This window comes from Pseudomonas sp. EA_65y_Pfl1_P113 (assembly GCF_963970525.1).
In the GTDB taxonomy this organism is placed as follows: Bacteria; Pseudomonadota; Gammaproteobacteria; order Pseudomonadales; family Pseudomonadaceae; genus Aquipseudomonas; species Aquipseudomonas tritici.
Map to the genome: position 1 here is coordinate 284,134 of NZ_CAXAQM010000001.1, position 112,934 is coordinate 397,067.

Genomic DNA, 112,934 nt, shown 5'->3' on the forward strand with positions numbered 1-112,934 from the left:
GGCCGGCGTGCGTCGCGCGCACCTTGAGCCGCTGTTTCTGGAGCGGTATCTGGATAAACCAATTGAGCCTTTGATCAGCGCGGCGGCTGATCACTCGGTAGACCGAAATGCCATTGTCGAGGTTGGCAATCTGGCGGCCAGCGACACCGGCAGCGCGCGCCTGAGCATCATCGCCATCACCTATTTGCTGGCCATGGGTGGCCTGGAATGGGTGACGTTCACTGGCAATATCGGACTGGTCAACAGCTTCCATCGTCTCGGACTGAAACCCGTGACCTTGTGCGCCGCTGATCCAGATCGACTGGGCGACGAGCGCCAACATTGGGGCAGTTATTACGAGAGCAAACCCTGGGTGCACGTCGGCAACATCCGCGCCGGGTTCGTCCACCTACGCAATATCGGCCTGTTCAGCCGCCTAGGTTTGCCGACCTCAATTGAAGGAGCCTGTCATGTCGCTTGAACTGCAACGCTTTCAGGAAACATTGCGCAAGCACGCCCAGCGTAATAACAACGCGACCGCTCTGTGGGGCGACACGCTGAAACTCGATTACGCCACCGTCTATGCAGAAGTGCTGTATCGCCAGGAGCGGCTGCGCGATGAGCAGGTGCAAGTCGTCGCCCTGGCGCTGGACAACGGCGTCAACGCAATGCTCTGGGATCTGGCGGTGTTGTTCGAAGGGTTGACCTGCGTAACGCTGCCGCCGTTTTTCAGCGCGGCACAACGCGCCCATTGTCTGGAGCAGAGTCAGGCCGAACGCGTGATTGCCGAACCGGAGTTGGACCCCGAACTGCGCGCTGCCGGCTATGAGCAACGCGGCGAGTTCTGGTGCCGCGCCTTTAGCAGCCAAAGACACATGCCGATTGGCACCGCCAAACTGACCTTCACGTCCGGCACCACCGGCACGCCGAAAGGTGTTTGCCTGAGTGCCGACAGCTTGCTGCGGGTCGCACGAGAGCTGGATCAGGCGAGCGAAACCACCGGCCCGCAACATCACTTGGCGCTGCTGCCATTGGCGATACTACTGGAGAACCTAGGCTGTTATGCCGCGCTGTATGCCGGTGCGATGCTCAGTTTGCCGAGCCAGAAAACCCTCGGTATTCAGGGCGCCAGTGGCGTCGATGTGCCGCACCTGTTGGGTTATCTCGCCGGGCGTGCGCCGGAGAGTCTTATCCTGGTGCCACAGCTGTTGCTGATGCTAGTCAGCGCCGCCGAACAGAAAGCCTTCGCCCCGCAAACTCTGCGCTTTGCGGCGGTCGGTGGTGCAAGAGTTTCCAAAGATTTGCTGGACCGTGCGCAACGGGTCGGCCTACCGGTTTTTGAAGGTTACGGTTTATCCGAATGCGCGTCAGTGGTGTGCCTCAACCGCCCCGGCGCACTCAGACCCGGCAGCGTCGGTCGACCGCTGCCCCATGTCGAAGTGCGGTTGGCCGAAGACGGTGAAGTGCTAATCAAGGGCTCGACGCTGCTCGGCTATCTAGGGGACACATCGTACGCCGATGAGTGGTGGCCGAGCGGCGACCTGGGCGAGTTCGACCCGGAAGGTTTTCTTTATCTCAAGGGGCGCAAGAAGCATCAGTTCGTCACCAGTTACGGGCGTAACGTCAACCCGGAATGGGTCGAGTCCGAGCTGACCCAACGCCGCCACATCGCCCAGGCGTTCGTTTACGGTGAGTCCTTGCCGCGCAATCACGCCCTGCTCTGGCCGCATCGCCCGGACTGCACCGATGCCGAACTAGCCGCTGCCGTCGCCGAAGCCAACGAGGCATTGCCCGATTACGCACAGGTGCATCAGTGGACGCGTCTGCCACAACCCTTCACTGCAGCCAATGGCTTTCTAACCGCCAATGGCCGCCCACGCCGCGACGCCATCGTCACGCAGTACCACGCCCAATTGACCGAATCCGTTGTCCGAGAGGAATCCGCATCATGAGTTTTTTCGACACCCTGCAAGCAGCCACACAGCGTGAACGCGACGAGCTGTTCAACCTGCCGATTATCCACGATGCGTTGCACGGTAAGGTTAGCCTCGATAGCTATCGGGCTTTTCTCGCACAGGCTTACTATCACGTGCGCCACACCGTGCCATTGATGATGGCATGCGGCGCACGTTTGCCGACGCGTCTGGAATGGTTGCGCAAAGCCGTGTGCGAGTACATCGAAGACGAATACGGCCACGAACAATGGGTACTCAACGACATTGCGGCCTGCGGAGGTGATCGCAAGGCCGTGCATGATGGCCAGCCTTCGCTGCCGATTGAGCTGATGGTGAGCTTCCTTTATGACCTGATTGCCCGAGGCAACCCGGTGGGTCTATTTGGCATGGTCAATGTCCTCGAAGGCACGAGTATCGCCCTGGCCACACACGCGGCAGGGAGCATTCAGGAGCGCCTGGCGTTGCCGGAAACCGCCTTCAGTTACCTGAGCTCTCACGGTTCTCTAGACATCGAACACATGCAAACCTATCGCCGCCTGATGAACCAATTGGAAGATCCTGAGGATCAAGCAGCAGTGATTCATGCTTCAAAAGTCGTGTACCGACTGTACACCGACATGTTTTGTGGCCTGCCGCGTGACGCGGAGACCGAACATGCAGCTGCGTAACGCGCGCGTCGTCTTGACCGGTGCTAGTGGCGGTATCGGCATGGCTATCGCCGAAGCCTTGTGCGCCGCCGGTGCTCGAGTATTGGCCGTGGCACGGCATCAGGAAGCCTTGGCTCCACTGCTCAAACGCTACCCTGACGCCCTGTGCTGGGTCGCGGCTGACCTGACACTCCCAAGCGACAAACGCAAAGTACTCGCCGCCGCCGAAGAAATGGGCGGAGTCAATCTGTTGATCAACGCCGCCGGGGTGAACCACTTCGCCATGCTCGAACAGCTAGAAGACAGTGATATCAATGCGATGCTCGCGGTGAACATCAACGCGCCGATCTGCCTGACCAAGCTATTGCTGCCGCTACTCAAGCAGGCCGATAGCGCCATGGTAGTTAACGTCGGCTCGACCTATGGCTCGATCGGCTATGCCGGTTACGCCAGCTATTGCGCGACCAAGTTTGCCCTGCGCGGGTTTTCCGAAGCGTTGCGCCGAGAGCTGGCCGACACCCGGGTCAGCGTGCTCTACGTCGCACCGCGGGCCACCCGCACGTCGATGAACAGCGCGACGGCGCAAGCCCTGAACGACGCGCTCAAGGCCAACGTTGATGATCCGCAAACCGTGGCCTCGGCGGTGATCCACGCGATTGCCGGTGACCGCCGCGACCTGTATCTGGGATGGCCCGAACGCTTCTTCGTGCGCCTCAACAATCTACTGCCGCAACTGGTCGATCGAGGGCTGCGCAAGCAGTTGCCCCTGATCCGTCGCTTCAGCGAAAAACCCGAAAACGAGACCCTCAAGCCATGAAAAAAATCTTCGCGTGCCTGTTGATAGCAACCCTCAGCCAAAGCGTTTGGGCCCTGGAGGCCGCCGACCAGCAGCGCCTGAGCAGCATTCAACAAACCTGGGCGCACATCCAATATGAAGTGGCGGAGAAACAGCGCGCCGCCGCGTTCGAGCAGTTGTCCAGCGAAACCCAGGCGTTCACTGCGCAGCGCCCGGCGGTGGCCGAAGCCTGGATCTGGAAAGGCATTGTCACCAGCAGCTGGGCCGGCGCCGAAGGCGGACTCGGAGCGCTGGGCAAAGCCAAGGACGCTAAGGCCGACCTGGAGAAGTCCCTGACCCTCGACCCCAAGGCTCTGCAAGGCTCGGCCTATACCAGCCTGGCGGCGCTGTATGATCGTGTGCCCGGCTGGCCTATCGGTTTTGGCGACAGCGACAAATCTGAACAGCTGCTCAAGCAGGCGCTGCAACTCAACCCCGATGGCATCGACAGCCTATACTTCTGGGGCGATCACCTCTACCGTCAGAAACACTACGCTGAAGCAAAAGCGGCGCTGCAAAAAGCCCTGCAAGCGGCGCCGCGTCCTGGCCGTGAAACGGCAGATGCGGGACGCCGCAAAGAGATCGCCACTCTGCTGGTGGACGTCAACAAGAAACTCGACTGACAGGAGTCCGCGTGCGTTTATTACTGATTGAGGATGATGCGGCGCTAGGTGAAGGCATCCATCAAGCGCTGGGGCGCGAAGGCTACACCGTCGATTGGCTCAAGGACGGCAGCAGCGCGCTGCATGCCCTGCTCAGCGAAACGTTCGATGTCGCGGTGCTGGATCTCGGTTTGCCACGCATGGACGGTCTCGAAGTGCTGCGGCGCCTGCGCGACAGCGGCTCGAACCTGCCGGTGTTGATTCTCACCGCCCGCGATGCAACCGAAGATCGCATTGCGGGGCTGGATGCCGGTGCCGACGACTACCTGATCAAACCGTTCGACCTGGCCGAACTCAAGGCGCGATTGCGAGCGCTGTTGCGGCGCAGTGCCGGACGCGCGCAAGCGCTGATCGAACATGCCGGCATCATCCTCAACCCCGGCACCCAGCAGGTCAGCTACAAGGGCCATCCCGTAGCACTGACGCCCAAGGAGTATCAGTTGCTGCATGAACTGCTCTCACCTCCGGGCCGGGTGATGACTCGAGATCAACTGATTCAACTGCTCTATGGCTGGAGTGAAGAAGCGGAAAGTAACACTCTGGAAGTGCACATCTATCACCTGCGCAAAAAGTTCTCTACTGAGCTGATCCGTACCATTCGGGGTGTGGGCTATCTGGTGGAGGAACGCTGATGACTTCGATCCGTCGCCGTACATTGACGCTGATCATTGGCCTGCTGCTGGCCGGTCTGGCGGTGCTCAGCCTCTTCAATCTGCACGATAGTAATCATGAAATCGCCGAGGTTTACGATGCTCAACTGGCGCAGAACGCGCGCTTATTGCAAGGCGTGATGCGCATGCCGCTGGGGAGCAAGCAACACGCCGAACTGTACCGGGCCTTCAATAGCGCACTGGGCGAAGCGCTGCCGCGCGGCGATGGTCATCCATACGAACGGAAAATTGCTTTTCAGGTATGGAGCGCTGGCGGGGAGGTGTTGGTGCACACCGCCAGCGCGCCGTCCTTCAGTTCACCGCCGACGCAACCGGGTTTCAGTGCTGTGGTGGATGTGAACCATCGTCATTGGCGCGCCTTTCTCCTTGAAGACCCACAAAACGGCATGCGCATCTGGGTTGGCGAGCTCGATGATGTGCGCGCTGATCTGGTCGACCGCATCGTGCGTCATACGCTATGGCCGAACATCGTCGGCAGTTTACTGCTCGCGGCGATGGTCTGGCTCGCTATAGGCTGGGGCTTGAAGCCTTTGGCAAACATGGCCGAGACCCTACGTGCCCGCAACAGCGGCTCACTTGAGCCGTTGCAACTGGCACCGTTGCCCAGCGAACTTGAGCCCATGCAGGCGGCGCTCAACCGCATGCTCGCGCAGATTCAAGAAGTGCTTGGCCGTGAACGACGCTTCATTGCCGACGCAGCCCACGAAATGCGTACGCCACTCGCCGTGCTGCGAGTGCACGCGCAAAACCTGCTGGAGGCAGGCACAGAACAGGAACGTCGAGAATCGCTGGAATTCCTTATCTCAGGCGTTGATCGCACCAGCCGACTGGTCAACCAGTTACTGACCATGGCGCGACTGGAGCCCCAACCCAATCCGCCACCGCTACAGCGCATCGACCTCAACGAAACCGTGCGTAATAGTCTCGTGCAACTGACACCGTGGTTGTTGAGCAAAAACCTTGAACTGATATTCGATGTCAGCGACCAGCCATTTTATGTATTCGCCAACCCCTCCGCCATCGACATCGCGCTGGGCAACCTGATCACCAACGCAGCCAATTTCTCTCCCGAACACGGGGTAATCGCTGTGCAATTGAACCAGGCTGATGGCTTCTGTCATTTGACCGTCGACGACCAGGGGCCGGGAATTGATGAGTCATGTAGAGAGCGATTGTTTGAGCGTTTCTATAGCCGAGGAACGGCGCAAGGCGCCGGTTTGGGGCTAACCATCGTCAACACAATCGCCATGCGCTTGAACGGGCGTATCGCACTGGTAAACCGGGCCGAGGGAGGTTTGAGGGCTACGTTATCAATTCCAGCCAAAGAATAACCGCAAAGCATCAAATGATTATTCGTTTTGCAGAGTCGGCAAACATTGTGTGAGCCATGAGCTGTACCACATTTGTTGCTGAGTCAGACTCCCGCCAGCCATTACTTCCTCTGATAAGCACACTCGATACCATACCAGCATTGTCCAACTGAACATGGTATCGATGTCTTTTTATAGTGATTGTTGCACTGAGCACCATGGCCAGCGCCATTAACCACAGAGAAAATATCGTAACCATTATAATTTTTTTACACAAAATCAATTAGTTACTATAGGCACTTACTCACACGCAATTATCAACTAGACAATTCCACACTTTAAATAGAGGCCATAATAAAAAAAGCCAAACCCATGGAAAATACTATGATTAATAAACAACCTTCGATTTCTTTATTATCGCTGATACGAATTGACCCTACTGTCGACTTGGCGTTGCGCCATAAGTACTCAGTCCAACGTCAGACCTGCTAACGCTTTACGAAGTAGAAGCCTGGGTCAGCGAAATGTGGGCAGCTGTATCAATTCTGCATTGCCGTTGACAGCCACCGGTCGCCTAATCACTCAAAATATCATGTAGCGCCTCAACTACCGGGCTTGGCTGCCGCTATTAACTAAAGCCAACCTTAATTTTGTGGAGTTTCAGCATGTCGCTACTTCCCAACCGCATCGCAGGGCGAATGACTCTGGGGATCCTGACGCTGCTGGTTCTCACGGCATTGGCGATTTACTCAGTCATGACCTTGGGCGGCAAGCCTCAGTTAGTGGCAGCAGGAACCGAGGCAGCGGAACAATCGGCCCGTGCGATTACACGCCAGTTAGCCCTGCAAGTGAATCGCATTGAAGGCACCGCTACAGCGATGGCGCACCTGGCTGAAACCTTGCCCCACGACGAAACCCTGCTCAAGGCTAATCTGCCTAATGTAATCGACAGCCAAGGCGATGCAGCCATTGCAGGCGGCGGTCTGTGGCCAGAACCCAACAGTTTTACTGCCGGTACTGATCGCCGAAGTTTTTTCTGGGCACGCAACGCCAGCAATGGGTTGGATTACTCGGACGAGTACAACGCCGCGCAAACCCCGCCGTATCAGGCTGAGTCCTGGTACACGGGAGCGAAATCCGCGCCATCGGGACGTTGCGTCTGGTCAGATGCTTACCAGGACCCGGTCAGTGGCGTGGCAATGACGACCTGTAGCGTGCCCTACCTCGCAAAGGGCGCGTTTGCCGGTGTCGCCACTATCGATCTCAAACTTGACGGCCTCGCAGCGTTTCTCAAGGCCAAGGGCAATGTCACCGGCGGCTACGCTTTTGCGGTCGATCCTTCAGGGAACCTGCTGTTTTTCCCCGATGCAAAGAGCACCAAGGGCCTGCCGACCATTGCCGGGTTGAGCCAGGAACAAACGTGGTTGAAGCCGGTCGCCGAAAGCCTGTCGAGCAAGCCGGCCGGCACGACAACGCTGTATCTGGAACACGATGCGCGCTTGGATGGACCGGCTTACATCACATTGGAAACCATGGAAGGCACCGGCTGGCGCATTGGGCTGGTCACGCCAGAGGCCCGCGTGGTCGGACTCGCGAACAAGCTGACCGGGCAGATCTTGCTGTTCTTGCTACCCCTATTGGGCATCCTGCTGGGGCTGGCATGGCTGGCCGGCAAACGGCTGCTCACTCAGCTTGAGGAAACCACTGCGCAAATCGAACGTCTGGGCCAAGGCGGTCAGGCAGGCGCTCAGCTAGAGATTCTGCGGTCAGATGAACTCGGCGCGTTGCGCATTGCGGTCAACCATTACGCTGGTTCTCTGCAGGCCATGCTGCGACGCATTGCCGATGAGTCGGTGTCACTGGAAGCCCAGGCCAACGAACTGGCGCAACTGTCCAATGGCCTGGCTGAACGGGCAGAGACTCAACGCATGGACAACACCCTGCTCGCCACCGCCATTACTGAAATGTCGGCCAGCGCCAACGAGGTCGCACGCAACACCACAGACTGCTCGGACACGGCCCGCAGCTCACTGGTAGAAGCGCAAAAGAGTCAGGACCAAGTCAACCGCAACGGTGAGTCCATCGAAAGCCTGGCGACCGACATCTCAGGCGCGGCCACCGCCATGACTCAGTTAGGTGAAGACATCGAGCGAGTTGGCAGCGTGCTGGAGGTAATCAAATCGATCTCTCAGCAGACGAATCTATTGGCGCTCAACGCTGCTATCGAGGCCGCTAGAGCCGGAGAGCAAGGACGTGGCTTTGCGGTGGTGGCAGATGAAGTGCGCACACTCGCAGGCCGTACACAAACGTCTGCCAACGAAATTCAGGAGATGATCACCCAGCTGCGCCAGGCATCAAATTCTGCCGTCACAACCATGCAAAACGGCGCTCAACGCACTCGCGAGTCAGTGCAACAGGCAGTCGGCGTGTCCGCCACATTGGGCACTACGGTGGGCAGTTTCGATGACATCGTCCAGCGAGCCCAGCAGATCGCCGTTGCCGCCCAAGAGCAGAGCCACGTGACTCAGGAAATCAACGAGCTGGCGGTACGTATCCATGCGGCCAGCGAAGAAGGCGCCCGAGATGCGAGCACCCTTCGGGAACTGGGCAAAGGCATGCAGTCGATCTCAACCCGTCTAGGTGGATTGAGCCGCGGCACGCCCTAGCTACGCGGGGGAAAACCGGCATCCGTTTAACGAAGCTGATGCCAGTTAGCCTTTGCGGCTAAGCGTGGACAGACTATCAGTGGTCCAGCGCGCAGCGACGGCAATGCTCCAGATATCCTTGCTCGTAACGACCTACCAGGAGCACAACACCGGACCATAGCCAGGACGGTGTAAACAGCAATGCAGAGTTGACCCAGTTGCCGAAATTTCGCTGACCCACGCATCTAAATGATGCGAAATTAATAGCGTCTGGACGTCATTACAAGTTAAGCGGGCCGAAAAAGGTGGTTGGCGGTAAGGAGTCCTGAATGATGGATGGACTCAAGGAAGTTTTAAATGGGTCGATAGCTAAAGATGAGAACCCTAAAATGATGGCATTTCCATGGCCGACCGTTTATTACGTCGCTTCTTGAGACTCCACCAAGCGTGGTTAGACTTCATCGTCGTCGCCTGTTTGGGCACTTGCGTGCTTTGGGCTGGCCTTCACCTTGACCTTTATGAAGCACTTACTCGCTTCAATATCCGGCACGAGAGCTGGCAGGCAGACGAGTTCTTTTTAGGCCTCATCGTCATGGGCTGGTGTGGCTTTGCCTTTGGTATTCGAAGGGTCTACGAGCTTCGCAAGGAAATTGTCGGTCGACGTCTGGCTGAAAAAGCGGCCATCGATATGGCCATCCATGACACCTTGACGCGGTTGCCCAACCGTAGAGGGCTGGACTTGGAGTTCCATTCACGCAGACTGTGTCCTAATGATCCGTTCTTTCTTGTACTGTTTGACTTAGATGGCTTTAAATCAGTAAACGATGTTTATGGTCATAGCTATGGCGATCGGCTGTTGCGGGAATTGGCAAGCCGTATCAGTACAAGCCTACCAGATGGTGATTTCGCCTGCCGTCTGGGCGGAGATGAGTTTGCGCTCATCATTCGGTCTGCAAAAACAGCCGAGTCAGCTCGTCTTTTCCTAGATCAACTCGCCTCTTTGATTTCAAGCCCTATGGTATTTGACTCCGTATGTCTCTGCACAGCGGGCACCTATGGTGTTGCACAGTTTCCACAAGACGGGAGGGACCTTAGCAGCTTGCTGCGGCGGGCCGATCTTGCGCTGTACCAAGGTAAGCATGACGGCAAGAATACAGTTCGGTTTTTCGATCCGAGTCGGGATGTGCATCTGGAAAAGCAATCCCAAGTAGTGCAGTTGCTGCGCGAAGCACTCGATAATGGCTATCTGAGCTTGGCATATCAGCCAATTGTTGCTCTGGAGGATGAGCGTATTGTTGGCTTCGAGGCCTTGGCCCGCCTGAACCATCCCTTGCATGGGCCGATTTCCCCCTTACATTTCATCCCTGCTGCTGAGCGATCCGGCCTGATGCGCGAGCTCACCACGTTATTGCTGGAACGAGCCTGCCGGGAGGCAGCAGTTTGGCCTGAGCACCTATTGCTAGCATTCAACCTGAGCGCATTGGACCTTCGTGACGAAAATCTCGTCAACCGAGTGAAGGGTGCATTACAGCGAACCGGCTTCCCACCGAATAGGCTTGAATTGGAAGTGACCGAAACCTCCGTAGTGAGCGATTTTGGAATGGCAAGCAAGCACATAGAAGCGCTGCATGAAATGGGCATCCGTATCGCCATGGACGATTTTGGGACAGGCTACTCCAGCTTGGCTCAACTGGCTCAGTTCAATTTTGACAAACTTAAAATAGATCGCACTTTCATCAGCACGGTTCTTGAAAACGACAAGAATGCCCGCATCGTCCGAGCCGTCCTTTCTCTAAGTAAAGGACTGAGCCTGACAACTCTTGCGGAGGGGGTTGAAACGCGCTGCCAAGCGCAATGGCTGAGTGAAGCAGGCTGTGCCATGGCACAAGGGTTTCTGTTCAGTGAACCGCTTTCGGAAACGCGCCTAAGGGAGATGCTGGGATCGTTATCAAAATCTGGTAATGAAACGGCATAACTGAACCGCCCGTGGTTTTCTAGTTAGCGTGGCCGCTACTTTTTGGCCGGTAGTCGCAATTAACCGAATGTCAGCTTTTGGCTAATTCTGTTGAAAATGTCGATTTCTCAGGAAACGTGACGCTGAGCTTGGCCTGTTGCCACTGATGCAGAGTTGACCCAACTGCCGAAACTTCGCTGCCCCATGCTTCTACTTCGTAAAGCGTTAGCCGATCTGACTTTGGGCTTAATACTTATGGGGCAACGCCAAGTCGGCAGCAGGGTCAACTCTGCATCAGCGGCAACAACCCGTGGCAGAGGGGCCAGCTCACCGACGCCGAGGGAACGACTGGCGTCGATGAAACTGCGGTTTTGTTAAGTACGAGGGCAGCGGCCCCGCCTTTGAATGGCACCAGCTCGCAACCAACAACAGAAGCTGCTGACCTGCGCCGGTACGCGTCAGACTGTCCTAGGAAGCCATGCACCTGGAAATCAATCTAACGCTTTACGCCAAGTCTTCAGGGCCTAGCGGACCTTGTACAGCACCGCAGCCCCTGGCTTGGCTTCAAAAGCCGGCACGGTACGCTGCTCGAGGCTACCCTCGGCGTCCCACACCAGGGTGTCCGATGGGTAATCGTCCTTACGGGTCATGGCGTCGATCTGATTGACGATCACCGCCGAGCCTGCCGATACTTCGGGGTTCCATTCAAAAACGCCGACTCTGCCGTAGAACACGGCCGGCGCGTCGGCATCGAGGCGCCGATCGGGGCACATGACCAGGCCACGATCGAGCATGACCCGCAACGCGCCGACGGGCACCGCCTTCACGGTGGGCGTGGTGCGCTCGGTACTGTGGCCCGGGCAGACATTGGCCGAGCGGGTCACCATGTCCTCGACCACTTGACGATCGGATTGAGCCTGCGCCGAAAAAGCGGCGGCAGACAGGGCGAGCAGTGCGAAACTTGACTTCCTGAGCACGCAAAACCTCCTACTGGACGAAATACTCAAACATTATGGACCGCCCATACGCAGGAACGGTCCGTTCCCAGGGGCACGCGGATACTAGCATGACAATAATTGGCCAATTGCAGCATCCGGTGCACCGGCTTTGCAGCATTCGACTTACCAGCGCAGCGCAGGTGCCAGGTTACTCCCGGGGATGATCAGTGCCCCCAGTACAGGAGCCGCCCAAGGCGACTTGTAACTGGACGCTGGTCACCAACTGCGTAGACACCCAGACTGAGCAAGGTCTGGCGCTCACTCAGGCTAGTGGACTGGGTAGTGGCAACATCGAGGTAGTCGATGGCCCCGGCTTCATATTGGTCGCGGCTGACCGACGCCGACTCTTCCGCCGATTGCGCAGAATTACGCCGCGCTTCCAATTCCGACTGCAAGGTGCGCAGCTCCACCAGGTAATCCTCGACTGTTGCCGCTCAACATGCTGTAACCACTCGGCTGCCCGGCCTTAGCTCGCAATTCCATGCCTTCGCCCAAGTGATCCCGGGCGTCCGAGCTAGCAATGATCCTGTGGTTGGCGTCGATTATCATCACTCGGCTTCGCGCGCGTTCTTCGTCGCTCAGACGCACGCTGCTGATGACCGACTCGGCGTGATTTTTCCAGTCGAAAAAATTCCGACTACGCCAATTACCGCCGTCTGCTTTTCGGCCTTGGCCCGTACGGCAGCGCTGAATACACAGCCGGACAAGGCTTCCGGGCGCAGAGTTACTTTAAGTGGAGACTGGCAAACAGTTACTGCTGACATCTGCGCAGCCAAGCGTTCTCGATACCATGTCGGCATTCCTTATCCAGGCCATGGTATCGATGTAGCTCTCTCACATGCGTACGATGCGCGCCATTAAGAACGCCATTGACGTCGTAGCAAACATCGCTTTCTGTTTTTATTTTTTTTGATAAAAATCATATAGTTGCGAATCAACCCTACTCCCACTCAATCGTCGCCGGCGGTTTGCTCGACACGTCATACGTAACGCGCGAAATACCTTCGATCTCATTGATGATACGGCCGCTGACAGTCTCCAGCAGTTCGTACGGCAGGTGCGCCCAACGGGCGGTCATGAAGTCGATGGTTTCTACGGCACGCAGCGCAACTACCCATGCGTAACGACGGCCATCGCCTACCACGCCAACCGACTTAACTGGCTGGAACACCACGAAGGCCTGGCTGACTTTGTGGTACCAGTCGGCCTTGCGCAGTTCTTCGATGAAGATGTGGTCGGCGCGACGCAGCAGGTCGGCGTATTCCTTTTTCACTTCACCCAGGATACGCACGCCCAGGCCCGGGCCTGGGAATGGGTGGCGGTAGACCATGTCGTACGGCAGGCCGAGTTCCAGGCCCAGACGGCGGACTTCGTCCTTGAACAGTTCGCGCAGAGGTTCTACGAGCTTGAGGTTCATTTCCTCAGGCAGGCCACCCACGTTGTGGTGGGACTTGATCACGTGGGCCTTGCCGCTCTTGGCGCCGGCCGACTCGATCACGTCGGGGTAGATGGTGCCCTGGGCGAGGTACTTGATGTTGTCCAGGTGTTTGGCCTGGGCATCGAAGACGTCGATGAAGGTGCGACCGATGATCTTGCGCTTTTTCTCTGGGTCGGACTCGCCGGCCAGGTTGTTGAGGAACTGCTCCTCGGCGTTGGCACGAATCACTTTGACGCCCATGTTCTCGGCGAACATGGCCATCACTTGCTCGCCCTCGTGCAATCGCAGCAGGCCGTTGTCGACGAAGACGCAGGTCAGTTGGTCGCCGATGGCTTTGTGCAGCAGCGCAGCAACCACAGAGGAGTCAACGCCACCGGACAGGCCGAGCAGCACGTTGTCGGTGCCGACTTGGGCACGCACGTTGGCGATGGCGTCTTCAGCGATCTTCGACGGCGTCCACAGGGCTTCACACTCGCAGATGTCGAGGATGAAACGCGACAGGATGCGGCCGCCTTGTTTGGTGTGGGTCACTTCCGGGTGGAACTGCACGCCGTAGTAACGGCGCTCGTCGCTGAACATGCCGGCGACCGGGCAGCTCGGGGTGCTGGCCAGGATGTGGAAGTCTTCCGGCATCTTGGTGACTTTGTCACCGTGGCTCATCCACACGTCGAGGCCGAACAGGCCGTCGGCGTCGATGTGGTCTTCGATACCGTCCAGCAGGCGGCTCTTGCCGACCACGTCGACACGGGCATAACCGAATTCACGCAGCTCGGAACCTTCAACCTTGCCGCCCAATTGCTCGGCCATGGTCTGCATGCCGTAGCAAATACCGAAGACCGGCACGCCAAGATCGAATACGGCCTGCGGGCAACGCGGGCTGTTGGCTTCGTGCACGGACTCGGGGCCACCGGCGAGGATGACGCCTTTAGGGGCGAATTCGCGGATCGCTTCGTCGTCCATGTCGAACGGATGCAGTTCGCAGTACACGCCGATTTCACGCACGCGGCGGGCGATCAGTTGGGTGTACTGGGAACCGAAGTCGAGGATCAGGATGCGGTGGGCGTGAATGTCGAGGGCCATGAAGTCAGTCTCGTCTAATGAATCAGAAACAACTCGGGGCTGAAAGAACAGCCCCGGTTACTTAACATTTTGCTGGAAGCATCAACCTACGCGGTAGTTTGGCGCTTCCTTGGTGATCTGCACGTCGTGGACATGGGATTCAGCCATGCCGGCGCCGGTGATCCGCACGAACTCTGGCTTGGTGCGCATTTCTTCGATGTCGGCGCTGCCGGTGTAGCCCATCGAAGAACGCAGGCCGCCCATCAGTTGATGGATGATCGCGCTCAGTGTGCCTTTGTACGGCACACGGCCTTCGATGCCTTCCGGGACGAGTTTCTCGGCGCCTGCCGAGGAGTCCTGGAAGTAACGGTCGGAAGAACCTTGCGCCTGGGACATGGCGCCCAGCGAACCCATGCCGCGGTAAGCCTTGTAGGAACGGCCCTGGAACAGTTCGATCTCGCCTGGCGCTTCTTCAGTGCCGGCGAACATCGAGCCCATCATCACGCAGGAAGCACCGGCAACGATGGCCTTGGACAGGTCACCGGAGAAACGGATGCCGCCGTCGGCGATCAACGGAACGCCGGTGCCTTCAAGGGCAGCGGCGACGTTGGCGATGGCGCTGATTTGCGGCACGCCCACACCGGCAACGATACGGGTGGTGCAGATCGAGCCAGGGCCGATACCGACCTTGACTGCATCGGCGCCCGCTTCAGCCAGGGCCTTGGCCGCTGCGCCGGTGGCGATGTTGCCGCCGATCACTTGCACATCAGGGAAGTTCTGTTTGACCCAACGCACGCGGTCGATCACGCCTTTGGAGTGACCGTGGGCGGTGTCGACCACCACCACGTCAACGCCGGCAGCGACCAAGGCCGAAACGCGGTCACCGGTGTCTTTACCGGTACCGACGGCGGCGCCAACGCGCAGACGACCTTGATCATCCTTGCTGGCCAGCGGGTAAGCCTTGGCTTTTTCGATGTCGTTGACGGTCATCATGCCCTTGAGGGCGAATTTGTCGTCGACGATCAGCACGCGCTCGATGCGGTTTTTATGCAGCAGTTCGCGCACATCATTCTTGTCGGCACCTTCGCGGACAGTGACCAGGCGCTCTTTAGGCGTCATCACGTCGCGGACGGTGACTTCCATACGGTTTTCAAAACGCACGTCGCGGGAAGTGACGATGCCGACCAGGTCGCCATCGTGCAACACCGGAACGCCGGAGATGTTGTGCAGGCGGGTCAGTTCGAACAGTTCACGCACGGTAGCGTCGGCTTCGATGGTAATGGGATCTTTCACCACACCGGCTTCGTAACGCTTGACCTTGCGCACTTCGGCAGCTTGCTGCTCGATGGTCATGTTCTTGTGGATGATGCCGATGCCGCCTTCCTGAGCCATGGCGATTGCCAAACGGGCTTCGGTGACGGTGTCCATGGCAGCGGAAACCAGGGGAATATTCAGCTCGATGCCACGGGTTAGGCGGGTCTTGAGACTGACTTCGTTAGGAAGTACCTCGGAATAACCGGGCACTAGGAGAATGTCGTCGAATGTCAGAGCTTCTTGGCTGATACGCAGCATCGCGGGGGCTCCCGAGCGGGAAAATGGAAGCGCGCCATTATATACATGCACCCTGTCGGGCTCAATGTAAAACTCTGACAAACTTGGTAATACTGATAGAAGGGTTAAAGCTCGACTTTGACCCAACTCATCTTCTGGTCCAACCAATCGGCAAATTCGTCGATAAAGCTCTGCTTGAACCCCGCCTCCGCCCAGTTGTTGAAAATGAACCCCAGGTTGGAAAACCCGCATTCCTGTAGGAACAGGAACCCATTGATGTCGTCTTCATGCCCACACAGCGGGCAGGTGAAGTTATCCGTGTGGCCGGGCATCCAGTCTTCCAGGCTGTCGAACAATGCTTCGCCGACTTCCTTGCGGCATTCCGGGCAGCCGGCTTCTTCGAGAAAGCCCTTGGCCGGCGTGTAGATGCAGCGTTTGTAGATGATTTCCAGGCCGTTGATCGGCTCGTTGAACGGAAGCGCCTGGGGGTGCAGCACCACGGCGCGGGCCCCATCGGCCAGGGCGTAGGCCATGCGGTTGCCGGTGCGGCCACAGGTGGTCAGCTCTTCCTTGATAATGTTCTTGCGCACCAGCCAGCGCACGATCGCCCGGGCGCGGGGTTCGTGGACGGGCAAGGTGGAGATTTTGGGGACAAGGATGCTTTGGGAGTTCATGAGACCTGAGAGTCCTGCGGTGTGGCTACTGGCGCCATCGCGGGCAAGCCCGGCTCCCACATTGGAACGCGATCAACTGTGGGAGCCGGGCTTGCCCGCGATGACGCCCTGAAGGCTGGCAGCTTAATCCCTGCCCCACTCAGGTCAAGTACTCAAGTACCGCCCAATCAACGCCATCCCGCTGGCCAGCACCAACCAGGTCACCAACCGCACAAACGCCTCACGCGACATACGCATCGTCAGCCTGCGCCCACACCACAGCCCCAGGGCCATCGCTGGCAGCAGGCACAGCGCCAACATCAACAACGGCAAATCTGCATACACCCCGGCGACCAGGAACAGGCTCAAGCGCACCACCGTGCTGCAACTGATCAACGCGCTCTGCGTCGCGCGCGCCGCATCCTTGGGCAGGCGGCTGTTCAGGTAGATCGCATATAAAAAGCCACCACTGCCAAACAGCGCACCAAACAGCCCGCCAACCGTACCCACGGGAATCGACCAGCCCGCCGCCAGCTGTGTCGGCCGCGCCTTTACCGCCAGGCTGTAGATCGCGTAGGCGCTGATAAACAGGCCCATCAACAACAGCAACAGGTCGGAATGCAAGTTGAGCAAAAACACCACGCCAAGCGTGCAACCTATCGCCATGCACGGCAGCAACCGCAGCAGTTCCGGCTTGTTCACATCACGCCGCGCTTGCAGCAGGTTGCCAAAGGCCGCGACAAAATCCAGCAGCACCAGCAGCGGGATGATTTTCGACAGAGGCATAAACATAATCAGCAGTGGCCCCGCCACCAACGCCGTTCCAAAGCCGGCGATGCCAAACACGATATAGGCCACAACGATGCCCAGGCCGATGACCAGCCAATCCACACCAACAAACGACCACTGGCTCATCAGCTCAACCGGGCTCATGGAAAATTCCTTACGAGAGAGAGATCACTTTAGCCATCGGTGAGCGATGCGCCTATCGAACTGGCGCAATTGAAGGACGAAGCGTTTATCTCGATCCCCCATCCGCAACGCGGCGGCCTGAGTTATCTGTCAGCCGAGTTGCGCATGCGTGCGGGATTTTTCCCCAAGGCCGCGCGGGTGATGTCCCCTAAGACCACCCAGTTGCAGCTGATCCAGGCCGGCTTCGGTATTGCCTTGTTACCAAAATCCATGCAGGACATCGCCCCGGCTAACCTGCACTTTCTGCCCCTGGCCGAGCCGGACTGCCTCAGCACCGTGGCCCTCGCCTGCCCGCAGGCGCCAAGTGCGCTGGTGGAGCAATTCTGTCAAACACTGCGCGAATGCCTATAAACTGCCGCCCATGATTAAAGATCCTTTTGCCCGACTGGGCCTGGACCGCGAAGTCCTGACTGTCAGCCAGCTCAACGGCCGCGCGCGGGTGTTGCTGGAAGACGTGTTCACCAATATCTGGGTCGAAGGCGAGATCTCCAACCTCGCCCGCCCGGCCTCCGGCCATGTGTATTTCACCCTCAAGGACAGCGGCGCCCAGGTGCGTTGCGCGCTGTTTCGCAATAACGCCGCGCGGGTTCGCCAGGCGCTGAAGGATGGCCTGGCGGTGAAAGTGCGTGGCAAGGTCTCGCTGTTCGAAGGCCGGGGTGATTACCAACTGATCCTCGATACCGTGGAACCGGCCGGTGATGGCGCGCTGCGCCTGGCGTTCGATGCGCTGAAAGAAAAGCTCAGCGCCGAAGGTCTATTCAGCGCTGAACGTAAAGTGCCGCTGCCGGCGCATCCTCGGCGCATCGGCATTATCAGCTCGCCAACCGGCGCAGTGATCCGCGACATCATCAGCGTGTTCCGCCGCAGGGCACCGAACGTTGAGCTGACATTGATCCCGACAGCCGTGCAAGGCCGCGAAGCCATCCCGCAGCTTGTACGTGCGCTGAAACTGGCCGACGCCCGGGGCTTTGATGCGCTGATCCTGGCGCGTGGTGGCGGTTCGCTGGAAGACCTCTGGTGCTTTAACGAAGAGGCCGTAGCACGCGCGGTAGACGCCTGCGTCACACCAATCGTCAGCGCCGTTGGCCATGAGACCGATGTGTCCATCAGCGATTTCGTCGCCGATGTCCGCGCCCCTACCCCATCCGCTGCGGCGGAATTGCTCGCGCCGGACGCCAGCCACCTGGTACGCCAAGTCGAAAACCTGCACCGTCGCCTGGTGATGCTGATGCGCAATCGCCTGAGCCATGACCGCCTGCGCCTGGAAGGCATGGCCCGACGTCTGCGTCACCCTGGCGAGCGTCTGCGCCAACAGGCCCAGCGCCTGGATGACCTGGACATGCGCCTGCGCCGTGCGTTCGAGCGCAGCCTCAATACCCGGCGCGAACGCCTGATCCGCCTGGAAACCCGTCTTGCCGGCCAACACCCCGGCCGGCAACTGGCCCTGCTGCGTCAGCGCTTGGACAGCCTTGCCGAACGCCTGCCCCGCGCCATGCGTGAAGGCCTCAAGGCTCGGCGCCTGCAACTGCAAAGCCAGGTGCAGACGCTGCAGGTGGTCAGCCCGCTGGCGACCCTGGGCCGTGGCTACAGCATCCTGCTGGACGAACGCGGCCAGGCCATTCGCGACGCCGCTCAAACCCACACCGGCCAGCGCCTCACCGCGCGTCTCGGTGAAGGCAAATTACAAGTGCGGGTGGAAGACAACCACCTGACACCCGTCACCCTTTCGTTATTGGATTGATTAATGTCACGTCTCTTTAGTCTGTTGATGCTGCTGTGCCTCGCCGTTAATGCCCATGCCGACAGCTATATAACGCGCACCCTGAACAAACCCGTGCCGGGTGGCGTTGCAGTCGTAGAACTCGGCCCCTCGGCGGCAGCACCGAAAGCCACCTACCAAGGCAAACCGGTGCTGGTGGTGAAGGAGGCGGACAACTGGCTGGCGATTGTCGGCATCCCATTGACCGTTAAACCCGGCAACGAGCGCCTCAGCAGCGGCGGGCGCAGCCTGCCGTTTATCGTCGGTTACAAGAAGTACCCAGAACAGCGCATCACCCTGAAAAACAAAAGCCAGGTAAACCCTAAGCCGGCGCAACTCAAGCGCATCGAAGGCGAACTGGCGGTGCAGCTCAAGTCCTACCGCAGTTTCAGCCCGAACCTGCCGAGCAACCTGGTGCTGGATAAACCGGTGAACGGGCCGCTGTCGAGCAAGTTTGGCGTACGCCGCTTCTTCAACGGTGAAGAACGCAATCCGCATTCGGGCCTGGATTTCGCCGTGCCCGCGGGCACGCCGATCAAGACCCCGGCGAACGGCAAGGTGATTCTCATCGGTAACTACTTTTTCAACGGCAACACGGTGTTCGTCGACCACGGCCAGGGCTTTATCAGCATGTTCTGCCACATGTCGAAGATCGACGTAAAAGTGGGCGATCAACTCAAGCGCGGCGCAGTGGTCGGCAAGGTCGGTTCAACGGGCCGTGCGACCGGACCGCACATGCACTGGAATGTCAGCCTTAACGATGCAAGGGTAGACCCGGCGATCTTTATCGGCGCGTTCCAACCCTGAAACGTCCGATTGCGCGCTCGATAATGGGCGCGCAATTAAAACCAGCCTTCACCTTATAAACAAGCATAAAATCTCGCTTCCCACGCAGATAACAGAAATTATCTCAATTTTTCTCGACTGCTTGCCATCTTTCACCCCGGCGGTTAGGGTTGAGCTTATGAAAACCTCTCACACCCTCATTCAGCTCCGCCAGCACCGCAGTTTGTGCCTCGTCAGCGCACGACTGCCAAGCTGAATCGATCTGCCTCGTCTATACGTTTTATCCCTAAAAACAGTTCTACGGCAGGCCGCCTTTTTTCGGCCCCTACTACAAAGGATTTCCCGATGAGCATGCTCAAAGACCCGTCTTCGAAGTACCGCGCGTTTCCGACCATCGATATCCCGGACCGCACCTGGCCATCGAAGACCATCACCGAAGCGCCGATCTGGTGCAGCTCGGACCTGCGTGATGGCAACCAGTCGCTGATCGAACCAATGGACGCCGCAAAAAAGCTGCGCTTCTGGAAGACCCTGGTAGCGGTAGGCGTTAAAGAAATCGAAGCCTCGTTCCCGGCTGCGTCGCAAACCGACTTCGACTTCGTACGCACCCTGATCGAAGACAACCACATCCCCGAGGACACCACCATCCAGGTGCTGACCCAGGGCCGTGAAGACTTGATCGCGCGCACGTTCGAATCCCTGCGCGGCGCCAAGAAAGCCATCGTGCACTTGTACAACGCTACGTCGCCGTCGTTCCGCCGCATCGTGTTCAACCAGGACAAGGACGGCATCAAGGCAATCGCGGTCAACGCGGCCAAGCTGTTCGTCAAATACGCCGCGCTGCAGCCGGAGACCCAGTGGACCTTCGAATACTCCCCGGAGACCTTCAGCGCGACTGAGCTGGAGTTCGCCAAGGAAGTGTGTGACGCGGTGATCGAAGTGTGGAACCCGACGCCTGAGCACAAGATGATCCTCAACCTGCCGGCCACCGTGGAATGCGCCACGCCAAACATTTATGCCGACCAGATCGAGTGGTTCGGTCGCCATATCAACCGTCGTGACAGCGTGATCATCAGCCTGCACACCCACAACGACCGTGGCACCGGCGTGGCCGCCACTGAGCTGGGCCTGATGGCCGGCGCCGATCGTGTCGAAGGCTGCCTGTTCGGCAACGGCGAGCGTACCGGTAACGTCGACCTCGTCACCGTGGCACTGAACATGTACACCCAGGGCCTCGACCCGCAGCTGGATTTCTCCGACATCGACGGTGTGCGCAAAGTCGTCGAAGAGTGCAACCAGATCCAGGTGCACCCACGTCACCCGTACGTTGGCGACCTGGTGCACACCGCGTTCTCCGGCTCTCACCAGGATGCGATCCGCAAAGGTTTCTCCCAGCAGAAAGACGATGCGCTCTGGGAAGTGCCGTATTTGCCGATCGACCCAGCGGACATTGGCCGCAGCTACGAAGCGGTGATCCGTGTAAACAGCCAGTCGGGCAAAGGCGGCATCGCCTACTTGCTGGAGCAGGAATACGACATCAGCTTGCCGCGTCGCATGCAGATCGAGTTCAGCCAAGTGGTACAGGCCGAGACCGACCGCGTCGGCCTCGAGATGACCGCACCGCAGATCTACGCGTTGCTGCAGCGTGAATACCTGCAAGCCAACACCCCGTACGCGCTGGTCAGCCATCGCCTGCAGGAAGAGAACGGCAACAGCTATGTCGAGGTGGAAGTCTCGGGCAAGGGCCAGGGTGAAACCAACCTGCACTGGAAAGGCAAGGGCAACGGTGCGCTGGAAGCACTGGTAGCCGGCCTGCCGATTGCCGTGGAAATCATGGACTACAACGAACATGCAATCGGTGCAGGAACCAATGCCAAGGCGGCGGCCTACATCGAGTTGCGTGTGAACGGTGAGCGTCCGGTGCATGGTGTGGGTATTGATGAAAACATCACCACTGCGAGCTTCAAGGCGTTGTTCAGTGCGTTGAACCGCTCGTTGAGTCAGATGGAAGCGAAAGCGGCGTAAGTTTTATCGCTGCAGTACAAAAGGCCCTTGGATGAGAATCCAGGGGCCTTTTTGTTAGGCTTGAGATTTGTAGCGTCGGTGAGGACCTCTTCGCGAGCAAGCCCGCACACATTGAACCGCGTGTTTCCTGTATGAATGCGCTCGAAATGTGGGAGCGGGCTTGCTCGCGAATACAATCTCCCAGACACCGCAAACCCGTCAGACAAACTGAAAGCTATCGGCATCCAGGTTCGCCGGAAACCGGGAGCGATACGCCGCCAGCTCAGCTGCCTCCAGGCACACCTGAAACACCCCATCCGCCTCCCCCGCACTCAGCAAGGTCTCACCCTGGAAGTCCAACACCTGACTATCACCGGTGTAGGCAAACCCCTTCCCGTCCGTCCCCACCCGATTCACGGCCGCCACATAGCACAGGTTTTCAATCGCCCGCGCCGGCAGCAGCCGATTCCAATGCTGGCGCCGAGCGCCCGGCCAGTTGGCCGTGTACAGCAGCAGGTCGGTGTCGTGAGCATCGCGGCTCCACACCGGAAAGCGCAGGTCGTAGCAAATCAACGGGCGGATACGCCAGCCCTTCAACTCAAATTGCACCTGCCGCTCGCCGGGGGTGTAGTGATCGTGCTCGCCGGCCATGCGGAACAGGTGGCGCTTGTCGTAATGCAGCACATCGCCATCCGGCCGCGCCCAGAGCAGGCGGTTGCGGTGGCTGCCGTCGGCGGCCTGGATGATCACGCTGCCGGTGATCACCGCGTTGTACTTCGCTGCCTGGGCCTGGAGCCATCGACGGGTCGGGCCGCTCTCCGGTTCGGCCAAGGAGCCTGACTCCATGGAGAAACCGGTGGTGAACATCTCCGGCAGCACGATCAGATCGGCGCCCCTGGCCTGGTCGAGCAGCAGTTCGAAATGTTCCAGGTTGGCCTGGCGGTCATGCCAGGCCAGGGTGGTCTGGACCAGGGCGAGGTTCAGGTTCGGTAACGCAGTCAAATCACGCATAGTTTCTCGGCTGCTTGTTGCAGCGTTTCCTCGCGCTTGGCAAAGCACAGGCGCACCAGGCGCTGGCTTTGGGGTGGGGTCTGGTAGAACACCGAGACCGGGATGGTTGCCACGCCGTGTTCGCGGGTCATCCACAGGGACATGGCGACGTCGTCCAGGTCCGGGCGGATCTGTGAGTAATCGACCAACTGAAAGTAGGTGCCGGTGACGCGGGTAAAGCTGAAACGTGACGGAGCCAGCAGGTTACAGAACAGGTCGCGCTTGGCCTGGTAGAACGCCGGCAGCTCATCGACGTGCTCTGGGTGTTCGGCCATAAAATCGGCCAATGCGAACTGGAGCGGCGTCACGCCGCAAAAATTAACGTACTGGTGCACCTTGCGCAGTTCGGCCGTGAGGGCCGATGGCGCGATGACGTAGCCGGTTTTCCAGCCGGTGACATGGTAGGTCTTGCCGAAGGAACTGACCACGAACGCGCGCTGATACAGTTCTTCGTGGGCCAGCACGCTGACATGGGGCACACCGTCGAATACCAGGTGTTCGTAGACCTCGTCGCTGACCAGGTAGATATCGCGGTCGCGGATCAACTCCGCCAACTGGTCCAACTCGGCGCGGCAGACCAAGGCGCCAGTGGGATTGTGCGGCGTGTTGAGGATGATCATGCGCGTGCGCGGCGACAGCGCGGCCTTGATCTTTTCGAAGTCGAGAGCAAAGCCTTGCAGGCTCAGTTGCACATGCACGCAACGGCCACCTGCCAGTTCGACCGCGGGCTCATAGCTGTCATAGCAAGGGTCGAACACAATGACTTCATCGCCACTGCGAATCACCGCCTGGATCGCGCAGAAGATCGCAGCAGTAGCCCCAGGGGTAATGGTCACTTCGCTGTCGGCATCCACCGTGGCGCCATAACTGCGAGCGATCTTGGCCGCCACTTGCTGGCGCAGGGCTGGCAGGCCAGTCATCGGTGAATATTGGTTGTGTCCGCTGGCAACGTGCTTGCCCACGGCATCGAGCAAACCTTGGGGGCCATTGAAGTCCGGGAAGCCCTGGGACAGGTTGAGCGCACCGGTTTCGGCAGCGAGTTGCGACATGGTGGTAAAAATGGTGGTGCCGACATTCGGCAGCTTGCTGGTGATCATCGGAGCCCCCTGCAGGTGAGCCCAAGTTTTAAGCTGCCAATTGCAGCGGGTCAAGGCACAAACCGCCGCACACAAAAAGGGCTCGCAATGAGCCCTTTTTTGACACGTCGATATCAGCGTTTGTCGCGACGCTTTTTGTCGGCTTTCTTGTGGTGCGTCATCATCCGGCGTTTTTTATTCACTTGGCGGTCGGTGAGGCTGTTCTTGTTACCTTCGTACGGGTTCTCGCCACCCTTGAACTCGATACGGATCGGCGTACCGACCAGCTTCAAGACGCGGCGGTAAGTGTTTTCCAGGTAACGCACGTAGGACTTCGGCACCTTCTCGATCTGGTTACCGTGAATCACGATAATCGGCGGGTTGGCACCACCCAAGTGGGCGTAACGCAGCTTGATCCGGCGGTTGTTAACCATCGGCGGCGCGTGCTCGCCAACGGCATCTTCCAGGATCTGGGTGAGGCGGTTGGTCGGCCAGCGGGTGACCGCGGACTTGAACGAGTTCTGTACGGAAGCGTAGAGGTTGCCTACGCCGGTGCCGTGCAGTGCCGAGATAAAGTGGATATCGGCGAACTCGACGAAGAACAAGCGACGCTGCAGCTCGATCTTGACGAAGTCGCGCTCGCTCGGCGTCATGCCGTCCCACTTGTTGATCGCGATCACCAGTGCCCGACCGGCTTCCAGGGCAAAGCCCAGCAAGTTCAGGTCGTGGTCGACCACGCCTTCGCGGGCGTCCATCACGAAGATCACAACGTTGGCGTCTTTGATCGCCTGCAGGGTTTTCACCACCGAGAACTTTTCAACTTCCTCGTGGATCTTGCCGCGCTTGCGCACACCGGCGGTGTCGATCAGCGTGTACTTTTCTTCGTTACGTTCGAACGGGATGTAGATACTGTCGCGGGTGGTGCCGGGCTCGTCATAGACGATTACCCGGTCTTCACCGAGCATGCGGTTGACCAGGGTCGACTTGCCGACGTTGGGGCGACCGATGATGGCGATCTTGATACCGTCTTTTTCACTCGGGCCAGGAATGCGCTTGGCTTCCTCACCTTCGGCGACGATCTCTTCTTCACCCTCTTCTTCCTCAGCGTCATCCTTGGGGAAGGTGCTGAGAGCAATTTCCAGCATCTGGGTGATGCCGCGACCGTGGGCACCGGCGACCGGGATCGCGTCGCCCAGGCCCATCGGGCTGAATTCGGCACGGGCCTGCTCAGGATCGATGTTGTCGATCTTGTTGGCGACCAAATAGGAACGCTTGTTACGCTTGCGCAGGTGCTCGCCAATCATTTGGTCGGCAGCGGTATAGCCCGCGCGGGCATCCACCAGGAACAACACAACATCGGCTTCTTCAATGGCCAGCAGCGACTGCTCGGCCATCTTTTCGTCCATGCCATGCTCGTCACCGGAGATACCACCGGTGTCGACAATAATGTAGGAGCGCCCTTGCCACTTTGCCTCACCGTATTGGCGATCACGGGTCAGACCGGACAAGTCGCCGACGATGGCGTCGCGAGTCCTGGTCAGGCGGTTGAACAAGGTGGACTTGCCGACGTTAGGTCGGCCCACCAGGGCGATTACGGGAACCATGCGGCTCTCCACTTCGTTATTTCAGAAAATACAAAAGCCGCTGCAAGGCAGCGGCTGGTGCTCGGGGCAGCATAATAAAATGCCGCATGCCCCGCCGAAGCGGGGCCGCCTGGGTGTTACCCCAAGCATAGTTCTTACTTGATGGTCAGGGCTTCCAGCTTGCCGCTGTTGCCATACACATAAAGCATGTTACCCACCACCAGCGGACGCGCACGCAGGCCGTCGCTGTCGATACGCTCGCGACCCACGAAGCGACCGTCTACCTGGCTCAGCAGGTGCAGGTAGCCTTCGAAGTCACCGACCGCGACGTAGCTGGAGAACACTTCCGGTGCCGACAGTTGGCGGCGAGCCAGGGAGTCGTTGCTCCACAGTGAGGTGGTGGAACGCTCGTCGACACTTTCAACGGTGCCGGACGCAAGGCTTACGTAGACGCTGCCAAACCCTTGGGCGACACCTGCGTAGCTGGAAGCATCACGCTGCCAGTTAACGCGGCCGCTCTGCAGGTCCAGTGCGGCAACACGGCCCTGGTAAGTGGCGACATAGAGGGTTTCACCGGACAGCAGTAAGCCGCCGTCGATGTCCACTACGCGCTCCAGCTCGGAACGACCTTGCGGAATGGCCACACGGGTTTCCCAGACCGGCACGCCGTTCTGAGTGTTCAGGGCGACCACTTTACCGGTCGACAGGCCCGCAACGGCCAGATTGTTGGTCACAATCGGACCACTGGTACCACGCAACGTCAGCACCGCAGGGGTGCTGTCATACAACCAGCGCTGTTCGCCAGTGCTGGCGTCGAGGCCGATGAGGCGGTCCTCCTGCGTCTGTACCACGACGATATCGCCGTTGGTAGCAGGCGGTGCGAGTACTTCACTGCTCACGCGAGCGCGCCACTTCTCTTCACCGGTGCTGGAATCCAGCGCCACGACTTCGCCCTTGAGCGTGCCGAGCAACACCATGCCATAACCCACGCCAACGGCGCCGGAGACAGGCAATTCGAGATCCTTGGACCACTTCACGTCGCCGTTCATGCGGTCCATGGAGGTCACAACGCCGGTCACGTCAGCGGCCACAATGTTGTCACCGTCGATTGCCGGTACCAACATGTTGTAGGTGTCGCCCTGACCATCACCAATGGAGCGGCTCCACTGCTTTTGCAGGACCACTTCTTCCTTGAAGCTGGTCAGCTCGGCAGGAGGCAGTTCTTTTTTACTGTTGCTGCTGCAACCCGCGGCCAGAACGGCCAGAGCCAGCAATGCTGCATGTTTCCAACGGATCACGTCACGCATCCCCTTTGGCCAAGTCGTCCAGCTTGATTTGTAAGCCACCGACCGCTGCTTCATCAGACAGCGCCGCCTTGGCTTTTTTGTACGCAGCATTGGCTTCGTCGGTACGACCCAATTGGACCAACAGGTCGCCCTTGAGCTCTTCGCGAGTGGCTACAAATGCCTTGTCAGCATCGCCGTCGAGCAGTTTGAGTGCTTCGTCAGCCTTGTTCTGTGCCGCGAGAACCTGAGCCAGACGCTGACGTGCGATTTCACCCAGGGTCGGGTTGGTCGGCTTGTCAGCGACAGCCTTCAGCTCTGCGGCGGCGTCGTCCAGCTTGCCAGTGTCGACTGCGACTTTCGCGACGAACAGGCTGCCGTATTGGGCGTAGGTGCTACCGCCGAATTCGCTCTTCAGCTTGCCGGCCAAATCGGCGACCTGCGCCGGGTCAGGCTTGCCGTCCGGCGTCAGCGTGGTTTCCAGCAACTGCTGATAGAGGATCGAGGCGCCTTGGGACTGGTTGGCCTGATATTTGGTCCAGGCTTGCCAGCCGAACACCACCACTAAAGCCAGCAGACCGCCAGTAACCAGGGGCTTGCCATTACGCTGCCACCAGTCCTTGAAATCGGCCAGTTGATCATCATCAGAACTCGACACCCCAGTACTCCTTAATCGCTAAATTCGGCTGTTCGACAGCTTCAACCCTGCACGACGCAGGTGGCCAAGTGCGCAGCGAGCGCATCAAAGGCAATGTTCTGTTGCTCGCCCTGGCCACGCAGGGGTTTAAAACCTATCACTTGCTGGGCCAACTCGTCATCGCCGAGGATCAATGCATACAGCGCACCGCTCTTGTCGGCCTTCTTGAACTGGCTCTTGAAGCTGCCGGCGCCGGCATTAACCTGCAGGCGCAGGTTCGGCAGTTGGTCGCGCACTTTTTCGCTCAGGGCCAGGGCCGCCAGTTCGGCAGCCTCGCCAAAGGCGCAGAGGTACACGTCCACCTGACGGGAAATCTCTTCAGGGACTTGCTCCAGCGTTTCCAGCAGCAGGATCAGCCGCTCGATGCCCATGGCGAAGCCCACACCCGTGGTCGGCTTGCCGCCCATCTGCTCGACCAGGCCGTCGTAGCGGCCACCGGCACACACAGTGCCCTGGGCGCCGAGTTTGTCGGTGACCCACTCGAACACGGTCTTACTGTAGTAATCGAGGCCACGCACCAGCTTGGTGTTGATCACGAACGGAATACCGGCCGCATCCAGGCGAGCCTTGAGGCCCTCGAAGTGGATACGAGATTCGTCGTCCAGGTAATCGGCCATTTTCGGCGCATTGACCAATACAGCCTGGGTATCGGCGTTCTTGGTGTCCAGCACGCGCAGCGGGTTGGTCTTCAGGCGGCGCTGGCTGTCTTCGTCCAACTTGTCCAGGTGGGCCGACAGGTACTCGACCAAGGCGACCTTGTAGCGGCCGCGGGATTCGCTGGTGCCCAGGCTGTTGAGCTCAAGCTTGACCGCGTCGCGGATGCCCAGCAGGCCCCACAGGCGCCAGGTCAATACGATCAGCTCGGCATCAATGTCTGGGCCATCAATGTTGAACACTTCCAGGCCAATCTGGTGGAACTGGCGATAACGACCTTTTTGCGGACGTTCGTGGCGGAACATCGGGCCGATGTACCACAACTTCTGAGGCTGGCCAGCACCGGTGAGACCATGCTCAAGCACGGCACGCACGCATGCAGCAGTGCCTTCGGGACGCAGGGTCAGGGAGTCGCCGTTGCGGTCTTCAAAGGTGTACATCTCTTTTTCGACGATGTCGGTCACTTCACCGATGGAGCGTTTGAACAGCTCGGTGAACTCGACGATCGGCATGCGGATCTGCTTGTAACCGTAGTTATCCAGCAGGCGCGCGACAGTGCTCTCGAAGTAGCGCCACAGCGGCGTCTGCTCCGGCAGGATGTCGTTCATGCCACGAATGGCTTGCAGAGACTTGCTCACATCAAATCCTTAAATTCGTTCAATCAGCCGCGCGCGATCAGCGCTGCGTCAGCGGCGACCTTTTCGGCCGCTTTCTCGCGGATCAGTCTTTCGAGCTCATCCACCAGATTGTCATTCGTTAACTTCTGCGCCGGCTTGCCGTCGATGTAGATCAGGTTAGGGGTACCGCCAGTCAGGCCCACATGGGCTTCCTTGGCTTCGCCCGGCCCGTTGACCACGCAACCGATCACTGCAACATCCAGCGGCACCAGCAGGTCTTCGAGGCGCAATTCCAGATCGTTCATGGTTTTCACCACGTCGAAGTTCTGCCGCGAGCAGCTCGGGCAGGCAATGAAATTGATGCCACGGGAACGCAAACGCAGGGATTTGAGAATGTCGTAACCGACTTTCACTTCCTCTACGGGGTCTGCCGCCAGCGAGATGCGGATAGTATCGCCAATCCCTTCGGCGAGCAGCATACCGAGACCCACCGCAGATTTCACTGTGCCTGAGCGTAAACCACCCGCTTCAGTGATACCCAAGTGCAGTGGCTGTACGATTTCCTTGGCCAGCAGGCGATAGGCTTCGACCGCCATGAACACGTCGGAGGCCTTTACGCTGACCTTGAAGTCCTGAAAATTCAGGCGCTCAAGGTGCTCAACGTGGCGCAGTGCCGACTCAACCAGCGCCGCCGGGGTCGGCTCGCCGTACTTCTTTTGCAGGTCTTTTTCCAGGGAGCCGGCGTTGACGCCGATACGGATTGGAATCCCGCGATCACGGGCAGCGTCCACCACGGCGCGCACACGGTCTTCGCGACCAATGTTGCCCGGGTTGATACGCAGGCAATCCACACCCAGTTCGGCTACGCGCAGGGCGATCTTGTAGTCGAAGTGAATGTCGGCAACCAACGGCACCTTGACCAGTTGCTTGATGCGCCCGAAAGCTTCGGCAGCGTCCATATCCGGCACGGATACGCGCACGATGTCCACACCGGCGGCTTCCAGACGGTTGATCTGTGCAACGGTGGCGGCCACGTCATTGGTGTCGCTGTTGGTCATGCTTTGTACTGCGATGGGGGCATCGCCACCCACCGGCACCGAGCCGACCCAGATCTTGCGCGATACGCGACGTTTGATTGGAGATTCGCCGTGCATGACTATTGTCCCAACTTCAGGCGAGCTGTCTCGCCACTGGTGAACGGCGCCACGTCTACAGGCTGGCCGTTATAGACCACCTGCGCGCCCCGGGCGAAGCCCAGACGCAGCGTCAAAGGAGGCTTGCCGCCCTGATCAAGGGTATCTCCCTTACGCTTCAGACCGCTGAACAGCACTTTGCCATTGCCATCGGTGAGTTGCGTCCAGCAATCAGCGACGAAGGTGATCTGCACGCGGCCATCACCGGCGATCAGCGCTGGGGTGGTGGGCGGCGAAATCGCAGGGGCAGCTGGTGTGGTAGTCGCTGGCGCTTGCACTGGGGCGGTCGATGTATGGGGCTGGGCAGCCGTAGTGTGAGCCGGCGCATCTGGCGTCGCAGGTACGTCGGCGGTCGCGGCTGGCGCGGCTTCCGGTACGGGTTGCGCGGCGACGGGTGCTTCAGGCGCGGCCTGGCCCTCGGCAACAGCCTGGTCTTCGGGCTCATCCAACGGATGAATTTGAGTGGTGCCGTCGGCGCTTTCGACTTCGACGTGCTCCATGGCGTTGCTGGTCATGTCCTTGGTGCGCTGGGCGGCCTGGTCTTGCCACCAGAAGAAACCGCCGCCAATGACAGCAATCAGCAACAACAGGCTGACAATTCGCAAAATAGTGTGGGAAACCCGCACCGGCTCTTCGATTCGACCCAAGCCATGCACATTGCTGCCTTGGGAGTCGGTACCGGTGAATTGATCGAATTGCTGGACCAATATGGCCTGGTCAATACCCAGCAATTTGGCATAGGCACGGATATAGCCACGGGCAAAGGTATGCCCAGGCAGCTTATCGAAGGCGCCGGCTTCCAGATTGCCCAGGGACGTCGTGGTCAAATTGAGCTTGAGGGCCACTTCCGCCAGCGACCAACCATTGCTTTCGCGGGCCTGACGCAAGGTGTCGCCTGGGTTTACGCGATTAGCTGCTACAACTTCCGGGTGCGACGCTTTCATCATTGCTCCGACAGGTATTGCTGATATTCCGGCGTACCGGGATAGAGTCGTTCGAGTTGCTGGCCAAAACGTGCGGCTGTGTCGCGTTCTTCATGAACCGTCGCCAAGCGCACACCGAGCAATAGACTACGTGCATTTTGCCCGCTGAGCAGGCTAAAACGCTCGTAATAGTCACGTGCCGGCACATAATGCCTGTCTTCGTAGGACAACTCAGCCATTTCGAGCAATGCTCGAGGCTGGCGACCATTCAAATGCAGGGCTTTTTCCAGTTGTTGGCGGGCGCTGTCGCGTTGGCCGAGACGCATGGAAGTCACCCCAAGGTTCTCGAACACCCGCGAACGCTCAGGATAAAGGGTATCGGCGCTGGCTTGCTGGAAATAACGAGCGGCCTGGTCATAACGTTTCTGCGCAAACAGGAAGCTGCCGTAATTGTTCAGCAGCCGCGGGCCTTCGGGTTTTGAGGCGAGTGCCTTGAGGAAATACTGCTCAGCCAGTTCAGGCTCGGCCTGGGCCTGGAACACCAGTGCCAACGCGCCATTGGCGTCAGCATCGTCGCTGTCCAGCTCAAGGGCCTTCTTCAAAGGCACCTTGGCCTGCTCGTTCATGCCTTGCTGCAGGTAACCCATGCCCAATTGCACATAGGCAACTCGCGCCTCATCACGGCCTTTACCCGTGTGCATAGGGCTGTCATAACCCGATGAAACACAACCGGCCGCGAGACCGGTAACAAGCAAAAGCAGCGCAAGGCGCAAGGGCATAGAGATCCTCTCTCAGATTCGATTCACAGCAATCAGCGGCAAATCGTCGGCTGCGTTCAGTTCGCGTCCGGCGATATAACGTTCGCTGCGGCGGGTGCGGTCCATCACCTGCCCTACTAATTGGCCACAGGCGGCGTCGATGTCTTCACCACGGGTGGTGCGCACGGTGACGTTGTAACCGGCCTGGTGCAGTTGATCCTGGAAACGACGGATGGCGTTGTTGCTCGGCCGCTCGTAGCCAGAATGAGGAAACGGGTTAAACGGAATCAGGTTGATCTTGCACGGGGTGTTCTTGAGCAGTTCGATCATCTCGACCGCGTGCTCGACCTTGTCATTGATGTCCTTGAGCATGGTGTACTCAATGGTCAAGACGCGCTTCTCGCCCAACGTTGCCATGTAGCGCTGGCAAGATTCGAGCAGCATCTTAAGCGGATACTTCTTGTTGATTGGCACCAATTGGTTACGCAATGCGTCATTCGGTGCGTGCAGCGACAACGCCAGGGAGACGTCGATGTGCTTGGCCAGCTCATCGATCATCGGCACCACGCCAGAGGTCGACAGGGTCACACGGCGCTTGGAGATGCCGTAGCCCAGGTCGTCCATCATCAGGTGCATGGCCGCGATCACGTTGTCGAAGTTCAGCAGCGGCTCACCCATGCCCATCATCACCACATTGGTGATGGCACGGTCGACGGTCGCCGGGACGCTGCCAAAGGATTTGTTGGCAATCCACACCTGGCCGATGACTTCAGCGGCGGTGAGGTTGCTATTGAAGCCTTGCTTGCCGGTGGAGCAGAAACTGCAGTCCAGGGCACAGCCTGCCTGGGACGAAACGCACAAAGTGCCACGTTTGCCCTGGGGAATGTAAACGGTCTCGACGCAACTGCCGGACGCCACACGCACCACCCATTTACGGGTGCCGTCGGTGGAGATGTCCTCGCTGACAACCTCGGGACCACGGACCTCAGCAATGGCCTTGAGCTTGTCGCGCAGGGCCTTGCTGACGTTCGTCATGGCGTCGAAATCGTCGACGCCAAAGTGGTGAATCCATTTCATTACCTGACCGGCACGGAAGCGCTTCTCCCCGATTGAGTCGAAGAATTTCTCCATTTCCGGCTGAGTCAGACCCAGCAGGTTGGTTTTCACAGTCGATGTAGTCATGGATTCACCCTCACTCTTTAAGCCAATGCTTAGCGAGCGGTTACTTCAGTAGCAGCGAAAAAGTACGAGATTTCGCGAGCAGCAGCGGCTTCGGAGTCCGAACCGTGTACAGCGTTGGCGTCGATGGATTCAGCGAAGTCAGCACGGATAGTACCGGCAGCTGCTTCTTTAGGGTTGGTAGCGCCCATCAGCTCACGGTTCAGAGCGATAGCATTTTCGCCTTCCAGAACCTGAACAACAACAGGACCGGAGATCATGAAGGCGACCAGGTCGCCGAAGAAGCCACGAGCGCTGTGCTCAGCGTAGAAGCCTTCAGCTTCAGCTTTGGACAGTTGCTTGAGTTTCGAAGCTACAACCTTCAGGCCGGCTTTTTCGAAACGAGTGGTGATCTCGCCGATGACGTTTTTTGCAACAGCGTCAGGCTTGATGATGGAGAAAGTACGTTGAACAGCCATGGTGTAACTCCAGAAACGGTAATTTACGAAAAATTAAACCCGCGAATTATACGCGGGTTATTGGGTATTGCCTAACTGCGTAAAAAGGCGGTTCAGTCTGCTTCTTCGATCCACAGGCCTTGAATCGCCTCCAGGACCTTTTCGCCACCCCGGTCAGGGATGTCGTCGAAGTCCGGCAGCGCCATTACCAGATTGCGCAGCTTGACGAAGTTGACCGTAAGAGGATTGACCTCAGGATGAGCTTCAGCAAGTTGTATAGCGATTTCTTGTACATCAACCCATTTCAGGCTCATGACATTTCCTTGAATCAATGCGGCGCTTCGGCTGCATGGTTGAGGGAATATTTCGGAATTTCGACGGTAATGTCTTCCGTCCCGACCTTTGCCTGACAGCTTAGACGCGAAGTCGCTTCCAGGCCCCACGCGCGGTCAAGAAAGTCCTCTTCCAGCTCATCAGCCTCTTCAAGGCTGTTGAAGCCCTCGCGGATCACGCAGTGGCACGTGGTGCAGGCGCACACACCGCCGCAGGCGCTTTCGATCTCGATGTGGTTGTCATGGGCAACTTCGAGGATGGACTTGCCGGTCTCAGCCTCCACGACCATACCGTCCGGACAGTGCTCGGCGTGTGGCAGAAAAATGACCTGCGGCATTAATTATTCCTCGATTTCATTCAGGTTGCGTCCCGCCAGGGCAGCTTTTACCGACTGGTCCATGCGGCGGGCGGCAAAGGCATCGGTCACTTGTGACAGACGCTTGGTCTGCTGCTCGATGGCGTAACCATCGGTGCCTTTCATCAGTTCGGCCAACTCCTGCATCTGCAGGTCGATGACCATGCGCTCTTCGGCGTCCAACAGGCGCTCGCCGTCAGCATCCAGGGCACCCTGCACCGCTTCGAGCAGACGCTGGGCGTCGACCTGTTGCTCGCGCAACACGCGGGCGACCTTGTCGTCACCGGCATACTGGAACGAGTCCTTGAGCATCTTTGCGATTTCGCCATCGGTGAGGCCGTAGGACGGCTTTACCTGGATGCTGGCTTCAACGCCGGACGCCAGTTCACGGGCGGCCACGCTGAGCAGGCCGTCAGCATCCACCTGGTACGTGACGCGAATCTTCGCCGCACCCGCCACCATCGCCGGAATACCGCGCAATTCAAAACGCGCCAGGGAGCGGCAATCGCTGATCAGCTCGCGCTCGCCTTGCAACACATGGATCATCATGGCCGTCTGGCCATCTTTGTAAGTAGTAAAGTCTTGGGCGCGGGCGACAGGAATGGTGGTGTTACGTGGAATCACCTTCTCCATCAAACCGCCCATGGTTTCCAGCCCCAGGGACAACGGAATCACGTCAAGCAGCAGCAGCTCGCCGCCATCGCGCTTGTTGCCGGCCAGGGTATCGGCCTGGATCGCGGCACCAATGGCGACCACTTGATCCGGGTCGATTTCAGTCAGCGGCTGGCGACCAAAGGCTTCAGCGACAGCGTCACGAACGCGCGGCACACGGGTGGAACCACCGACCATGACCACGGCACCGACATCTTCCAGCTCGATACCGGAATCACGCACGGCGCGGCGGCAGGCTTTCAGGCTGCGGGCGACCATCGGCTCGATCAACGCATCGAAGGCTTCGCGCGTCAGTTGGGCCGACCAAGTGCCGTAGGACACTTCAACAAATGCAGCCTCCGTCAGCGCTTCCTTGGCGGCGCAGGCGGTTTGCAGCAGGTTGCGCTGCTCGCCCGGGTCGAGGTCGGCAGACAAGCCGGCGCTGGTGATGATCCAGCCCGCGATGGCGTGATCGAAGTCATCTCCGCCCAAGGCGGTATCACCACCGGTGGCCAGGACTTCGAAGACACCGCCAGTCAGGCGCAGGATCGAGATATCAAAGGTGCCGCCGCCCAGGTCGTAAATGGCAACCAGGCCTTCGGCATGCTGGTCCAAACCGTAGGCCACAGCGGCTGCGGTGGGCTCATTGAGCAGGCGCAGCACGTTTAGGCCGGCAAGTTTCGCCGCGTCCTTGGTGGCTTGGCGCTGGGCGTCATCGAAATAGGCCGGCACGGTGATCACCGCCCCTACGAGTTCGCCGCCCAAGGTGGTTTCTGCACGCTGGCGCAGCACCTTGAGGATATCGGCCGACACTTCCACCGGGCTTTTCAGGCCCTGGACGGTGTCGATAAACGGCATGTGGGATTCGCCGCCGACAAAGCGATACGGCAGCTGGTCGCCCAATTGCTTGACGTCGGACAGACCACGCCCCATCAAGCGCTTGACCGATAGCACGGTGTTCAACGGATCGGTAGACGCTGCCAACTTAGCCGACTCACCGACTTCGGTGCGATCAGCGTGATAGCGCACGGCGGACGGCAAGATAACCTGGCCATCGGCGTCGGGTAGCGGTTCGGACAGGCCGCTGCGCAAGGCAGCAACCAGGGAATTGGTGGTGCCCAGGTCAATCCCGACCGCCAGGCGACGCTGGTGCGGTTGGGGGCTTTGGCCGGGTTCGGCGATTTGCAGTAGGGCCATGGTAATCAGGTCTTATCTGTCTATCAGGCGTGCATCACGGGCAGCACTGGGTTAATCGTCGAGGCGCTCTTCTAGCTGGCGCACTTCGTAGGTGAGCTTGTCGAGGAACTGCATGCGCCGCATCAGGCGTTCGGCCTGTTCACGTTGCGCTGCATCATTCCAACAAGCTGCGAAGCTTTCGTTGAGCTCATCCTGGGCCACTTTCAGACGACGCTTGAAGACCGCGACGCCAGCCACATCGGCTTCGTCCTGCAAGTCTTCGAGCTCTTCGCGCCACTGCATCTGCTGCATCAGGAAGTCGGGGTCGTGCACCGTGACTTCAAGCGGCAACTCGCCACCGTTCATCGCGAGCAGGTAACGCGCGCGCTTGGGTGGGTTTTTCAGCGTCTGATAGGCTTCGTTGAGGCTGGCCGATTGCTCCAGCGCCAGGCGTTGCTCACGCTCGGAAGCGTCAGCGAAGCGGTCCGGATGCACGCTACGCGCCAATTCGCGGTAGCGCGTAGCAAGCTGCTCAAGGTCCAGCCGAAAGCTCGGCTGCAGCTCGAATAAAGCGAAATGACAAGGAGTGCCCACGAATAGCCTCAGATGTTGAAGCTTTCGCCGCAGCCACATTCACCGCGTACGTTGGGGTTGTTGAACTTGAAGCCTTCGTTCAACCCTTCCTTGACGAAATCGAGCTCGGTGCCGTCCAGGTAGGTCAGGCTTTTAGGGTCGATGATCACTTTCTCGCCGTGACTTTCGAACACCTGGTCTTCCGCAACCACCTCGTCGACAAACTCCAGCACGTAGGCAAGGCCGGAACAGCCCGTGGTGCGAACACCCAGACGAATCCCCTCACCTTTACCGCGCCCATTCAGGGAGCGGCGAATGTGCTGCGCAGCCGCTTCTGTCATGCTGATAGCCATCGTTGACTCCTTACCTGTCGCCAAATGCTTAGATCAAGCCTTTCTTCTGCTTGTAGTCGCGAACGGCCGCCTTGATGGCGTCTTCTGCGAGTACCGAGCAGTGGATTTTCACGGGCGGCAACGCCAGTTCTTCGGCCAGCTGGGTGTTGCTGATAGTGACAGCCTCATCCAGGGTCTTGCCTTTCATCCATTCGGTCGCCAGGGAGCTGGAGGCGATGGCCGAACCGCAGCCGTAAGTCTTGAACTTAGCGTCTTCGATAACGCCAGCGTCGTTAACCTTGATTTGCAGGCGCATCACATCGCCGCACGCCGGAGCGCCAACCATGCCGGTGCCGACATCAGGGTCTTCCGCGTTCATCTTGCCGACGTTGCGCGGGTTTTCGTAGTGGTCGATGACCTTTTCGCTGTAAGCCATGGTACTGAATCCTCACTCATCAGGGCCGCTCTGGAACCCTGTAGAAACGCCTGCGTTTTCCGCCACGTTCCTACAGAGCTGGGGTGGCGGCTTCTATAGTTAGTGTGCCGCCCACTCGATCTTGGAAATATCGACACCGTCTTTGTACATGTCCCACAGCGGCGACAGAACGCGCAGCTTGTTGACGGCTTCGCAAACTTTCTGCGCGGCGTAGTCGATTTGCTCTTCGGTGGTGAAGCGGCCGAACGTAAAGCGGATAGAGCTGTGCGCCAGTTCGTCGTTGCGGCCCAGGGCGCGCAAAACATACGAAGGCTCAAGCGAGGCCGAGGTGCAGGCCGAACCGGACGAAACCGCCAGGTCCTTGAGCGCCATGATCAGCGACTCGCCTTCGACATAGTTGAAGCTCAAATTCAGGTTGTGCGGTACGCGGGCGGTCATGCTGCCGTTGACGTACAGCTCTTCAAGGTTCTCGACCTGCTTATAGAAGCGATCGCTGAGTGCCTTGATGCGCACGTTTTCGGCAGCCATGTCTTCCTTGGCTACGCGAAAGGCTTCGCCCATGCCAACGATCTGGTGGGTCGCCAAAGTGCCAGAACGCATGCCGCGCTCGTGACCGCCGCCGTGCATGGCGGCTTCGATGCGCACACGTGGCTTACGGCTCACGTACAGGGCGCCGATGCCTTTCGGGCCGTAGGTCTTGTGGGCAGAGAACGACATCAAGTCGACTTTCAGTTTCGACAGATCGATGTCGACCTTGCCGGTGGACTGAGCAGCGTCGACGTGCAGCAGGATGCCCTTGGAACGGGTCAACTCGCCGATGGCCGCGATGTCGTTGATGGTGCCGATTTCGTTGTTCACGTGGATCACGGAAACCAGGATGGTGTCTTCACGCATCGCGGCGTCGATCATCGCTGGGGTGACGATACCGTCGGTGGTTGGCTCAAGGTAGGTCACCTCGAAACCTTCACGCTCCAGTTGGCGCATGGTGTCGAGGACAGCCTTGTGCTCAATCTTGGTGGTGATCAGGTGCTTGCCTTTGGTCGCGTAGAAATGCGCCGCACCCTTGATTGCCAGGTTGTCGGACTCGGTGGCACCGGAGGTCCAGACGATTTCACGCGGGTCTGCGCCAACCAGGTCGGCGACCTGGCGACGGGCGTTCTCGACCGCTTCCTCAGCTTTCCAGCCGAATACGTGGGAACGGGAGGCAGGGTTGCCGAAGTTTCCGTCAACCAGCAGGCACTCGCTCATCTTTTGCGCGACACGCGGGTCAACCGGGGTGGTCGCTGAGTAATCAAGGTAAATCGGCAATTTCATGGACTTTCTCCTAATCAGGCTGGCTGGCGTGCCGTTAGCTCTTCGGCTGTCACTCGACGGCGGACGCTTCAATCTTGTCCAGACGCGGCGCCTTGGTGTTGCAACGGCGCTGGTCCTGACGCTGGGCTACTTCTTGCACCTCACGGCGAGTCACAAGATCAGCCAAGCTGATACCACTCAAAAACTCATGGATCTGCAGGCTCAGATCGCACCACAAGTGGTGCGTCAGACAGGTGTCGCCGGCGTGGCAATCACCCTGGCCCTGGCATTTGGTCGCGTCGACGGATTCGTTGACCGCGTCGATCACCTGAGCCACCTGGATGCCCTGCATGTCGCGGGACAGTTGATAGCCGCCACCCGGACCACGCACACTGGAAACCAGATTGCTACGACGCAACTTGGCGAACAGCTGCTCGAGGTAGGACAGGGAAATGCCTTGTCGCTCGGAGATATCGGCCAGGGACACAGGCCCAGTTTGCGCGTGCAAGGCCAAGTCAAGCATGGCGGTCACCGCGTATCGGCCTTTTGTAGTCAGTCTCATGGACAAGTACCAAGGTGTTTCAGAATGGGAGCAAGTATGCGATTCCCGAGTATTTAAGTCAACTATAAGACCTAGTACTTTAGTCAGGATTAGCCGTAAAAACGGCGCGCGAATCATAGCAGGATGGGGTGGGGACGAACAGCAGCAACAAGGTCGAACGGAAATTGCAAGGCCAGAGGATATCAAATAGGGGAGCTAGCTTGACTGCGATAGCGGTGTATCAGCACCACATGGGGTAGCTGGCATACCGCTATCGCCGGCAAGCCAGGCCCCACAGGGGAACGCGTTCAGCCAGCCTTGGTGGCGGCGGTTTCGTCCTTGATCTCGGCAAAGTCTTCCTCGCGCAACTCAGGCAGATCCTTCGCGCAGTAAGGGCTACCCAGATCCTTCAACGCACCGCACATACCCTCCAGCTTGCCGTCCACCGCTTGTAGGTGGTCAAGCAACTGGCCAATGGCGCGCGCCACCGGGTCGGGCATGTCTTCGCTGACACCATAGGCATCGAAACCGATCTTCTCGGCCATGGCCTTGCGCTTGGCTTCCTGCTCGTCGCCGACTTCCGGCTTGACGATGATGCGACCAGGAATGCCAACAACGGTCGCGCCAGGCGGCACGGCCTTGGTCACCACAGCATTGGAACCCACCTTGGCACCGGCGCCGACGGTGAACGGGCCGAGTACCTTGGCGCCCGCCCCTACCACCACGCCATCACCCAGTGTCGGGTGGCGCTTGCCTTTGTTCCAGCTTGTGCCACCCAAGGTCACGCCTTGATAGAGCGTCACGTCATCGCCGATCTCGGCAGTCTCGCCAATCACGATGCCCATGCCATGGTCGATGAAGAAGCGGCGGCCCACTTTGGCACCCGGATGAATCTCAATCCCGGTCAGCCAGCGCCCAAAGTTCGACACCAACCGCGCCAGCCATTTCCAGCCCATGCCCCACAACGCGCCGGACAGGCGGTGAATCCAAATCGCGTGCATGCCGGGGTAGCAGGTCAGCACTTCAAAGGCGTTGCGCGCCGCCGGGTCACGATGGAAAACACTCTGGATATCTTCTCGCAAACGCTCGAACATTTTTAATCCTTCCGCTTAAGAAGCTCGCCACGGGCCGCTTTCTGGGTTTCCGTGAGGATGCCACGCAATATATTCATTTCGGCTCGACTCACGGAACTGCGTCCGTACAGGCGACGCAGGCGCGCCATCAAGTGCCGGGGCTTGTCCGGATCGAGAAATTCGATGGCCACCAGGGTTTGCTCCAGGTGCTCATAGAATCGCTCCAACTCGTCCATGGTGGCCAACTCGCCACTTTTGGTCGATGCAACTTCATCCTTTTCCACTTTGCTCGGCTGCCCCTCAGCAGCCAGCCAGGCCATGCGCACTTCGTAAGTTAACACCTGCACCGCTGCCCCGAGATTCAGCGAGCTGAACTCAGGATCTGATGGAATGTGCACATGGTAATGACATCGCTGCAGCTCTTCATTGGTCAGGCCGGAATCTTCACGCCCGAATACCAAGGCGATTTCAGCGCCGCCAGCGGCCTCTTCCACCACTTTGGTGCCGCACTCGCGTGGATCCAGCAGCGGCCAAGGGATGCGACGGTCGCGGGCGCTGGTGCCGAGCACCAGGTTGCAGCCAACCAAGGCGTCTTCCAAGGCGGCAACGACCTGGGCTTTTTCCAGGAGATCATTGGCGCCGGACGCGCGAGCATCGGCCTCGTGGTGCGGGAACAGGCGCGGCTCGACCAGCACCAGGCGCGTCAGCCCCATGTTTTTCATGGCTCGCGCCACCCCACCGATGTTGCCGGGATGACTGGTATTGACCAAGACGACACGAATGTTTTGCAGCAAGGGAGGCGCTCTCGGACACGGGAAAGGGGAGCAAATCTTACAGAACAGCCTAAGGTTATGCCATGAAAGCTAACGTCGTCCTTCACCTGAAGAAAGTTTCTGCTAAACTGCCCGGCTTTCTTTAACAACCTTAGGTGACCTATCCATGCAGCCCATGCTGAATATCGCGCTGCGCGCCGCCCGCAGCGCCAGTGAATTGATCTTCCGCTCCATCGAGCGCCTGGATACCATCAAGGTCGACGAAAAAGACGCCAAGGATTATGTATCCGAGGTGGATCGCGCCGCCGAACAGAAAATCATCGACGCTCTGCGCAAGGCCTACCCTACCCACGGCATTCTCGGTGAAGAAACCGGCCTGCACAAAGGTAGCGGCGAAGGCGAAGACTACCTGTGGATCATCGACCCACTGGATGGCACCACGAACTTCCTGCGTGGCATCCCGCACTTTGCCGTGAGCATCGCGTGCAAATACCGTGGCCGCCTGGAACACGCTGTTGTGCTGGACCCGGTCCGCCAGGAAGAATTCACCGCCAGCCGTGGCCGTGGCGCCCAACTGAACGGTCGTCGCCTGCGCGTCAGCGGTCGCACCAGCCTCGACGGCGCCCTGCTGGGTACCGGCTTCCCGTTCCGTGACGACCAGATGGACAACCTGGAAAACTACCTGGGCATGTTCCGCGCCCTGGTTGGCCAGACCGCTGGTATCCGTCGCGCTGGCGCAGCTAGCCTGGACTTGGCTTATGTGGCCGCCGGTCGTTTTGATGCGTTCTGGGAGTCGGGCCTGTCCGAATGGGACATGGCGGCAGGCGCCCTGCTGATTCAAGAAGCTGGCGGCCTGGTGAGCGACTTCACCGGTGGTCACGACTTCCTGGAGAAAGGCCACGTGGTTGCCGGCAACACCAAATGCTTCAAGGCAGTGCTGACCGCGATCCAGCCGCACCTGCCGGCTTCGCTGAAGCGTTAAGCGAGCAGGCACAAAAAAGCACCCTTATGGGTGCTTTTTTATGCCTGGGATTTGAGGCTTGCCGTAACTACAGCAACAACACAAATCAATTGTGGGAGGGGGTCTGACCCCAATTGCAGGGGCCAGCACCTAATAAGCTGACTGAACCACCGCTATCGGGAGGCAAGCCCCTTCCCACATTTTTGAACCCACACACATTTTTGCATCTGTACCAGGCTTGGCATTACTGCTGGTTCTGGCCCAGCACCAAACGCCCTTCCTTGTCGACTGGAATCTGGCCGCCTGGATCACGATCCATACGCACCGAGCCTTCCTTGCCATCCAAGGTGTAACGCACGTCATAGCCGACAACCTTGTCGCTGATATCGTTGACAGTGTTACAGCGAGTCTGGGTAGTGGTGTAGGTATCGCGGCTCTGCATGCCTTCCTGAACCTTGTTACCGGCATAACCACCGCCGACCGCGCCGGCTACGGTAGCCAGCTTCTTACCATTGCCGCCACCGACCTGATTGCCCAGCAGGCCACCAGCGAGCGCACCGACCACGGTACCGACGACCTGATGCTGATCCTGCACCGGCTTCTGCCGGGTTACCGCGACGTCCTTGCAGACCTCACGCGGGGTTTTGATCTGGGTTTTCACCGGCTGCACCGCCAGCACTTGCGCATACTCAGGGCCGCTTTTTACCAGGCTGTAGGTGGCGACAGCACCCCCGGCAGTCACACCGACAGCACCCAATACCGCACCAACCAGTAACGACTTGTTCACGTTGAACCTCCTGACCATCACAAACGGACCGAACGATCCGCGCTACACCCAGCCTTGGAGCAAAAAAAAAGGCACGAGTTCAATACTCGTGCCTTCTTTCTAACAGCAAGTCAACGACACCCCATCAAGGGCGGTCGTCGACCTCCTTGCCGGTAGCGGCAGGAGGGATCAAGTCTTCGCTGTTGAGGTTCAGCCAGATCAGCACCACGTTGGCGATGTAGATCGACGAGTAGGTACCCGCCAGCACGCCGATGAACAGCGCCAGGGAGAAGCCCCACAGGTTGTCGCCGCCAAAGATCATCAGCGCGCCAATCGCCAGCAAGGTGGAGATCGACGTCGCCATGGTCCGCAGCAGGGTCTGCGTGGTGGAGATATTGATGTTCTCGATCAACGTCGCTTTGCGCAGTACGCGGAAGTTCTCACGAACCCGGTCGAATACCACGATGGTGTCGTTGAGCGAGTAACCAATGATCGCCAGCACGGCCGCCAGAACGGTCAGGTCGAAGGTGATCTGGAAGTACGCCAGGATACCCACGGTCACGATCACGTCGTGGATCAGCGACACAATGGCGCCGACACCGAACTTCCACTGAAAGCGGAACGCCAGGTAAATCATGATACCCGCCAGCGCCATCAGCATGCCGAGGCCGCCCTGGTCACGCAGCTCTTCACCGACTTGTGGGCCGACGAATTCGACGCGCTTGACCGATGCCGGGTTATCGCCGCCGACCTTCTGCAAGGCTTCAGCTACCTGGTGACCCAGTTGCGGGTCTTCGCCTGGCATACGCACCAGCAGATCGGTGGTGGCACCGAAGCTTTGCACGACGGCTTCGTGATAGCCGGCCTTGACCAGCTCGTTGCGCACCACGGTAACGTCGGCCGGCTTCTCGTAGGTCAGCTCAATGAGCGTACCGCCGGTGAAGTCCAGACCGTAGTTGAGGCCCTTGTGGAACCAGCTGAACAGCGCCAGAACGGTAAGGAGCACAGTGGCGCCGAACGCAATCTTGCGAACGCCCATGAAGTTGATTGTACGTAACATGGCAGCCCCTTAAATCCACAACTTCTTGAAGTCACGCCCGCCATAGATCAGGTTGACCATTGCGCGGGTCACCATGATGGCCGTGAACATCGAGGTAAAGATACCGAGGGACATGGTCACCGCAAAACCCTTGACCGGGCCGGTACCCATGGCAAAGAGAATCCCACCTACCAACAATGTGGTCAGGTTGGAGTCGAGAATCGCGGTAAATGCCCGGCCGAAGCCTTCGTTGATTGCACGCTGTACGGTCATGCCATTGGCGATCTCTTCACGAATCCGCGAGAAGATCAGCACGTTGGCGTCTACCGCCATACCCATGGTGAGCACGATACCGGCGATACCTGGCAAGGTCAGCGTAGCACCCAGCAGCGACATCAGCGCCAGCAGCATGACCATGTTGCCCGCCAGGGCCACCGTGGCGATGACGCCGAAGAAACGGTAGATGGCGATGATGAACAGCGAGACAAACAGCATGCCCCACAACGCCGCGTCGACACCCTTGGCGATGTTGTCGGCACCCAGGCTCGGGCCGATGGTACGTTCTTCAGCGAAGTACATCGGCGCAGCCAGGCCACCGGCACGCAGCAACAGGGCCAGTTCCGAGGATTCACCCTGACCGTTCAGGCCGGTGATGCGGAATTGAGCACCCAGCGGCGACTGGATGGTCGCCAGGCTGATGATCTTCTTTTCTTCCTTGAAGGTCTGTACCGGCACGTCTTTCTCGACGCCGTTGACCATTTGCTTGGTATAGGTGGTAACCGGGCGTTGCTCGATGAAGATCACCGCCATGCTGCGACCGACGTTGCTGCGCGTGGCGCGGCTCATCAGTTCGCCGCCGTGGCCATCCAGGTGGATATTCACTTCAGGGGTACCGTGCTCGCCAAAACCCGCCTTGGCGTCGGTCACCTGATCACCGGTGATGATCAAGCCACGCTCGATCAGCGCTGGAGGACGATTGCCTTCGCGGAACTCGAACTCTTCGGAAGTGGCGCGGGTAGCACCCGACTCAGCCGCGAGGCGGAACTCCAGGTTGGCGGTTTTACCCAGGATACGCTTGGCTTCAGCGGTGTCCTGCACGCCGGGCAGCTCAACCACAATGCGGTTGGCACCCTGGCGCTGAACGATCGGCTCAGCCACACCCAGCTCGTTGACGCGGTTACGTACCGTGGTCAAGTTCTGTTTGATGGAGTATTCGCGGATTTCCGCGATCTTGGCCGGGCTCATCGCCAGACGCAGTACAGCCTGGCCATTGAGGTCAGCCGGTACGATATCGAAATCGTTGAAGTTCTTGCGGATCAGCGCACGGGCCTGTTCACGGGAAGCCTCGTCAGAGAAGCCCAGCTGGATGGCACCGTTGAGCTGCGGCAGGCTGCGATAACGCAGGCGCTCTTTACGCAGCAGGCTCTTCACGTCGCCTTCGTAGACTTTCAGGCGGGCGTCGAGGGCTTTGTCCATGTCGACTTCCAGCAGGAAGTGCACACCACCGGACAAGTCCAGACCCAGCTTCATCGGGTGCGCGCCAATGCTGCGCAGCCATTGTGGCGTGGTCTGTGCCAGGTTTAGTGCAACGACGTAGTCGTCACCCATGGCCTTGCGCACGACATCTTTAGCCGGCAATTGGTCTTCTTGCTTGGTCAGGCGCAACAAGCCGCCTTTCGAACCAGCCGCCAAAGTTGCCGCTTTAACCTGAATGCCCGCGTCAGTCAGCGCTTTGCTCGCACGGTCCAGATCAGCCTGATTGACCTGCAGCGAAGTGCTGGCGCCAGAGATCTGGATCGCAGGGTCATCAGGATAGAGATTGGGAGCGGAATAAATAAACCCGATCGCCAGCACCGCCAGGATCAGTACGTATTTCCACAGAGGGTATTTGTTCAGCATCACGCCGCCCGCTTATAACGCGGGGCGCCTTGCGCGCCCCGTCGATTGGTAAAGGTTGTTACTTAGATCGCTTTGAGCGTGCCTTTTGGCAGCGTGGCAGCGATGGCGCCCTTCTGGAACTTCATTTCTACGGTGTCGGAGACTTCCAGAACCACGAAAGCATCGGAAACCTTGGTGATCTTGCCAGCGATGCCGCCGGTGGTCACAACTTCGTCACCTTTCTGCAGGCTGCCCAGCAGGTTCTTCTGCTCTTTGGCGCGCTTGGCCTGTGGACGCCAGATCATCAGGTAGAAGATGACCAGGAAGCCGACCAGGAAAATCCACTCGAAACCACCGCCCATAGGGCCGGCAGCAGCAGGCGCAGCGGCGTCAGCCATGGCGTTAGAGATAAAAAAGCTCATTTAGCACTCCAGTTGCAAATAGTGAATCTTAGGATCGGAAAACTCAGTCCAAAGGCGGCACAGGGAGCCCGCGCTTGGCATAGAAGGCATCGACGAAGGCGGCCAATGTACCCTGTTGAATAGCCTCGCGCAAACCAGCCATCAGGACTTGGTAGTGACGCAAATTGTGGATGGTATTCAACATGCTACCCAGCATTTCCCCGCACTTGTCCAGATGGTGCAGATAAGCCCGGGAGAAGTTCTGGCAGGTGTAGCAATCACAGGTGGGATCCAGCGGCGAATCATCATGGCGATGGAACGCGTTACGGATCTTCAGCACGCCTGTATCAATGAACAGATGCCCATTGCGGGCATTTCGGGTTGGCATCACGCAATCGAACATGTCCACACCGCGGCGCACACCCTCTACGAGATCTTCCGGTTTGCCAACGCCCATAAGGTAACGAGGTTTTTCAGCGGGCATCAGGCCCGGCAGGTAATCCAGTACCTTGATCATCTCGTGCTTGGGCTCGCCCACCGACAAACCGCCGATTGCCAGGCCGTCAAAGCCGATCTTGTCGAGGCCTTCCAGCGAGCGTTTGCGCAAGCTTTCATGCATACCGCCCTGGACGATACCGAACAGCGCCGCCGTGTTGTCGCCGTGGGCATTCTTCGAACGCTGGGCCCAACGCAACGACAACTCCATGGAGGTCCGCGCGACGTCTTCATCAGCCGGGTACGGCGTGCACTCGTCAAAAATCATCACGATGTCGGAGCCCAGGTCGCGCTGCACCTGCATCGACTCTTCCGGCCCCATGAACACCTTGGAACCGTCCACCGGCGAGGCGAAGGTCACACCCTCCTCCTTGATCTTGCGCATGGCGCCCAGGCTGAACACCTGGAAACCACCGGAGTCAGTGAGGATCGGGCCTTGCCACTTCATGAAGTCATGCAGGTCGCCATGCTTCTTGATCACTTCCGTGCCCGGGCGCAGCCACAGGTGAAAGGTGTTGCCGAGGATGATCTCGGCGCCGGTGGCGACGATGTCGCGCGGCATCATGCCTTTAACGGTGCCGTAGGTACCAACCGGCATGAAAGCTGGGGTCTCCACGGTGCCACGCGGGAAGGTCAGGCGACCACGACGGGCCTTGCCATCGGTGGCCAACAATTCAAACGACATACGACTCATGATTGTTCCTCTGGGCCGCGCGGCGCCGGATTGCGGGTGATAAACATCGCATCACCGTAGCTGAAAAAACGGTACTCGTTAGCGATGGCGGCTTGATAAGCGGCCATGGCTTCCGGGTAACCGGCAAATGCCGACACCAGCATCAACAGCGTGGATTCCGGCAAATGAAAGTTGGTCACCAGGCAATCGACCACATGGAACGGCCGGCCTGGGTAAATAAAGATATCGGTGTCGCCACTGAACGGCTTGAGCACGCCACCACGCGCCGCACTCTCCAGCGAACGCACGCTGGTGGTACCCACCGCCACCACTCGCCCGCCGCGCGCCTTGCACGCGTTAACCGCGTCGACGACGCCTTGGCTGACTTCCAGCCACTCGCTGTGCATATGGTGGTCTTCGATGTTATCCACACGCACCGGCTGAAACGTACCGGCCCCCACGTGCAGGGTCACATAAGCCGTCTCGACGCCCTTGGCGGCAATCGCATCCAGCAGCGGCTGGTCGAAATGCAGCCCGGCCGTCGGCGCAGCCACGGCGCCAGGGCGTTGGGAGTACACCGTCTGATAGCGCTCGCGGTCCGCGTCTTCGTCGGGGCGATCTATATAAGGCGGCAACGGCATATGGCCGACGCGCTCCAGCAATGGCAACACTTCTTCGGCAAACCTGAGCTCGAACAGCGCATCATGACGCGCCACCATCTCGGCTTCGCCACCGCCATCGATCAAGATGACCGAGCCCGGTTTCGGCGACTTGCTGGAGCGCACATGGGCCAGCACACGATGGCTGTCCAGCACCCGCTCCACCAGAATTTCCAGCTTGCCGCCGGAAGCTTTCTGGCCAAACAGCCGCGCCGGAATTACCCGGGTATTGTTGAACACCATCAGATCGCCTGGGCGCAAATGCTCAAGCAAATCAGTGAATTGACGGTGTGCGAGGGCACCGCTCACCCCGTCCAGGGTCAGCAGTCGACTGGCGCGACGCTCGGCCAAAGGGTGGCGAGCGATCAGCGAATCAGGGAGCTCAAAAGTAAAGTCAGCAACGCGCATGATGGGGTTCGTCTAGCAGGGCCGGGAAGTCTAGCGGAAATAGTGAAAATTGACCATGAAACGTGATTGACCAACGGTAATCTCATCTCTATACTTCGCCGCCATTGAGCCCTGATGGCGGAATTGGTAGACGCGGCGGATTCAAAATCCGTTTTCGAAAGAAGTGGGAGTTCGATTCTCCCTCGGGGCACCATCTTAAAAAAAGACCTTGAAATTCAAGGTCTTTTTTTTCGCCTGTAGAAAAGTGGCTTGTCGGCGGAATAACGACTCACCTCCCATCCCACACCTGAAACACGGTCCACTGTGGGCGCTGGCTTGCCTGCGATAGCGATAGCGCCAACATCCTCAAACCACCTGCCTACACACCCGCCACGTCACCCTGCCCCCTCACTTATGCAGGATCGCCCGATAAATATCCTCCAGCGCCATGATGCGCTGAGCGGCGTTGAGCTTGATGGCTTCCTTGGGCATGCCGAACACCACGCAACTGGCTTCATCCTGGGCGACCGTGGCGGCCCCGGCCTCGAGCATTTCCTTGAGCCCGCGCGCGCCGTCGTCGCCCATGCCCGTCATGATGATGCCGGTGGCATTCCTGCCGGCGAACCGGGCCACTGAACGAAATAGCACATCCACGGAAGGCCGATGGCGGTTGACCAGCGGTCCATCGATAACCTGAGCGTGATAATAGGCACCGCTGCGGGTGACCATCAGGTGCTTGCCGCCAGGGGCGATCAAGGCCAGGCCAGGCAGGATACGGTCGTTGTTGCGCGCTTCGCGCACCTCGATCTCGCACACGCTGTTGAGACGCTCGGCGAACGAAGCGGTGAACTTCTCGGGCATGTGCTGCACGATCACCATACCCGGGCACACTCGCGGCAGTGCCGTCAGCACGGCTTCCAGCGCTTGAGTGCCGCCGGTGGAGGTGCCGATGGCGACGATACGCTCGGTGGTCTGGGCCATGGCATGGCCATTGGCGGCGGGCAGGATCGCATCGGCACTGAGCTTGCTGGGTGGGGTCATTGGCGGACTGACGCTGCGCTTTCCCAGGTTCCTGACGTTGGAGTTCGCTGCGGCCCGGATCGCTGCCACCAACTCGGCCGCCGACTCAATCAGGAAACTCTTTAAGCCGGTTGAGGGCTTGGTGATGATTTCCACCGCACCCGCCGACAGCGCCTGCAGGGAGGTTTCCGCGCCTTTCTGGGTCAGCGACGAACAGATCACCACCGGCGTCGGCCGCTCGCTCATGATTTTCTTGAGAAACGTGATGCCGTCCATGCGCGGCATTTCGACGTCCAGCACGATCACATCCGGCCATTCCCGGGCGAGTTTGTCCATGGCGAAAATCGGGTCGGAAGCCGCCCCCATGACGTGGATATCCGGCGTGTCGCTGAGAATCGCCAGCAGTACCTGGCGCACCACGGCCGAATCATCGACCAGCAACACACTGATTTTTTTGGTAGGCATCTTCTTTAACTATTCCCATTGGTTGGTGCCGAACCCAGACGTTGCCGTTCCACAGGTCGAACATGATCGTGCGGTAACCGGTACTGCCCATGTCCTGGGCGGTCAGGTGCAGGTGATAGCGCTCGGCCAGGGCCAGTGCCGCGCGAATATTCAGGCTGGCCACGTCCTGCGTCGGCAGGCGGCGCTGCAAATCAGGAAACATCTCGCCGCCGCCGAACAACTTGACCTGGTAATCACGTGCATGCGTGCCATTGATCTTTGCGTGGCGCAGCAGCAGTTCCAGGGCTTCGTCGGCGTACCTGCCATCCAGGGGCTGATGATTGCGCAGGCGCCCCGGCAGCATGAAGTGACACATGCCGCCGATCCGCAGTTGCGGATGCCAAAAGGTGATCGCCACGCAGGAGCCGAGCAAGGTACGCAGGCGCGTCGGCTGCGTCGCAAAGCTGACTTGGCCAGGTGCCAATACCACTTCGGTCGTACCGACAGGCTTTTTCATGGCTTGCGGTAAATCGATGGCGCCACCAGCTTCAAGGTGTCATTGACACCGTGGAGGCTTTCGGAGTGACTGATGATCAAGTAACCACCGGGTTTGAGCAGCGGCAGCAGGCGCGCGACCACCTGGCGCTTGGTCTGCTGATCGAAATAAATCATCACGTTGCGCAGGAAGATCACCTCGAACTCCCCCAGGGCCGGCAGCGCTTCGTTAAGGTTGACCTGGACAAAATTGACGCGGCTGCGCAAGGCCTTGTCGATCAAGACGGTGCCCTCCTGGCGCCCCATGCCCTTGAGGCAGTACTTGACCAGCAGCGGCTGGGGCAAGGTCTCGATGCGTTCCATTGAGTAATGCCCTGTGCGGGCCTTGGCCAGCACCTGGGAGCTGATGTCCGAGCCGATCACTTCCCAGGGCGTGGTGCCGAGACTTTCGGCCAGGGTCATCGCCAGGCTGTAGGGCTCTTCACCTGTGGAACTGGCCGCGCTCCACACGCGAAACATCCGGCCCGGCGCGGCCTGGGGCAGCACGTGCTGACGCAGGAAGTCGAAGTGCTTGGGCTCGCGAAAAAAATAGGTTTCGTTGGTGGTCAGCAAATCCAGCGCAACCTGCAGTTCGCCCTTGCGCTGGTCATTCATGATCAGCTTGAAATACTCACCATAGCTCTGCAGCTCATAGTGCTTGAGGCGCTTGAACAGGCGACCGGCCACCAAGGCTTTCTTGGCCGGCGACAGGTTGATGCCGGCCGCGCGGTACAGCCAGGTCTGGAACTGACCGAATTCACGATCGTCGATGGAGACGGTGTCTGACATGATCGAGCCTCAACGCGGGTCGAGGTCAGGGGCTGGCGCCTGGCCGGCCTCGGCGAGGCTGGACATCTCGTCGATGGACAGCACCTTGTCCACTTCCAGCACGATCACGAATTTGCCGTCGACCTTGGCCATGCCACTGATGAAATCCGCGCGAATTCGCGCACCGAAGCTCGGTGGCGGTTCGATCTGCGTGGTCGGGATCTCCTGCACGGCAGACACCGTATCGACCAGCAGCCCGATGTCCTGTGGCTGGCCGTCCTCGGTACTCGCCTCGATGATGATCACGCAGGAGCGCCGGGTGATCGCTGAGTTGGCCCGACCAAAGCGCGCCGACAAGTCCACCACCGGCACCACTGCGCCGCGCAGGTTGATTACCCCGCGCACGAAAGCGGGCATCATCGGCACCACGGTCAGGCTACCGTATTCGATAATTTCCTTGATCCCCAGGATGCCGATGGCGAACATTTCGCCGCCCAGCATGAAGGTCAGGTACTGCGCATCCTCATCGACCGCCACCGCGGTCTGCCGAGTCGTCATTACTGCGCCCATGTCACTACTCTCCCTTGTAGGCCCGCATCGATCGTGCGATCAGAAGCGGGTGAAATCCGATTCGTCCGGGGCACTGGCCATGGTGTAGGCGAAGGCCTTGCGCGGCGCCGTTGGTTTAGTGCGTGGCGGCTGACGGTTGGGCGTGCTGCCGGGGCCGTCCACGCTGTTGCTTTGCACCGCGGCCTTGGACGCTGAATCCAGCACGAAGAAACTCATGGCCTGTTGCAGTTGCTCGGCCTGGCTGCTCATTTCTTCGGCCGTGGCCGCCAGTTCCTCGCTGCTCGAGGCGTTTTGCTGGGTCACTTGGTTGAGCTGGGTCATCGCCGTGTTGATCTGGGCGACACCGGCGGCCTGCTCTTCGGACGCCGCACTGATTTCCTGCACAAGGTCGGACGTCTTGTTGATGGAAGGCACCATTTCGTCGAGCAACTTGCCGGCTTTCTCGGCCATGTCCACGCTGCTGGAAGACAGTTCCCCGATTTCCTGGGCGGCCACCTGGCTGCGTTCGGCCAGCTTGCGCACTTCGGCGGCTACCACGGCGAACCCCTTGCCGTGCTCGCCGGCGCGGGCGGCCTCGATGGCGGCATTGAGCGCGAGCAGATTGGTCTGGTAGGCGATGTCATCGATGATGCTGATGCGCTGGGCGATTTTCTTCATCGCCACCACCGTCTGCTGTACCGATTCGCCGCCCTCGGTGGCTTCCTTGGCAGCTTTGCTGGCCATGCCATCGGTGACCTTGGCGTTTTCGGTGTTTTGGTTGATGCTGGCGCTCATCTGCTCGACCGACGCACTGGTTTCCTCGACACTGGCGGCCTGCTCACTGGTGGCCTGGCTCATCGATTGCGCGGTGGCGCTGACCTGCTCGGAGGCGCTGGCGAGGTTATCGGAGGCGTTACGCACTTCGCCGATGATATGTGCCAGCTTGCCGACCATGTTGCGCATGGCGTTGAGCACCATACCGGTTTCATCTTTGCCACCTGGCTCGATGTGCGCGTTAAGGTTGCCTTCGGCCAATTGCTCGGCGGCACTCGCCGCCTGGCGCAATGGGCGGGAAATGATCCGCGCGATGAATATCGCCAGGCCCAGACCGATCAACAGGGACGCGACCAGTACCGCGATGATCGACACGCGTGAGCTTTCATACAGCACCGTGCCCGTATCACCCGCGGCAGTCGCGCCGGCGTCATTGAGCTCGACCATTTTCTGCAGGCGGTTGGTCACCTCATCGAAATGCCCTTTGGATTCCCCCATGAGCAAACTGCGCGCCTGAGCCTCCTGGTTCTGCCGGGAAAACTCCAGGACCTGCTTGCTGGTCGCAATGTAGGTGTCCCATGCGCTTTTCACGCTGAGCAGCAGTTGACGATCGTTATCGTTCGACACCAATTGCTCGTAGGTCTGCATGCGGGTTTCGAACTGCTGGCGCGCCTCGCTGGCTTCGCGTTCGGCCTGGGCCTTTTCTTCGGCCATCTCGTTACCGATGTGGCGGTATTCTTTCAAGCGATAGTTGGCGGCATAAAAACGCATGCCTGCCGCTGCGCGCATGGAGGGCATCCAGTTGCTCTTGATGTCCTGGGCGGCATGGTTGACGGCACCGAGTTGAAGGATAGCGAAGCCGCCCATGGCCCCGGTGAGCGCCAGTACCATCAGGAACGAACTGATCAGCTTGGTGGAAATTTTAAGATCGTAGAACCATTTCATCGGAGAACCTCCATGGAATTGCAAAGACATCAGCGGGCGACGACCGGTGGCGACTGAGGCGCCAGGGACGTGCGGGCTTCCACTTGTACGATTTGATTGAGCAGTGCCGGTACATCCAGGATCAGGGCCACCGCGCCGCTGCCCAGGATGGTCGAGCCACTGATACCGCGCAGTGCGCCGAATAGCTTGCCCAGGGGTTTGATCACGGTCTGAAACTCACCGAGCAGGTCATCCACCACCAGCCCGGCCTTATGCTCGGCGTAGCGCACCACCACCACATTCTGGCGTCGGGCAACGGGGCCTTCATGGCTGAAGTGGTCACGCAGGTGCACCAACGGCAACACCTCGCCACGCAGGTCCAGATAGCCCGTGTCGCGGCTGGACTGGCGCTGGTGTTCATCCAGCTCGATACATTCCTGGACCATGTCCAGGGGAATCACGTAGGTGGATTGGTCGATGCCGACCAGGAACCCATTGATGATCGCCAGGGTCAGCGGCAAGCGAATGCGCACCACGGTGCCCTGGCCGGGACGGCTGTCGAGGTCGACGGTGCCGCGCAACAAGGTGATATTGCGCTTGACCACGTCCATGCCGACGCCGCGCCCGGACAGGTTGGTCACGGCCTCGGCGGTGGAGAACCCCGCTTCGAAGATCAGGTTGTAGATCTCCTGGTCGGTGAGCACAGCGCCGCTGGCCACCAGCCCGCGTTCCTGGGCTTTTTCCAGAATGCGGTCGCGGTTGAGCCCGGCGCCGTCATCGGCGATTTCGATGACGATGCTTCCGGAGTCGTGGTAAGCATTGAGGCTCAGATGGCCCTTGCTCGACTTGCCCGCCGAACGTCGCACATCGGCGCTTTCGATACCGTGGTCCATGGCGTTGCGCAGCAGGTGCATCAGCGGGTCGCCGATCTTCTCTACCACGGTCTTGTCCAGCTCGGTTTCCGCGCCGCTGATGATCAGCTCGATGTCCTTACCCAGTTCCTGGCTGACATCGCGCACCACGCGGCGGAAGCGGTTGAACGTGTCGCCGATGGGTATCATGCGCAGGTGCAGGGCGCCATCGAGGATCTCTTCCACCAGCCCCGACACCGTCGAGGTGGCCTCCTGCAGCGGGTCGTTGTTACAGGAACGCGCCAACAGGCTTGCGCCGGCGCTGGCGATCACCAATTCGCCGACCAGGTTGATCAACTCGTCGAGCTTGTCGGCGTTGACCCGCACATAACTGCCGTCGCGGGTTTTCGCCTCGCTGTTCGCCGGCAGGCGCTGGGGCGAGGCGGGAGCCGGACCTTGCTCGGCTTGTGCGATCAAGTCAATGCCGATGGCGACGCTGCTTTCCGGCGTTTCGTCGACCGCGCGGATGTGCACGTCACAGTCGTCGCGCACGAAGTCGAACACTTCGTTGAGCGTGGCATGGCTGGCCGTCGACCGCAGGTCGATCTCGAAGCCCAGGTAGCAGCTTTCCGGGTCCCAGCTCTCCAGGGCAGGGATGTTGTCGGTCAGGGTGGTGACCTGCACCATGTGCCCCAGCGTATCGAGGTAACGCAGGAACGACAGCGGGTCCATGCCATTACGGAACACCTCCACGCCAAAGCGCAGAGAAATATGCCAAAGCACTTCGGCCCCCGGGTCGTCGTCCACCGCAGCAGGTACGACGTCGGCAGTGGCGGTGCGCAGCGGCTGATAGTCGCTCAGCGCCTCGCGCAAGGTCTCACCGCGCTCCAGCGCGGCTGGGGTCGGCGCCTCACCGCGGCTGGCAATCACGTCGATCAGTTCAAGCATATGGTCGCCGCACTTGAGCAGCAGCGCGATTAAGGCAGCGTCCACTGCCACACTGCCGTCGCGTAGGCGGTCGAGCACGTCTTCGACGATATGCGTGAACCCCACGATCGGCGCGAGGCCGAACAATCCGGCGGAACCCTTGATGGTGTGCGCGGCGCGGAAAATCGCGCCGATGGCATCCTGGTCGCCGGGGTCGCTTTCCAACTGCAGCAGGGATTGCTCCATGGCCTGCAGCAGTTCGCGGGCCTCGACGATGAAGGTCTGCAGTGCCTGATCGAGATTGATGCTCACCTGGACTTTCCTTGTCGATCAATGAACGGGACAGTGCCGATTAAAGCGCGGCGCTGCGACACAGTTGGAGCGCCTGCATGACCGCCTGGCTCTGGCCGGTCACACTCAAGGCGGTGCCGGCAATGCCGGCTTCACGCTGGATGACTGCCAGCAACTGCAGGCCGGCACCGTCCACCTCCGTGACCTGCGACAGGTCCAGGTCCAGGCGCGGCGCGGCGCCCATCTGCGGCAACAACGCGCCCGCCAGCTCAGCGACGGTGTAGATCGTGAGTTCGCCGTCGATGCCCACGTGGGCGGTGTCGTCGATGGTTTCGTGAGTGATCGGCATGTAGGCCTCCCTGGCGCCGGGTGTCAGGGCAAGATCAATTTAGAGACCGCCGCCAGCATCTGCGCCGGCTGGAACGGCTTGACCACCCACGCCTTGGCGCCCGCGGCCTGGCCTTCGGCCTTCTTCGATTCCTGAGACTCGGTGGTCAGCATGATGATCGGGGTGAACTTGTAGTTGGCCAGCTTCTTGACCTCCTTGACGAAGGTGATGCCATCCATGTTAGGCATGTTCACGTCGCTGATGATCAGGTGCACTTTTTGCCCGGTCAGCTTGTTCAGGGCGTCCTTGCCGTCACTGGCCTCGATCACGTCGTAACCGGCGCTTTTCAAGGCGATGCCAACCACTTGCCGCACGCTGCTGGAGTCGTCGACCACTAATACATTCTTCGCCATGATGCGCTCCTAAAAGAAAGTGATGTCTTGAGAATTCTGTTGCACAGCCGCCTCGCCATGATGGAGGCGCCGTTGCTCATCGGTGGCGTAGGTGGTTTCCATGCGCGCCAGCCATTGGCGGGCGTCGATGGCCAGCGGCTGGTCCGGGGTCTGGTTGGCCTGCACGAGATGGTCATGCAGGGCGTGCATGTTGTCGCGCACGTGACTGAGGATCTGGCTGACCCGGTCCTGGAATTGCAAGTTGACCAACACCTCGGTCATCTCATCCCGAATGCCGTAGCTTTCCTGCTTGAGCAGGTCGGCAGATTCGGCCAGGCGCCCAGTGATGCTCTGAAAACGTGTGAGCACCACTTGAATACTGTTTTCGGACTCGGCCACAGAATGGCTGTCCTGGTCGGCGCTGCTGGACGCTGCCTGCACCAATTGAGTAATGGCGTTATTGATGATGTCGACCTTGGCCGACATCTGCTGGCCCGTTTCACTGGACTTGCTCGACAGGCTGCGCACCGCATCGGCCACCACCGCGAAGCCGCGACCGGCCTCACCGGCACGCGCCGCTTCGATGGCCGCGTTGAGGGCCAGCAGGTTGGTTTGTGCGGCAATCGCCGCCACATCAGCGGCCATGGTGCGCAGTTCGCCCGTGTAGGCGGTCAGGCTGCGCACCTGAGCCAGGGTCTGATCACGGCTGGTTTGAGTGGCCTTGAGCGAATTGATCACCTGGCTCAACTCGCTGTCACTGCGCGCCAGCACCTCTAGCGCGCCGTCGGCGGCCTGCCCGTCCAGCTCACCGGCCGCGTGCTGCGACGCTTGTACCGTTTCTTGCAAGCGCGTGGCGATCCCGGTGAAACGATTCGCCAGGCTCACAATCGCTTCTTCGGTCTGATGGCGCGAGCTTTCCACCTGCTTGGCCCAGATCGGCATGGCGCCCAGCAACACCTCATCGAGCTGTGCACGGGAGGCCATGCCGTTAGGCGCGTCCGAACTTGGCTGGCCTGCCTGCCCCTGCGCAATCGCGCGCTCCATTGCGTTGCGCTGTGAAGCCGCGCTCCACGCACAGGCCCCCAAGCCCATCATCACCAGTGCCGCGCAGGCCAGCAGATTGGCTGTCGAGGTGGATTGCACGAGTATCCACAAAACGGCCGGCAAGACTGGGATCAAGGCGAACCAACGGAAACGAGGATAAGCGGGAAGGTGCATACGGCTGGATGAGCGCTGGGGCATGAGTTCGATCCTTGAACAGTGTTGCGGCTGTAAACGACATAGAGTTTATCCGCTCTTTACGCCGCAACTTTAGGTCTGGTGTATGCCTTCCGTCTGGTTTATGACCGATGTGTGACTGAGCAGGACGTTAAGTGTAGGCGACGCCAGCCGACACGCTCAGACTGCTTGCAGGATCGTACAAGCGCCCTCGCCCCCTCGTTCGCTAACCTGACGACTCTTATCCAGCAGAGTATCCGTCATGCCTCAGCCGCAGCCCCCGACAAAACCTATAAATCTCACCCAAAAAGCCGACCTGATCGACCAGCAATGGAGCCCACGCGTCGTCGCCGAAATGAACGACTACCAGTTCAAAGTAGTACGCATCGAAGGCGAGTTCATCTGGCACTCCCACCCCGAAACCGACGAAGCCTTTCTGGTACTCGAAGGCACCCTGCGTATCGACCTGCCAGACGGCCCGGTCTATGTCGCACCAGGTGAGCTGTACGTGGTCCCTCGTGGCGTAGAGCACCGCACCGCCGCCGAAGGCGAGGCCAAGCTGATGATGATCGAGCCACGGGGCATCTTGAATACCGGGCATGAAGGTGGGGAGCGTACGGCTGTGAATGACCAGTGGATCTGAGGCTGGCCTCGCCCGCTCGCTCACACCACTTACCGTGGCCGCCTTGAACAGGTCGAGACGCGGCCGCCCTGGCCGAGCGGCCGGTTGGGTTATTTCAGCAAGGCAATCAGTGTGCAGGCCACCATGATCACCAGCGCCGGCCACTGCATCGGCATGAAAAAGAAGTGGTGGCGGACGCCATCGGCGTGCGGCTGTCGGTTCAGTGCAAAGCCGAGCACGGCGTTGATCGCCGACCCCGCCCCGAAGCCGATCAACACCTGCATCAGCGATGTGTTGCCGGGTTTGACGCTGGGGTCGGGCCACAGCCACATCAATAGCAGCACCATCGACACCGGTGTAAACAACGTCAGCCAGCCTGCGCCACGATAAATCATCGATCCATAGGCCGGCTTAAGCCAGCTCGCGTTTCTGTGGATGCTCGGGTGAGAAGTGACTGCATGCGTGTTTGCGTCCTTGTAATGGGTTGAGCCTTGCACCGCCTCCGTCTGGTGGCCGGGTGCATTTGGCACGGCGAGTTGCAACATAGCCATTTAGTATCGTTGCTCGGGCGGATGACATTGCGTTGGCGGGTCCTGACCCGTTCGCGGCATGGGGTCTTTTTTTTCATGCGCAGAACAGTGATCATCGCCCTCCCCCACTTCCCCCCAAAAAAACACCGAGGAACCGAAACCATGGAATTGACGCTGGAAGCGGTTGCGCTTTTTGCACTGAAGCTGGTGCACGAGACGGACGGTGGCAGCCCGGTTTTGCGGGATGATCCGGTGATGGATCGGTATGACCGGGAAGTGTTCGGGTTGTTGGTGCGGCAGGGGGAGCTGGTCGTTATTCAATCCAAACTCGCGGAATGTGTTGATCAAGCACTTGAGGCATTGGGCGGGACCGATACGGTGATGGGTCGCGAGCTGCAACGGTTGGCGAGTGATGTGCAAAACGCGGCTCAGTTGGATGAACTGCGCGGGCCACTGACCCACCTGCAGGATTACCTCAAAGACATCCAGTGAGGCACCCTACCGCCGCCCTTCAACCGCCATCCGCACCGCCAGCCCCATCAGCACAGATCCCATCAGCCAGCGCTGCACCACCTGCCAACCCGGCCGGGCAACGAAAAACACCGCGATCGAACCCGCCATGGCCGCAATCGCCGCATTGACGCTCACGCTGATAAAAATCTGCGTAAAGCCCAGTACCAGGGATTGCATCAACACGCTGCCATGACCGTTCGGGTCGATGAACTGCGGCAGCAACGACAAATACATCACCGCCACCTTGGGGTTGAGCAGGTTGGTCACCAGGCCCATGGTGAACAGCTTGCGCGGGCTGTCCTTGGGCAGATCCCGCACCTGGAACGGCGAACGCCCACCCGGCCGGATCGCCTGCCAGGCCATGTAGGCCAGGTACAACGCCCCGCCAAAGCGCAGCGCGTCATAGGCAAACGGCACTGCCATGACCAGGGCCGTGATGCCCAAGGCGGCGCACAACATATAAACCAGAAACCCCAACGCCACGCCGCCGAGGGAAATCAACCCGGCCGTGCGGCCCTGGCAGATCGAACGGGAAATGAGGTAAATCATGTTCGGACCGGGCGTGAGCACCATGCCGAGTGAAATCAGCGCATAGGCCAGCCAACTGGACAGTTCAGGCATTGTTGGGCTCCTGGGGTGTAGTTTGTCGACGCGAAACATTTGGCCAAGGTTGACGGCTTGGCCGCCATGGTAGGGCGTTCAAAATGTGCGCGTTAGATACAGATCCGTGAGCAAAACGGCATACACCCGCGAGGCAGGACATGATCGAAACAAACGAAAATCGAAATATTCGAAACACTGCCATCGACCGATTCCGACTCAGCCTCTACTTCCGCTTAGTCAGCTCATCACCCCGCCCCCTGCGATACCAACCGACCCCACCCACCACCGCCCCGACAACCACTACGCCATTCCCCACCAACCAGGTTCCAAAATTCCGATTCTGGTCCGCATCCCCGTCATAAAACGGCCCAAAATACGCCGATATAGCCACTACCACCCCGTTAAACACCCCAAGCACCACCGCAACCACCAGCACAACAAACATCAACCCATTAACCACCTTCAGGCGACCTTCCAAAACCATATCTCCCTGGACTCGTTATAATCCGAAAACGTCCCTTCAATCGAAAACCCTAGTTGAATACGCGGATAGCTCAACCAATCCGTTAACCGCCGTCCGTTCCAAAGGTCAACCTTTAAGGCAGTGAAAGAAAACAATGAGGCCATCCATGCAAAAGCCCCTCCTCTATCGCTCGGTCAACACCCGAACCCATGGCGTGCGCCACGGCAGTTGTCGCGCCTACCGGTATGAGCGGCACACCAAAAGCGAAAAAAACAAACCATCAAATCGCGGTTCGATGCACAGCCATCAACGACACGGCTTTGATTACACCCCGCTATACCGCTTTCTCCTCTCCAAAGTCGGCCACCCATGGGATCAGGTGTTCAGCGAAGCCAACGCCCGCCTGGATCGTCCGGATCCGGTGTTCTGGATGGTCGCGCTACATGAAAGCGACAAGCAGGACTACGTCAGAACGGATGAGAATAGCTACTACAGCGGCTTGTATATCGACGAGGACGGCCTGCTGCAAAAGGTCAACCCACAGCTGACGCCCGAGCAGATGCCCTCCTTCTGCAACTGCTGCACCCACACCCTCAACGGTGTGGTATGCCCGCAGGGTCTACCGCACCACGGCTAACCCTCAACCCGACTTAACCCCACTCCCCGCCTCAGCCACCGGTACCCGATTCGCCGGATCCGTCACGTCATACACATGCTGCTCACACCCCGAGCCCTTGAATTGGAATTCCACCAGATACACTTTTGCCTTCTCCGGGCGGAACGTATTTATCTCCGGCCCGCAGGTGTAGTAGTAACCGGTGCGGGTGTCGTTCGCGTAACCCGATACAGTGAGTTTCTTGCCGGGGTCGGCCTGGATTTCCAGTTGTGGAAAACGCTTGAGCGTGGCGCTGGCGACGGTTTGGTTGAGCTTGGCGATCCAGTTGAAGACCTTGCCTTCGCCGGTGTCCATCACCTTGCCGAGGGCTTCCATGCGTGAGTCGGGGTCGCCTTCGCGGCTGATCGAGAAGTCGACGGCGGGAGTGCCGCCACTGGACTTCATGATGACCTTGGCGTGTTCCGCATCCACAGCCACGGTTTTCTGGCGAAACTGAATGCCGTCCTTGAGCAGGCTGGGCGATGAGTCGCGTTGGTTGGATTGGCAGGCGCCCAGGGCCAGGGCGATGGAGAGCAGCGCGACTCGCTTCACGGGGGATGTCCTTATCGAATGAGGGTGATGAAGAGACTAGGGTTCACTGGGAATGTTCCACACTTTGTCACCTTAAATTTTGCGCAGCTTGCCGCCTGAAACCGACTGCGCTACAGCCAATTGTTCCTCGAAGCTGAAACCTGAAAGCTCGTAGAACAGACTCCGCACCGGCTGAGCCTGCTCGCCCCGCAGGGGGTACCGGTGCAGACGGGGCTGAGCCATGGCTCGGTAAATCCTGATCAAGGCCGGGCTCGCAGCATAACCTGCGAACTCACGCTGTGCGCCTTCGACATCGTTATACAGGGCATACCCGTAGTCGTACGCGGTATCGGAGTCCGCACGCCCTCCAAACCGAACTTCGCCATCCTTGAGAAAATGCCTGAGCAAGTGGGCGTCCAGAATGGGCACGTCGTCACATGCAAAACCGGCGTGATAAGGACCACTGACGATCACCAGCGGCAGCACAGTGACTGCGGACGCGTCGCTGAGGTGAGGAAAATACTGGCTGCAAAATGCCCCCAGTGCTTGCTGAATATGTTGGGCTTTTCGGCGCGCCTGGCGGGTTTTATGGGTGATGCCATTGTTATCGGAAAAATCATTGTGGTAATCCAGCGGCGTTATCGGTGCTCGCCGACTGCGCAGTTCGCACACCACCAGCAGCCTGCCAAACGAGAACACCAGGTCGATCTCCTCGACAACATTGGACGTTCCTCTGAACTTAACCGCCCCCAACCACTTCAAGTCCGCCATGATCGGGTTGGTTCTGCGACAATCTTCCAACACCGCGAGCAGGTAACGTTCAAACAATCGTCCGCGCTGCTTGCCTTTGGGGTCGATGATGTTGAGCCAGATATCAAAATTCCTGGAGATGCTGGCCGTCAACGGCGCACTGATCGGAATCAGCACGTCGTCATCCACCTTCACCAACGGTCGCGACCACAGGTCATGCTGCAGGCTCTTGGCCTCATAAATGAGCAGATCAATGGCCGCATCGACCTGTTCAGACGCGAGCCCAGTGCACTCTGCAAGCCGCGCCGCAAGCGTTTCACGGGAGAACCGCGGACACAGCTTGAGCAGATCTTCCCACTGCTGCGGCGCAGACATCTGAGCATAGTGTTCTTTAAGTTGAGCCGCGATCACCGAAAGGTGCAGCCAGATATGCAGCAGGTTCTGGCACTCGATACTTTTTATAGCGGGCTCGGGAGAAGCATCGAACAAAGGATGCAGGTACTCGTCGATCATGTAATACGGCGACAGGTACGCATAAAGCGCGGCTGTCTGGACGCTGTCGCTTAATTCAGACCACTTGCCGATCGACAACGCGCCAGTGCCGGCGCATTTGATATAGCGCTGCCCCCCAAGCTGAGGCGCATAGGTTTGGCGGCCCTGCTGAATTTCACCGGAAATTCTCAGACCGTTGGTACCGTTGTGGTGATCACGGCGGTATTCATAAATCACTTTGACCAGATCCAGATGCTCCGACGCAGACGAGAGTAGAACGCCTTTGGAATCGGCAAAAAACTCCATGCCGCCGTACAACAACTCCTGCCAGATTTTTTTGAAACTATGGGTCAGTTGCACCAAATCGCTTTCATAGGCAAAAAAGTTGATAGCACTGAGCATATGCGGGCAATTGTCGGGGAACAGCACACGCAAGTCATGGCGGTTTTGATACAGATCCCAGATCGGCCCGCAGAGCGAATCCAGGCGCAACATATTGAGATGATCCGGTGGCAGGCCGGACTCACCGTTAGTCAACGAAGATCGGAATGAAAGGTGCTCTTCAAGGGACGCTACCGGGTTGGCCTTGACGGCCTGCAGCGCCTCGGCGGCCATTGCGCAGAAGAAGTGATTGGCCGCCCCGATATGTGCGCTGATCAGCGCGTCATATGTCAGCGGCTCATTTGTACTGAACGAATAGTGCAGACGGCTGCTCTGCACCCGTTTAAATTGGCTGTTCAACCAGCGTGCACCTTCCAGAAAGCCTCTTTCGAGGCTGTGCCCTGGATAAAGCGCCTGATACTTTGCAATCCAATCGTTGATGTCGAACTCGTCGAGCATCGCGGGGTGCGCCAGCTGTTTGTTGCGGGCGAGCTTGAGCAGTTGCCGGTCCATCAGCGTGCCTCTGGGTTTTGTAAGGTGGCGCCCGTAGGCTTCGATCACTTGGGCTGGAAGGTTTCCAGGTACGCCAGGATGTTCTCGATTTTTTCCTGATCACTAATGCCCCAGAAGATCATCCGCGTACCACTTACCACCTTCTTCGGCGCCTCGATGTAGGCGGCGAGTTTGTCCCGGGTCCAGACCACACCGGAGTTTTTCATCGCATCGGAATACTGATAGTCAGTGGTAATCCCCGCAGGTCGGCCGATGATGCCGTTGAGTTCAGGGCCGAAACCACCGCGTGCGCCCTCGCCGACACTGTGGCAGCCGCCGCAGGTCTTGGTGAAAAGTTTGCCGCCAGCTTCGGCGTCGCCCGCAGCATAGGTCAGGGGGCTGGACATACCAGCGGCAAGAATCAGCGCCAGTGAGGCGGTATATTTCATAGGGTGCTCCACATCGAGTGCTGCTGGCAGCAACGGTGGTGCAATTATGCCTGCTAGCCAGCCCAGTGCACCAAACCGTGCCACAACATGACCATCCATCGGCAAAAAACCTTTGCATCGAAACTCTTACATTCCTGACCCACTCCACCTTATGAACCCTGATGGTGGAGTAACGATCATGGCTCAGCCATCGATATTAGTATTGGAAGACGACGAAATCATTCGGACGTTGATGGTGGATGTACTGGAAGATTTTGGGGCGGTCGTGACGTCATTTCCTTCGGCGGATGAGGGAATGATTTATTTGGAGCGCGAGGATGACCCGGTGCACCTGATCGTCAGCGATGTGCAGATGCCAGGTTTGCTCAACGGTTATGACTTGAGCCGAGTGGTCGCGCATCGGTGGCCAACGGTGCCGGTGGTGTTGACGTCCGGAAACACCAGTATTGCAGCACAGCTAGGTGGGTCGGTCCGCTTCTTGCCCAAACCCTGGAGCACTGAGCACCTGATCGACTGTGTGCAAGCGGCGCTGACCCAGCAGGGGCTGCCCATGCATTGATGGCGTCGCGACATCATTTCAGCCGAACTTCACCGTATGCACTGTGGTCTCTGAATAAACAAGCAGTGACTTTTCTGATCCGCTGGTCAGCCTGTTCGCTTTGCGCGTAAATCTGCCCGCCATTAGTTGTGTAGAATTGTCGCCCATTTAAATGCGTCATTCATGGCCGAGAGGCCCACAGTTCGAGCTCACTGAATGCATTCACAGGCCCATGACGTTGGCGCGCCCTCTTTGCTGGAAACGTTGCGCACAGGTACAGCCCTGCTGCATATGACGTTGGAAAAGCGCCTGCCATTTTTCTCCGAGCGCATGGATGCCGATTGGTATCAGCGCTTATTGCAGGCGTATTACGGGTTTTATGGGCCAATGGAAGCGGCGCTGTACGAATGCGATTTGATCCCTGAAGGCTTCGACCAGGGGTTGCGTACGAAAACGCCGACGCTACTGAATGACCTCAACGCTCTGGGCTTGGATGAGCAGGCTATTGACGCCTTGCCCCGCTGCGCCAAACTCCCGACCCTCGACACCCCCGCCGCCTGCCTCGGTGCCCTGTACGTGCTGGAAGGCGCGACCCTCGGCGGCCAAGTGCTGCGCCGGGAAATGGCCCAGCGTCTGCACGTCAATGCCGACAACGGTGGTGCGTTTCTCGATGTATACGGTGCCGAGACAGGTCGGCGCTGGAAAGACTTTCTCGATTACCTGGGACGCCTGCCGCTGGATGCCCGCGCCAAACAGCGCGCGGTGGATGCTGCCCGTTCGACATTCAGCTGCTTTGAGCAATGGCTCGACAGCCAGGAGGTACTGCTATGAAAACCGAAGATTTTGAAGAGCTGCTTACCAACTGTGCCGACGAGCCCATCCGCTTTCCGGGTGCGATCCAACCCCACGGTGCGCTGCTGACGTTATCCGAGCCGGAGATGAATATCATCCAGGTCAGTGCCAACGTCGACACGTTGTTCGGGCACGCACCCGAAGCGCTGCTGGGCCAGCCGCTGCACACGCTGATAGGCACCGAGCACGCCAACGCCGTCGGCGCCATGGCCGAAAACAATACGTTTTTCGACGCTGCACCTCTGCACGTCACGCTCAACGGCGCGGAGTTCGAAGGCCTGCTGCACCGCCATCAGAATGTGCTGGTGCTGGAGTTCGAACCACGGGTCAAGGACTTCCGCCCACGGGCACTGAGCGGCCGCACCAGTGACCTGGGCAAAATGCTGCAGCGTTTGCAGTCGGCGAAAACCCTGCAAGCGCTGTACGAAATCAGCGTGACTGAAATCCAGGCCATGACCGGCTACGACCGCGTGCTGATCTACCGCTTCGAAGACGAAGGTCACGGCCAGGTGATCGCCGAAGCGTCGGCACCGTCCATGGAGCTGTTCAACGGGCTGTTCTTCCCCGCGTCCGACATCCCGGAGCAGGCCCGTGAGCTGTATCGCACCAATTGGTTGCGCATCATCCCGAACGCCGCCTACGAGCCGGTGCCGCTGTTGCCCAAGTTGCGCCCTGACTCCGACCAGCCCTTGGACCTGAGTTTCGCCACCCTGCGCAGCGTGTCTCCAATTCACTGCCAGTACATGCAGAACATGGGCGTGCTGTCGTCCATGAGCATCTCGCTGATGAAAGGCGACAAGCTTTGGGGGCTGATCAGCTGCGGCAACCGCGAACCGCTGATGGTGCCGAATGACCTGCGCACCGCCTGCCAGACTATCGGCCAGGTCTTGTCGTTGCAGATCAGCGCCATGGAGGCCTTGGACCTGACACGTCAGCGTGAAGAGAAAGTCGAGACCCTGACGCTGCTGGATCAAGCCATGAAAGCGTCGCAAGAAAGCGTGTTCGGGGGCCTGGCCCAGCAACCGCGCTTGCTGATGGACCTGACCGTGTCCGGCGGCGTCGCGATCATCGAAGACAAGCAACTGCGCTGCTATGGCAATTGCCCGGAACCAGCGCAGATCCGTGCGTTGCACAAATGGTTGCAGATGAGCAGCGAGCCGGTGTTCGCCAGTCATCACCTGGCGTCGGTGTATCCGCCGGCCTCCGAGTACCAGCAGGTGGCCAGCGGTGTCCTGGCCTTGAGCCTGCCGAAGCCGGTGGACAACGGTTTGCTGTGGTTTCGCCCGGAAGTCAAAGAGAACATCCACTGGAGCGGCGACCCAAAAAAGCCACTGAACCTGGAAAATTCCGACGCAGGCCTACGCCTTCGCCCACGTACCTCGTTTGAAATCTGGAAAGTCGAGATGGCTGGCATCTCCTCCAAATGGAGCCATGGCGACCTTTTCGCCGCCAACGACCTGCGTCGCTCGGCCCTGGAAAACGACCTGGCTCGCCAGGTACTGCGCGAACAACAAGCCGTGCGCGCCCGCGATGAGCTGGTGGCAGTGGTGTCACACGACTTGCGTAACCCGATGACGGTTATCTCCATGCTCTGCGGCATGATGCAGAACGCCTTCAGCTCCGATGGTCCCCACACCTCACGGCGGATTTCCTCGGCCATCGACACCATGCAACAGGCGACCGCGCGCATGAATGTGCTGCTGGAAGATTTGCTCGACACCTCGAAAATCGAGGCCGGACGCTATGTGGTCAAGCTGGTGGTGCTCGACGTGAGCCAGATGTTTGAAGAGGCCTACGCCCTGCTCGCACCGCTGGCGATGGAAAAAGGCATCGACCTGTCGTTCAACGCCGAGTCTGGCCTACTGATCAACGGCGACCCCGAGCGCCTGTTTCAGGTGCTGTCGAACCTGATCGGCAACGCCATCAAGTTTACCCCGCGCCAGGGCAACATCGGTATCAGCGCCATGAGCACCGACGACGCCATCGTCTTCTCGGTGCGCGACTCCGGTGAAGGCATTGCACCCGAGCACTTGCCTCACGTGTTCGATCGCTACTGGACCCAGGCGGAGAACAACCCGACCGGAAGCGGCCTGGGACTGTACATCACGCAAGGTATCGTGCAGGCCCATGGCGGCAGGATCGTTGCAGAAAGTGAATTGGGTCGTGGCAGTGAGTTCCGATTCACGGTGCCGAAGTTAATTGAAGTCTCGCCAACCTGACACGGTAAAACCGTGAGAGCGGCGGTGCGCCTCTGATGACGTCTGAAGCGCGTTTACCCACGTCAGTCATATCTTGCATCAGCGCGTTTATAGCTGGCCCGTTTCGCCCTCTATAAGGTTGGTCTCACTTCGCTCTCACAAGCGGAGAATCCTCTACCCAATAGAAGGAAACATCCATGCTTAACGCTATCAACCACTCAATGGGCCACTTTCACTACCCACCGCTGCAGAAGGATGATGCAGAGGCCCAACGCAGGAAGCGCAGTATTGACGACACACAAACGCAACTGCATGCCGCTGACCCTGCAAGTACGACAGCCAATGACCGTCGACGCAAAAACGGCGGTGGGATAGACAGCCTGGGGCAAGGTCGCCTGCTTTAACCGGCCTTACACGGAGGGCAGTGCACGGCCCTCCGTACGCTCTCCCTTAACAAAACGATGACATTCACTGGGTTAATCTTGCCGGCTCACCCTGCATGGAATTCTTGCCTGCATGCCGCATCCCGACACACTGCCCGCCGTACTGGCCGGCCCACTGCTGCGGCGTCTCGAACCTCGTCGCCTGGTGTTGTGGCTGGTGGGAAGCCGCGCACTTGAATTGACGCTGAAATTGCATCTGCCAACTCAGACACTGGAGATCACCCTGAACCAGTGCCAGGTTGTGGCAGTAGGGCGCCAGGCATTTATCCATTTGATCGACGTGTCACTGGACGATGCACTGCCCCTGGACGTGGCGATCGACTACGACCTGTTGTTCGACAGCACCGGCATTGCTGACTGGGCACCGCACCTGCTGTACGCCAACGCCCACCTTCCGAGTTTCGTGTTGCACAGCCGTATCCACCAGTTGGTGCACGGCTCATGCCGCAAACCCCATCACAGTGCCGACGAGGGTTTGCTGTGTGTCGACCGCCTGCTGGCAGACGCCCACACCCCAACCGATCGCCCAGCCTTGCTGATGATGAGCGGCGATCAGGTCTACGCCGATGATGTGGCCGGGCCGATGCTGCGGGCGATACATTCATTGATCGCACGCCTGGGCCTGTTCGATGAATACCTGGAGGGCGCCGTGGTCGATGACAGCGCCAGCCTCTACAGGCACAGCGCCAGCTACTACCATCGCGCCGACTTGCTGCCCGCACTGGACAGCAACGAAACCCTGCGCGAACGCTTCTTTGGTGGTGTAAAAAAGCCCATCTTCACCAGCAGCACCGCCGACAATCATCTGGTGACATTCGCTGAAGTCATCGCAATGTACTTGCTGGTATGGTCGCCCACGCCCTGGACGTTGATTGCACCTCAACCTGCGCAACTGAACGTAGAAAGACACCAGCGCTACGCGCGCGAACAGGTACAGATCAATAAATTTCGCGACGGCCTACAGGGCGTCGCGCGGGTATTCGCCCACCTGTCGACCTTGATGATTTTTGACGATCACGACATCACCGACGACTGGAACCTTAGCGCCCAATGGGAGGAGACTGCCTACGGCCACCCTTTCTCCAAGCGCATCATCGGCAACGCCCTGCTTGCCTATTTGCTGTGCCAGGGCTGGGGCAACCAACCGGACGCGTTTGGCGAACTGGTCAGCCAAACCCAAGCCCTCACGGCTCAGCCCAAAGCCAATCATTTGGACGCGGGCGCGCAGGATGAACTGCTCGAAACGTTGCTGAAATTCCAGCGCTGGCATTACGTACTGCCCACCACCCCCGCCATGGTGGTGCTCGACACCCGCACTCGCCGTTGGCGCAGCGAGTTCACCCTCAAACAACCTTCCGGGCTGCTGGACTGGGAGGCCTTGAGCGAGCTGCAACAGGAACTGCTGGATCACCCCTCGGTCATCATCGTCTCGCCCGCGCCAATCTTCGGCGTCAAGTTGATCGAGACAGTGCAGAAGGTGTTCAGTTGGTGCGGCCACCCCTTGCTGGTGGATGCTGAAAACTGGATGGCCCATCGCGGAGCCGCCCAAGTAATCCTCAATATCTTCCGTCATTCCCGCACGCCGGGTAACTACGTGATCCTCTCCGGTGACGTGCACTACTCGTTCGTCTACGAAGTGCTGATCCGCCATCGCAACGCCGGCCCCAGGATCTGGCAGATCACCAGCAGCGGTATCAAGAACGAATTCCCACCCCGCCTGCTGGAGTGGTTCGACCGCCTTAATCGCTGGCTATACTCGCCGCGCTCGCCGCTCAACTGGTTCACCCGCCGCCGCACCATGCAGGTGGTGCCCCATATTCCGGAGCACGCCGAAGCGGGCGAGCGGTTATGGAATTCGGCGGGGATTGGCCAAGTGTTTTTCAATGAGCAGGGTCAGCCCGACGCGATTTATCAGCACAACGCAGATGGGAAGGAGCGGACGAGGATGGTGGCGCCGAAGCAATAGCTATCTTCCATCAATCTTTCGCCGTACACCTTCCCTATTCAAAGCATCCAGGCTCCGTTGTACAGTAGCCCCAGCCACGGAGTATCGGCGACAACAGGGGTAGGCGTTGAATGCCTGCCCTCGCAAGGAATGCGCAGATGAACGATACCTCCGACACTAATCCGTTAAAGCAAGATTTCTCTCACTTCAACGCCGACATGCTACACACCGTTCTGGAGCTGGTCAGTGACGGGATCTGGGATTGGAATGCCAACACAGGTTTCGTCTACCGCAATCCAGGCTGGTACGAAATGCTTGGCTATCACCGCCATGCACTAGAGAACACTGTGTTCACCTGGGAGAACGTGATTCACCCGGACGACTACCCCCAGGTGATGAAGCTGTTCGACGACTACATCCACCGTCGCGCCCCCCACTACCAAGTCGAATATCGCTGCCGCAAAAAAGATGGCAGCTACCTGTGGATCGAAGACCGCGGCTACGTGATTGCACGTAACGCCGACGGCTCGGTGGCGCGAATGGTGGGCGCCCATCGCGATATTCATCTGCGCAAATGCTCCGTCGAACAGCTGGAAAAGCGCAATCAATCGCTTGAGGCACTGGTGGCCGAACGTACGTGCGAGCTGTCGCGGGTCAATCAGCAGCTGCAGCTGCAATTGGATGAAAATCGCACCTTGGCCGAAAGGGATGCGCTGACCCTGGCCGCCAATCGCTATCGCCTGGAGAAAGTGCTACTCGAAGAATGCGACCGTGCCCAGCGCTTTCGCCTGCCGCTGGCATTGATTGCCATAGACATCGATAACTTCAAGCTGATCAATGACCGCTACGGTCATGGTGTGGGCGACCAGACCTTGGTGCGGGTGGTGGGATGCCTGGAAAGTTGTATCCGCCCTAATGACCTGCTGGCCCGATGGGGCGGCGATGAGTTTGTGCTGGTCCTGCCCAAAACCTCGCTGGACATCGCAAAGGCGCAGGCAGAAAACATCCGCCAGACGTTCAGGAATCGCCCGCAAAGGGATGATTTCAAGGTAACCCTGAGCCTGGGTGTTGCTGTGCATCTAAGGGATGAGCCCCCCGCGGCCCTGATGGCGCGCGCTGATCAGGCGTTGTATCGCGCCAAGGCGGCGGGGAAGGACGGCGTGTCCGAATAAGCAATGTTCACTGTAGGCGCAGGCTTGCCAGCGCCTACAGCGGGACCGCGTTTATCTGACTGGCGGCGCGTATTGGATGCCGCCGTTGTTCCACAGCGCATTGAGCCCGCGCTTGATTTTCAGCACGCTGCCCTGGCCGATATTGCGCTCGAATACTTCGCCATAGTTGCCCACTTGCTTGACGATCTGAACCACCCAATCCTTGCGCAGTTTCAAGTCCTTGCCGTATTCGCCATCAACCCCCAGCAACCGCGCAATGTCCGGATTCTTGGTGGTCTTGGCCTGCTCTTCGACATTCTGCGAGGTGATGCCCATTTCCTCGGCGTTGAGCATCGCGAACAAGGTCCATTTGACGATACTGAACCACTCGTCATCGCCTTTACGCACCAGCGGCCCCAAGGGTTCCTTGGAAATCACTTCCGGCAACACCACAAACTCGTCCGGGTGGGCCATCTTGATTCGCTGGGCATACAAGCCCGATTGGTCGGTGGTGAGTACATCGCAACGCCCGGCTTCCAGGGCCTTGGCGCTTTCGTCGGCGGTGTCAAAGGTGATCGGTATGTACTTCATCCCCTTGGTGCGGAAGTAATCGGAAACATTGAGTTCAGTCGTAGTACCGGCCTGGATGCACACGGTGGCGCCGTCCAATTGCTTGGCGCCAGTAACGCCCAGCTTGTTGTTCACCAGAAAGCCAATGCCGTCGTAGTAGGTCACGCCGGTGAACACTAAGCCCATGCCCGAATCACGGGAGCTGGTCCAGGTGGTGTTACGTGAGATCAGGTCGATCTCACCGGACTGCAGCGCCGTGAAACGCTCCTTGGCGGTCAACTGCGTGAACTTCACTTTCGACGCGTCGCCGAATACGGCTGCCGCCACCGCGTGGCATACGTCCACATCGATACCGGTCATCTTGCCCTGGCTGTTGGGCACGCCGAAGCCCGGTAGCCCATCGCTGACACCACATTGGATAAAGCCTTTTTTCTGGATGGCGTCCAGGGTTGCGCCCGCGTGGGCGGTGCCTGCCAGGCCAAGCACGGCGCTGGCGCCAATCGCGGCCAACGTAATTTTGAATGAGTTCATGCAAGGCTCTCCCTGTCATTCCTTATTATTCGGCGCCGTATCGCCCGCGCCGGTTTATAGTGCTGCCGGGCAGTATCCACGGCTTTACGCCGCTGCCACAAACGACCTTTAGGCAAAGGCTCCTTCCGATTTGGAATGAACTGCATGATTTCAAAACGCTTGACCCCTTCGATGACGGCCTTGCAATGCTTCGAAGCCGCCGCCCGCCACTTGAGTTTCACCCGTGCCGCCGAAGAGCTGCACCTGACCCAGAGTGCCGTCAGCAAGCAGGTGGCGCAGTTGGAAGAAATGCTCTGCCACAACCTGTTCGAACGGGTCCGCCAGCGCTTGCACCTGTCGCCAGCGGGGTCGCTGTACCTGGCCGAAGTGCACAAAATCCTGACCCAGGTGGACATCTCCAGCCGCTACATCCTCACCTACGGCGGCGAGACCGAAGTGCTGCGCATCGCCACCCAGCCGACCTTCGGCGATCGCTGGCTGGTGCCCAAGCTCAAGGATTTCGCGGTGAAACACCCGAATATCCACCTGGATGTGCGCAACGAGCTGGAGCCTTTCGATGTGTTGCAGGCCAAGGCCGATATCGCGTTTTTCTATGGGCAGGGCTCATGGCCGGGCGCGACGTGCATCGAGCTGTTCCGTGAAGCGGTGGTGCCGGTGTGCGCACCGGGCTTTGTTGCCGAAGGCAGCGATGCTTCGTCGCGCCACACGTTGCTGCAATGCACCTCGCGCCCGGAAGCCTGGCACGAATGGTTCCTCGAACAGGGGCTGCACTCGCAGAACAGCTATCACGGGCCGCGTTTCGACACGTTCTACATGTGCATTCGCGCAGCACAATCGGGCTACGGCGTAGCGTTGGTGCCGCAGTATCTGGTGGCCGAAGAGTTGGCCCAGGGCAGCCTGATGATTGCGTGGGACTACGCAATGCCCAGCAGCGGCGCGCACTTTATCGCCCATGCCGAGCATGCCGGCGAGGTCCCCAAGGTGAAGGCCTTCCTGAACTGGATGGTGGACTACGTCCGCTCACATCCCGACTTTTAATAATGACCCGGCGACTTTATTTCGTTTGCGACAAGGGCGGGCGCCCAGCTTAGATAAAAAGACGCCCGTCACTGCCGAGTCACCGATTCATGAGCTACGAAACCATCAGCCAGTCGATTTCCATCGTTCATCCCATCAGCCTCAGCCACGGGAAAAACGCCGAAGTCTGGGATACCTCGGGCAAACGCTATATCGATTTTGTTGGCGGCATCGGTGTGCTCAACCTCGGCCATTGCCACCCGGGCGTGGTCGAGGCGATTCGTGAACAAGCGACCAAACTGACCCACTACGCGTTCAACGCCGCCCCGCACGCGCCCTACATCGAACTGATGGAGCGCCTCAGCGCGTTTATCCCGGTGGACTACCCAGTCAGCGGCATGCTCACCAACAGCGGCGCGGAGGCGGCGGAAAATGCGCTGAAGATCGTGCGCGGCGCCACCGGCCGTACGGCGGTGATTGCATTTGACGGTGCCTTCCACGGCCGCACCCTGGCCACGCTCAACCTCAACGGCAAGGTCGCGCCCTACAAACAAAAGGTCGGTGTACTGCCCGGCCCGGTGTTCCACCTGCCCTACCCCAGTGCTGATAACGACGTGACCTGCGCTGAGGCACTGAAAGCCATGGACCGCCTATTCAGCGTAGAAATCGACGTCAACGATGTGGCCTGTTTCATTATCGAACCGGTGCAGGGCGAAGGGGGGTTCCTGGCGCTAGATATGCAGTTCGCCCAGGCTCTTCGGCGCTTTTGCGATGAGAAGAACATCCTGCTGATTGCCGATGAAATCCAATCCGGCTTTGGCCGTACCGGCCAGCGTTTTGCGTTCTCACGCCTGGGGATCGAACCGGACTTGATCCTGCTGGGTAAAAGCATCGCCGGGGGTGTCCCGCTGGGCGCCGTAGTGGGGCGCAAGGCGTTGATGGACAACCTGCCGAAGGGCGGCCTGGGCGGCACGTATTCCGGCAACCCTATTGCGTGTGCCGCAGCATTAGCCACCCTTGACGCAATGACAGATGAGCACCTGAACACTTGGGGAGCGCAACAGCAAGAAGCCATCGTCAGCCGCTATGAAGCCTGGTGCGCACAAGGCCTCACGCCCTACCTCGGCCGCCTGACCGGCGTCGGCGCCATGCGCGGCATTGAGCTGGCGAACGCCGATGGCACCCCCGCACCGAAACAGCTTGCTCAACTGTTGGGCCTGGCACGGGATGCCGGGTTGCTGCTAATGCCCAGCGGCAAGTCGCGGCATATCATCCGTTTACTGGCACCGCTGACGACTGAGCCGGCGGTGCTGGAGGAGGGCTTGGATATCCTCGAAGCGTGCCTGAGGCACTTGTCCCAGTAAGGAAGGCCGGGGTTTTTCGTAGGTCTGTTTTGCAGGTGGGCAGTCCGGCTGCAATGGGCGCTGCCGGCGTTACGTCGTGATAAGGGCATTGTGCTGCCTTGACCTGATCCCCCTCCCCCCTGAAAATGCCCGACGCTTTTTTGTCCTCGTTTACTGAAGTAGTGAAATTTCAATGCCCGATTCCTACACCATCGAAGAATCCGCCGAAGAATCCGTAGCCGCCTTGCGCGCCAAAGCCGAATACGAAAACGCCATCAATCTTTCACAGCATGTGCCAGCAGCCAAGATCATCAGCGAGATGGTGCTGGACGCGTTCCATACGTCCAAGGAAAGCGACCAGATCCGCGAACTGCGCGTGGCCATCCGCCAGGCCCACGATGCCTTCGACGACGACAAAGCCTACGATTTGATGGGCCAGCTCAAGCAATTGAAAGACGCCGAGGCGGCCGACAATGCTGCCCTGGAAGACCTGAGCAGCCAGTTCTCGATCAGCCGTATCCTGTCGAGTTTCAAGGACGACCCCGAGTTCCAGGAGCTGGTCTACGGCCTGGCCTTGAAAGTACTGAACCAGAGCCACCAGGCCATCAGCAACCCAAGCGCCGGCAAGAGCAAGGCTTCACGGCCCAAGAAAGAAGCCGAAGTGTTTGTGATCAGCAAAGATGGCATCAGCGTCACCCTGCCACTGCGCACGCCGCGCTCGAAGCTGAACGTTGACCGTGAGGCGTTTGAGTTTTTGGGTTTCAGCTTTGTGGGTGAAGGCGATGAAGCGGAGCTTACGGTTGAGAGCTTTGTGGACAACGCCGGTGCAGAACAGCCGTTGAGCCGCAAAAGCGTCATTACTGCGTTGCAACAGCAGACTGCGTTTGAGGGGTACAGCATCGCTCAGCAGTAACTCGTAGCAAGCTACACCGCAGAATCAAATGTGGGAGCTGGCTTGCCAGCTCCCACATTTGATCTGTGCTGTGTCAACTGACCCGTTCGACTTGCGCTGCAAACACCTCGCGAAACCGTGCCATCTCCCGCTTGTCTCCCACCGTCACACGCACCCACTGCGGCCAGCTTTTAAACACCCGGCCGATCAGCACACCCTGCGCCGCCAACTGCTCGATCACCTGCTCCGCCGGTTGCTTCACGTCGATCATGAAGCAGTTGGCCTGGGAGGCGGTGCAGGTGAAACCACGGCCTTTCAGCCAGGCCACGGTCTCGTCACGCAGCTGGTTATTGAGCGCCTTGCGTTGCGGCAGCAGTTTCACGTCTTCCAGGCTGGCAATGCCGCCGAGCAGTGTGGAACCTGCCGGTACGTTGTCGCCGCCAAACACGGCCAGCCGCTCCAGCAACGCAGGGTGGCCGATTGCCAGGCCCAGACGGGCGCCGGCCATGCCGTAGATTTTCGAGAACGTGCGCAGCACCAGCAGGTCGTCATGGTCCTTGACCCAACTGACAACGCTGGGGACGTCGGCGAAGTCGATATAGGCCTCGTCCACCACCAGCACACTGCCTTTGGGTTTGTTTGCCAGTGCCTGGCGGATGGCCTCGGTAGACGTGACAGTGCCAGTGGGGTTATTGGGATTGCACAGGTAGAGCATGCCCGCCTGGGGATCGGCGGCGAGCATGGCCGGGATGTCGTGGGCGTGGTCGGCGCTCAGACTGACTTCCTTCACCGGCGCCTTGTTCGACTCGGCCGCCTGGCGCGGCACCTCGTAGGACGGCGCGGCCATCACCAGGCCACGGGTTTCACTGGTGAATGCCAATACGGCATAGCGCAAGGCCGCCATCGAGCCTGCAAATACCGCCACCTGTTCCTCGGCAACTTCTTGCTGTTGGGCAAACAGCCCGGCTAAAGCATACATATGGCCGTAAGGATAACGTCCGGAGTTGGCGATGCCCCGCTGCATCGCCTCCCGCGCAGCGCCTGAAGGGCCGTAGGGGCTTTCGTTGTAGTTGAGCCTTACCTTGTCAGACGTTGCCGGCGACGACGCCGCAACCGCCCAATCCAGGCGCCCCAGCAACGGCAGGGCGGCGCCTACGGCGAGAAGGGACCGACGACTAACGCTGACCATGTGACAACTCCTTGTTGTAGGGCGGGTGATGGATTCGCACAGCTCGTACAAAAGTGTATGACGGAAAAGGCATTGGCCGATTTAACCGAACGCCCAAGAAAAAGCCCCGCGCTTCTCTCGAAGGCGGGGCTTTTTCACTGCGGGACTCTTCAGTGAGCGTAGGTCAGCAACAGCTCTTTCGGCACTTGGAAATCCAGGGACATCATCACGCTAAGCGCGGTGATGGTGAAGATCGAGAACACGAACAGCTTGCGCGCCCAGACGGTGTCATCCACCGCCTTGTAGCCGGTCCAGGCCATGTACAACCAGTACATGCCCATGGCGGCGGCGACGGCAAGGTAGCTCATGCCGGCGTAGCCACTGAAGGTCAACATCAAGGTCGCCACAAGGAAGGCCAGGATGTACAGCAGGATGTGTTTCTTGGCGACCTGGATGCCACGTTTAACCGGCAAAACCGGAATCGACGCAGCCAGGTAGTCATTGAAGCGGAAAATCGCGATGGCGTAGGAATGCGGCATCTGCCACAGGCTGAACATCACCAGTAGCACCAGCGCGGCCATGTCGAAGCTATTGGTCACAGCCACATAACCAATTACCGGAGGCATCGCCCCCGACAGACTGCCCACCAGCGTGCCGTGAACCGACTTGCGCTTGAGGTACAGGCTGTAGAGGCCGACGTAGATGACAAAGCCGATCACGGCAAACAGCGCCGCCAGCGGGTTAGCCACCTTGTACAACAGCACCACACCGGCAACACCCAGGACGGTCGCGAACAGCAGCGCCAGCTTCAGGGAAACCAGACCCTGGACCAACGCGCGGTTCTTGGTGCGCTCCATCTTGATGTCGATGTCGCGGTCGATGCAGTTGTTGAACACACATCCGGAAGCTACCACCAGGGATGTGCCAATCATTGCAGCCAGGAAGATGGCCAGATCGACATGTCCCTTGGAGGCCAGGAAGAAACCGCCCGCCACAGAAAGCACGTTACCGAAAATGATCCCCGGTTTGGTGATTTGGATAAAGTGCTTAAGCGACATCGGGTCTTACCTCACTTCGCCATCATGAACGTATGGATGCTGAACATGATCCATATCGACAGGCCAACCAGCAGCAGGATTACTAAGCCTGCGAACACGAACGCAATCACGTTATCGCGCTGCTCTTTCGAGCGATCCAAGTGCAGGAAGTACACCAGGTGAACCAGCACCTGAATCACCGCGAACGCCAGCACGATCATCAACGTGATCGATTTCGGCAGGGTTGGGTACATCACCAGGCCGAACGGGATCAGGGTAAGTATTACCGACAGGATGAAGCCGATGGCGTACGACTTAACGCTGCCGTGGCTCGCATCATGGCTGTCATGGTCATGGGAGTGTGCATTAGCCATTACAGAGTCCCCATCAGGTAAACAACGGTGAAGACGCAGATCCAGACCACGTCCAGGAAGTGCCAGAACAGGCTCAGGCAGCTCAGGCGAGTCTTGTTGGTGTTGGTCAGGCCGTGTTTATTGACCTGATACATCATCACCGCCATCCACAGCAGGCCTGCCGTCACGTGCAGACCGTGAGTGCCTACCAGCGTGAAGAACGCGGACAGGAAGCCGGAACGGTGCGGGCCGTAGCCTTCGGAGATCAGCAGATGGAACTCGTTGATCTCCATGCCGATGAAGCCCAGGCCGAACAGGAAGGTCAGACCCAACCAGCTCAGTACGCCCTTCTTGTTGCCCTTGTAGAAGGCCAACATGGCGAAGCCGTAGGTAATCGAACTGAACAACAGCAAGGCGGTTTCGCCGAGCACGTAAGGCAGTTCGAAGATGTCGTGGCCCGACGGGCCACCCGCTACGTTGTTTACCAGTACCGCGTACACCGCGAAGATCGACGCAAACAAGATGCAGTCGGTCATCAGGTAGAGCCAGAAACCGAAAACGGTCATCGGCCCCGAGTCGTGGTGATGGTCATCGTGCCCATGGTCATCGACATGGGCGTGTCCAGCATTGGTCACTAAGTTCGACATGGTTTAAGCCTGTTCCAACGAGGTTTCTACACGGTTGGCCGGGATTTTCTTCTCGGCGACCAAGCGAGCGTGCTGCTCGGCTTCGATGCGCTCGATCGTTTCGACCGGCACCATGTAGCCTTGATCATCACGTGCAGCGTGGACAATGAAGTAGCCGATGGTGCCCACCAGGCCAACGATTGCCAGCCACCAGATGTGCCAGATCATCGCGAAACCGAACACGGTCAACAGCGCACCCATCACCACGCCAGTGGCGGTGTTGCTCGGCATGTGGATCGGTTCGTAGTGCTTAGGCTTCTGGTACGCAGTACCGTCTTCCTTGGCTTCGGTGAACGCATCAATGGTGTTCGCAGTAGGAATCACGGCGAAGTTGTAGAACGGAGGTGGCGAGGAAGTCGACCATTCCAGGGTGTGGCCGTTCCATGGGTCGCCGGAGTCGCAAGCGTTCTGCTTACGGTCACGGATGCTCACGTACAGCTGGATCAACTGGCAGGCAATACCCACAGCGATCATGATTGCACCGAACATGGCAACGTACAGGTACGGTACCCACTCAGGGTTGGTGGTAGCGTTCAGACGACGGGTCATGCCCATGAAGCCCAGTGCATAGAGCGGCATGAACGCGACGAAGAAGCCCGAGATCCAGAACCAGAATGCAGCCTTGCCCCAGCCTTCGTGCAGCTTGAAGCCGAACGCTTTCGGGAAGTAGAAGCTGAAACCAGCGATGTAGCCGAATACAGCACCACCGATGATCACGTTGTGGAAGTGAGCGATCACGAACAGGCTGTTGTGCAGGACGAAGTCAGCACCCGGGATGGCCAGCAGTACGCCGGTCATGCCGCCAATGGCGAAGGTCACCATGAAGCCCAGGGTCCACAGGACCTGGCTGGTCATGCGCAAACGACCGTGGTAGATGGTGAACAGCCAGTTGAATAGCTTCACCCCCGTCGGGATGGAAATCAGCATCGTTGCCAGGCCGAAGAAGGCGTTGACGCTGGCCCCCGACCCCATGGTGAAGAAGTGGTGCAGCCAAACCATGAAGCCCAGTACAGAGATCGCGCCCGATGCGTAAACCATCGAGTGGTGACCGAACAGGCGCTTGCCGGTAAAGGTCGAGATCACTTCGGAGAAGATACCGAACGCTGGCAGGATCAGGATGTACACCTCAGGGTGACCCCATGCCCAGAACAGGTTCACGTACATCATTGGATTGCCACCAAGTTCATTGGTGAAAATGTGGAAATCCAGGTAACGGTCAAGCGACAGCAGCGCCATGGTAGCGGCCAGGATCGGGAACGAAGCCACGATCAGGACGTTGGCCCAGGTGCAGGTCCAGGTGAAGATCGGCATGTCCATCAGCTTCATGCCAGGGGCGCGCATTTTCAGCACGGTGGCCAAGAAGTTGACCCCCGTCAGCGTCGTCCCGAGCCCTGATAACTGTAGCGCCCAGATGTAGTAGTCCACACCCACGCCAGGGCTGTATTGCAGGCCCGACAATGGCGGATACGCAACCCAACCGGTCTTGGCAAATTCGCCGACGCCCAGGGAAAGGTTGATCAGCACGACGCCGGAAACCAGCAGCCAGAAGCTCAGGGAGTTCAGGAACGGGTAAGCCACGTCACGCGCGCCGATCTGCAGCGGCACTGCAAGGTTCATCAGGCCAGTGAAGAAAGGCATCGCCATGAAGATGATCATGATCACACCGTGGGCGGTGAAGATCTGGTCATAGTGTTCAGGCGGCAGGTAGCCAGGCGAACCCTCGGTGGCCATGGCCAACTGGGTACGCATCATGATGGCGTCGGCAAAACCACGCAGCAACATGACCATGGCGACGATGATGTACATCACGCCGATTTTCTTGTGGTCGACCGACGTCAGCCACTCGGTCCACAAGTAGGTCCACTTCTTGAAATAAGTGATTGCCGCAAACAGTGCCAGACCACCCAGCGCGATCATGGCGATGGTAATCATCACAATCGGCTCGTGGAACGGGACCGCATCCCAACTTAATTTACCAAACATCGTTTACTCCTCTGCCCCAGCAGTTGAATGCGAGCCCGCGTCAGAACCTTCAACCGCGGCCACTTCTTTCTTCTCGTGCTTGACCGGCTTGCCTGGCTTCATACCTTCGTACTTGTCGACGATTTTCTGAAACAGGTTCGGCTCAAACGCGGAATACAGCGCGACTGGGTTGTTCTGGCTTGGTTTGGTCAGGGCATCGTATTCAGCTTGATCAAGCTGTTTAGGTGCGGCCTTGACTTTGGCGACCCAGGCGTTGAAATCTTCCTGGCTCGTCGAGATCGCTTTGAATTTCATGCCGGTGAAGCCAGCGCCGCTGTAGTTAGCGGAGATGCCTTCCATTTCAGCTTTTTCGTTGGCGATCAGGTGCAGTCGGGTCTGCATGCCTGCCATCGCGTAGATCTGACCGCCCAGGGCTGGGATGAAGAACGAGTTCATCACGGCGTCTGAGGTAATCCGGAAATTAAGCGGAGTGTTCTCCGGGAACTGGATCTCGTTGACAGTGGCGATACCCAGGTCCGGGTAGATGAACAGCCACTTCCAGTCCAGCGCAACCACTTCGATATTGATCGGCTTGACGTCGGATTCCAGCGGACGGTACGGGTCCAGCTCGTGGGTCGACTTATAGGTGATGTAACCCAGGGCGATGATGATGAGGATCGGAACCAGCCACACCGCGATTTCGATCTTGGTGGAGTGCGACCACTTCGGCGCGTAGGTCGCGCTGGTGTTCGACGCGCGGTATTTCCAGGCGAAGGCGAAGGTCATGATGATCACAGGGACCACGACCAGCAGCATCAGCAGGGTGGCGGTGATGATCAGGTTTCGTTGATCCAGACCGATCTGTCCTTTTGGGTCCATCAAGGTCCACTTACAGCCTCCCAGCATTAACATCATGCCAAGCAGCGGCAAAAAGCCTAGTAATCGGGGGTACCTGTTTTTACTCATCTCACGACCTCTAAAGCAGCTTGCGCAATGCAGTTGGGTTTTGATCGCCAACACTTCACCCTGCCAAGGGTTGGCATTTCTCTTCGATTGAATAAGAGCCTGCCCGTCACGCCATAAATCTACGTTTCACGGACCTGCGGTGAGTTCTTATTCGACTTCGTGGCTAAAGGCCTTGTTACAGACCAATTCCATTTGGTGCGGGTAGTTGAAAGGCTGCCGGAACCTTGGGGTCGCACAGAGCCATCCATCTGCCCCTCGACCGCTCCAGTGCTCAAAGATTGAACAGCACCGGACATTCAGTGCGGGCGATTGTAGTTAGCTAGCGATGTATAAACCATGTCTGATAAAGAAATAATTTTTATCGATTACAGCAATAATCCTTCACCTTTATTGCAAAGGTTCGCGATCTTACCGTGTTCGATTCTTCACAAAAACCACAAAAAATGCTGTGTTATAGGGCGATATGCGGCAGTCCTTACGGTCTGTAAGGGCACGCAAAACCGATGCAAGCCCCCATAAAACAAGGCATTCAGACATCACGAAATCGCGGGAGCGGCGTGAGGTGCACGCCACTGTCAGAGCCACGAAGTGACAGCACATCTTGGCCGCATGATGCAAATTTAAGCGACCGTTTGGCGGGTCAGAAACGTCCTGCGGCCGCTTCCGTGTGACAACATGTCGCATGCTGCGCGCACTCGCCATTGTCCTGCGTCACGCTCTGCTCACAAATCCCACAAGCAATAAACACCCCGGCCCTCCCTCAAGAAGGACCGGGGTGTTTCAAGGATGGGCTCAGGCTTTGCGCTGGCGATTCCGGTAAATGCCCAACGGCACCAGGATCACGGTCAGCACAAACGCGACCAGCGCCCACTGCGCCAGGGACAGGCCCAGCACAGGCGGATACGGAGTGCTGCAGAAGCCATCGACCTGGAAGCCCAGGGGGAACACCTTGGCCAGGGGCAGGTCATCGACAATCGGTTGCAGCACATCAATGCCGCAGCTGACCTGTGGATAGAACTGGGTGTACACATGGTGACCGGCTGCGGCCACACCACCGAGGGCGCAGAGGATCACCAGCCCTTCGAAAAAGGTGAGCGCCCCTTTGGTGCGCATGGCCGCGCCGATGAACGCGAAGATCGCGATCAGCAATAAAGCATAGCGTTGCAGAATGCACAGCGGGCATGGCGCCTCGCCCAGCACCACCTGCATGTAGAGCGCACCGCCGATCAGCGCCAGGCAGATGATCCCCAGCAACACCAGAAAGCGCCGCTCCCTGCCTAAACGCAATTCGTCACTCATCTCCGGTTCCCTTTGTTTGGTTATGCCAATGGCCGCAAGTTTACACACAGGGAGTGGTTTAAACAGAGAGGGGTTAACGGGGGATTAATGGTGGGGGTAACGACAAGTGGCAAGCTTCAAGCTTCAAGCGTCAAGTGAGAGCGGGCTTCGATCCGGCTTTTACTTGTCGCTTGCAGCTACCCCGAAGGGGTTATTCCAAGGTGGCAGCCGGGCCGAAGAATTCGTAGCGGCTTTGTTTTTCGGGGACACCCAAGGCTTTGAGGTGGCGCTTGATCGCGGCCATGAAGCCTTTGGGGCCGAGGAAGTACGCATCCACATCGCGCTGCTCGGGCAACCAGGCGGCCAGTTGTTCCTGGCTGAGCAGGCCGACCTTGTCCGCCACCGGGCTCACACCATCGTCTTCGGCGTAGCAATAGAAGCGCTTGAGCTGCGGGTGCTTGGCGGCCAGGGCATCCACCCAGTCACGGAATGCATGCACGCCGCCATTGCGCGCGCAGTGAATGAAATGCACCGGACGCTCGGTGGCCAGGGCGGCTTCGAGCATCGGCAAGGTGGGCGTGATGCCGACCCCGCCGCTGATCAGCACCAGCGGTTTATCGCTGGCCGCCAGGGTGAACTCACCCGACGGCGGGAACAGGTCGATGGTCGCGCCGACGTGCAACTGGTCATGCAGGTAGTTGGACACCCGCCCGCCGGCTTCGCGCTTGACGCTGATACGGTACAGGCCCACGTCAGTCAGGGCCGACAGGGAATAGTTGCGGCGCACTTCCTCGCCATCCAGTACCAGTTTCATGCCGATGTACTGGCCCGGCGCGGCATTGAGGATCGGGCCGTTGTCCACCGGGGCAAAGTAGAAGGAGATGATCTCGTCGCTCTCCTCCACCCGCTTGACCAGCAGGAACGGCCGCGCACCACGCCAGCCACCGGGTGCCTGGGCTTTCTCTTCATAGATCGCCGCCTCAGCACCGATCAGGATATCCGCCAGCTGGCCGTACGCCGCGCCCCAGGCACTCATCACTTCGGGGGTCGCGATCTGGCTGCCCAGCACTTCGGAAATCGCCCGCAGCAGGCAGGCACCGACGATCGGGTAATGCTCCGGCAGGATCTGCAGGGCGACGTGCTTGTTGATGATCTTGGCCACCAAATCACCCAGTTGATCCAACTGGTCGATATGCCGCGCGTACATCAACACACCCTTGGCCAGAGCGCGGGGCTGGTCGCCGCTGGCCTGGTGCGCCTGATTGAACAGCGGACGAACCTCTGGGTACTCGGAGAGCATCATGCGGTAGAAATGGGTGATCAACGCTTCGCCGCCGCTTTCCAGCAGGGGCACGGTAGATTTGACGATGGCACGGTCTTGGGCGCTAAGCATGGGAGCCTCCTGGGCTTCTTCACTGATTACCCTGAATTACTCAGTATTCGTGCCAACTTATTAATCGTTATTTTTCAACCACTTAAATTACATGTAGTTAGTATGACCTCCTACACCTTATAGTCATAAGGACTACAAGGAGTCTTTATGACTGCGCACTCATTGCTCACCACCCTGCTGCCTCTGGTCGCCGACCTGTCTCGCGAACTGCCTGAAGGCGAGCGTTACCGCCGCCTGCTGCAAGCGATGCGCGCCCTGCTCCCTTGCGATGCCGCCGCGTTGTTGCGCCTGGAAGGCGAATGGCTGGTGCCACTGGCCGTCGATGGCTTGAGCGACGACACCTTGGGTCGACGCTTCAAGGTCAGTGAGCATCCGCGCTTTGCCGTGCTGCTGAGCAGCCCCGGCCCCACGCGCTTTGACAGTGACAGCGAATTGCCCGATCCCTATGACGGCTTGGTGGATGGCCTGCATGGACACCTGGAAGTACACGACTGCATGGGCTGCCCGCTGTTCGTCGACGACCAGCCCTGGGGCCTGCTGACCCTGGATGCCCTCGACACCGAACGCTTCGAACGCGTGGAACTCGATGCCCTGCAAGCCTTCGCCAGCCTCGCCGCCGCCACCGTCAACGTAGCCGAGCGCATCGAGCGCCTGGCCTTGCGCGCCGAAGACGAACACCAGCGTGCCGAGATTTACCGCCAGGCCAGCGGCCAGCAGCACAAGGAAATGATCGGCCAAAGTAAAAGCCACAAGCGCCTGGTCGAGGAGACCAAATGGGTCGGTGGCAGCGACCTGACCGTACTGATCACTGGCGAAACCGGAGTGGGCAAGGAACTGGTAGCCCACGCCATCCACGCCGCATCAACACGCGCGGACAAACCGCTGATCAGCCTCAATTGCGCCGCCCTGCCGGAAACCCTGGTGGAAAGCGAGCTGTTCGGCCATGTGCGCGGCGCCTTCACCGGTGCGTTGAATGAGCGCCGCGGCAAATTCGAGCTGGCCAATGGCGGTACGTTGTTCCTGGATGAAGTGGGCGAACTGTCACTGACGGTGCAAGCCAAGCTGCTGCGGGTACTGCAAAGCGGCCAGTTGCAGCGGCTGGGCTCGGACAAGGAACACCAAGTGGACGTGCGCCTGATCGCCGCCACCAACCGCGACCTGGCCTTTGAGGTGCGCAACGGCCGCTACCGCGCCGACTTTTACCACCGACTCAGCGTGTACCCCCTGCAAGTACCGGCGCTGCGCGAACGCGGGCGCGATGTGCTGCTGCTGGCCGGCTACTTCCTCGAACAGAACCGCTCACGCATGGGCCTGGGCAGCTTGCGCCTGACCAGCGATGCCCAGGCGGCGATGCTGGCCTATAACTGGCCGGGCAACGTGCGAGAGCTGGAACATTTGATCGGACGCAGCGCGCTGAAAGCCTTGGGGAACTGTCGCGAACGTCCGAGGATTTTAAGCTTGAGTGCCCGGGACCTCGACCTGCCCGATGTCAGCGCGCCGCTGATCGAAGAACAGACTGACATGGTGACCGCCGTCACCGGCGACCTGCGCCAGGCCACAGAGCACTACCAGCGCCAAATCATCAGCGCCTGCCTGGAACGCCACCAGCACAACTGGGCCAGCGCCGCCCGCGAACTCGGCCTGGACCGCGCCAACCTAGGCCGAATGGCCAAGCGCCTAGGCCTCAAATAGCCCAAACAACTCGCTCCCACATTTAGGTTTGTTGTGCCTTGAAGACAGGGTTCACACGCTTCACCTTCCGAAACACCAACACATTCCCCACCATCACCAGCACCAACCCCACCAACGCCGGTGCAGTCCACTGATACCCCTCAACAAACGTCGACACATTCAGCGCCACCACCGGAAACAACACCGTGCAATACGCCGCACGCTCCGGCCCCATCCGACCCACCAACGTCAGATAAGCCGTAAACCCAATCACCGACCCCGGAATCACCAGGTACCACAACGCGCCGACATACCGCGCGCTCCAGTCCATCTCGAACGGAATCCCGCGCACCACGCAATACGTTGCCAACATCGCCGAACCATACGCCATGCCCCAGGCATTGGTGGTCAGCGGCCTGAGCCCGGCCTTCTGCTGCAGGCTCGACAACATATTGCCCGCCGAGAAACACATCGTCCCGAGCAACGCCAACCCCAAGCCGAGCCAGGTCTGCGGGCTGGCGGTATGCCCCACCAGTTCCGGCCAGAACAGCAAGCCCAGTCCCAGCAAGCCAAGGCCGCCGCCCATCAACACATTACGCGCCACCCGCTGGCCGAAAAACACCCGGGCATTCAGCGCGTTCCACAGCGTAGCCGTGGAGAACACCACCGCCACCAACCCACTGGGAATCCACTGGCTGGCCGTAAGAAAGCACATGAAGTTGACGCAGAACAGGCACAGCCCTTGGGCCAGGCAGATCAAGTGCCCACGCCTGTTCATCACCTGCAACGTGCGGCTGAGCAACAACAGCGCAAACAACACCAGCGCCGCCAAGCCAAAGCGATAAACGATGGACACAGGGATTGCCACCACGCCCAGCTGCCACTTGAGGGCGATCCAGGTGGTGCCCCAAATCAGCACGGTGAGTAAATACAGGGAAAGGTTCATAGCGGGCTCCATCGGTTGAGCCACAGTCTGGCCCTCCCTCCGTGGCGCGCTCTTGCACAATCTTGCGCTTTTGTTGGGCGACGGGATCACAGCGCCAACCGCGGGGAGTAGGATGCAAAGCGTCGGAGAGTACTCACCATGCCTGATCTGGAATCCCTGCAAGTCTTTCAAGCCCTTAATCGCTCGCCCAACGCACGCCTTGAGGCCTGCGCCGAGCTCGGTGACGGCTTGTCTGCGGCTTTGTGGAGCAACCACCACGACTCGCAGGATTATCAAGCGCCGAGCCATCACACGCTGTCGTGCTACATCGGCGGCGGCACCGGCACCTTTCGGCGTGACCAGCCGGGCACCAAGGGCGGGCCCGATAAGCTGTGCATCCTGCCCGCCGAGCATCAGTCGGCATGGGTGATCAACGGCGAGATTCGCCTGGCCCACGTGTATTTCAGCCCGGAGCAGTTTGCCTTGGGCTGCATCACCCTGCTCGACCGCGAGCCCCGCACCTTGCACCTGCGCGAAAGCACCTTCCTGGAAGACGCCAGCCAGGCCCGGCGCTTTCATCAATTGATCGCGCTGAACTGGCACGAACCCGCAGAGCGCTTGCTGACCAGCAGCCTGGCCCATGAAATGCTCAGCCACACCCTGCTCAGCCAGGTGGGCGCGCGCGAAGGGCTACGCCTGAAAGGCGGGTTGGCGGCGTACCAGCGACGACTGTTGGTCGACTACATCGACCAATACCTGGAAGACCCGATCAGCCTGGGTCAATTGGCCGGGATGTGTACGCTGTCGGAGTACCATTTCGCGAGGATGTTCCGCCAGACGTTCGGCCTGCCGCCCCATCAATATTTGTTGGCGCGGCGATTGACCCGTGCCCAGGCCCTGCTGCGCAGCGGCGCCCTGCCCCTGGGCGAGATCGCCTTGATGTGCGGTTTCTCCAGTGCCAGCCACTTCACCCATCGCTTTCGCCAGGCCATGGGCGCCACACCCGGCGAGTATCGCCAGGCGTTCTGCACCTAGATCATCAACCCCAGTGTCTTGGCCTTGGCCACCGCTTGCGTACGCCGCTCCACGCCGAGTTTGCTGTGGATGCGCCGCGCGTGGGTCTTGACGGTGTGCAGGGAGATAAACAGGCGGTCGGCGATTTCCAGGTTGGAGTTACCCAGGGCGATCAACTGCAGCACTTCCAGCTCGCGCTGGCTGAGTGGGTTCTCGACCGCGCCTGACGTTGAGGCTTGGGGCTCCATGCCCAGCTCGCTCAACACCCCCGGCGAGCGCAGCCGCAGCTCGCGAATAGCCTGCTGCACCTGGCAACGCTCCGCCAGCTCCAACCCGGTTTGCAGCGAACGGCGCGCCAGGGAGGCGTCGCCGACCTGCCAGGCCACTTCGCCGAGCACCAGGTACAGCTCGGTTTCCAGACAGAGCATGCCGCGTTGGTGGGCGCTGCCCAGCAAGGCCGTAAGCCGTGCTACGGGGTGCTCGGCACAGCCCAGTTTCACCTCCGCCAGCACCAGCAGGTATTCCAGGCGCGGGATCAGTTCCAGGGTGGCCGGCGGCGCCTGTTTGGCCTGGGGCCCCCGGAAGTGTCGCAGTACGCGGCGCACCGCTTCCACCGTCAGGTCAGCGCGCCCCTGTTGCAACCAGAAATGCCCGCTGACCAACAGCAGCACCGCGCGATACACCCTGTCGGGCACCTGGCGTTGTTGCATCAGCCGTTCGGCTTCGCGCAGTTGGTCAAAGGCTTGGGCGTAATCGCCACGATTGGCTGCCATCAGCGCCAAGCCGAGAAACCCGTAGAGCACGCGCTTGTCCTGGCTGTGCAGGCACACCTTCAAGCCTGTTTCGAAGCATTCGGCGGCCAGGCTGTCTTGCCCCTGGCGCAACGCCAGATGCCCGCGCCGCAGGGCAATGCGCCCAACCAAGGGCCCGGCCTTGAGCCGCTGTTCGAGCAACATCGCCTGCACACTTTCCAGCAGGCTTTGCGCCCGATACGGCGCGCCGCGCTGCTCCAGTAATTGCGCGTGATCCAGTTCGAGCAAGGCCTCGAGCAGCAACGAACCGTGGGCCCGGGCCAGGCACAACGCCTCACGGCTCAGGCTCTGGGCCACGTCCAACTCGCCACGCAGCAAGGCTTGCTGGGTCAGGCCCGACAGGCACATCAGCCGCGACGTCCAGGCACTGTCGGGCAAGGCTTGCAGTGCCTCAAGGAAATGTTCGCGAGAGCGCTCGGCATCGCCGCCCAAATGCAGCAGCCAGCCCCATTGCGCCTGCCAGCGCGCCAGCAGATAGCGTTGTTGCGCCGCCGTCGGTTGCGGGGCGAACCGCGCAAGCTGGTCGATGCATTGCGCGGCCTGGTCAAAACGCCCGGCGAACAGCAATGCCGCCGTCACCAGCCCGACCAGTTGCGCCGAGCCGAGCATCAATTCATCGCCATGCTGTTCATGCAGACGCAACAGCAACACCGCGTTCTGCTGGCGGAACAGGTCCTCGAAACTGAAGTACTTCAGCAAGCTCACCGCGGCTTCATATTCTTCGGCCAGCAAGGCTTGTTCAAATGCTGCCTGCCAGTCCTGTTCGGCGGTGAACCATTGGCAGGCGCGCCGGTGCCAGGAGCGCTTGGCCGGCCAGGGCTCATCACGCATCAGCTGTGCCAGCGGCGGGAAAACCTGTTGCCAGCCCGTGTCTTCCCAAGGCTGGATAAACGCACCGAGGGCCTGCAAGCCCCGCAGGTATTGGACACCGTCGCCAACGCCGAACAGGTGCTCGCACAACCCCGTATTGAAACGCGGCAGATGGGCGAGCACGCGCCAGGCTTCAGCCAGCTCGGTCGGCAAGGTGCTGAACAGCTCGTGTTGCAAGTAGTCGAGCAAGGTTTTGTCCGGGTGACCATCGCCGAGCAGCGCGATGCGCACACCGGCGCACCAGCCGGCGCTGAACTGCAACACACGGTCGACGGACTGCCCTGGCGCATGGATGAGCAGTTGCTTGATTTCCTCAGCATCAAACGCCAACTCGGCGCCACACTCCAGCAACTCATCGTCGAGCAACAGCCGCGGCCAGTTGCACGCCGGCCGGCGCCGCGCCCCAAGCCACCAGCTCAACGCCGGGCTGCTGGCAGTGAGCAGGCGGTCGAGCAAGGCGTCGGTGTCGGGCGCGGGCAAGCGGCAGAAGTCATCGAGGAACACCCACGCCGAGGTGTGCCAGCGGCCAAGGTCCAGCAGCAGCGTGGCTTCATCGGTGAATGGCAAGCCGAGGCTTTGCGCCAGGCGCAGGCACAGATCAAGAGGGCTGAGGGCAACACCATTGAGCGGCAACCAATACACTTGGCAATCCTTGGGTGCCTGCAATGCGCACTCGGCGAGCAACGCACTCTTGCCACTGCCACCCGGCGCGCACAACAGCTTCACCCGCGCCGAAGCCACCAGCAAAGGGCCCGCCAAGCGCGGGCGCAGCAGATGGTGGGCGGACAGCCGAGGCATGAATCCAGGACGGTCCAGGCAGCGTGTCATGGCGGTCATTGCTGCATCCTGCGTTTTTATTGTTATGCAACGTGGCGACTACCCTAGTCCTGTGGTCGGCGGTTGTTGAAGAAAGATTCAGCACAATGATTGTAAGACATGCACAAAACCCAATGTGGGCGCGGGCTTGCTCGCGAATGCGGTGGATCAGCCTAAGAATTCGGTGACTGATACTCCGCATTCGCGAGCAAGCCCGCTCCCACAGTTGGATTGCATTTTCACACCAACATCAGCGAACGCCTTCAGTCCTCAACGCCGCCGGTGTGTAATCCGCAGCCTTGGCTTTGAACCCAAACACAAAACTGCTCTTCTCCTCGTTCTTCATCCCCAGGGCGATGTAGCGCCCAGCGATGATGTCGTACAGCGTCTCCACCGTGTAGGCCGGCACCTGGTGGTTGTAGTAGAACTGCGCATGCCCCTCGGCAACCCGCCACAGTTGGCCACGGCCGTCGTAGTGATCCACCAATGCCACCTGCCAGCTGTCTTCATCGATGTACATGTGGCGCTTGGCGTAGATGTGCCGCTCGCTCGGCTTGACCGTGCCAACCACTTCCCACACGCGGTGCAGCTCATAGCGGGTCAGGTCCTGATTGATGTGGCCGGCCTTGATGATGTCGTCGTACTTGAGCGTCGGCTGGTCCAGCTTGTAGCTGTTGTAGGGGATGTACATCTCCTTCTTGCCCACCAGCTTCCAGTCATAACGGTCAGGCGCGCCGGAGAACATATCGAAGTTATCCGTGGTGCGCAGCCCATCGGATGCAGTACCCGGACCGTCATACGACACCTGCGGCGCGCGACGCACGCGGCGCTGGCCAGCGTTGTAGATCCAGGCCAGGCGCGGCTCCTTCACCTGGTCGAGGGTTTCGTGCACCAATAGCACGTTGCCCGCCAGCCGCGCCGGCGCCGTCACCGATTGCTTGAAAAAGCTCAGTACGTTGGCGGCCTTGGCCTGGTCCATGTCCGGGATCGCTTGCGGCACCGCCACTTCTTCTTCGAAGCGGATCGGCGTGTAACCGCCGTTGGTCTGCGGGGTGGCCTGGATGATGATGCGGCGCAGGTTGCCACCGTGGTAACGGGTGATGTGGTTCCACAGCACCTCCACGCCATTCTTGGGAATCGGGAACGCGTAGTAGCGGTTGCCGGTGAAATTTTCCAGGCCATTACCGTCGTTGATGGCCTTGACGTTCAGCGCGCTGCGCTTGATCGACTCGTAGATGTCCGGCGGCAGGTTGACCGTGCGGTGGCTTGGATACACGGGAATTTTATAGGTCTCGGGATAGCGCTTGAACATCGCTACCTGGCCGTCAGACAGCTTGTCTTTATATTTGTCGACAGTGGCGGCGGTGATCACGAACAACGGTTTTTCACTGGCGAACGGGTCGGCGAGGAAGCCCTTGCTGTCCACCGCACCGGCGTTTTTGGGAATACCGCCAGTCCAGGCCGGGATCGAGCCATCGGCGTTGCCGGCTTTTTCGGCGCCCACCGGGGTCAGGGTGGTGCCCAGCTTGGCCGCCTCTTCCGGCGACACCGCCGCCATCACGTTGGCGGCCAACAGGCTGAGGGCCATTACCGCAATTATCTTACACATAGAGTCTTGTCCTTCTTTAAGCCAAATCAGAAGTTCACGCCGAAGCTGAGGGCGAGGAAGTCACGGTCGGTCAGGGTGTTGTAGTCGCCACCAAAGAAGTCGGTGTAGCTGAGGCTGGCGGTGTAGGTGTTGCGGTAGTCCGCATCGACCCCTGCACTGATCGCCTTGGCGCCTTTGTTGAACAGGCCGTTGGGGCCGTAGCCGGCAACGTCGTGGGACCAGGACAGGTTCGGCTTGAGGTTGATCCCGGCGATCACGTTGTTGTAGTCAAGGATCGCCCGCGCGCGATAACCCCAGGAGGTGGACGTGACAAAACCATCGGTGTCGCCTTGGAAACCATAAGCGCCGTACACCGAGTCGCGGCCGTAACGCAGCTTGGATTTATCCTCCAGGCCGCCGACGTGCACGATGGCCGCTTCGCCCACCAGCGTCAGGCGTTCAGCGCCCAGCACTTGGTCGAAGAACTGGGTCATGCTGCTTTGGATCTGGGTGATTTCCTTGCGGCGGTAGCCTTTGTTGTCAGAACCGAAGTTGCTGCGGATAGGTGAGGCGAGCTGGCCAGCGACAGGATTGATCAGGGCCAGGGTCAGGTCGGTGGTGTTGAGTTGCACCGGGGCATTTGGACGGTAGCTGATCTCTCCGGTCCACGCCGTGCCGGTGGGCAAGGTGGTGGAGAAACTGGCGCCGAACAGGCGAATATCTTCCGGGTAGTCGAGGTAGTACTGGCCGCGGCCGAGCATCAGGCTCTGCACCAGGCCCGCACCAGAGCCAGGCGCTATGGCGTTGGCGGTGCCGGAGATCGCGCCGAGTGTCGCCAAGTTGGTATTGTTGGTGATGGTGCCCACATTCGGCGAACGGCTGTGGTAGTTCATGAAGTACAGGCCGTACTCCGTGTCGTCCCCCAGCCAACGCAAGGCCGTACCGAACTGGCCGGAATCCCGCGCATCGCGGTCGCCGGCGCGACGTACAATCACGCCTTCATTGGTCGCGCCAAATCCTTGGCCAAACGCTGCGGCCACCGGTTGCAGCGGCGCGATCGCAGGGTTACCCACGGTGTAGTTGTTGGTGCAACCATCCGCCGCCACATCGCTGCCAAAAAACGTGCCGCAGTTATCCAGTACCGTCTGGTCCCATTCCAACTGGTAGAACCCTTCTACGGTCAGTTGGTTGGTCAGGCTTTGTGAAGCGAACAGCATATTGACCGGGATCAGCCCTTCCTTGATCTCGGCACCCGGTCTACGAAAGGCAGACACGTCAATCGGGTTGATGCTGTTGATGGAGTTGCCGATGAAGGTACTTTCCCCCCAACTCACCACCTGTTTACCCGCGCGCACGGTGCCCGGCAGATTGCCCAGTGAGTAGTTGTGATAAACGAAGGCATCGAGGATCTGCGCACCGCTGGACTTGGCGCCTTCCTTGCGGTTGTGGTCGCTGATCTGCTTGAACTCGCGATCTTCGTCCTTGAGTTCGAAGTCGTACCAGTATTTGCCACGGACAAACACGCCCGTGTCGCCGTACTTCAATTCAAGGTCGTGCAAACCTTTGAAAATTTTCGAGAAGGTTTCGCCCTTCTTGAAGTTCAGGCGCCCGTCATCCCCGGTGGAAGCCTGGCCGCTACCGCCATTGACGGTGCCCACCAGTTTTTTGTCCGCATCGCGCATGCCCCAACTTGCGCCCACCGACAGTGAGGAATCGAATTGCCCTTCGATCTCGCCAATGTTGAATGAAACAGCCTGTGCCTGCGCACAGCAACCCAACGCAACCGCAGCGGCCAGCGCCTGTGGCCTGAAGATGGCGCGCATTGTTGTTCTTGTCATGCGTCTTCCCCGATGAGTGACAGAAGGCCCCACCCTACTGCCGACCATCAGGAGGGATAAGCGCACCAAGGAGGGATTCGTGTTGTCGCTCGAAAGGATTACCGGGCGCTCTGGCCTGGGTCTGCGCGCGGGCATGCACCGTGTGGATGGCGGGTTATCAGGAAGATGGATGGAGCAGGTCATAACTGTTGCTGATTCAGCAACAGTCCTTGTCATGAATCGCCATTACTCATTTTGTTACTAACGGCTATTCTTGCCGGGCTTTCAGGGCCAACGGCTCGCTTTCCTAACCGGAAGAAAAGCCAGATTCAAATAGATTGATGATTATTTTCAATCCGTTACCGGTGTTCACTGACGTTGATTTGTCGCTCCTTGATCCAACGTCTTACTTCGGCCGCTGCCTATGCAGCGGCCTTTTTTATGCCTTAAATAAAACGGGGCGCCATCAGCGCCCCGCAGGATTCAATCTTTTTCAAGCAACGATCACAGGCTGTATTTCTGCAGATTGGCCATCATCTCCTTCAATGCCTCGATATTGTCCTTGGGGTGGGCTGCACCGTCGAAGTCGCAGATCTGCTGCCAGTGTGCGGCCACATCGTCGGGCGAGAAGCCGGCTTCCGGGTCAAAGCCCACGCCCAGGCTACGCTCCCAACGGGTCTTGCCGATCCAGCCGCCGCCTACTTCAAACAGCCCCGAGGTTTCCTGACACGCCTCGCTGCCCAGGTACACCACCAGCGGGCTGACCAGCTCCGGCTTGAGGCGCTCGAACACTTGCGGCGGGATCAAGCCTTCGGTCATGCGCGTGCCGCCGGTGGGGGCAATGGCGTTCACCAGAATGTTGTTCTTGCGCCCTTCCAGCGCCAGCGTGCGGGTCAGCCCATAGAGGCCAAGCTTGGCCATGCCGTAGTTGGACTGGCCAAAGTTGCCATAGATGCCCGAGGTGGACGCCGTGAAAATCACCCGACCGTAAGCTTGCTCGCGCAGATGGGGCCAAGCAGCGCGGGTGACTTTGTAGGCGCCTTCGACATGCACCCGGTAAACCAGGTCCCAATCGCTGTCGTCCATTTTGTGGAAGGTCTTGTCACGCAGAATGCCAGCGTTATTGACCACCACATCGATACGGCCGAAGGCATCGAGGGCGTTCTGCACGATCTTGTCACCGTCGGTGACAGAGTCATGGCTGGCCTCGGCAATACCGCCCGCTTCACGGATCTCGGCCACGACCCGGTCGGCGGCCGAGGCATTCGCGCCTTCACCCTGGGTAGAACCACCGAGATCGTTGACCAACACTTTGGCGCCATGTTTAGCGAACAACAGCGCATGGGCCCGGCCCAATCCGCCGCCGGCACCGGTGACGATCACGACCTTATCCTGGAACTGCACTGACTCACTCATACCGAACTCCAATGGCGACAATGGGAATGGGTCGAGTGTCAGGCACCGGGGCTCTGGTCACAATAGATACGCCAGGGGCTGAATGGTGCTCGATAAGGTAGGGGGATGATTATGATGGGCTAACGAAAATCTAATTGTGTGTAGATAACTATGGCTATCGCAGGCAAGCCAGCTCCCCCACTGGGCCAGCAATTCGCTCGCGAAACGCCAGGTAGTGCTTGAGCACCTGCACCGGCGCCTCGATCTGCGGATAGTGGCCGATATTGGCCAGCAAGACCGTGTCGGCGTGGGGCACCAACTCGTGGTAACGCTCAACCATGTGGGCGCCGGAGATCGGGTCTATCTCGCCATCAATCACCCGCAGTGGGACTTCAGCCTGCTGCATTGCCGCGACCCAACGATCACGCAGGCGCCGACGCTGAGGAATGTAGGCGACGAGCTTGTGCAGGATGCGCGTGCCTTCGTGGCACTCGATCAGGCTCCAGAAATCATCCAGGGCGCTTTCGCTGGGGCGGGTATTGAGGCCGAATATCTGGCTGAAGCTGTTCGCCAGGGCATTGCGCCCAAACGCACGGCCGATCATCCAGCCCAGGGGGCTGAGCAAGAGCTTTTGTACCAGCGCCGGGCGATGGGTCTCAGGAAACAACCCCCCGTTGAGAAACACACAACTGGCCATCTGAAAGCGACCTTCATAGTGCCGCGCCAGCAATTCCTGGGCGACGCTGTCGCCGTAGTCATGGGCCAGCACATGCACCGGCTGCTCGACTCGCAGGTGTTCCAGCAGTGCCTGCTGCAAGTCCGCCTGTTCCAGTAGGCAATAACCGTGGTCCAGCGGCTTGGCCGAGTCGCCAAAACCGAGCATGTCGCAGGCGATCACCAAGTTGCGCTGGGCCAGGGGCTGCCACAAGTAGTGCCAGTCCCAACTGGCAGTGGGAAAGCCATGGATCAGCAGCAACGGCTCGCCCTGCCCCGCCACCCAGTAACGGATGGTGCGGCCGTGGAATTCGAATGTCTGACTGCGTTTGCGCCAGACACTGAGCGGAATCTCGGCGAGTGGCATCAGGTTTTATACCCAGGATCGACGCGGTCCAACTTGCGCAGCAACGCGGGCCAGGCCAGCGCGCCCCCCATACCTTGTGCGCTCTTTGTGACCGCCGCCACCATTGCCTTGGCACCGGCGAGTATCTGTGGCCCGATGGCGATCAATTCAGCGCCGCCATTTTGCGCCAGCACCTGGATATCGCAGGCGCGCTGGAAGGTAAACATCATCAAAAAAGTGTCGGCGATGGTGCTGCCGCAAGTCAGAAGACCATGGTTGTGCAGCATCAGAAAATTGTTTTCGCCAAGATCGGCCTGCAAGCGGGCCTTCTCTTCATGGTTCAACGCCACCCCTTCGTAGGCGTGATACGCCAGGCTCGACAGCACGAACAGGGACTGCTGGCTTATCGGCAACACGCCTTGTTTCTGCGCAGCCACCGCAACACCCGAAGCGGTGTGGGTGTGCAGCACACAGGTCACGTCGTGGCGACCTTCATGGATGGCGCTGTGGATGGTGTAGCCCGCGGGGTTGATCTCGTAGGGGCTCTCCATCAGCTTGTTGCCGGCCTGATCGACCTTGACCAGGCTCGACGCGGTGATCTCGTCAAACATCAACCCATAAGGGTTGATCAGAAAATCATCGGTGCCCGGCACCTTGGCCGAGATATGCGTAAAGATCAGGTCATCCCAACCATGCAGCGCCACCAGGCGATAACAGGCTGCCAGGTCGACGCGGGTTTGCCACTCGGCAGCGCTGACCTGGTCTTTGACATTCTGTGGCAATAGAACGGGGGCTAGGCTCACGGTAACGACCTCCTTAGCGCACTTTCTTATTGTTTTTTTGAGTGATGGGCCAGTCTAGTCAGACGTCGTGGCCGCCGTAGTTGCCTTGGCAGCCAGCTTGATGACCGTACGAGTCAGTCTTGAGGATAGTTTAAATTCGTGTGGACAACGTCAGAGAAGTGCCGCCAATAAAGGGGCGGCACAGGCATTGGTGCGCGAATGAGCGCTCAACCGCGCAGCGCAGTGACCAATTCGGCCAGCCACGGTTCGGCGTCAGTTTCCGGGGTGACACTTTCGCTGGCGTCCAAGCGCAGCATCGGCAGCACTTCGCGCACGCCCAACTCAGCAAACAGCTCGCGCATTTGCTCGCCGCCACCGCAGAAAGTATCGCCATAGCTGGCGTCGCCCAGGCCGATGACTGCACCGGGCAGGCCACGCCAGGCGGCGGGCAGTTGGTCGCGAATCGTCGAATACAGGGGTTGCAGATTGTCGGGCAACTCGCCCATGCCGGTGGTGGACGTCACCGCCAGAAAAGCGTCCGGCGCAAATGCCTGCACCTGCGCCAGACTGGCGCGGGGGTTGTGCCAGGCCTCGAAACCTGCGGCATTGAGGATACTGCCAGCATGGCGAGCGACTTCTTCAGCAGTGCCGTAGACCGAGCCGGAAAGGATGGCGACTTTCATCAATCTAATCCTGTAGTTGAGCGAAAGCGTGGGATATTAGCAGCTCAACCGACCCCTTCAAAAAAACGTCGCGCCCGGATGGAAAGAATGCCGGGGTGTCTTAGACTTGCGACACCTCACCTGGATGAAACCCCGCATGATTAACGCTCAATTGATGCAAATGGTCATCGACGCCTCGAATGACGGCATTGTTATCGCTGAACGGGAAGGCAAGGACTTGCCACTGATCTACGTCAACCCGGCTTTTGAGCGGCTGACCGGCTACGCCAGCGATGAAATCCTCTACCAGGATTGCCGTTTCCTGCAATCGGGAGACCGGGACCAACCGGGCCTTATCGCCATTCGAGAAGCGCTGGGCAATGATGGCAATTGTCGCGAAACCCTGCGCAATTACCGCAAGGACGGCACGCACTTCTGGAATGAGCTGTCGATATCCACCCTTTACAACGCGGCAGACAAACAGACTTACTTCATCGGCGTTCAAAAGGACGTCACCGTTCAAGTCAAAGCCCAGCAGCGCGTGGCCCAATTGGAAGCGCAAGTCGCCGAACTCAAGGCAGAGCTAGCCGCACTCAAGACGACGATCGAATCTAACAAAGATTAGATAAAACGGTGATTAAGAGGATAATGGCGTTTTAACCCCTACCTGTTGAGCAGGCCTCATGCAACGCGACGCACTCCTGACGCAGGACGAACTGGATTTTATCCAGACCATGCAGCACAACCCACAGTTGAACCTGCGGGATGCGTCGTCGAGCCTGACGGTTAACGGGGGTGCGCAAATTCGCGACCTGCTCACTCGCCTGGCCGCCCACGACCATCTCACCATCCAGGCGCAGTTCGACAACCAGCAACTCACCTTCCCGCTGCACTTGGTCGAAGATGAGTTTCACGCGGTTCACCTGCGCTTGGGCGTGCCGAGTATTTTCGAAGACGGGCCAATGATCCGGCCGTGGCGCCTGACGCTTGAAACCCCAGTGGCGCTGGAAAATATCAAGGGCAACCCGGGCGCGATGTGGGTGCATGAGGTGTCGTTCAAAGGCGTACTGGTGGAGATTCGGAGCCGGATCAAGCCACCCAAAACTTTTTCACTGTGGTTCAGCCCATCGGGCTATGAGCGCATTGCGTTGCGCGGAACGTTCGAACGAGAAACCGCGCGCGGGTTGTTCGCCTATCGACTGAACCAGAGCGACGCCGAAGAAATCGAGCGCCTGCGCCAGTTCATCCTGCACCAGCACCGCTTGGCCCATCCAGAGGTTCATGCCTGAGCTCAGGTATCCAGGCCACCCGCCAGGAATTGCTGTAAGCGGCGCTGCATCAGCCGCCCCTCGTTACCCAGGCAACCGATTGGCGAGCCCTTAAGGCTTTCCTGCGCCAGGTCGGCGGCATCACCTGCCAGCAGCAACGGGCAATTCAGGGTCAGCGCCAGGCGCTTGAGTCGCAGCGGCAGTTCGCTGCCGGGTGCGCGATTGGAGAACAGTACCAAGGCTTGCGGCTGGGTCTTTTCGCAGATCAGCGTCAATTCATCGAATGGCTGGCCTACGCCCATGACCTTCACCGCGAGCGTTTCCCCCGACATCAGCAGGCCCGCGACCAGCAACTCCAACTCGCGGCATTCCCCGGCAACGGCCGCCAGTAATACCCGAGGCACCGACGCGGCCGCTGTCACTTGCAGACGTTGCGCGGTGCGCGAGCGCAGGTGATTGTCGAAGAACAGCCACTCGCTGGCTTGGCCGAAGCGCCCTTGGTGGCGCAGCAATGCCTGCCACAGCGGCATGAGAATGTCTTGAAACACTACGGCAATCGGGTAAGCGGAAAAGATCTGGTCGTACAGTCGGTCCAACTCACGGTCATCGAATGCGCTGATTGCAAGGCGCAGGCGTCCCTGCCACTGAACCCACTCCACCTGCGTTTCAGGCGCGGTGCCAGGTTCGCCGAGCGGCTCGTCTCGTGCGAGGAGTTTGCCTACCTTGCTGACCGCGACGCCACGTTCGATCCAGTCCAGTACCCGGTGCACGGTGTCGATATCGTTGCGCGAATACAACCGATGCCCGCTTTCGGTGCGCGTTGGCTGGATCAGGCCGTAGCGACGCTCCCAGGCGCGCAGAGTGACCGGGTTGACGCCGGTCAGCCGGGCGACTTCACGGATAGGGAAAAGGTCGTCGCAATCAGTGACATTGTCAGGCGTCTTTTCGCGCTGGGGAGCAGTAATTTCGGGCATCAGAGATGAAAAACATCCGTGTCAATTTGAACACTATTTAACGCTTATTCGGCGGCGCGATACAAGTTACAGGGCGACGCGACCAAAGTATCTGGTGTATTTCGATAAAACAGGAATAATCCTTGCCTGTTTTTTCTACGTCGCTGCCACACCCCGCAGCCTCGTTTGTGTGCCGCCTACCCGGCCCAGCGCACCCGCACACTTGGAGATACACAATGTCTACCTCACCCGTCACCCTGATGGTTGCGCGCCGCGTGGCCAAGGGTCGCTACGAAGAACTGATGGCCTGGCTGCGCGAAGGCGAGCAATTGGCCACCGACTTTCCTGGCTACCTGGGCTCAGGCGTTCTTGCCCCGCCGCCCAATGATGATGAGTTCCAGATCATTTTCCGCTTCGCCGATGAGCACACCCTGCATGCCTGGGAGTTTTCTGCCTCCCGCAGTGCCTGGTTGAGCCGTGGCAGCGAATTGTTTGCCGACCCGTCCGAGCACCGCGTACGCGGCATCGACGGCTGGTTCGGCGCGGTGGGTGCGCGCCCGCCACGCTGGAAGCAGGCCGTGGCGATCTGGCTGGCGTTCTTCCCGGTATCGCTGCTGTTCAACTTTGTATTGGGCCCGCTGCTCAATGAACTGGAGCTGGTGCCACGTGTGCTGGTCAGCACCCTGGCGCTCACGCCCTTGATGGTTTATCTGTTTATCCCACTCTCGACCCACCTGCTGGCGAATTGGCTACATCCTTCCCCACCGCGCAAGGTCACTGAAGCTGCCGCATGAGTACATGGGGCGGGCGGTCGCTGGTATAGTTTCAATCTGCCAGCGACCCGAGCCTCTCATGACTGCAACGAACGCCCCGATTCTGATCACCGGCGCCGGCCAGCGTGTCGGCCTGCATTGCGCCCAGCGCCTGCTGGACGAAGGCCACTCGGTGATTTTCAGCTACCGCAGCGAGCGGCCCGGCGTGCAGGCGTTGCGCGAGCGTGGGGCCATCGGTGTATATGCCGATTTCTCTGACGAAGCCGGAATTCTCGCGTTTATCGCCGAGCTGCACACCCACACCCAGAGCCTGCGCGCGATCATCCATAACGCCTCGGCCTGGGTCGCGGAAACGCCTGGCGACGAAAGCCGCGCTTTTACCGACATGTTCAGCGTGCACATGCTTGCGCCGTACCTGATCAACCTGCATTGTTCACCCTTGCTGCAACGCTCGACACCGGCCGACATCGTGCATATCAGCGATGACGTGGTGCGCAAGGGCAGCCGCCAGCACATCGCCTACTGCGCCACCAAGGCCGGGCTCGACAGCCTTACGCTGTCATTTGCCGCGCAGTTCGCGCCGCTGATCAAGGTCAACGGCATCGCACCGGCGATGGTGATGTTCAACGACGGCGACGATGCTGCCTACCGCGCCAAGGTACTGGCCAAGTCGGCACTGGGCATCGAGCCTGGGCCCGAGGTGATCTACCAGAGCGTGCGCTACCTGCTGGACAACCCTTATGTCACCGGAACCACCCTGACCGTCAACGGCGGGCGGCATATCAAGTAAGCCGTTTGTGAGGATGTTGTATGACCTTATCCCTGCCCCAACACTACCGCGAGATCCTTAAAGGCCTGGGCGAAGACCCCGAGCGCGAAGGCTTGCTCGATACCCCCAAGCGCGCCGCCAAGGCCATGCAATACCTGTGTCATGGCTACGCGCAGAACCTGGAGGAGATCGTCAACGGCGCGCTGTTCGCCTCTGACAATGACGAGATGGTGATCCTCAAGGACATCGAGTTGTACTCGCTGTGCGAACACCACCTGCTGCCCTTTATCGGCAAGGCCCATGTGGCCTATATTCCGACCGGCAAGGTGCTGGGCCTGTCGAAACTGGCGCGTATCGTCGACATGTTCGCCCGGCGCCTGCAGATCCAGGAAAACCTCACGCGGCAAATTGCCGACGCCATCCAGGACGTGACCCAGGCGGCCGGCGTGGCCGTGGTGATCGAAGCCAAGCATATGTGCATGATGATGCGCGGCGTGGAAAAACAGAATTCAACCATGAACACCTCGGTGATGCTCGGCGCGTTCCGCGAGTCGAACACCACGCGCATGGAGTTCCTGCAACTGATCGGACGGAGCAAGTAGCAATGCCACAACTTCAACCAGGCATGGCGCGTATCCGGGTCAAGGACCTGTGCCTGCGCACCTATATCGGTATCAACGAGGACGAAATCCTCAACAAGCAGGATGTGCTGATCAACCTGACCATCCTGTATGCCGCCCAGGAAGCCGTGCGCGACAATGACATCGACCATGCGCTGAACTACCGCACCATCACCAAGGCGATCATCGCCCATGTGGAAGGCAACCGCTTTGCCTTGCTGGAGCGCTTGACCCAGGAATTGCTGGACCTGGTGATGAGCAATGAGTCGGTGCTGTACGCCGAAGTCGAAGTGGACAAGCCCCACGCGTTGCGCTTTGCCGAATCGGTTTCGATAACGCTCGCGGCGAGCCGCTCAGCCTCAAGCGATAAGCTTCAAGCCACACGTTAAAGCCAACTTCATTCCAACTTGCAGCTTGAAGCTTACCCGCCGATAGCTGTCTCGAAGAGACCACCATGAACGATCAACAACGCCTCGAACTCGAAGCCGCCGCCTTTCGCCGGCTGGTAGCCCACCTGGACAGCCGCAAGGATGTGCAGAACATCGACCTGATGAACCTCTCGGGCTTCTGCCGCAACTGCTTGTCCAAGTGGTACAAGGCCGAGGCTGACGAGCGTCAGATCGAGCTGAGCCTCGATGACGCCCGTGAGGTGGTGTACGGCATGCCATACGCCGAGTGGAAAGCCACCTACCAGAAAGAAGCCAGCGCCGACCAACAGGCAGCGTTCGCGAAAGGAAAGACCCATGACTGATTTGAACACCCTGCGCGTTAGCCTCAACAGTGGCGAACATGTGTTTGCCGATACCTTGGCGTTTGTTGCTGCTGGTTACGACTACCAGCCGCAGGCCTTCACCAACGGCCATGTAGAAAATGCGGCCGGGCAGAATGAGGGTTCGTGCAAGACACTGGGTTTGGCCCTGCTGGAAAGTCTGAGCGATCAGGAAGCGCTGCTGGCTTTTGGCGAGCATTACCGTTCGGTGGTGGCGACGCCTGAGGGCAGCGACCACGGCAACATCCGCGCACTGATCGCGCATGGCCTGGCCGGCGTGAAGTTCACCGCACAACCCCTGACACGCCGCTGATTCAATCTAGAAACCCGTTCACTGTGGGAGCCGGGCTTGCCCGCGATGGCGATGGTGACTGATACGCCGCTATCGCAGGCAAGCCAGCTCCCACAAGGACTGGGTTAACACTTCATGACCTGGGTGTTAGTTGAATCGCGGACATAAAAAACCGGCCTCACAGCCGGTTTTTTAGTTCAACGGGGTCAGAACGAAGCGTTCTGCAGGCCGTCCAGGTAACGCTCGGCATCCAGTGCCGCCATGCAACCGGCGCCGGCCGAGGTGATGGCCTGGCGGTAAACGTGGTCGGCTACGTCACCGGCAGCGAAGATACCTTCGATGTTGGTGGCGGTGGCGTTGCCTTCACGGCCGCCCTGCACCACCAGGTAACCGTCTTTGGCTTCCAGCACGCCTTCGAACAGCGAGGTGTTCGGGGTGTGGCCGATGGCGATGAACACGCCGTCGACTTTCAGTTCGTCAAAGCTGCCGTCATTGTTTTTCAGACGGGCGCCGGTCACGCCCATGTTGTCGCCCAGGACTTCGTCCAGGGTGGCGTTGAGCTTGAGGATAATCTTACCTTCAGCGACACGGGCGTGCAGCTTGTCGATCAGGATCTTCTCGGCGCGGAAGGTCTCGCGGCGGTGAACCAGGGTCACGGTGCTGGCGATGTTCGCCAGGTACAGCGCCTCTTCCACGGCCGTGTTGCCGCCGCCGACCACGGCGACCGGTTTGTTGCGATAGAAGAAACCATCGCAGGTCGCGCAGGCGGATACGCCCTTGCCCATGAACGCTTCTTCCGATGGCAGGCCCAGGTAGCGGGCGCTGGCACCAGTGGCGATGATCAGCGCGTCACAGGTGTATACGCCGCTGTCGCCGGTCAGGCTGTAAGGCTTTTTCGAGAAGTCGACTTTGTTGATGTGATCAAACACGATTTCGGTTTCAAAGCGCTCGGCGTGTTCTTTCATACGCTCCATCAGCACCGGGCCGGTGAGGCCATGGACGTCGCCCGGCCAGTTGTCGACTTCGGTGGTGGTGGTCAACTGACCACCCGCCTGCATGCCGGTGATCAGCAGCGGCTTGAGGTTGGCCCGGGCAGCGTAGACAGCAGCGCTATAACCGGCAGGGCCGGAACCGAGAATAATCACTCGCGAATGACGGGTATCAGACATGACTCACTCCTATCGACCGCCCGGACTACAAGGCGGCTGGAATAAAAAAGGGACCACGAAGCACTTGGGGAAGGCTTGAACTCGCAGACCCTGAAAAATAATGGGTGCAGCGTATCGAGGGGGGCAAGATTAAGGAAATACGGAATAACAATCCAGCTCATAGGTGGTCTCTATGCAGTCGGCTTGGTCCATCGACACGTTTGTTACCGCTGATGTCGCCGCTTTCGCCTAAGGTGCAAAGTCGGTAAGGTCGGCGCGTTCGCCCCTTTGCTCGGAGTTCTCCATGCCCGCCCCTGCTCTTTCCGGCCCGCAATACCTGCGTGAAGGCCTCAAACTGGTGTTGAGCCCTGGCCTGCGCCTGTTTGTTTTGCTACCGCTGGCGATCAACCTGGTGCTGTTCGTCGGCTTGATCTATTTCGCCGGTCATCAATTCAGTTTGTGGGTCGACCATTTGATGCCGACGCTGCCGAGCTGGCTGAGTTTTCTGAATTACCTCATCTGGCCTCTGTTTGTGGTGCTAGTGGTGCTGATGGTGTTTTTCACCTTCACCATGCTGGCCAACATCATCGCCGCGCCCTTTAACGGCTTTCTCTCGGAGAAGGTCGAAGTGGTGGTACGTGGCACGGACGATTTTCCGGCCTTCAGCTGGGGCGAGTTGGTCGCCATGGTCCCGCGCACGCTGGCCCGGGAAATGCGCAAGCTGGGCTACTTCCTGCCACGGGCCATCGGCTTGTTTATCCTGTCGTTCATTCCGGTGGTCAACCTGATCGCCGCGCCACTATGGCTGTTGTTTGGCGTGTGGATGATGGCGATCCAGTACATCGACTACCCGGCAGACAACCACAAGCTGGGCTGGAACGAGATGCTCGCCTGGCTGCGCCAGAAACGTTGGCAGAGCATGAGTTTCGGCGGCATCGTCTACCTGGTGCTGCTGGTGCCAGTGGTCAACCTGCTGATGATGCCGGCGGCAGTAGCCGGGGCCACGTTGTTCTGGGTGCGAGAGCAAGGTGCCGAAGCGATGGCGCAGCCGAAAAAAGTGACCCAGTCATAAATCCATCATGCCGATGACACAATGACGACATGGCCCACGGCGACACTGTGGGTCATGATGACAGCCTCGCTTCACATCACCCTGATTACCGAAACCTTCCCGCCAGAGATCAACGGGGTGGCCAATACCCTTGGCCGCTTGTGCGAGGGTTTGCGGGCGCGCGGCCATCAAGTCGAGCTGGTGCGCCCGCGCCAGGGCGTCGACCAGAGCCGCCCCAGCGACGATGAGTTGCTGCTGTGCCGTGGCTGGCCGCTACCCGGGTACCCGGGCCTGCAATGGGGACAGTCGTCGATGCACAAATTGCTGCGACGCTGGACCCGTCAGCGTCCGGACGTGCTGTACATCGCCACCGAAGGGCCATTGGGTCTCTCTGCCCTGCGCGCCGCGCGGCGCCTGGGGATCAGCGTGGTCAGTGGCTTTCATACCAATTTCCAGCAGTACTCGAACCAATACGGCTTGAGCATGCTGAGCCGAATGGTCACTCACTACCTACGCTGGTTTCATAACCGTTCGACCTTGACCCTGGTGCCCAGCGCCAGCCAGCGCCTGGAGTTGGAGCGCAGGCATTTCGAGCGTCTGGGGATGTTGTCACGCGGGGTGGACAGCCAGTTGTTCCACCCGGCCAGACGCGACAACGCGCTGCGGGAAAGCTGGGCATTGAACAGTGAGCAAACTGCCGTGCTCTACGTAGGCAGACTTGCGCAGGAGAAGAACCTGGGATTGCTCAAGCGTTGCTTTGAGACGTTGCAGGACACTTATCCCCAGCGTCAGATGAAGCTGATCATCGTCGGCGATGGCCCGCAACGGGCGATGATGGAAAAGGAACTGCCGGAAGCGATCTTCTGCGGCACCTTGCGAGGCGAGGAACTGGCGCGGCATTACGCGTCAGGCGATGTGTTCCTGTTCCCCAGCCTGACCGAAACCTTCGGCAACGTGGTGTTGGAGGCGATGGCCTCGGGCTTGGGTGTGGTGGCCTACGATCAGGCGGCTGCGACCCAGCATATCCGCCATGGCTACAACGGTGTGCTGGCGATGCCGGGAGATGAGAATGCGTTTTGTGAGGCCGCTAACTGGTTACTGGAGGACGCAGAAAGCTTGCGCCGCATGCGCCTGAATGCCCGTCAGCATGCGAGCCGCCAGGGTTGGCCGGCGATTATCGAACAGTTTGAGCGCCAACTGCGCGGGGTATGCAAGGACGGGCCCCCAGTGCCCGCCCTGTCGCCGCTTACACCAGGGTCGTCAACGCCTCACGACTGAATGGCAGGATATCGCTCTCCCGGCCTTCGCGCACTTTCACGGCCCAATCCGGATCAACCAGCAGTGCGCGGCCCACGGCGACCAGGTCGAACTCGTCGTTGTTCAGGCGCTCCAGCAGTTTCTCAAGACTGGCCGGTTGCGCGACCTTGTCGGTGTTGACCATGAACTGCAGGAACTCGCCATCCAGGCCCACGCTGCCCACGGTAATGGTCGGCTTACCGCTGAGCTTGCGGGTCCAACCGGCCAGGTTGAGGTTGGAGCCTTCAAACTCCGGTTCCCAGAAGCGACGGGTGGAGCAGTGGAAAATGTCCACACCGGCGTCAGACAACGGCTTGAGGAACTCGCCCAACGCTTCCGGGGTTTGCACCAGGCGAGCGGTGTAGTCCTGCTGTTTCCACTGGGAGAAACGGAAGATGATCGGAAAGTCCGGGCCAACTGCGGCGCGGGTGGCCTCGATCAGCTCGATCGCAAAGCGCGAACGGTTGGCCAGACTGCCACCGTATTCGTCGGTGCGCTGGTTGCTGCCTTCCCAGAAGAACTGGTCCACCAGGTAGCCGTGGGCGCCGTGGATCTCTACACCGTCCATGCCGATGCTCTGGGCATCCCTGGCGGCCTGGGCGAAAGCGTTGATCACTTCTTTGATGTCCTGAGTGGTCATGCCGTGGACGACCACGTTGCCATCCTTGAGTTTTTCCATCGGGCCATAGGCTGGCACGCTGGCATCTGGCTCGGTGCCGATACGACGCACGCTGCCTACGTGCCACAATTGCGGAACGATCTTGCCACCTTCAGCGTGCACCGCGTCGACTACCTTCTTCCAGCCAGCCAGGGCGGCTTCACCGTAGAAATGCGGGACATTGGGGTAGCCGTTTGAGGCTTGATGGCCGACCACCGTACCTTCGGTGATGATCAGGCCCACGCCTGCGGCGGCGCGGCGACGGTAGTACTCGATGACGTTGGAATTAGGGACGCCACCCGGGGAGAACGAGCGGGTCATCGGCGCCATGACCACGCGCGTCGACAGTTGCAATGCACCGAGCTGGAACGGTTTGAACAAGGCTTGGACAGGCATGGGAGCACTCCACGGGAGACTTAGTTTATGACGCAGATAATATTGGGAGTGCGCAGCGCTGAGTAGCACTATTGATCCGAGTGATTAAGGGGTATGAAAGCAGTCAGTAGCTACACGCTTGAAGCTGCAAGAAGAGCGCTGGCGCTTATTCTTGCGGCTTCAACTTGAGACTTGAAGCTACACCGGAAGGGGTTCAGCTCAGGGCTTTTTCGATGGCCTGGACGATCGTCGGATCATCCGGCGCTGTACGCGGCGAAAAGCGCGCGAGCACCCGGCCGTCTTTACCCAGCAGGAATTTTTCGAAATTCCACGTGATATCCCCGGGGAACTCGGCGCCCTCACCTGCCAGCAAGCGGTACAGTTGATGCCGATCAGGGCCGTTGACCTCGAGCTTGCTGCCCAGCGGGAACGTTACCCCGTAGTTCAGGCTGCAGAACGCCTGGATCTCTTCCTCAGTACCCGGCTCCTGGCCGGCAAACTGATTGCACGGCAAGCCAAGTACGGTAAAGCCCTGGCCCTTGTACTGCTGGTAGAGTTTTTCCAACGCGGCGTATTGCGGGGTCAAACCACATTTGGAGGCCACGTTGACCACCAACACCACTTGCCCCTTTAAGGGCGCAAGCGGCAGCTCGTGTCCGTCCAACGCTTTGAGTTTCAGGTCGTGGAAAGCACTCATGACGAACTCCAGATATCCCATATTCTTCGCATTGCGGCGCTTCGAGATTACAGCCCGCAAGCCTGCAATCATAGACGCCGATTGCAAAACTCGCCTACGGGTTACTGAGCGGTCGGCCAGGGCAAAATCGGAATCGCCGTCACGGCGTTCTGCGGGCTGCCTTCGATCAGTCGGTCGCTGTACACCAGGTACACCAGGGTATTGCGCTTCTTGTCGAGGAAACGCACCACCTGCATGGTCTTGAACACCAGCGAGGTGCGCTCCTTGAACACTTCGTCGCCATCCTTGAGCTCGCCCTTGAAGCGGATCGGCCCTACCTGACGGCAGGCGATCGAGGCTTCGGCGCGGTCTTCAGCCAGGCCCAGGCCGCCTTTGACGCCGCCGGTCTTGGCGCGCGACAGGTAGCACGTCACGCCGTCGACCTTGGGGTCATCAAACGCTTCGACCACGATCCGGTCGTTGGGACCGACAAACTTGAACACCGTCGACACCTGGCCGACTTCCTCGGCGGACGCCAGCAGCGGCATGGCCAACAGCAGGCCGAGCATTCCCTTCATTAAACGCATCGTGTATTCCTTTGGTTAGACCAGGATCAGGTTGTCGCGGTGCACCAGTTCAGGTTCCGCCATGTAACCCAATAGTCCGACAATCGCATCAGAGGATTGTCCAATGATTTTCTGCGCTTCAAGGGCGCTGTAGTTGGCCAGACCACGGGCAATTTCACGACCGTCCGGCGCAACGCAGACCACCATCTCGCCACGGCGGAAGCTGCCCTGCACCAATTTGACGCCCACCGGCAGCAGGCTCTTGTTGCCTTGGGACAACGCTGATACGGCCCCCTCGTCCAGCACCAGCGTGCCTCGGGTTTGCAGGTGACCGGCCAGCCACTGTTTGCGCGCCGCCAGCATGCCGCGTTCCGGCGACAACAGGGTGCCGATGCGCTCACCGGCCTTGAGGCGGTCCAGCACGCGCTCCAGGCGCCCGCCGACGATGATGGTGTGCGCGCCGGAACGTGCGGCCAGGCGTGCGGCACGCAGTTTGGTCTGCATGCCGCCACGGCCCAGGGCGCCGCCGACACTGCCGGCCACGGCGTCCAGCGCCGGGTCATCGGCGCGCGCTTCGTAGATAAGCTGGGCGTCAGGGTTATTGCGCGGGTCGGCGTCGAACATGCCGTCGCGGTCGGTAAGAATGACCAGCAGGTCGGCTTCCACCAGGTTGGCTACCAGGGCGGCCAGGGTGTCGTTGTCGCCGAAGCGGATTTCGTCGGTGACCACCGTGTCGTTTTCGTTGATGACCGGGATGACCTTGAGCTCCACCAGCGCACGCAGGGTGCTGCGGGCGTTGAGGTAGCGCTTGCGGTCGGACAGGTCGTCGTGGGTCAGCAGGATCTGCGCCGTGTGGCGACCGTACTCGGCAAAGCTGGACTCCCAGGCTTGCACCAGACCCATCTGGCCGATGGCGGCGGCGGCTTGCAGCTCGTGCATCGCGCTGGGTCGCGCGGTCCAGCCGAGGCGGCTCATCCCGGCAGCAACGGCCCCGGACGACACCAGCACCAACTCGACGCCTGCTTCATGCAAGGCCACCATCTGCTCGACCCAGACGCTCATGGCTGCGCGATCCAGACCTTTGCCATCCGCCGTCAGCAGCGCACTTCCAATCTTTACGACCCAGCGCTGCGCACCTGTCACTTTGCTCCGCATCATCTTCAACCCTAGAGTGATGGCTGCGCGACCCAGCGCGGCCCATAACGTTATACCCAGATACTAAAACGCCGCTCTAAAAGGAGCGGCGTTCAAGTTTATCGCAACAGATCAGTCGCGCACGTAAATGATTTCCGGACCGTCGTCATCATCCACGTCTTCTTCGTCCCAATCATCGTCGCCGATGTCATGGACCGACTTCACGCCGCTGCGGCGCAGGGCACGCTGGTCGTCCAGGGCTTGCAACTGGGCACGGGCTTCGTCTTCGATCTGCTGATCGAGTTCAGCCAGTTCGGCCTTGAACACCGGGTCGGCCGCAAGGCGGTCGGCACGGTCTTCGAGGTAGCGCATGATGTCGCGGGTCAGGCGCTCGGTGCCTTCTTTGGCGATAGCCGAGATCACGTAGACCGGGCCAGTCCATTCCAGGCGGTCAACGATTTCCTTGACGCGCTCTTCGTGCTCTTCTTCGAGGATCTGGTCGCACTTGTTCAGCACCAACCAGCGATCACGCTCGGCCAGGGCCGGGCTGAACTTGGTCAGTTCGCTGACGATCACTTCGGCGGCGTCCGGTGCACTGGTGTCATCCAGCGGCGCCATGTCGACGAGGTGCAGCAGCAAACGGGTACGCGACAAGTGCTTGAGGAAGCGAATCCCCAGGCCAGCACCGTCGGAAGCACCTTCGATCAGGCCAGGAATGTCGGCGACCACGAAGCTTTTCCAACGGTCGACACTGACCACGCCCAGGTTAGGTACCAGGGTGGTGAACGGGTAGTCGGCGACCTTCGGCTTGGCGGCCGATACTGAGCGAATGAAGGTACTTTTACCGGCATTTGGCAGGCCCAACAGACCTACGTCGGCGAGGACTTTCATTTCCAGTTTTAGGTCACGCTGCTCGCCCGGCTTGCCTGGCGTGGTCTGGCGTGGCGCGCGGTTGGTACTGGACTTGAATCGGGTGTTACCCAGACCGTGCCAGCCGCCCTGCACAACCATCAGCTTCTGGCCGGCCTTGGTCAGGTCGCCAATCACTTCCTGGGTGGCCGAGTCGATGATCGTGGTGCCAACCGGTACGCGCAGTACCAGGTCTTCGCCTTTTTTACCGGTGCAGTCGGTGCTGCCGCCGTTGGAGCCACGCTCGGCATCAAAGTGCCGGGTGTAACGGTAGTCGACCAGGGTGTTGAGGTTTTCGTCGGCCATCATGTAGATGGAACCGCCGTCACCGCCATCACCGCCGTTAGGGCCACCGTTTTCGATGAATTTTTCGCGACGGAAACTCATGCAACCGTTACCGCCGTCGCCTGCTTTTACTCGGATAGAAACTTCATCAACGAACTTCATAACAAAACGCCTCTCGCCGCACGGACGAGCTTAAGAAACCAAGACATAAGACTCTTGCAAAAATGAGCGCAGCGACCTCAATCAACGACCGCACATCCCGCGCCTGAGCCCATTACAAACAGCTTTGCAAGAGACTCACCCCACAAACGAAAAAGCCCCGTCGCGAGACAGGGCTTTTCCAGCGATCTCGCAGTTAAGCTGCGACAACGCTCACGTAACGGCGGTTGAACGCGCCTTTTACTTCAAACTTGATCACGCCTTCGATTTTAGCGAAGAGGGTGTGATCTTTACCCATGCCAACACCGTAACCGGCGTGGAATTGGGTGCCGCGCTGACGCACGATGATGTTGCCCGGAATGATTTTCTGGCCGCCATACATCTTAACGCCAAGGCGTTTGGCTTCTGAGTCGCGACCGTTACGGGTACTACCACCAGCTTTTTTGTGTGCCATGAGTCAATTCTCCTAGTGAGGAATTAGGCTGAAATTAAGCCTGAATACCGGTGATTTTGATCTCGGTGTACCACTGGCGGTGGCCCATACGTTTCATGTGGTGCTTACGACGACGGAACTTGATGATGCGGACTTTATCGTGACGACCTTGGGAGATCACTTCAGCCACAACGGTAGCGCCAGCAACAACTGGAGCGCCGATGTTCACGTCATCGCCATTGGCGACCAACAGAACGCGATCAAAAGTAACGGATTCGCCGGTAGCGATTTCCAGTTTTTCGATCTTCAGGTATTCACCTGGGGCGACTTTGTATTGCTTGCCACCAGTAACAATTACTGCGTACGACATGGTATTTCTCCGATAATCCTGCTCACCCAGCGCTTTATAAGAAGAGGTATTGGCTGGCATGGCTGCATGGGATGGACGTCCCGAATGCAATTGCGTAAGGCAGGTGCTGCCCAGGAAGTTCAGGGTGCGCGATTGTACGCAAGGCTTTGACGCGTTGCAAGTGGCCGTCTATCGCGCCTTGACACCCGGGGGCCTGGGTCCTAGCATGCCGCGCAACCCTTCTGGAGCGACTGTCGCTGATGCAACCCCAAGCTTTCTACCGCGCGGTCGCGGACGATTTTAGCGCCGTCGACGGCATCATCAAGAAGCAGCTGACTTCTAAAGTGCCGCTGGTCTCCAAAATTGGCGACTATATTACGTCGGCGGGCGGTAAACGCCTGCGTCCTTTATTAGTGTTGCTGTGCGGCAAGGCCCTGGGTCGCGAAGGCGATGACCTGCGCCTGCTGGCGGCCACTATCGAGTTCCTGCACACCGCCACCCTGCTGCATGACGACGTGGTCGACATGTCCGGCATGCGCCGTGGCCGCGAGACCGCCAATGCCATGTGGGGCAATGCGCCTAGCGTACTGGTGGGCGACTTCCTGTACTCGCGCTCGTTTGAAATGATGGTTGAACTTGGCTCGATGCCGGTGATGAAAATTCTTTCACAGGCCACGCGCATCATCGCCGAGGGCGAAGTGCTGCAACTGTCGAAGGTCCGGGACGCCAGCACCACCGAAGAAACCTACATGGAAGTGATTCGCGGCAAAACCGCGATGCTCTTCGAAGCCTCCACACACAGCGCCGCTGCACTGTGTGGCGCGACGGCCGAACAGTCCGAAGCCCTGCGCACGTTTGGCGACCACCTGGGCGTAGCCTTCCAACTGGTGGACGACCTGCTCGACTACCTTGGCGACGCAGAGACCTTGGGCAAGAACGTCGGCGACGACCTGGCCGAAGGCAAGCCGACCTTGCCGCTGATCTACACCATGCGCGAAGGCACGCCGGAACAGGCCGCCTTGGTGCGCAAGGCGATCCAGAAAGGCGGGATCGAAGACCTGGAGGCCATCCGTGCCGCCGTCGAGGCGTCAG

General features: G+C 59.4%; 112 protein-coding genes, 1 tRNA gene and 3 pseudogenes (2 of these 116 only partly in view). 41 read left to right on the plus strand and 75 right to left on the minus strand.

From position 1 onward, the window contains the following. The 9 genes and pseudogenes from AACY52_RS01355 to AACY52_RS32115 all read left to right on the plus strand — a co-directional run. On the plus strand, nt 1-460 hold the 3' portion of the coding sequence (locus AACY52_RS01355) for a thermostable hemolysin (RefSeq protein WP_339560182.1). The gene continues 218 nt to the left of window position 1, outside the view; only the last 460 of its 678 coding nucleotides appear in the window; its start codon lies off the left edge, out of view; its stop codon occupies nt 458-460. Then, nucleotides 450-1,931: an AMP-binding protein gene (locus AACY52_RS01360; protein ID WP_339455921.1), complete on the plus strand. Its 1,482-nt coding sequence runs from the start codon at nt 450-452 to the stop codon at nt 1,929-1,931. Before AACY52_RS01355 ends, AACY52_RS01360 begins: the two co-directional genes overlap by 11 nt. Further along, nucleotides 1,928-2,602 (plus strand): iron-containing redox enzyme family protein, encoded by a 675-nt coding sequence (locus AACY52_RS01365; RefSeq protein ID WP_339560183.1) that lies wholly within the window; start codon nt 1,928-1,930, stop codon nt 2,600-2,602. The genes AACY52_RS01360 and AACY52_RS01365 overlap by 4 nt, the downstream gene beginning before the upstream one ends. Continuing rightward, on the plus strand, nt 2,589-3,398 hold the full coding sequence (locus tag AACY52_RS01370) for an SDR family oxidoreductase (RefSeq protein ID WP_339420577.1): 810 nt from the start codon (nt 2,589-2,591) through the stop codon (nt 3,396-3,398). Before AACY52_RS01365 ends, AACY52_RS01370 begins: the two co-directional genes overlap by 14 nt. Then, nucleotides 3,395-4,039, plus strand: coding sequence for a tetratricopeptide repeat protein (locus AACY52_RS01375; RefSeq protein WP_339420576.1), 645 nt, complete (start codon nt 3,395-3,397; stop codon nt 4,037-4,039). Before AACY52_RS01370 ends, AACY52_RS01375 begins: the two co-directional genes overlap by 4 nt. An 11-nt stretch (nt 4,040-4,050) precedes the next feature. Next, nucleotides 4,051-4,710: a response regulator gene (locus AACY52_RS01380; RefSeq protein WP_339420575.1), complete on the plus strand. Its 660-nt coding sequence runs from the start codon at nt 4,051-4,053 to the stop codon at nt 4,708-4,710. Next, a complete protein-coding gene (locus AACY52_RS01385) occupies nt 4,710-6,080 on the plus strand; it encodes an ATP-binding protein (RefSeq protein WP_339438132.1) in 1,371 nt (456 codons plus the stop codon). The genes AACY52_RS01380 and AACY52_RS01385 overlap by 1 nt, the downstream gene beginning before the upstream one ends. Before the next feature lie 734 nt (nt 6,081-6,814). After that, a pseudogene (locus AACY52_RS32110) lies at nt 6,815-7,606 on the plus strand (cache domain-containing protein); the annotation flags it as partial. A 417-nt stretch (nt 7,607-8,023) separates the two neighbouring features. Then, on the plus strand, nt 8,024-8,725 hold the full coding sequence (locus AACY52_RS32115; RefSeq protein WP_370468000.1) for a methyl-accepting chemotaxis protein: 702 nt from the start codon (nt 8,024-8,026) through the stop codon (nt 8,723-8,725). Nucleotides 8,726-8,801: 76 nt separating this feature from the next. Here the strand turns inward: AACY52_RS32115 and AACY52_RS32120 are convergent. Beyond that, nucleotides 8,802-8,912: pseudogene (locus tag AACY52_RS32120) on the minus strand (DUF2252 domain-containing protein); the annotation flags it as partial. A gap of 195 nt (nt 8,913-9,107) precedes the next feature. On the opposite strand from AACY52_RS32120, the gene AACY52_RS01395 reads away from it, so the two are divergent. After that, nucleotides 9,108-10,679 carry an EAL domain-containing protein gene (locus AACY52_RS01395; protein WP_339420572.1) on the plus strand — a complete coding sequence of 524 codons (1,572 nt, stop codon included), beginning with the start codon at nt 9,108-9,110 and terminating at the stop codon, nt 10,677-10,679. Nucleotides 10,680-11,182: 503 nt separating this feature from the next. On the opposite strand, the gene AACY52_RS01400 is transcribed toward AACY52_RS01395, so the two are convergent. From AACY52_RS01400 to AACY52_RS01425, 6 genes are all read right to left on the minus strand, one after another. Then, the gene (locus AACY52_RS01400) at nt 11,183-11,635 is read right to left on the minus strand and encodes a hypothetical protein (protein ID WP_339420571.1); all 453 of its coding nucleotides are present in this window, start codon (nt 11,633-11,635) and stop codon (nt 11,183-11,185) included. 185 nt (nt 11,636-11,820) lie between these two features. Next, nucleotides 11,821-12,066: a TolC family protein gene (locus tag AACY52_RS01405; protein WP_339420570.1), complete on the minus strand. Its 246-nt coding sequence runs from the start codon at nt 12,064-12,066 to the stop codon at nt 11,821-11,823. Between the two features lie 530 nt (nt 12,067-12,596). Beyond that, entirely contained in the window at nt 12,597-14,174 is a 1,578-nt protein-coding gene (guaA, locus tag AACY52_RS01410) for a glutamine-hydrolyzing GMP synthase (RefSeq protein ID WP_339420569.1), read from the minus strand. 81 nt (nt 14,175-14,255) lie between these two features. Further along, the gene (gene guaB / locus AACY52_RS01415) at nt 14,256-15,725 is read right to left on the minus strand and encodes an IMP dehydrogenase (RefSeq protein WP_339420568.1); all 1,470 of its coding nucleotides are present in this window, start codon (nt 15,723-15,725) and stop codon (nt 14,256-14,258) included. A gap of 104 nt (nt 15,726-15,829) precedes the next feature. Next, the gene (locus AACY52_RS01420) at nt 15,830-16,378 is read right to left on the minus strand and encodes a sugar ABC transporter ATPase (protein WP_339420567.1); all 549 of its coding nucleotides are present in this window, start codon (nt 16,376-16,378) and stop codon (nt 15,830-15,832) included. Between the two features lie 144 nt (nt 16,379-16,522). Further along, complete coding sequence (locus AACY52_RS01425) at nt 16,523-17,290, minus strand: sulfite exporter TauE/SafE family protein (RefSeq protein ID WP_339560185.1); 768 nt, start codon at nt 17,288-17,290, stop codon at nt 16,523-16,525. Nucleotides 17,291-17,332: 42 nt separating this feature from the next. On the opposite strand from AACY52_RS01425, the pseudogene AACY52_RS01430 reads away from it, so the two are divergent. The 4 genes and pseudogenes from AACY52_RS01430 to leuA all read left to right on the plus strand — a co-directional run. Continuing rightward, nucleotides 17,333-17,680, plus strand: a pseudogene (locus AACY52_RS01430) (LysR substrate-binding domain-containing protein); the annotation flags it as partial. 10 nt (nt 17,681-17,690) lie between these two features. Beyond that, a complete protein-coding gene (gene xseA / locus AACY52_RS01435) occupies nt 17,691-19,070 on the plus strand; it encodes an exodeoxyribonuclease VII large subunit (RefSeq protein WP_339435986.1) in 1,380 nt (459 codons plus the stop codon). Nucleotides 19,071-19,073: 3 nt separating this feature from the next. After that, nucleotides 19,074-19,895: a peptidoglycan DD-metalloendopeptidase family protein gene (locus AACY52_RS01440; RefSeq protein ID WP_339560186.1), complete on the plus strand. Its 822-nt coding sequence runs from the start codon at nt 19,074-19,076 to the stop codon at nt 19,893-19,895. 324 nt (nt 19,896-20,219) lie between these two features. Beyond that, nucleotides 20,220-21,899, plus strand: a complete 1,680-nt coding sequence (gene leuA / locus AACY52_RS01445; protein ID WP_339427489.1) for a 2-isopropylmalate synthase — start codon at nt 20,220-20,222, stop codon at nt 21,897-21,899. A 198-nt stretch (nt 21,900-22,097) separates the two neighbouring features. Here the strand turns inward: leuA and AACY52_RS01450 are convergent, their stop codons facing one another. From AACY52_RS01450 to trmJ, 21 genes are all read right to left on the minus strand, one after another. After that, nucleotides 22,098-22,889 carry an amidohydrolase gene (locus AACY52_RS01450; RefSeq protein WP_339560187.1) on the minus strand — a complete coding sequence of 264 codons (792 nt, stop codon included), beginning with the start codon at nt 22,887-22,889 and terminating at the stop codon, nt 22,098-22,100. Continuing rightward, nucleotides 22,877-24,025 carry a pyridoxal phosphate-dependent aminotransferase gene (locus AACY52_RS01455; protein ID WP_339420561.1) on the minus strand — a complete coding sequence of 383 codons (1,149 nt, stop codon included), beginning with the start codon at nt 24,023-24,025 and terminating at the stop codon, nt 22,877-22,879. The genes AACY52_RS01450 and AACY52_RS01455 overlap by 13 nt, the downstream gene beginning before the upstream one ends. A gap of 113 nt (nt 24,026-24,138) precedes the next feature. Then, the gene (gene der / locus AACY52_RS01460; RefSeq protein ID WP_049711641.1) at nt 24,139-25,608 is read right to left on the minus strand and encodes a ribosome biogenesis GTPase Der; all 1,470 of its coding nucleotides are present in this window, start codon (nt 25,606-25,608) and stop codon (nt 24,139-24,141) included. Between the two features lie 134 nt (nt 25,609-25,742). Continuing rightward, a complete protein-coding gene (bamB, locus tag AACY52_RS01465) occupies nt 25,743-26,894 on the minus strand; it encodes an outer membrane protein assembly factor BamB (RefSeq protein ID WP_339420560.1) in 1,152 nt (383 codons plus the stop codon). Further along, a complete protein-coding gene (locus AACY52_RS01470) occupies nt 26,887-27,528 on the minus strand; it encodes a YfgM family protein (RefSeq protein WP_339420559.1) in 642 nt (213 codons plus the stop codon). The genes bamB and AACY52_RS01470 overlap by 8 nt, the downstream gene beginning before the upstream one ends. A 41-nt stretch (nt 27,529-27,569) precedes the next feature. Continuing rightward, nucleotides 27,570-28,859, minus strand: a complete 1,290-nt coding sequence (gene hisS / locus AACY52_RS01475) for a histidine--tRNA ligase (protein ID WP_049711638.1) — start codon at nt 28,857-28,859, stop codon at nt 27,570-27,572. Between the two features lie 23 nt (nt 28,860-28,882). After that, nucleotides 28,883-29,992: a flavodoxin-dependent (E)-4-hydroxy-3-methylbut-2-enyl-diphosphate synthase gene (gene ispG / locus AACY52_RS01480; RefSeq protein ID WP_099585613.1), complete on the minus strand. Its 1,110-nt coding sequence runs from the start codon at nt 29,990-29,992 to the stop codon at nt 28,883-28,885. A 2-nt stretch (nt 29,993-29,994) separates the two neighbouring features. Next, entirely contained in the window at nt 29,995-30,975 is a 981-nt protein-coding gene (locus AACY52_RS01485; protein WP_339420556.1) for a RodZ family helix-turn-helix domain-containing protein, read from the minus strand. After that, nucleotides 30,975-31,733, minus strand: a complete 759-nt coding sequence (gene pilW / locus AACY52_RS01490) for a type IV pilus biogenesis/stability protein PilW (RefSeq protein ID WP_339420555.1) — start codon at nt 31,731-31,733, stop codon at nt 30,975-30,977. Before pilW ends, AACY52_RS01485 begins: the two co-directional genes overlap by 1 nt. 12 nt (nt 31,734-31,745) lie before the next feature. Further along, complete coding sequence (gene rlmN, locus AACY52_RS01495; protein WP_049711635.1) at nt 31,746-32,894, minus strand: 23S rRNA (adenine(2503)-C(2))-methyltransferase RlmN; 1,149 nt, start codon at nt 32,892-32,894, stop codon at nt 31,746-31,748. A 29-nt stretch (nt 32,895-32,923) separates the two neighbouring features. Next, on the minus strand, nt 32,924-33,349 hold the full coding sequence (ndk, locus tag AACY52_RS01500; RefSeq protein WP_003175956.1) for a nucleoside-diphosphate kinase: 426 nt from the start codon (nt 33,347-33,349) through the stop codon (nt 32,924-32,926). Nucleotides 33,350-33,441: 92 nt separating this feature from the next. Next, complete coding sequence (iscX, locus tag AACY52_RS01505; protein ID WP_032879605.1) at nt 33,442-33,642, minus strand: Fe-S cluster assembly protein IscX; 201 nt, start codon at nt 33,640-33,642, stop codon at nt 33,442-33,444. A 14-nt stretch (nt 33,643-33,656) separates the two neighbouring features. After that, a complete protein-coding gene (gene fdx, locus AACY52_RS01510) occupies nt 33,657-33,998 on the minus strand; it encodes an ISC system 2Fe-2S type ferredoxin (RefSeq protein WP_015885743.1) in 342 nt (113 codons plus the stop codon). A 3-nt stretch (nt 33,999-34,001) separates the two neighbouring features. Continuing rightward, entirely contained in the window at nt 34,002-35,864 is a 1,863-nt protein-coding gene (hscA, locus tag AACY52_RS01515; protein ID WP_339420554.1) for a Fe-S protein assembly chaperone HscA, read from the minus strand. Nucleotides 35,865-35,915: 51 nt separating this feature from the next. Further along, a complete protein-coding gene (hscB, locus tag AACY52_RS01520) occupies nt 35,916-36,437 on the minus strand; it encodes a co-chaperone HscB (protein ID WP_049711633.1) in 522 nt (173 codons plus the stop codon). An 8-nt stretch (nt 36,438-36,445) separates the two neighbouring features. After that, complete coding sequence (iscA, locus tag AACY52_RS01525) at nt 36,446-36,769, minus strand: iron-sulfur cluster assembly protein IscA (protein ID WP_003175963.1); 324 nt, start codon at nt 36,767-36,769, stop codon at nt 36,446-36,448. Nucleotides 36,770-36,797: 28 nt separating this feature from the next. Beyond that, nucleotides 36,798-37,184 carry a Fe-S cluster assembly scaffold IscU gene (gene iscU, locus AACY52_RS01530; protein ID WP_003175965.1) on the minus strand — a complete coding sequence of 129 codons (387 nt, stop codon included), beginning with the start codon at nt 37,182-37,184 and terminating at the stop codon, nt 36,798-36,800. 99 nt (nt 37,185-37,283) lie between these two features. Next, the gene (locus tag AACY52_RS01535) at nt 37,284-38,498 is read right to left on the minus strand and encodes an IscS subfamily cysteine desulfurase (RefSeq protein WP_339420553.1); all 1,215 of its coding nucleotides are present in this window, start codon (nt 38,496-38,498) and stop codon (nt 37,284-37,286) included. Nucleotides 38,499-38,547: 49 nt separating this feature from the next. Continuing rightward, nucleotides 38,548-39,039 (minus strand): Fe-S cluster assembly transcriptional regulator IscR, encoded by a 492-nt coding sequence (gene iscR / locus AACY52_RS01540; RefSeq protein ID WP_065874522.1) that lies wholly within the window; start codon nt 39,037-39,039, stop codon nt 38,548-38,550. Between the two features lie 287 nt (nt 39,040-39,326). Next, a complete protein-coding gene (gene cysE, locus AACY52_RS01545) occupies nt 39,327-40,112 on the minus strand; it encodes a serine O-acetyltransferase (protein WP_339435980.1) in 786 nt (261 codons plus the stop codon). Between the two features lie 2 nt (nt 40,113-40,114). Then, entirely contained in the window at nt 40,115-40,885 is a 771-nt protein-coding gene (trmJ, locus tag AACY52_RS01550) for a tRNA (cytosine(32)/uridine(32)-2'-O)-methyltransferase TrmJ (RefSeq protein WP_339560188.1), read from the minus strand. Between the two features lie 145 nt (nt 40,886-41,030). Here trmJ and suhB point away from each other — a divergent pair, with 145 nt between their 5' ends. Continuing rightward, nucleotides 41,031-41,846, plus strand: a complete 816-nt coding sequence (gene suhB, locus AACY52_RS01555; protein WP_003175971.1) for an inositol-phosphate phosphatase — start codon at nt 41,031-41,033, stop codon at nt 41,844-41,846. Between the two features lie 223 nt (nt 41,847-42,069). On the opposite strand, the gene AACY52_RS01560 is transcribed toward suhB, so the two are convergent. From AACY52_RS01560 to queA, 6 genes are all read right to left on the minus strand, one after another. Next, nucleotides 42,070-42,612: a glycine zipper 2TM domain-containing protein gene (locus tag AACY52_RS01560; protein WP_339420642.1), complete on the minus strand. Its 543-nt coding sequence runs from the start codon at nt 42,610-42,612 to the stop codon at nt 42,070-42,072. Between the two features lie 124 nt (nt 42,613-42,736). Continuing rightward, a complete protein-coding gene (gene secF / locus AACY52_RS01565) occupies nt 42,737-43,651 on the minus strand; it encodes a protein translocase subunit SecF (RefSeq protein ID WP_339420643.1) in 915 nt (304 codons plus the stop codon). Between the two features lie 9 nt (nt 43,652-43,660). Beyond that, the gene (gene secD / locus AACY52_RS01570) at nt 43,661-45,529 is read right to left on the minus strand and encodes a protein translocase subunit SecD (RefSeq protein ID WP_339420644.1); all 1,869 of its coding nucleotides are present in this window, start codon (nt 45,527-45,529) and stop codon (nt 43,661-43,663) included. 62 nt (nt 45,530-45,591) lie between these two features. Continuing rightward, on the minus strand, nt 45,592-45,930 hold the full coding sequence (gene yajC / locus AACY52_RS01575) for a preprotein translocase subunit YajC (RefSeq protein WP_003175975.1): 339 nt from the start codon (nt 45,928-45,930) through the stop codon (nt 45,592-45,594). A 43-nt stretch (nt 45,931-45,973) separates the two neighbouring features. Continuing rightward, complete coding sequence (gene tgt / locus AACY52_RS01580) at nt 45,974-47,089, minus strand: tRNA guanosine(34) transglycosylase Tgt (RefSeq protein WP_339420694.1); 1,116 nt, start codon at nt 47,087-47,089, stop codon at nt 45,974-45,976. 5 nt (nt 47,090-47,094) lie between these two features. After that, on the minus strand, nt 47,095-48,144 hold the full coding sequence (queA, locus tag AACY52_RS01585; RefSeq protein WP_339496822.1) for a tRNA preQ1(34) S-adenosylmethionine ribosyltransferase-isomerase QueA: 1,050 nt from the start codon (nt 48,142-48,144) through the stop codon (nt 47,095-47,097). A gap of 108 nt (nt 48,145-48,252) precedes the next feature. On the opposite strand from queA, the gene AACY52_RS01590 reads away from it, so the two are divergent. Further along, nucleotides 48,253-48,337: transfer RNA gene (locus AACY52_RS01590), tRNA-Leu, on the plus strand. Nucleotides 48,338-48,531: 194 nt separating this feature from the next. On the opposite strand, the gene AACY52_RS01595 is transcribed toward AACY52_RS01590, so the two are convergent. The 9 genes from AACY52_RS01595 to AACY52_RS01635 are packed head-to-tail and all read right to left on the minus strand — an operon-like array spanning nt 48,532 to nt 57,167. Continuing rightward, nucleotides 48,532-49,608: a chemotaxis response regulator protein-glutamate methylesterase gene (locus AACY52_RS01595; RefSeq protein ID WP_339420646.1), complete on the minus strand. Its 1,077-nt coding sequence runs from the start codon at nt 49,606-49,608 to the stop codon at nt 48,532-48,534. After that, nucleotides 49,571-50,104 (minus strand): chemoreceptor glutamine deamidase CheD, encoded by a 534-nt coding sequence (gene cheD, locus AACY52_RS01600; RefSeq protein ID WP_339435968.1) that lies wholly within the window; start codon nt 50,102-50,104, stop codon nt 49,571-49,573. The genes AACY52_RS01595 and cheD overlap by 38 nt, the downstream gene beginning before the upstream one ends. Next, on the minus strand, nt 50,101-50,910 hold the full coding sequence (locus AACY52_RS01605; RefSeq protein WP_339560189.1) for a CheR family methyltransferase: 810 nt from the start codon (nt 50,908-50,910) through the stop codon (nt 50,101-50,103). Before AACY52_RS01605 ends, cheD begins: the two co-directional genes overlap by 4 nt. A gap of 9 nt (nt 50,911-50,919) precedes the next feature. Then, entirely contained in the window at nt 50,920-51,459 is a 540-nt protein-coding gene (locus AACY52_RS01610) for a chemotaxis protein CheW (protein WP_339420649.1), read from the minus strand. Nucleotides 51,460-51,498: 39 nt separating this feature from the next. Beyond that, nucleotides 51,499-53,157, minus strand: coding sequence for a methyl-accepting chemotaxis protein (locus AACY52_RS01615; RefSeq protein ID WP_339560190.1), 1,659 nt, complete (start codon nt 53,155-53,157; stop codon nt 51,499-51,501). A 29-nt stretch (nt 53,158-53,186) separates the two neighbouring features. Beyond that, nucleotides 53,187-55,226 (minus strand): chemotaxis protein CheA, encoded by a 2,040-nt coding sequence (locus AACY52_RS01620; RefSeq protein ID WP_339427493.1) that lies wholly within the window; start codon nt 55,224-55,226, stop codon nt 53,187-53,189. Nucleotides 55,227-55,266: 40 nt separating this feature from the next. Next, on the minus strand, nt 55,267-55,554 hold the full coding sequence (locus AACY52_RS01625; RefSeq protein ID WP_339420652.1) for an STAS domain-containing protein: 288 nt from the start codon (nt 55,552-55,554) through the stop codon (nt 55,267-55,269). A 23-nt stretch (nt 55,555-55,577) separates the two neighbouring features. Further along, a complete protein-coding gene (locus AACY52_RS01630; protein WP_058423391.1) occupies nt 55,578-55,946 on the minus strand; it encodes a response regulator in 369 nt (122 codons plus the stop codon). A gap of 9 nt (nt 55,947-55,955) precedes the next feature. Next, nucleotides 55,956-57,167, minus strand: a complete 1,212-nt coding sequence (locus AACY52_RS01635; RefSeq protein WP_339420653.1) for a methyl-accepting chemotaxis protein — start codon at nt 57,165-57,167, stop codon at nt 55,956-55,958. A 238-nt stretch (nt 57,168-57,405) separates the two neighbouring features. Between AACY52_RS01635 and AACY52_RS01640 the strand changes: the two genes are divergently transcribed. Then, nucleotides 57,406-57,786, plus strand: coding sequence for a cupin domain-containing protein (locus AACY52_RS01640; RefSeq protein WP_339420655.1), 381 nt, complete (start codon nt 57,406-57,408; stop codon nt 57,784-57,786). 89 nt (nt 57,787-57,875) lie between these two features. Here the strand turns inward: AACY52_RS01640 and AACY52_RS01645 are convergent, their stop codons facing one another. Continuing rightward, nucleotides 57,876-58,310 carry a hypothetical protein gene (locus AACY52_RS01645; RefSeq protein WP_339420656.1) on the minus strand — a complete coding sequence of 145 codons (435 nt, stop codon included), beginning with the start codon at nt 58,308-58,310 and terminating at the stop codon, nt 57,876-57,878. Nucleotides 58,311-58,457: 147 nt separating this feature from the next. On the opposite strand from AACY52_RS01645, the gene AACY52_RS01650 reads away from it, so the two are divergent. Next, the gene (locus tag AACY52_RS01650) at nt 58,458-58,787 is read left to right on the plus strand and encodes a hypothetical protein (RefSeq protein ID WP_339560191.1); all 330 of its coding nucleotides are present in this window, start codon (nt 58,458-58,460) and stop codon (nt 58,785-58,787) included. Between the two features lie 6 nt (nt 58,788-58,793). Here the strand turns inward: AACY52_RS01650 and AACY52_RS01655 are convergent, their stop codons facing one another. Then, entirely contained in the window at nt 58,794-59,429 is a 636-nt protein-coding gene (locus tag AACY52_RS01655) for a LysE family translocator (RefSeq protein ID WP_339420658.1), read from the minus strand. Between the two features lie 205 nt (nt 59,430-59,634). Then, the gene (locus AACY52_RS01660; RefSeq protein ID WP_339506074.1) at nt 59,635-59,895 is read right to left on the minus strand and encodes a hypothetical protein; all 261 of its coding nucleotides are present in this window, start codon (nt 59,893-59,895) and stop codon (nt 59,635-59,637) included. 145 nt (nt 59,896-60,040) lie between these two features. On the opposite strand from AACY52_RS01660, the gene AACY52_RS01665 reads away from it, so the two are divergent. Further along, nucleotides 60,041-60,511, plus strand: a complete 471-nt coding sequence (locus AACY52_RS01665; RefSeq protein ID WP_339420660.1) for a hypothetical protein — start codon at nt 60,041-60,043, stop codon at nt 60,509-60,511. A gap of 3 nt (nt 60,512-60,514) precedes the next feature. On the opposite strand, the gene AACY52_RS01670 is transcribed toward AACY52_RS01665, so the two are convergent. The 3 genes from AACY52_RS01670 to AACY52_RS01680 all read right to left on the minus strand — a co-directional run bounded on the left by AACY52_RS01670 (nt 60,515) and on the right by AACY52_RS01680 (nt 63,624). After that, complete coding sequence (locus AACY52_RS01670; RefSeq protein ID WP_339420661.1) at nt 60,515-61,081, minus strand: hypothetical protein; 567 nt, start codon at nt 61,079-61,081, stop codon at nt 60,515-60,517. A 72-nt stretch (nt 61,082-61,153) separates the two neighbouring features. Then, entirely contained in the window at nt 61,154-63,244 is a 2,091-nt protein-coding gene (locus AACY52_RS01675) for a hypothetical protein (protein WP_339496824.1), read from the minus strand. Beyond that, nucleotides 63,241-63,624, minus strand: coding sequence for a cytochrome c family protein (locus AACY52_RS01680; protein ID WP_339420663.1), 384 nt, complete (start codon nt 63,622-63,624; stop codon nt 63,241-63,243). Before AACY52_RS01680 ends, AACY52_RS01675 begins: the two co-directional genes overlap by 4 nt. 178 nt (nt 63,625-63,802) lie before the next feature. Here AACY52_RS01680 and AACY52_RS01685 point away from each other — a divergent pair, with 178 nt between their 5' ends. The 6 genes from AACY52_RS01685 (at nt 63,803) to AACY52_RS01710 (ending at nt 70,772) form a co-directional block, all read left to right on the plus strand. Beyond that, on the plus strand, nt 63,803-64,183 hold the full coding sequence (locus tag AACY52_RS01685) for a response regulator (RefSeq protein ID WP_339420664.1): 381 nt from the start codon (nt 63,803-63,805) through the stop codon (nt 64,181-64,183). Between the two features lie 195 nt (nt 64,184-64,378). Continuing rightward, the gene (locus AACY52_RS01690) at nt 64,379-64,993 is read left to right on the plus strand and encodes a biliverdin-producing heme oxygenase (RefSeq protein ID WP_339420665.1); all 615 of its coding nucleotides are present in this window, start codon (nt 64,379-64,381) and stop codon (nt 64,991-64,993) included. Beyond that, nucleotides 64,990-67,233 (plus strand): ATP-binding protein, encoded by a 2,244-nt coding sequence (locus AACY52_RS01695; protein WP_339420666.1) that lies wholly within the window; start codon nt 64,990-64,992, stop codon nt 67,231-67,233. The genes AACY52_RS01690 and AACY52_RS01695 overlap by 4 nt, the downstream gene beginning before the upstream one ends. A 176-nt stretch (nt 67,234-67,409) precedes the next feature. Then, nucleotides 67,410-67,616 (plus strand): hypothetical protein, encoded by a 207-nt coding sequence (locus tag AACY52_RS01700; protein WP_339420667.1) that lies wholly within the window; start codon nt 67,410-67,412, stop codon nt 67,614-67,616. A 112-nt stretch (nt 67,617-67,728) separates the two neighbouring features. After that, nucleotides 67,729-69,621 carry an alkaline phosphatase family protein gene (locus tag AACY52_RS01705; RefSeq protein WP_339560192.1) on the plus strand — a complete coding sequence of 631 codons (1,893 nt, stop codon included), beginning with the start codon at nt 67,729-67,731 and terminating at the stop codon, nt 69,619-69,621. A gap of 137 nt (nt 69,622-69,758) precedes the next feature. After that, the gene (locus AACY52_RS01710) at nt 69,759-70,772 is read left to right on the plus strand and encodes a diguanylate cyclase domain-containing protein (protein ID WP_339560193.1); all 1,014 of its coding nucleotides are present in this window, start codon (nt 69,759-69,761) and stop codon (nt 70,770-70,772) included. Between the two features lie 51 nt (nt 70,773-70,823). On the opposite strand, the gene AACY52_RS01715 is transcribed toward AACY52_RS01710, so the two are convergent. Continuing rightward, nucleotides 70,824-71,852 carry an amino acid ABC transporter substrate-binding protein gene (locus tag AACY52_RS01715; RefSeq protein WP_339420670.1) on the minus strand — a complete coding sequence of 343 codons (1,029 nt, stop codon included), beginning with the start codon at nt 71,850-71,852 and terminating at the stop codon, nt 70,824-70,826. Between the two features lie 144 nt (nt 71,853-71,996). On the opposite strand from AACY52_RS01715, the gene AACY52_RS01720 reads away from it, so the two are divergent. The 3 genes from AACY52_RS01720 (at nt 71,997) to AACY52_RS01730 (ending at nt 75,125) form a co-directional block, all read left to right on the plus strand. Further along, entirely contained in the window at nt 71,997-72,890 is an 894-nt protein-coding gene (locus tag AACY52_RS01720; protein ID WP_339506087.1) for a LysR substrate-binding domain-containing protein, read from the plus strand. An 89-nt stretch (nt 72,891-72,979) separates the two neighbouring features. After that, nucleotides 72,980-74,233, plus strand: a complete 1,254-nt coding sequence (locus AACY52_RS01725) for an aspartate aminotransferase family protein (protein ID WP_339560194.1) — start codon at nt 72,980-72,982, stop codon at nt 74,231-74,233. Between the two features lie 172 nt (nt 74,234-74,405). Next, nucleotides 74,406-75,125 carry a hypothetical protein gene (locus tag AACY52_RS01730; protein WP_339420673.1) on the plus strand — a complete coding sequence of 240 codons (720 nt, stop codon included), beginning with the start codon at nt 74,406-74,408 and terminating at the stop codon, nt 75,123-75,125. Between the two features lie 73 nt (nt 75,126-75,198). Here AACY52_RS01730 and AACY52_RS01735 read toward each other — a convergent pair whose 3' ends face one another. From AACY52_RS01735 to hmpA, 8 genes are all read right to left on the minus strand, one after another. After that, nucleotides 75,199-76,293, minus strand: a complete 1,095-nt coding sequence (locus AACY52_RS01735) for a pyridoxal phosphate-dependent aminotransferase (RefSeq protein WP_339560195.1) — start codon at nt 76,291-76,293, stop codon at nt 75,199-75,201. 149 nt (nt 76,294-76,442) lie between these two features. After that, complete coding sequence (gene cyoE / locus AACY52_RS01740) at nt 76,443-77,330, minus strand: heme o synthase (protein ID WP_049711593.1); 888 nt, start codon at nt 77,328-77,330, stop codon at nt 76,443-76,445. A gap of 11 nt (nt 77,331-77,341) precedes the next feature. Then, nucleotides 77,342-77,683, minus strand: coding sequence for a cytochrome o ubiquinol oxidase subunit IV (cyoD, locus tag AACY52_RS01745; protein ID WP_010206434.1), 342 nt, complete (start codon nt 77,681-77,683; stop codon nt 77,342-77,344). Then, nucleotides 77,683-78,309, minus strand: coding sequence for a cytochrome o ubiquinol oxidase subunit III (locus tag AACY52_RS01750; RefSeq protein ID WP_017734786.1), 627 nt, complete (start codon nt 78,307-78,309; stop codon nt 77,683-77,685). The genes cyoD and AACY52_RS01750 overlap by 1 nt, the downstream gene beginning before the upstream one ends. Before the next feature lie 3 nt (nt 78,310-78,312). Continuing rightward, nucleotides 78,313-80,331 (minus strand): cytochrome o ubiquinol oxidase subunit I, encoded by a 2,019-nt coding sequence (gene cyoB, locus AACY52_RS01755; protein ID WP_339420675.1) that lies wholly within the window; start codon nt 80,329-80,331, stop codon nt 78,313-78,315. A 3-nt stretch (nt 80,332-80,334) separates the two neighbouring features. Continuing rightward, nucleotides 80,335-81,276: a ubiquinol oxidase subunit II gene (gene cyoA, locus AACY52_RS01760; protein ID WP_049711590.1), complete on the minus strand. Its 942-nt coding sequence runs from the start codon at nt 81,274-81,276 to the stop codon at nt 80,335-80,337. 792 nt (nt 81,277-82,068) lie between these two features. Further along, nucleotides 82,069-82,575, minus strand: a complete 507-nt coding sequence (locus tag AACY52_RS01770) for a disulfide bond formation protein B (protein ID WP_339420676.1) — start codon at nt 82,573-82,575, stop codon at nt 82,069-82,071. A gap of 190 nt (nt 82,576-82,765) precedes the next feature. Then, on the minus strand, nt 82,766-83,947 hold the full coding sequence (hmpA, locus tag AACY52_RS01775; protein ID WP_339435956.1) for an NO-inducible flavohemoprotein: 1,182 nt from the start codon (nt 83,945-83,947) through the stop codon (nt 82,766-82,768). Between the two features lie 147 nt (nt 83,948-84,094). On the opposite strand from hmpA, the gene norR reads away from it, so the two are divergent. Then, nucleotides 84,095-85,639, plus strand: a complete 1,545-nt coding sequence (gene norR, locus AACY52_RS01780; RefSeq protein WP_339420678.1) for a nitric oxide reductase transcriptional regulator NorR — start codon at nt 84,095-84,097, stop codon at nt 85,637-85,639. Nucleotides 85,640-85,661: 22 nt separating this feature from the next. Here the strand turns inward: norR and AACY52_RS01785 are convergent, their stop codons facing one another. After that, complete coding sequence (locus AACY52_RS01785) at nt 85,662-86,564, minus strand: DMT family transporter (RefSeq protein ID WP_339420679.1); 903 nt, start codon at nt 86,562-86,564, stop codon at nt 85,662-85,664. A 138-nt stretch (nt 86,565-86,702) separates the two neighbouring features. On the opposite strand from AACY52_RS01785, the gene AACY52_RS01790 reads away from it, so the two are divergent. Then, complete coding sequence (locus tag AACY52_RS01790) at nt 86,703-87,578, plus strand: AraC family transcriptional regulator (protein ID WP_339560196.1); 876 nt, start codon at nt 86,703-86,705, stop codon at nt 87,576-87,578. On the opposite strand, the gene AACY52_RS01795 is transcribed toward AACY52_RS01790, so the two are convergent. The 7 genes from AACY52_RS01795 to AACY52_RS01825 form a co-directional block, all read right to left on the minus strand. Then, the gene (locus AACY52_RS01795; protein WP_339560197.1) at nt 87,575-90,076 is read right to left on the minus strand and encodes a LuxR C-terminal-related transcriptional regulator; all 2,502 of its coding nucleotides are present in this window, start codon (nt 90,074-90,076) and stop codon (nt 87,575-87,577) included. The two genes, AACY52_RS01790 and AACY52_RS01795, sit on opposite strands and share 4 nt — an antisense overlap. 229 nt (nt 90,077-90,305) lie before the next feature. Next, nucleotides 90,306-91,664, minus strand: a complete 1,359-nt coding sequence (locus AACY52_RS01800) for a DUF1329 domain-containing protein (protein ID WP_339420682.1) — start codon at nt 91,662-91,664, stop codon at nt 90,306-90,308. 26 nt (nt 91,665-91,690) lie between these two features. Further along, a complete protein-coding gene (locus tag AACY52_RS01805; RefSeq protein ID WP_339456613.1) occupies nt 91,691-93,481 on the minus strand; it encodes a DUF1302 domain-containing protein in 1,791 nt (596 codons plus the stop codon). Between the two features lie 483 nt (nt 93,482-93,964). Continuing rightward, nucleotides 93,965-94,876: an SDR family oxidoreductase gene (locus AACY52_RS01810; protein WP_339560198.1), complete on the minus strand. Its 912-nt coding sequence runs from the start codon at nt 94,874-94,876 to the stop codon at nt 93,965-93,967. 154 nt (nt 94,877-95,030) lie between these two features. Further along, a complete protein-coding gene (locus AACY52_RS01815) occupies nt 95,031-95,936 on the minus strand; it encodes an alpha/beta hydrolase (RefSeq protein ID WP_339420684.1) in 906 nt (301 codons plus the stop codon). After that, nucleotides 95,936-96,718: a class II aldolase/adducin family protein gene (locus tag AACY52_RS01820; RefSeq protein ID WP_339427495.1), complete on the minus strand. Its 783-nt coding sequence runs from the start codon at nt 96,716-96,718 to the stop codon at nt 95,936-95,938. The genes AACY52_RS01815 and AACY52_RS01820 overlap by 1 nt, the downstream gene beginning before the upstream one ends. Nucleotides 96,719-96,924: 206 nt before the next feature. Next, nucleotides 96,925-97,380, minus strand: coding sequence for a flavodoxin (locus AACY52_RS01825; RefSeq protein WP_339420686.1), 456 nt, complete (start codon nt 97,378-97,380; stop codon nt 96,925-96,927). A gap of 136 nt (nt 97,381-97,516) precedes the next feature. Between AACY52_RS01825 and AACY52_RS01830 the strand changes: the two genes are divergently transcribed. Both AACY52_RS01830 and AACY52_RS01835 read left to right on the plus strand, forming a co-directional pair. Continuing rightward, entirely contained in the window at nt 97,517-97,984 is a 468-nt protein-coding gene (locus AACY52_RS01830) for a PAS domain-containing protein (RefSeq protein WP_339427496.1), read from the plus strand. 58 nt (nt 97,985-98,042) lie between these two features. After that, on the plus strand, nt 98,043-98,648 hold the full coding sequence (locus tag AACY52_RS01835; protein ID WP_339420688.1) for a hypothetical protein: 606 nt from the start codon (nt 98,043-98,045) through the stop codon (nt 98,646-98,648). 2 nt (nt 98,649-98,650) lie between these two features. Here AACY52_RS01835 and AACY52_RS01840 read toward each other — a convergent pair whose 3' ends face one another. Next, a complete protein-coding gene (locus tag AACY52_RS01840; RefSeq protein WP_339420689.1) occupies nt 98,651-99,601 on the minus strand; it encodes a MerR family transcriptional regulator in 951 nt (316 codons plus the stop codon). A 215-nt stretch (nt 99,602-99,816) separates the two neighbouring features. Between AACY52_RS01840 and AACY52_RS01845 the strand changes: the two genes are divergently transcribed. The 6 genes from AACY52_RS01845 to AACY52_RS01870 all read left to right on the plus strand — a co-directional run bounded on the left by AACY52_RS01845 (nt 99,817) and on the right by AACY52_RS01870 (nt 102,824). Continuing rightward, nucleotides 99,817-100,374, plus strand: coding sequence for an antibiotic biosynthesis monooxygenase (locus tag AACY52_RS01845; RefSeq protein WP_065874470.1), 558 nt, complete (start codon nt 99,817-99,819; stop codon nt 100,372-100,374). Between the two features lie 58 nt (nt 100,375-100,432). Further along, nucleotides 100,433-101,143 carry a dihydromonapterin reductase gene (gene folM, locus AACY52_RS01850; RefSeq protein ID WP_339435951.1) on the plus strand — a complete coding sequence of 237 codons (711 nt, stop codon included), beginning with the start codon at nt 100,433-100,435 and terminating at the stop codon, nt 101,141-101,143. Nucleotides 101,144-101,163: 20 nt separating this feature from the next. Continuing rightward, nucleotides 101,164-101,724 carry a GTP cyclohydrolase I FolE gene (gene folE, locus AACY52_RS01855; protein WP_049711572.1) on the plus strand — a complete coding sequence of 187 codons (561 nt, stop codon included), beginning with the start codon at nt 101,164-101,166 and terminating at the stop codon, nt 101,722-101,724. Nucleotides 101,725-101,726: 2 nt separating this feature from the next. Next, on the plus strand, nt 101,727-102,131 hold the full coding sequence (gene folX / locus AACY52_RS01860) for a dihydroneopterin triphosphate 2'-epimerase (RefSeq protein ID WP_339470653.1): 405 nt from the start codon (nt 101,727-101,729) through the stop codon (nt 102,129-102,131). 65 nt (nt 102,132-102,196) lie between these two features. Then, a complete protein-coding gene (locus tag AACY52_RS01865; protein WP_339420692.1) occupies nt 102,197-102,493 on the plus strand; it encodes a DUF1244 domain-containing protein in 297 nt (98 codons plus the stop codon). Further along, nucleotides 102,486-102,824, plus strand: coding sequence for a HopJ type III effector protein (locus tag AACY52_RS01870; RefSeq protein ID WP_339438148.1), 339 nt, complete (start codon nt 102,486-102,488; stop codon nt 102,822-102,824). The genes AACY52_RS01865 and AACY52_RS01870 overlap by 8 nt, the downstream gene beginning before the upstream one ends. Before the next feature lie 185 nt (nt 102,825-103,009). Here AACY52_RS01870 and trxB read toward each other — a convergent pair whose 3' ends face one another. After that, nucleotides 103,010-103,972, minus strand: a complete 963-nt coding sequence (gene trxB / locus AACY52_RS01875) for a thioredoxin-disulfide reductase (protein WP_003176041.1) — start codon at nt 103,970-103,972, stop codon at nt 103,010-103,012. A 283-nt stretch (nt 103,973-104,255) separates the two neighbouring features. Here trxB and cysZ point away from each other — a divergent pair, with 283 nt between their 5' ends. Both cysZ and AACY52_RS01885 read left to right on the plus strand, forming a co-directional pair. Next, on the plus strand, nt 104,256-105,023 hold the full coding sequence (gene cysZ, locus AACY52_RS01880) for a sulfate transporter CysZ (protein WP_339420550.1): 768 nt from the start codon (nt 104,256-104,258) through the stop codon (nt 105,021-105,023). Between the two features lie 54 nt (nt 105,024-105,077). Then, nucleotides 105,078-106,280 (plus strand): glycosyltransferase family 1 protein, encoded by a 1,203-nt coding sequence (locus tag AACY52_RS01885; RefSeq protein ID WP_339436059.1) that lies wholly within the window; start codon nt 105,078-105,080, stop codon nt 106,278-106,280. Here AACY52_RS01885 and AACY52_RS01890 read toward each other — a convergent pair. From AACY52_RS01890 to rplU, 7 genes are all read right to left on the minus strand, one after another. Continuing rightward, entirely contained in the window at nt 106,249-107,352 is a 1,104-nt protein-coding gene (locus AACY52_RS01890) for an NADH:flavin oxidoreductase (RefSeq protein WP_339420548.1), read from the minus strand. The two genes, AACY52_RS01885 and AACY52_RS01890, sit on opposite strands and share 32 nt — an antisense overlap. 193 nt (nt 107,353-107,545) lie before the next feature. Next, nucleotides 107,546-108,028: a glutathione peroxidase gene (locus AACY52_RS01895; protein ID WP_339420547.1), complete on the minus strand. Its 483-nt coding sequence runs from the start codon at nt 108,026-108,028 to the stop codon at nt 107,546-107,548. A gap of 101 nt (nt 108,029-108,129) precedes the next feature. Next, nucleotides 108,130-108,594 (minus strand): CreA family protein, encoded by a 465-nt coding sequence (locus AACY52_RS01900; protein ID WP_065874460.1) that lies wholly within the window; start codon nt 108,592-108,594, stop codon nt 108,130-108,132. 15 nt (nt 108,595-108,609) lie between these two features. Further along, entirely contained in the window at nt 108,610-109,728 is a 1,119-nt protein-coding gene (gene proB, locus AACY52_RS01905) for a glutamate 5-kinase (RefSeq protein ID WP_339456633.1), read from the minus strand. A 111-nt stretch (nt 109,729-109,839) separates the two neighbouring features. Continuing rightward, on the minus strand, nt 109,840-111,063 hold the full coding sequence (cgtA, locus tag AACY52_RS01910) for an Obg family GTPase CgtA (protein ID WP_339435948.1): 1,224 nt from the start codon (nt 111,061-111,063) through the stop codon (nt 109,840-109,842). Nucleotides 111,064-111,256: 193 nt separating this feature from the next. Then, entirely contained in the window at nt 111,257-111,514 is a 258-nt protein-coding gene (gene rpmA / locus AACY52_RS01915; RefSeq protein ID WP_003176049.1) for a 50S ribosomal protein L27, read from the minus strand. 34 nt (nt 111,515-111,548) lie between these two features. After that, nucleotides 111,549-111,863 carry a 50S ribosomal protein L21 gene (gene rplU, locus AACY52_RS01920; protein ID WP_003176051.1) on the minus strand — a complete coding sequence of 105 codons (315 nt, stop codon included), beginning with the start codon at nt 111,861-111,863 and terminating at the stop codon, nt 111,549-111,551. A gap of 239 nt (nt 111,864-112,102) precedes the next feature. Between rplU and AACY52_RS01925 the strand changes: the two genes are divergently transcribed. Further along, nucleotides 112,103-112,934, plus strand: the 5' portion of a protein-coding gene (locus AACY52_RS01925) for a polyprenyl synthetase family protein (protein ID WP_339420545.1). 137 nt of this gene lie beyond the right edge of the window; only the first 832 of its 969 coding nucleotides appear in the window; its start codon is at nt 112,103-112,105; the stop codon falls past the right edge of the window.

Coding starts and splice junctions, on each gene's coding strand:
- AACY52_RS01360 (WP_339455921.1), top strand. CDS start 450: ATGTCGCTTGAACTGCAACGCTTTCAGGAAACATTGCGCAAGCACGCC.
- AACY52_RS01365 (WP_339560183.1), top strand. CDS start 1,928: ATGAGTTTTTTCGACACCCTGCAAGCAGCCACACAGCGTGAACGCGAC.
- AACY52_RS01370 (WP_339420577.1), top strand. CDS start 2,589: ATGCAGCTGCGTAACGCGCGCGTCGTCTTGACCGGTGCTAGTGGCGGT.
- AACY52_RS01375 (WP_339420576.1), top strand. CDS start 3,395: ATGAAAAAAATCTTCGCGTGCCTGTTGATAGCAACCCTCAGCCAAAGC.
- AACY52_RS01385 (WP_339438132.1), top strand. CDS start 4,710: ATGACTTCGATCCGTCGCCGTACATTGACGCTGATCATTGGCCTGCTG.
- AACY52_RS32115 (WP_370468000.1), top strand. CDS start 8,024: ATGTCGGCCAGCGCCAACGAGGTCGCACGCAACACCACAGACTGCTCG.
- AACY52_RS01395 (WP_339420572.1), top strand. CDS start 9,108: ATGGCCGACCGTTTATTACGTCGCTTCTTGAGACTCCACCAAGCGTGG.
- guaA (WP_339420569.1), bottom strand. CDS start 14,174: ATGGCCCTCGACATTCACGCCCACCGCATCCTGATCCTCGACTTCGGT.
- guaB (WP_339420568.1), bottom strand. CDS start 15,725: ATGCTGCGTATCAGCCAAGAAGCTCTGACATTCGACGACATTCTCCTA.
- AACY52_RS01420 (WP_339420567.1), bottom strand. CDS start 16,378: ATGAACTCCCAAAGCATCCTTGTCCCCAAAATCTCCACCTTGCCCGTC.
- AACY52_RS01425 (WP_339560185.1), bottom strand. CDS start 17,290: ATGAGCCCGGTTGAGCTGATGAGCCAGTGGTCGTTTGTTGGTGTGGAT.
- xseA (WP_339435986.1), top strand. CDS start 17,691: ATGATTAAAGATCCTTTTGCCCGACTGGGCCTGGACCGCGAAGTCCTG.
- AACY52_RS01440 (WP_339560186.1), top strand. CDS start 19,074: ATGTCACGTCTCTTTAGTCTGTTGATGCTGCTGTGCCTCGCCGTTAAT.
- leuA (WP_339427489.1), top strand. CDS start 20,220: ATGAGCATGCTCAAAGACCCGTCTTCGAAGTACCGCGCGTTTCCGACC.
- AACY52_RS01450 (WP_339560187.1), bottom strand. CDS start 22,889: ATGCGTGATTTGACTGCGTTACCGAACCTGAACCTCGCCCTGGTCCAG.
- AACY52_RS01455 (WP_339420561.1), bottom strand. CDS start 24,025: ATGATCACCAGCAAGCTGCCGAATGTCGGCACCACCATTTTTACCACC.
- der (WP_049711641.1), bottom strand. CDS start 25,608: ATGGTTCCCGTAATCGCCCTGGTGGGCCGACCTAACGTCGGCAAGTCC.
- bamB (WP_339420560.1), bottom strand. CDS start 26,894: ATGCGTGACGTGATCCGTTGGAAACATGCAGCATTGCTGGCTCTGGCC.
- ispG (WP_099585613.1), bottom strand. CDS start 29,992: ATGCACGGCGAATCTCCAATCAAACGTCGCGTATCGCGCAAGATCTGG.
- AACY52_RS01485 (WP_339420556.1), bottom strand. CDS start 30,975: ATGAAAGCGTCGCACCCGGAAGTTGTAGCAGCTAATCGCGTAAACCCA.
- pilW (WP_339420555.1), bottom strand. CDS start 31,733: ATGCCCTTGCGCCTTGCGCTGCTTTTGCTTGTTACCGGTCTCGCGGCC.
- rlmN (WP_049711635.1), bottom strand. CDS start 32,894: ATGACTACATCGACTGTGAAAACCAACCTGCTGGGTCTGACTCAGCCG.
- ndk (WP_003175956.1), bottom strand. CDS start 33,349: ATGGCTGTTCAACGTACTTTCTCCATCATCAAGCCTGACGCTGTTGCA.
- iscX (WP_032879605.1), bottom strand. CDS start 33,642: ATGAGCCTGAAATGGGTTGATGTACAAGAAATCGCTATACAACTTGCT.
- fdx (WP_015885743.1), bottom strand. CDS start 33,998: ATGCCGCAGGTCATTTTTCTGCCACACGCCGAGCACTGTCCGGACGGT.
- hscA (WP_339420554.1), bottom strand. CDS start 35,864: ATGGCCCTACTGCAAATCGCCGAACCCGGCCAAAGCCCCCAACCGCAC.
- iscA (WP_003175963.1), bottom strand. CDS start 36,769: ATGGCTATCAGCATGACAGAAGCGGCTGCGCAGCACATTCGCCGCTCC.
- iscU (WP_003175965.1), bottom strand. CDS start 37,184: ATGGCTTACAGCGAAAAGGTCATCGACCACTACGAAAACCCGCGCAAC.
- AACY52_RS01535 (WP_339420553.1), bottom strand. CDS start 38,498: ATGAAATTGCCGATTTACCTTGATTACTCAGCGACCACCCCGGTTGAC.
- iscR (WP_065874522.1), bottom strand. CDS start 39,039: ATGAGACTGACTACAAAAGGCCGATACGCGGTGACCGCCATGCTTGAC.
- cysE (WP_339435980.1), bottom strand. CDS start 40,112: ATGTTCGAGCGTTTGCGAGAAGATATCCAGAGTGTTTTCCATCGTGAC.
- suhB (WP_003175971.1), top strand. CDS start 41,031: ATGCAGCCCATGCTGAATATCGCGCTGCGCGCCGCCCGCAGCGCCAGT.
- secF (WP_339420643.1), bottom strand. CDS start 43,651: ATGTTACGTACAATCAACTTCATGGGCGTTCGCAAGATTGCGTTCGGC.
- secD (WP_339420644.1), bottom strand. CDS start 45,529: ATGCTGAACAAATACCCTCTGTGGAAATACGTACTGATCCTGGCGGTG.
- yajC (WP_003175975.1), bottom strand. CDS start 45,930: ATGAGCTTTTTTATCTCTAACGCCATGGCTGACGCCGCTGCGCCTGCT.
- tgt (WP_339420694.1), bottom strand. CDS start 47,089: ATGTCGTTTGAATTGTTGGCCACCGATGGCAAGGCCCGTCGTGGTCGC.
- queA (WP_339496822.1), bottom strand. CDS start 48,144: ATGCGCGTTGCTGACTTTACTTTTGAGCTCCCTGATTCGCTGATCGCT.
- AACY52_RS01595 (WP_339420646.1), bottom strand. CDS start 49,608: ATGCCTACCAAAAAAATCAGTGTGTTGCTGGTCGATGATTCGGCCGTG.
- cheD (WP_339435968.1), bottom strand. CDS start 50,104: ATGAAAAAGCCTGTCGGTACGACCGAAGTGGTATTGGCACCTGGCCAA.
- AACY52_RS01605 (WP_339560189.1), bottom strand. CDS start 50,910: ATGTCAGACACCGTCTCCATCGACGATCGTGAATTCGGTCAGTTCCAG.
- AACY52_RS01610 (WP_339420649.1), bottom strand. CDS start 51,459: ATGGGCGCAGTAATGACGACTCGGCAGACCGCGGTGGCGGTCGATGAG.
- AACY52_RS01615 (WP_339560190.1), bottom strand. CDS start 53,157: ATGAAATGGTTCTACGATCTTAAAATTTCCACCAAGCTGATCAGTTCG.
- AACY52_RS01625 (WP_339420652.1), bottom strand. CDS start 55,554: ATGCCGATCACTCACGAAACCATCGACGACACCGCCCACGTGGGCATC.
- AACY52_RS01630 (WP_058423391.1), bottom strand. CDS start 55,946: ATGGCGAAGAATGTATTAGTGGTCGACGACTCCAGCAGCGTGCGGCAA.
- AACY52_RS01635 (WP_339420653.1), bottom strand. CDS start 57,167: ATGCCCCAGCGCTCATCCAGCCGTATGCACCTTCCCGCTTATCCTCGT.
- AACY52_RS01640 (WP_339420655.1), top strand. CDS start 57,406: ATGCCTCAGCCGCAGCCCCCGACAAAACCTATAAATCTCACCCAAAAA.
- AACY52_RS01645 (WP_339420656.1), bottom strand. CDS start 58,310: ATGTTGCAACTCGCCGTGCCAAATGCACCCGGCCACCAGACGGAGGCG.
- AACY52_RS01650 (WP_339560191.1), top strand. CDS start 58,458: ATGGAATTGACGCTGGAAGCGGTTGCGCTTTTTGCACTGAAGCTGGTG.
- AACY52_RS01655 (WP_339420658.1), bottom strand. CDS start 59,429: ATGCCTGAACTGTCCAGTTGGCTGGCCTATGCGCTGATTTCACTCGGC.
- AACY52_RS01660 (WP_339506074.1), bottom strand. CDS start 59,895: ATGGTTTTGGAAGGTCGCCTGAAGGTGGTTAATGGGTTGATGTTTGTT.
- AACY52_RS01665 (WP_339420660.1), top strand. CDS start 60,041: ATGCAAAAGCCCCTCCTCTATCGCTCGGTCAACACCCGAACCCATGGC.
- AACY52_RS01680 (WP_339420663.1), bottom strand. CDS start 63,624: ATGAAATATACCGCCTCACTGGCGCTGATTCTTGCCGCTGGTATGTCC.
- AACY52_RS01685 (WP_339420664.1), top strand. CDS start 63,803: ATGGCTCAGCCATCGATATTAGTATTGGAAGACGACGAAATCATTCGG.
- AACY52_RS01690 (WP_339420665.1), top strand. CDS start 64,379: ATGCATTCACAGGCCCATGACGTTGGCGCGCCCTCTTTGCTGGAAACG.
- AACY52_RS01695 (WP_339420666.1), top strand. CDS start 64,990: ATGAAAACCGAAGATTTTGAAGAGCTGCTTACCAACTGTGCCGACGAG.
- AACY52_RS01700 (WP_339420667.1), top strand. CDS start 67,410: ATGCTTAACGCTATCAACCACTCAATGGGCCACTTTCACTACCCACCG.
- AACY52_RS01705 (WP_339560192.1), top strand. CDS start 67,729: ATGCCGCATCCCGACACACTGCCCGCCGTACTGGCCGGCCCACTGCTG.
- AACY52_RS01710 (WP_339560193.1), top strand. CDS start 69,759: ATGAACGATACCTCCGACACTAATCCGTTAAAGCAAGATTTCTCTCAC.
- AACY52_RS01715 (WP_339420670.1), bottom strand. CDS start 71,852: ATGAACTCATTCAAAATTACGTTGGCCGCGATTGGCGCCAGCGCCGTG.
- AACY52_RS01720 (WP_339506087.1), top strand. CDS start 71,997: ATGATTTCAAAACGCTTGACCCCTTCGATGACGGCCTTGCAATGCTTC.
- AACY52_RS01725 (WP_339560194.1), top strand. CDS start 72,980: ATGAGCTACGAAACCATCAGCCAGTCGATTTCCATCGTTCATCCCATC.
- AACY52_RS01730 (WP_339420673.1), top strand. CDS start 74,406: ATGCCCGATTCCTACACCATCGAAGAATCCGCCGAAGAATCCGTAGCC.
- AACY52_RS01735 (WP_339560195.1), bottom strand. CDS start 76,293: ATGGTCAGCGTTAGTCGTCGGTCCCTTCTCGCCGTAGGCGCCGCCCTG.
- cyoE (WP_049711593.1), bottom strand. CDS start 77,330: ATGTCGCTTAAGCACTTTATCCAAATCACCAAACCGGGGATCATTTTC.
- cyoD (WP_010206434.1), bottom strand. CDS start 77,683: ATGGCTAATGCACACTCCCATGACCATGACAGCCATGATGCGAGCCAC.
- AACY52_RS01750 (WP_017734786.1), bottom strand. CDS start 78,309: ATGTCGAACTTAGTGACCAATGCTGGACACGCCCATGTCGATGACCAT.
- cyoB (WP_339420675.1), bottom strand. CDS start 80,331: ATGTTTGGTAAATTAAGTTGGGATGCGGTCCCGTTCCACGAGCCGATT.
- cyoA (WP_049711590.1), bottom strand. CDS start 81,276: ATGAGTAAAAACAGGTACCCCCGATTACTAGGCTTTTTGCCGCTGCTT.
- AACY52_RS01770 (WP_339420676.1), bottom strand. CDS start 82,575: ATGAGTGACGAATTGCGTTTAGGCAGGGAGCGGCGCTTTCTGGTGTTG.
- hmpA (WP_339435956.1), bottom strand. CDS start 83,947: ATGCTTAGCGCCCAAGACCGTGCCATCGTCAAATCTACCGTGCCCCTG.
- norR (WP_339420678.1), top strand. CDS start 84,095: ATGACTGCGCACTCATTGCTCACCACCCTGCTGCCTCTGGTCGCCGAC.
- AACY52_RS01785 (WP_339420679.1), bottom strand. CDS start 86,564: ATGAACCTTTCCCTGTATTTACTCACCGTGCTGATTTGGGGCACCACC.
- AACY52_RS01790 (WP_339560196.1), top strand. CDS start 86,703: ATGCCTGATCTGGAATCCCTGCAAGTCTTTCAAGCCCTTAATCGCTCG.
- AACY52_RS01795 (WP_339560197.1), bottom strand. CDS start 90,076: ATGACCGCCATGACACGCTGCCTGGACCGTCCTGGATTCATGCCTCGG.
- AACY52_RS01800 (WP_339420682.1), bottom strand. CDS start 91,664: ATGTGTAAGATAATTGCGGTAATGGCCCTCAGCCTGTTGGCCGCCAAC.
- AACY52_RS01805 (WP_339456613.1), bottom strand. CDS start 93,481: ATGACAAGAACAACAATGCGCGCCATCTTCAGGCCACAGGCGCTGGCC.
- AACY52_RS01810 (WP_339560198.1), bottom strand. CDS start 94,876: ATGAGTGAGTCAGTGCAGTTCCAGGATAAGGTCGTGATCGTCACCGGT.
- AACY52_RS01815 (WP_339420684.1), bottom strand. CDS start 95,936: ATGCCACTCGCCGAGATTCCGCTCAGTGTCTGGCGCAAACGCAGTCAG.
- AACY52_RS01825 (WP_339420686.1), bottom strand. CDS start 97,380: ATGAAAGTCGCCATCCTTTCCGGCTCGGTCTACGGCACTGCTGAAGAA.
- AACY52_RS01830 (WP_339427496.1), top strand. CDS start 97,517: ATGATTAACGCTCAATTGATGCAAATGGTCATCGACGCCTCGAATGAC.
- AACY52_RS01835 (WP_339420688.1), top strand. CDS start 98,043: ATGCAACGCGACGCACTCCTGACGCAGGACGAACTGGATTTTATCCAG.
- AACY52_RS01840 (WP_339420689.1), bottom strand. CDS start 99,601: ATGCCCGAAATTACTGCTCCCCAGCGCGAAAAGACGCCTGACAATGTC.
- AACY52_RS01845 (WP_065874470.1), top strand. CDS start 99,817: ATGTCTACCTCACCCGTCACCCTGATGGTTGCGCGCCGCGTGGCCAAG.
- folM (WP_339435951.1), top strand. CDS start 100,433: ATGACTGCAACGAACGCCCCGATTCTGATCACCGGCGCCGGCCAGCGT.
- folE (WP_049711572.1), top strand. CDS start 101,164: ATGACCTTATCCCTGCCCCAACACTACCGCGAGATCCTTAAAGGCCTG.
- folX (WP_339470653.1), top strand. CDS start 101,727: ATGCCACAACTTCAACCAGGCATGGCGCGTATCCGGGTCAAGGACCTG.
- AACY52_RS01865 (WP_339420692.1), top strand. CDS start 102,197: ATGAACGATCAACAACGCCTCGAACTCGAAGCCGCCGCCTTTCGCCGG.
- AACY52_RS01870 (WP_339438148.1), top strand. CDS start 102,486: ATGACTGATTTGAACACCCTGCGCGTTAGCCTCAACAGTGGCGAACAT.
- trxB (WP_003176041.1), bottom strand. CDS start 103,972: ATGTCTGATACCCGTCATTCGCGAGTGATTATTCTCGGTTCCGGCCCT.
- cysZ (WP_339420550.1), top strand. CDS start 104,256: ATGCCCGCCCCTGCTCTTTCCGGCCCGCAATACCTGCGTGAAGGCCTC.
- AACY52_RS01885 (WP_339436059.1), top strand. CDS start 105,078: ATGATGACAGCCTCGCTTCACATCACCCTGATTACCGAAACCTTCCCG.
- AACY52_RS01890 (WP_339420548.1), bottom strand. CDS start 107,352: ATGCCTGTCCAAGCCTTGTTCAAACCGTTCCAGCTCGGTGCATTGCAA.
- AACY52_RS01895 (WP_339420547.1), bottom strand. CDS start 108,028: ATGAGTGCTTTCCACGACCTGAAACTCAAAGCGTTGGACGGACACGAG.
- AACY52_RS01900 (WP_065874460.1), bottom strand. CDS start 108,594: ATGCGTTTAATGAAGGGAATGCTCGGCCTGCTGTTGGCCATGCCGCTG.
- proB (WP_339456633.1), bottom strand. CDS start 109,728: ATGCGGAGCAAAGTGACAGGTGCGCAGCGCTGGGTCGTAAAGATTGGA.
- cgtA (WP_339435948.1), bottom strand. CDS start 111,063: ATGAAGTTCGTTGATGAAGTTTCTATCCGAGTAAAAGCAGGCGACGGC.
- rpmA (WP_003176049.1), bottom strand. CDS start 111,514: ATGGCACACAAAAAAGCTGGTGGTAGTACCCGTAACGGTCGCGACTCA.
- rplU (WP_003176051.1), bottom strand. CDS start 111,863: ATGTCGTACGCAGTAATTGTTACTGGTGGCAAGCAATACAAAGTCGCC.